This is a genomic window from Riemerella anatipestifer (genome assembly GCF_009670965.2).
GTDB classification, from domain to species: Bacteria; Bacteroidota; Bacteroidia; order Flavobacteriales; family Weeksellaceae; genus Riemerella; species Riemerella anatipestifer_B.
Map to the genome: position 1 here is coordinate 1,095,759 of NZ_CP073239.1, position 115,343 is coordinate 1,211,101.

The 115,343-nt window shown below is 34.1% G+C and carries 105 protein-coding genes, 8 tRNA genes and 1 pseudogene (2 of these 114 cut by a window edge); 70 read left to right on the forward strand and 44 right to left on the reverse strand.

The annotated features are described in order from the left end of the window. From D1J36_RS05040 to uvrB, 15 genes are all read right to left on the reverse strand, one after another. Window positions 1-207, reverse strand: the 5' portion of a protein-coding gene (locus tag D1J36_RS05040) for a S66 peptidase family protein (protein ID WP_154137467.1). 723 nt of this gene lie to the left of the window's left edge; the window shows 207 of its 930 coding nt (coding positions 1-207); its start codon is at window positions 205-207; its stop codon lies off the left edge, out of view. Window positions 208-213: 6 nt separating this feature from the next. After that, window positions 214-900, reverse strand: a complete 687-nt coding sequence (locus D1J36_RS05045) for a LysE family translocator (RefSeq protein WP_064971163.1) — start codon at window positions 898-900, stop codon at window positions 214-216. A gap of 46 nt (window positions 901-946) precedes the next feature. Continuing rightward, entirely contained in the window at window positions 947-1,915 is a 969-nt protein-coding gene (gene trpS / locus D1J36_RS05050; protein WP_014937644.1) for a tryptophan--tRNA ligase, read from the reverse strand. Between the two features lie 97 nt (window positions 1,916-2,012). Next, window positions 2,013-2,708: a YjjG family noncanonical pyrimidine nucleotidase gene (locus tag D1J36_RS05055; RefSeq protein ID WP_014937645.1), complete on the reverse strand. Its 696-nt coding sequence runs from the start codon at window positions 2,706-2,708 to the stop codon at window positions 2,013-2,015. Window positions 2,709-2,723: 15 nt separating this feature from the next. Next, window positions 2,724-2,858 (reverse strand): hypothetical protein, encoded by a 135-nt coding sequence (locus D1J36_RS09890; RefSeq protein WP_014937646.1) that lies wholly within the window; start codon window positions 2,856-2,858, stop codon window positions 2,724-2,726. A gap of 47 nt (window positions 2,859-2,905) precedes the next feature. Then, a complete protein-coding gene (locus tag D1J36_RS05060) occupies window positions 2,906-3,496 on the reverse strand; it encodes an RNA polymerase sigma factor (protein ID WP_154137468.1) in 591 nt (196 codons plus the stop codon). A gap of 217 nt (window positions 3,497-3,713) precedes the next feature. After that, the gene (locus D1J36_RS05065) at window positions 3,714-4,505 is read right to left on the reverse strand and encodes a GLPGLI family protein (RefSeq protein WP_109475384.1); all 792 of its coding nucleotides are present in this window, start codon (window positions 4,503-4,505) and stop codon (window positions 3,714-3,716) included. 14 nt (window positions 4,506-4,519) lie between these two features. Continuing rightward, window positions 4,520-6,052, reverse strand: coding sequence for a YifB family Mg chelatase-like AAA ATPase (locus D1J36_RS05070; RefSeq protein WP_154137469.1), 1,533 nt, complete (start codon window positions 6,050-6,052; stop codon window positions 4,520-4,522). Window positions 6,053-6,096: 44 nt separating this feature from the next. Continuing rightward, a complete protein-coding gene (locus tag D1J36_RS05075; protein ID WP_154137470.1) occupies window positions 6,097-7,185 on the reverse strand; it encodes a mannose-1-phosphate guanylyltransferase in 1,089 nt (362 codons plus the stop codon). Continuing rightward, window positions 7,182-7,775, reverse strand: coding sequence for a SprT-like domain-containing protein (locus tag D1J36_RS05080; protein WP_154137471.1), 594 nt, complete (start codon window positions 7,773-7,775; stop codon window positions 7,182-7,184). Before D1J36_RS05080 ends, D1J36_RS05075 begins: the two co-directional genes overlap by 4 nt. A gap of 80 nt (window positions 7,776-7,855) precedes the next feature. After that, window positions 7,856-8,464 carry a 50S ribosomal protein L25/general stress protein Ctc gene (locus D1J36_RS05085; RefSeq protein WP_014937650.1) on the reverse strand — a complete coding sequence of 203 codons (609 nt, stop codon included), beginning with the start codon at window positions 8,462-8,464 and terminating at the stop codon, window positions 7,856-7,858. 55 nt (window positions 8,465-8,519) lie between these two features. Beyond that, window positions 8,520-9,458, reverse strand: a complete 939-nt coding sequence (locus D1J36_RS05090; RefSeq protein WP_014937651.1) for a ribose-phosphate pyrophosphokinase — start codon at window positions 9,456-9,458, stop codon at window positions 8,520-8,522. Between the two features lie 94 nt (window positions 9,459-9,552). After that, window positions 9,553-11,067 carry a G-D-S-L family lipolytic protein gene (locus D1J36_RS05095; RefSeq protein ID WP_154137472.1) on the reverse strand — a complete coding sequence of 505 codons (1,515 nt, stop codon included), beginning with the start codon at window positions 11,065-11,067 and terminating at the stop codon, window positions 9,553-9,555. 12 nt (window positions 11,068-11,079) lie between these two features. Next, a complete protein-coding gene (locus tag D1J36_RS05100) occupies window positions 11,080-12,315 on the reverse strand; it encodes an OmpP1/FadL family transporter (RefSeq protein ID WP_154137473.1) in 1,236 nt (411 codons plus the stop codon). 517 nt (window positions 12,316-12,832) lie between these two features. Beyond that, window positions 12,833-14,833: an excinuclease ABC subunit UvrB gene (uvrB, locus tag D1J36_RS05105; RefSeq protein ID WP_154137474.1), complete on the reverse strand. Its 2,001-nt coding sequence runs from the start codon at window positions 14,831-14,833 to the stop codon at window positions 12,833-12,835. Window positions 14,834-14,990: 157 nt separating this feature from the next. Here uvrB and D1J36_RS05110 point away from each other — a divergent pair, with 157 nt between their 5' ends. Beyond that, window positions 14,991-16,037, forward strand: a complete 1,047-nt coding sequence (locus D1J36_RS05110) for a Cj0069 family protein (RefSeq protein WP_154137475.1) — start codon at window positions 14,991-14,993, stop codon at window positions 16,035-16,037. Window positions 16,038-16,098: 61 nt separating this feature from the next. On the opposite strand, the gene D1J36_RS05115 is transcribed toward D1J36_RS05110, so the two are convergent. Further along, complete coding sequence (locus D1J36_RS05115; protein WP_154137476.1) at window positions 16,099-16,860, reverse strand: amidohydrolase; 762 nt, start codon at window positions 16,858-16,860, stop codon at window positions 16,099-16,101. An 80-nt stretch (window positions 16,861-16,940) separates the two neighbouring features. Here D1J36_RS05115 and D1J36_RS05120 point away from each other — a divergent pair, with 80 nt between their 5' ends. The 10 genes from D1J36_RS05120 (at window position 16,941) to D1J36_RS05165 (ending at window position 29,350) form a co-directional block, all read left to right on the forward strand. Then, window positions 16,941-17,369 (forward strand): DUF6646 family protein, encoded by a 429-nt coding sequence (locus D1J36_RS05120; protein WP_154137477.1) that lies wholly within the window; start codon window positions 16,941-16,943, stop codon window positions 17,367-17,369. 108 nt (window positions 17,370-17,477) lie between these two features. After that, window positions 17,478-18,800 carry an RIP metalloprotease RseP gene (gene rseP, locus D1J36_RS05125; protein ID WP_154137478.1) on the forward strand — a complete coding sequence of 441 codons (1,323 nt, stop codon included), beginning with the start codon at window positions 17,478-17,480 and terminating at the stop codon, window positions 18,798-18,800. A gap of 70 nt (window positions 18,801-18,870) precedes the next feature. After that, window positions 18,871-18,944, forward strand: a tRNA-Asn gene (locus D1J36_RS05130). 188 nt (window positions 18,945-19,132) lie between these two features. Continuing rightward, the gene (locus tag D1J36_RS05135) at window positions 19,133-20,341 is read left to right on the forward strand and encodes a site-specific integrase (RefSeq protein WP_154137479.1); all 1,209 of its coding nucleotides are present in this window, start codon (window positions 19,133-19,135) and stop codon (window positions 20,339-20,341) included. A gap of 50 nt (window positions 20,342-20,391) precedes the next feature. Then, window positions 20,392-22,998, forward strand: a complete 2,607-nt coding sequence (locus tag D1J36_RS05140; RefSeq protein WP_252339336.1) for a DEAD/DEAH box helicase family protein — start codon at window positions 20,392-20,394, stop codon at window positions 22,996-22,998. 398 nt (window positions 22,999-23,396) lie between these two features. Then, the gene (locus D1J36_RS05145) at window positions 23,397-24,284 is read left to right on the forward strand and encodes an AAA family ATPase (protein ID WP_004916193.1); all 888 of its coding nucleotides are present in this window, start codon (window positions 23,397-23,399) and stop codon (window positions 24,282-24,284) included. Next, window positions 24,262-25,467: a DUF3871 family protein gene (locus D1J36_RS05150; RefSeq protein ID WP_154137480.1), complete on the forward strand. Its 1,206-nt coding sequence runs from the start codon at window positions 24,262-24,264 to the stop codon at window positions 25,465-25,467. Before D1J36_RS05145 ends, D1J36_RS05150 begins: the two co-directional genes overlap by 23 nt. A gap of 85 nt (window positions 25,468-25,552) precedes the next feature. Then, complete coding sequence (gene dndC, locus D1J36_RS05155; protein ID WP_154137481.1) at window positions 25,553-26,914, forward strand: DNA phosphorothioation system sulfurtransferase DndC; 1,362 nt, start codon at window positions 25,553-25,555, stop codon at window positions 26,912-26,914. Then, complete coding sequence (locus D1J36_RS05160; protein WP_154137482.1) at window positions 26,911-28,983, forward strand: AAA family ATPase; 2,073 nt, start codon at window positions 26,911-26,913, stop codon at window positions 28,981-28,983. Before dndC ends, D1J36_RS05160 begins: the two co-directional genes overlap by 4 nt. Continuing rightward, window positions 28,967-29,350, forward strand: a complete 384-nt coding sequence (locus D1J36_RS05165) for a DndE family protein (RefSeq protein WP_154137483.1) — start codon at window positions 28,967-28,969, stop codon at window positions 29,348-29,350. Before D1J36_RS05160 ends, D1J36_RS05165 begins: the two co-directional genes overlap by 17 nt. Window positions 29,351-30,684: 1,334 nt before the next feature. Here D1J36_RS05165 and D1J36_RS05170 read toward each other — a convergent pair. The 4 genes from D1J36_RS05170 to D1J36_RS05185 are packed head-to-tail and all read right to left on the reverse strand — an operon-like array spanning window position 30,685 to window position 35,770. After that, window positions 30,685-31,164 (reverse strand): hypothetical protein, encoded by a 480-nt coding sequence (locus D1J36_RS05170; protein WP_154137484.1) that lies wholly within the window; start codon window positions 31,162-31,164, stop codon window positions 30,685-30,687. Then, window positions 31,164-33,347, reverse strand: a complete 2,184-nt coding sequence (locus D1J36_RS05175; RefSeq protein ID WP_154137485.1) for an AAA family ATPase — start codon at window positions 33,345-33,347, stop codon at window positions 31,164-31,166. The genes D1J36_RS05170 and D1J36_RS05175 overlap by 1 nt, the downstream gene beginning before the upstream one ends. Window position 33,348: 1 nt before the next feature. After that, on the reverse strand, window positions 33,349-33,564 hold the full coding sequence (locus tag D1J36_RS05180) for a hypothetical protein (RefSeq protein ID WP_154137486.1): 216 nt from the start codon (window positions 33,562-33,564) through the stop codon (window positions 33,349-33,351). A 1-nt stretch (window position 33,565) separates the two neighbouring features. Then, entirely contained in the window at window positions 33,566-35,770 is a 2,205-nt protein-coding gene (locus tag D1J36_RS05185) for a DEAD/DEAH box helicase family protein (RefSeq protein WP_154137487.1), read from the reverse strand. Window positions 35,771-36,330: 560 nt separating this feature from the next. On the opposite strand from D1J36_RS05185, the gene D1J36_RS05190 reads away from it, so the two are divergent. Next, complete coding sequence (locus tag D1J36_RS05190) at window positions 36,331-36,717, forward strand: hypothetical protein (RefSeq protein ID WP_154137488.1); 387 nt, start codon at window positions 36,331-36,333, stop codon at window positions 36,715-36,717. A 261-nt stretch (window positions 36,718-36,978) separates the two neighbouring features. Here the strand turns inward: D1J36_RS05190 and D1J36_RS05195 are convergent, their stop codons facing one another. After that, complete coding sequence (locus D1J36_RS05195) at window positions 36,979-37,206, reverse strand: helix-turn-helix domain-containing protein (RefSeq protein WP_014938363.1); 228 nt, start codon at window positions 37,204-37,206, stop codon at window positions 36,979-36,981. A 133-nt stretch (window positions 37,207-37,339) separates the two neighbouring features. On the opposite strand from D1J36_RS05195, the gene D1J36_RS05200 reads away from it, so the two are divergent. From D1J36_RS05200 to D1J36_RS05245, 10 genes and pseudogenes are all read left to right on the forward strand, one after another. Then, the gene (locus tag D1J36_RS05200; RefSeq protein ID WP_154137489.1) at window positions 37,340-38,029 is read left to right on the forward strand and encodes a DUF805 domain-containing protein; all 690 of its coding nucleotides are present in this window, start codon (window positions 37,340-37,342) and stop codon (window positions 38,027-38,029) included. Between the two features lie 91 nt (window positions 38,030-38,120). Further along, the gene (locus D1J36_RS05205) at window positions 38,121-38,573 is read left to right on the forward strand and encodes a hypothetical protein (protein WP_154137490.1); all 453 of its coding nucleotides are present in this window, start codon (window positions 38,121-38,123) and stop codon (window positions 38,571-38,573) included. A 46-nt stretch (window positions 38,574-38,619) separates the two neighbouring features. Then, window positions 38,620-38,853: a hypothetical protein gene (locus D1J36_RS05210; RefSeq protein ID WP_154137491.1), complete on the forward strand. Its 234-nt coding sequence runs from the start codon at window positions 38,620-38,622 to the stop codon at window positions 38,851-38,853. Between the two features lie 96 nt (window positions 38,854-38,949). Then, the gene (locus D1J36_RS05215; RefSeq protein WP_154137492.1) at window positions 38,950-39,441 is read left to right on the forward strand and encodes a hypothetical protein; all 492 of its coding nucleotides are present in this window, start codon (window positions 38,950-38,952) and stop codon (window positions 39,439-39,441) included. A gap of 190 nt (window positions 39,442-39,631) precedes the next feature. Beyond that, window positions 39,632-40,528 carry a hypothetical protein gene (locus D1J36_RS05220; protein WP_154137493.1) on the forward strand — a complete coding sequence of 299 codons (897 nt, stop codon included), beginning with the start codon at window positions 39,632-39,634 and terminating at the stop codon, window positions 40,526-40,528. Between the two features lie 48 nt (window positions 40,529-40,576). Next, the gene (locus D1J36_RS05225; protein WP_154137494.1) at window positions 40,577-40,966 is read left to right on the forward strand and encodes a hypothetical protein; all 390 of its coding nucleotides are present in this window, start codon (window positions 40,577-40,579) and stop codon (window positions 40,964-40,966) included. Window positions 40,967-40,983: 17 nt separating this feature from the next. Beyond that, a complete protein-coding gene (locus D1J36_RS05230; RefSeq protein WP_252339337.1) occupies window positions 40,984-41,265 on the forward strand; it encodes a DUF6804 family protein in 282 nt (93 codons plus the stop codon). Window positions 41,266-41,334: 69 nt separating this feature from the next. Continuing rightward, window positions 41,335-41,766 (forward strand): hypothetical protein, encoded by a 432-nt coding sequence (locus tag D1J36_RS05235; protein WP_154137495.1) that lies wholly within the window; start codon window positions 41,335-41,337, stop codon window positions 41,764-41,766. Window positions 41,767-42,137: 371 nt separating this feature from the next. After that, window positions 42,138-42,281, forward strand: a pseudogene (locus tag D1J36_RS05240) (Arm DNA-binding domain-containing protein); the annotation flags it as partial. Window positions 42,282-42,383: 102 nt separating this feature from the next. Continuing rightward, a complete protein-coding gene (locus D1J36_RS05245) occupies window positions 42,384-42,716 on the forward strand; it encodes a phage integrase SAM-like domain-containing protein (RefSeq protein ID WP_252339339.1) in 333 nt (110 codons plus the stop codon). 54 nt (window positions 42,717-42,770) lie between these two features. Here the strand turns inward: D1J36_RS05245 and D1J36_RS05250 are convergent. From D1J36_RS05250 to D1J36_RS05260, 3 genes are all read right to left on the reverse strand, one after another. Beyond that, window positions 42,771-42,845: transfer RNA gene (locus tag D1J36_RS05250), tRNA-Val, on the reverse strand. Window positions 42,846-42,848: 3 nt separating this feature from the next. After that, a tRNA-Val gene (locus D1J36_RS05255) sits at window positions 42,849-42,926 on the reverse strand. A 34-nt stretch (window positions 42,927-42,960) separates the two neighbouring features. Next, entirely contained in the window at window positions 42,961-44,208 is a 1,248-nt protein-coding gene (locus tag D1J36_RS05260) for a bifunctional folylpolyglutamate synthase/dihydrofolate synthase (protein ID WP_154137496.1), read from the reverse strand. 61 nt (window positions 44,209-44,269) lie between these two features. On the opposite strand from D1J36_RS05260, the gene D1J36_RS05265 reads away from it, so the two are divergent. The 10 genes from D1J36_RS05265 to fabD all read left to right on the forward strand — a co-directional run bounded on the left by D1J36_RS05265 (window position 44,270) and on the right by fabD (window position 61,296). Next, window positions 44,270-45,418, forward strand: coding sequence for a DUF6630 family protein (locus D1J36_RS05265; protein ID WP_154137497.1), 1,149 nt, complete (start codon window positions 44,270-44,272; stop codon window positions 45,416-45,418). A gap of 219 nt (window positions 45,419-45,637) precedes the next feature. Then, on the forward strand, window positions 45,638-46,105 hold the full coding sequence (gene rimP, locus D1J36_RS05270; protein ID WP_154137498.1) for a ribosome assembly cofactor RimP: 468 nt from the start codon (window positions 45,638-45,640) through the stop codon (window positions 46,103-46,105). A gap of 44 nt (window positions 46,106-46,149) precedes the next feature. Further along, window positions 46,150-47,382, forward strand: coding sequence for a transcription termination factor NusA (gene nusA / locus D1J36_RS05275; protein WP_154137499.1), 1,233 nt, complete (start codon window positions 46,150-46,152; stop codon window positions 47,380-47,382). Window positions 47,383-47,503: 121 nt separating this feature from the next. Then, window positions 47,504-50,311 (forward strand): translation initiation factor IF-2, encoded by a 2,808-nt coding sequence (gene infB, locus D1J36_RS05280; protein WP_154137500.1) that lies wholly within the window; start codon window positions 47,504-47,506, stop codon window positions 50,309-50,311. A gap of 309 nt (window positions 50,312-50,620) precedes the next feature. Beyond that, window positions 50,621-53,476, forward strand: a complete 2,856-nt coding sequence (locus D1J36_RS05285; RefSeq protein WP_154137501.1) for a SusC/RagA family TonB-linked outer membrane protein — start codon at window positions 50,621-50,623, stop codon at window positions 53,474-53,476. Window positions 53,477-53,496: 20 nt separating this feature from the next. Beyond that, window positions 53,497-54,903: a RagB/SusD family nutrient uptake outer membrane protein gene (locus tag D1J36_RS05290; protein ID WP_154137502.1), complete on the forward strand. Its 1,407-nt coding sequence runs from the start codon at window positions 53,497-53,499 to the stop codon at window positions 54,901-54,903. Between the two features lie 50 nt (window positions 54,904-54,953). Then, a complete protein-coding gene (locus tag D1J36_RS05295) occupies window positions 54,954-56,855 on the forward strand; it encodes a putative porin (RefSeq protein ID WP_154137503.1) in 1,902 nt (633 codons plus the stop codon). 9 nt (window positions 56,856-56,864) lie between these two features. Further along, window positions 56,865-58,445: a bacillithiol biosynthesis cysteine-adding enzyme BshC gene (bshC, locus tag D1J36_RS05300; protein ID WP_154137504.1), complete on the forward strand. Its 1,581-nt coding sequence runs from the start codon at window positions 56,865-56,867 to the stop codon at window positions 58,443-58,445. Between the two features lie 37 nt (window positions 58,446-58,482). Continuing rightward, entirely contained in the window at window positions 58,483-60,378 is a 1,896-nt protein-coding gene (locus D1J36_RS05305; protein WP_154137505.1) for an amino acid ABC transporter substrate-binding protein, read from the forward strand. A gap of 42 nt (window positions 60,379-60,420) precedes the next feature. Next, the gene (fabD, locus tag D1J36_RS05310) at window positions 60,421-61,296 is read left to right on the forward strand and encodes an ACP S-malonyltransferase (protein ID WP_154137506.1); all 876 of its coding nucleotides are present in this window, start codon (window positions 60,421-60,423) and stop codon (window positions 61,294-61,296) included. 84 nt (window positions 61,297-61,380) lie between these two features. On the opposite strand, the gene D1J36_RS05315 is transcribed toward fabD, so the two are convergent. After that, the gene (locus D1J36_RS05315) at window positions 61,381-61,680 is read right to left on the reverse strand and encodes a thioredoxin family protein (protein ID WP_154137507.1); all 300 of its coding nucleotides are present in this window, start codon (window positions 61,678-61,680) and stop codon (window positions 61,381-61,383) included. Window positions 61,681-61,685: 5 nt separating this feature from the next. Next, window positions 61,686-61,997, reverse strand: coding sequence for a rhodanese-like domain-containing protein (locus D1J36_RS05320; protein WP_154137508.1), 312 nt, complete (start codon window positions 61,995-61,997; stop codon window positions 61,686-61,688). 550 nt (window positions 61,998-62,547) lie between these two features. On the opposite strand from D1J36_RS05320, the gene D1J36_RS05325 reads away from it, so the two are divergent. From D1J36_RS05325 to D1J36_RS05345, 5 genes are all read left to right on the forward strand, one after another. Beyond that, window positions 62,548-63,189, forward strand: a complete 642-nt coding sequence (locus tag D1J36_RS05325; protein WP_154137509.1) for a hypothetical protein — start codon at window positions 62,548-62,550, stop codon at window positions 63,187-63,189. A 16-nt stretch (window positions 63,190-63,205) separates the two neighbouring features. After that, the gene (locus D1J36_RS09895) at window positions 63,206-66,679 is read left to right on the forward strand and encodes a hypothetical protein (RefSeq protein WP_289202849.1); all 3,474 of its coding nucleotides are present in this window, start codon (window positions 63,206-63,208) and stop codon (window positions 66,677-66,679) included. 48 nt (window positions 66,680-66,727) lie between these two features. Beyond that, window positions 66,728-68,296, forward strand: a complete 1,569-nt coding sequence (locus D1J36_RS05335) for a hypothetical protein (RefSeq protein WP_154137511.1) — start codon at window positions 66,728-66,730, stop codon at window positions 68,294-68,296. Window positions 68,297-68,458: 162 nt separating this feature from the next. Continuing rightward, on the forward strand, window positions 68,459-69,958 hold the full coding sequence (locus tag D1J36_RS05340) for an FISUMP domain-containing protein (RefSeq protein ID WP_154137512.1): 1,500 nt from the start codon (window positions 68,459-68,461) through the stop codon (window positions 69,956-69,958). 111 nt (window positions 69,959-70,069) lie between these two features. Further along, complete coding sequence (locus D1J36_RS05345) at window positions 70,070-71,518, forward strand: FISUMP domain-containing protein (RefSeq protein WP_154137513.1); 1,449 nt, start codon at window positions 70,070-70,072, stop codon at window positions 71,516-71,518. 786 nt (window positions 71,519-72,304) lie between these two features. On the opposite strand, the gene D1J36_RS05350 is transcribed toward D1J36_RS05345, so the two are convergent. Then, window positions 72,305-72,697 (reverse strand): DUF4293 family protein, encoded by a 393-nt coding sequence (locus tag D1J36_RS05350; protein ID WP_154137514.1) that lies wholly within the window; start codon window positions 72,695-72,697, stop codon window positions 72,305-72,307. 182 nt (window positions 72,698-72,879) lie between these two features. Here D1J36_RS05350 and rho point away from each other — a divergent pair, with 182 nt between their 5' ends. The 3 genes from rho (at window position 72,880) to D1J36_RS05365 (ending at window position 76,753) form a co-directional block, all read left to right on the forward strand. Beyond that, window positions 72,880-74,577: a transcription termination factor Rho gene (rho, locus tag D1J36_RS05355; protein ID WP_154137515.1), complete on the forward strand. Its 1,698-nt coding sequence runs from the start codon at window positions 72,880-72,882 to the stop codon at window positions 74,575-74,577. Window positions 74,578-74,702: 125 nt separating this feature from the next. Beyond that, complete coding sequence (locus tag D1J36_RS05360; protein WP_252339340.1) at window positions 74,703-75,212, forward strand: hypothetical protein; 510 nt, start codon at window positions 74,703-74,705, stop codon at window positions 75,210-75,212. A gap of 32 nt (window positions 75,213-75,244) precedes the next feature. Next, the gene (locus D1J36_RS05365) at window positions 75,245-76,753 is read left to right on the forward strand and encodes a hypothetical protein (RefSeq protein WP_154137516.1); all 1,509 of its coding nucleotides are present in this window, start codon (window positions 75,245-75,247) and stop codon (window positions 76,751-76,753) included. A gap of 78 nt (window positions 76,754-76,831) precedes the next feature. On the opposite strand, the gene rpsB is transcribed toward D1J36_RS05365, so the two are convergent. The 6 genes from rpsB to D1J36_RS05395 all read right to left on the reverse strand — a co-directional run bounded on the left by rpsB (window position 76,832) and on the right by D1J36_RS05395 (window position 81,248). Beyond that, window positions 76,832-77,584 carry a 30S ribosomal protein S2 gene (gene rpsB / locus D1J36_RS05370; RefSeq protein WP_038694216.1) on the reverse strand — a complete coding sequence of 251 codons (753 nt, stop codon included), beginning with the start codon at window positions 77,582-77,584 and terminating at the stop codon, window positions 76,832-76,834. Between the two features lie 169 nt (window positions 77,585-77,753). Continuing rightward, window positions 77,754-78,140: a 30S ribosomal protein S9 gene (rpsI, locus tag D1J36_RS05375; RefSeq protein ID WP_154137517.1), complete on the reverse strand. Its 387-nt coding sequence runs from the start codon at window positions 78,138-78,140 to the stop codon at window positions 77,754-77,756. Between the two features lie 3 nt (window positions 78,141-78,143). After that, a complete protein-coding gene (gene rplM, locus D1J36_RS05380) occupies window positions 78,144-78,599 on the reverse strand; it encodes a 50S ribosomal protein L13 (RefSeq protein WP_004916694.1) in 456 nt (151 codons plus the stop codon). A 197-nt stretch (window positions 78,600-78,796) separates the two neighbouring features. Further along, entirely contained in the window at window positions 78,797-79,123 is a 327-nt protein-coding gene (locus D1J36_RS05385) for an SUF system Fe-S cluster assembly protein (protein WP_004916697.1), read from the reverse strand. A gap of 19 nt (window positions 79,124-79,142) precedes the next feature. Beyond that, window positions 79,143-79,841, reverse strand: a complete 699-nt coding sequence (locus tag D1J36_RS05390) for a 3'-5' exonuclease (RefSeq protein ID WP_154137518.1) — start codon at window positions 79,839-79,841, stop codon at window positions 79,143-79,145. A gap of 3 nt (window positions 79,842-79,844) precedes the next feature. Then, window positions 79,845-81,248, reverse strand: a complete 1,404-nt coding sequence (locus D1J36_RS05395; RefSeq protein ID WP_154137519.1) for a nucleoside recognition domain-containing protein — start codon at window positions 81,246-81,248, stop codon at window positions 79,845-79,847. Between the two features lie 201 nt (window positions 81,249-81,449). On the opposite strand from D1J36_RS05395, the gene D1J36_RS05400 reads away from it, so the two are divergent. Beyond that, the gene (locus tag D1J36_RS05400; protein ID WP_154137520.1) at window positions 81,450-82,760 is read left to right on the forward strand and encodes a UDP-glucose dehydrogenase family protein; all 1,311 of its coding nucleotides are present in this window, start codon (window positions 81,450-81,452) and stop codon (window positions 82,758-82,760) included. A gap of 12 nt (window positions 82,761-82,772) precedes the next feature. On the opposite strand, the gene D1J36_RS05405 is transcribed toward D1J36_RS05400, so the two are convergent. From D1J36_RS05405 to D1J36_RS05440, 8 genes are all read right to left on the reverse strand, one after another. Further along, a complete protein-coding gene (locus tag D1J36_RS05405; protein ID WP_154137521.1) occupies window positions 82,773-83,510 on the reverse strand; it encodes a sulfite exporter TauE/SafE family protein in 738 nt (245 codons plus the stop codon). Then, on the reverse strand, window positions 83,501-83,959 hold the full coding sequence (locus D1J36_RS05410; RefSeq protein WP_154137522.1) for a FixH family protein: 459 nt from the start codon (window positions 83,957-83,959) through the stop codon (window positions 83,501-83,503). The genes D1J36_RS05405 and D1J36_RS05410 overlap by 10 nt, the downstream gene beginning before the upstream one ends. After that, window positions 83,960-85,402 carry a cytochrome c oxidase accessory protein CcoG gene (gene ccoG, locus D1J36_RS05415; RefSeq protein WP_154137523.1) on the reverse strand — a complete coding sequence of 481 codons (1,443 nt, stop codon included), beginning with the start codon at window positions 85,400-85,402 and terminating at the stop codon, window positions 83,960-83,962. It abuts the gene before it with no gap. 26 nt (window positions 85,403-85,428) lie between these two features. Further along, complete coding sequence (locus tag D1J36_RS05420; protein ID WP_154137524.1) at window positions 85,429-86,307, reverse strand: c-type cytochrome; 879 nt, start codon at window positions 86,305-86,307, stop codon at window positions 85,429-85,431. 6 nt (window positions 86,308-86,313) lie between these two features. Further along, the gene (locus D1J36_RS05425; protein ID WP_154137525.1) at window positions 86,314-86,508 is read right to left on the reverse strand and encodes a cbb3-type cytochrome oxidase subunit 3; all 195 of its coding nucleotides are present in this window, start codon (window positions 86,506-86,508) and stop codon (window positions 86,314-86,316) included. A gap of 30 nt (window positions 86,509-86,538) precedes the next feature. Next, complete coding sequence (ccoN, locus tag D1J36_RS05430) at window positions 86,539-88,818, reverse strand: cytochrome-c oxidase, cbb3-type subunit I (protein WP_154137526.1); 2,280 nt, start codon at window positions 88,816-88,818, stop codon at window positions 86,539-86,541. A gap of 5 nt (window positions 88,819-88,823) precedes the next feature. Beyond that, entirely contained in the window at window positions 88,824-89,006 is a 183-nt protein-coding gene (gene ccoS / locus D1J36_RS05435) for a cbb3-type cytochrome oxidase assembly protein CcoS (protein ID WP_154137527.1), read from the reverse strand. A 115-nt stretch (window positions 89,007-89,121) separates the two neighbouring features. Further along, a complete protein-coding gene (locus D1J36_RS05440) occupies window positions 89,122-91,515 on the reverse strand; it encodes a heavy metal translocating P-type ATPase (RefSeq protein ID WP_154137528.1) in 2,394 nt (797 codons plus the stop codon). Between the two features lie 89 nt (window positions 91,516-91,604). Between D1J36_RS05440 and D1J36_RS05445 the strand changes: the two genes are divergently transcribed. From D1J36_RS05445 to D1J36_RS05460, 4 genes are read left to right on the forward strand one after another with little or no spacing between them, the layout of a single operon-like run. Next, complete coding sequence (locus tag D1J36_RS05445) at window positions 91,605-92,318, forward strand: Crp/Fnr family transcriptional regulator (RefSeq protein WP_064964799.1); 714 nt, start codon at window positions 91,605-91,607, stop codon at window positions 92,316-92,318. A 20-nt stretch (window positions 92,319-92,338) separates the two neighbouring features. Then, complete coding sequence (panB, locus tag D1J36_RS05450) at window positions 92,339-93,154, forward strand: 3-methyl-2-oxobutanoate hydroxymethyltransferase (RefSeq protein WP_154137529.1); 816 nt, start codon at window positions 92,339-92,341, stop codon at window positions 93,152-93,154. Between the two features lie 9 nt (window positions 93,155-93,163). Next, entirely contained in the window at window positions 93,164-93,475 is a 312-nt protein-coding gene (locus D1J36_RS05455; protein ID WP_154137530.1) for a hypothetical protein, read from the forward strand. 9 nt (window positions 93,476-93,484) lie between these two features. Next, a complete protein-coding gene (locus tag D1J36_RS05460; RefSeq protein ID WP_154137531.1) occupies window positions 93,485-94,177 on the forward strand; it encodes an RluA family pseudouridine synthase in 693 nt (230 codons plus the stop codon). Window position 94,178: 1 nt separating this feature from the next. Here D1J36_RS05460 and D1J36_RS05465 read toward each other — a convergent pair whose 3' ends face one another. Both D1J36_RS05465 and D1J36_RS05470 read right to left on the reverse strand, forming a co-directional pair. Next, complete coding sequence (locus D1J36_RS05465; RefSeq protein WP_154137532.1) at window positions 94,179-95,264, reverse strand: PorV/PorQ family protein; 1,086 nt, start codon at window positions 95,262-95,264, stop codon at window positions 94,179-94,181. 2 nt (window positions 95,265-95,266) lie between these two features. Next, window positions 95,267-96,112, reverse strand: a complete 846-nt coding sequence (locus D1J36_RS05470) for a DMT family transporter (RefSeq protein ID WP_154137670.1) — start codon at window positions 96,110-96,112, stop codon at window positions 95,267-95,269. Window positions 96,113-96,287: 175 nt separating this feature from the next. Here D1J36_RS05470 and rpsU point away from each other — a divergent pair, with 175 nt between their 5' ends. The 19 genes from rpsU to D1J36_RS05565 all read left to right on the forward strand — a co-directional run bounded on the left by rpsU (window position 96,288) and on the right by D1J36_RS05565 (window position 106,215). Further along, the gene (gene rpsU / locus D1J36_RS05475) at window positions 96,288-96,485 is read left to right on the forward strand and encodes a 30S ribosomal protein S21 (protein WP_154137533.1); all 198 of its coding nucleotides are present in this window, start codon (window positions 96,288-96,290) and stop codon (window positions 96,483-96,485) included. Window positions 96,486-96,577: 92 nt separating this feature from the next. After that, on the forward strand, window positions 96,578-97,453 hold the full coding sequence (locus tag D1J36_RS05480) for a tyrosine-type recombinase/integrase (RefSeq protein WP_154137534.1): 876 nt from the start codon (window positions 96,578-96,580) through the stop codon (window positions 97,451-97,453). A gap of 27 nt (window positions 97,454-97,480) precedes the next feature. Then, the gene (gene hpf / locus D1J36_RS05485; protein WP_004916755.1) at window positions 97,481-97,771 is read left to right on the forward strand and encodes a ribosome hibernation-promoting factor, HPF/YfiA family; all 291 of its coding nucleotides are present in this window, start codon (window positions 97,481-97,483) and stop codon (window positions 97,769-97,771) included. Between the two features lie 108 nt (window positions 97,772-97,879). After that, a tRNA-Thr gene (locus D1J36_RS05490) sits at window positions 97,880-97,953 on the forward strand. A gap of 14 nt (window positions 97,954-97,967) precedes the next feature. Beyond that, a tRNA-Tyr gene (locus tag D1J36_RS05495) sits at window positions 97,968-98,050 on the forward strand. Window positions 98,051-98,145: 95 nt separating this feature from the next. Further along, window positions 98,146-98,218 (forward strand) — tRNA-Gly (locus tag D1J36_RS05500). Between the two features lie 41 nt (window positions 98,219-98,259). Continuing rightward, window positions 98,260-98,331: transfer RNA gene (locus D1J36_RS05505), tRNA-Thr, on the forward strand. A 94-nt stretch (window positions 98,332-98,425) separates the two neighbouring features. Continuing rightward, on the forward strand, window positions 98,426-99,445 hold the full coding sequence (locus D1J36_RS05510) for a quinone-dependent dihydroorotate dehydrogenase (RefSeq protein ID WP_154137535.1): 1,020 nt from the start codon (window positions 98,426-98,428) through the stop codon (window positions 99,443-99,445). 172 nt (window positions 99,446-99,617) lie between these two features. Beyond that, on the forward strand, window positions 99,618-100,805 hold the full coding sequence (gene tuf, locus D1J36_RS05515; protein ID WP_004916760.1) for an elongation factor Tu: 1,188 nt from the start codon (window positions 99,618-99,620) through the stop codon (window positions 100,803-100,805). An 87-nt stretch (window positions 100,806-100,892) separates the two neighbouring features. Further along, window positions 100,893-100,963 (forward strand) — tRNA-Trp (locus D1J36_RS05520). A gap of 13 nt (window positions 100,964-100,976) precedes the next feature. Next, window positions 100,977-101,183: a preprotein translocase subunit SecE gene (gene secE / locus D1J36_RS05525; protein WP_079207557.1), complete on the forward strand. Its 207-nt coding sequence runs from the start codon at window positions 100,977-100,979 to the stop codon at window positions 101,181-101,183. 20 nt (window positions 101,184-101,203) lie between these two features. After that, window positions 101,204-101,746, forward strand: coding sequence for a transcription termination/antitermination protein NusG (gene nusG / locus D1J36_RS05530; RefSeq protein ID WP_014937424.1), 543 nt, complete (start codon window positions 101,204-101,206; stop codon window positions 101,744-101,746). Between the two features lie 228 nt (window positions 101,747-101,974). Further along, window positions 101,975-102,418 (forward strand): 50S ribosomal protein L11, encoded by a 444-nt coding sequence (gene rplK / locus D1J36_RS05535; RefSeq protein WP_004916770.1) that lies wholly within the window; start codon window positions 101,975-101,977, stop codon window positions 102,416-102,418. 11 nt (window positions 102,419-102,429) lie between these two features. Continuing rightward, the gene (rplA, locus tag D1J36_RS05540) at window positions 102,430-103,122 is read left to right on the forward strand and encodes a 50S ribosomal protein L1 (protein WP_004916771.1); all 693 of its coding nucleotides are present in this window, start codon (window positions 102,430-102,432) and stop codon (window positions 103,120-103,122) included. 13 nt (window positions 103,123-103,135) lie between these two features. Then, entirely contained in the window at window positions 103,136-103,639 is a 504-nt protein-coding gene (rplJ, locus tag D1J36_RS05545; RefSeq protein ID WP_004916775.1) for a 50S ribosomal protein L10, read from the forward strand. Window positions 103,640-103,711: 72 nt separating this feature from the next. Next, entirely contained in the window at window positions 103,712-104,080 is a 369-nt protein-coding gene (gene rplL / locus D1J36_RS05550; RefSeq protein WP_013447123.1) for a 50S ribosomal protein L7/L12, read from the forward strand. A gap of 144 nt (window positions 104,081-104,224) precedes the next feature. Next, a complete protein-coding gene (locus D1J36_RS05555) occupies window positions 104,225-104,809 on the forward strand; it encodes a hypothetical protein (protein ID WP_154137536.1) in 585 nt (194 codons plus the stop codon). Window positions 104,810-104,820: 11 nt separating this feature from the next. Then, window positions 104,821-105,627 (forward strand): hypothetical protein, encoded by an 807-nt coding sequence (locus D1J36_RS05560; RefSeq protein ID WP_154137537.1) that lies wholly within the window; start codon window positions 104,821-104,823, stop codon window positions 105,625-105,627. Between the two features lie 21 nt (window positions 105,628-105,648). Next, the gene (locus D1J36_RS05565) at window positions 105,649-106,215 is read left to right on the forward strand and encodes a hypothetical protein (RefSeq protein ID WP_154137538.1); all 567 of its coding nucleotides are present in this window, start codon (window positions 105,649-105,651) and stop codon (window positions 106,213-106,215) included. A 57-nt stretch (window positions 106,216-106,272) separates the two neighbouring features. Here the strand turns inward: D1J36_RS05565 and D1J36_RS05570 are convergent, their stop codons facing one another. After that, window positions 106,273-107,154: an alpha/beta hydrolase family esterase gene (locus D1J36_RS05570; protein WP_154137539.1), complete on the reverse strand. Its 882-nt coding sequence runs from the start codon at window positions 107,152-107,154 to the stop codon at window positions 106,273-106,275. 269 nt (window positions 107,155-107,423) lie between these two features. Between D1J36_RS05570 and clpB the strand changes: the two genes are divergently transcribed. The 6 genes from clpB to D1J36_RS05600 form a co-directional block, all read left to right on the forward strand. After that, on the forward strand, window positions 107,424-110,015 hold the full coding sequence (clpB, locus tag D1J36_RS05575; RefSeq protein ID WP_154137540.1) for an ATP-dependent chaperone ClpB: 2,592 nt from the start codon (window positions 107,424-107,426) through the stop codon (window positions 110,013-110,015). A gap of 191 nt (window positions 110,016-110,206) precedes the next feature. Beyond that, the gene (gene der, locus D1J36_RS05580; RefSeq protein WP_079207398.1) at window positions 110,207-111,514 is read left to right on the forward strand and encodes a ribosome biogenesis GTPase Der; all 1,308 of its coding nucleotides are present in this window, start codon (window positions 110,207-110,209) and stop codon (window positions 111,512-111,514) included. A 160-nt stretch (window positions 111,515-111,674) separates the two neighbouring features. Then, window positions 111,675-112,700, forward strand: coding sequence for a rod shape-determining protein (locus D1J36_RS05585; protein ID WP_154137541.1), 1,026 nt, complete (start codon window positions 111,675-111,677; stop codon window positions 112,698-112,700). Window positions 112,701-112,722: 22 nt separating this feature from the next. Further along, window positions 112,723-113,577: a rod shape-determining protein MreC gene (mreC, locus tag D1J36_RS05590; protein ID WP_004916357.1), complete on the forward strand. Its 855-nt coding sequence runs from the start codon at window positions 112,723-112,725 to the stop codon at window positions 113,575-113,577. Beyond that, entirely contained in the window at window positions 113,567-114,076 is a 510-nt protein-coding gene (locus D1J36_RS05595) for a rod shape-determining protein MreD (protein ID WP_154137542.1), read from the forward strand. The genes mreC and D1J36_RS05595 overlap by 11 nt, the downstream gene beginning before the upstream one ends. Then, window positions 114,073-115,343, forward strand: partial view of a peptidoglycan D,D-transpeptidase FtsI family protein gene (locus D1J36_RS05600; protein ID WP_154137543.1) — the 5' portion only. The gene runs 772 nt beyond the window's last position; 1,271 of the gene's 2,043 nt are visible here — the first part of the coding sequence; the start codon lies at window positions 114,073-114,075; its stop codon lies off the right edge, out of view. Before D1J36_RS05595 ends, D1J36_RS05600 begins: the two co-directional genes overlap by 4 nt.

Below are 115,343 nucleotides of genomic sequence, written 5' to 3' on the forward strand. Positions count from 1 at the left end.
GATGTCTGATAAACGTTCTTTTTCTGTTCCAGAATAATTGTATCCATTCTTAAAAATCCCCAAGCAATACGGACTTAAAATAGGCTCATATCCTTTGGACTGTATTCGTTCTATACCCGCTTCTATCTGTGAGGCTTCTACGGCTCCAGCAGGAGAAACAATGCCTATTTTAGCTCCTTTTTTTAGTTTTTTGGGAAATGTTATCATACACAATTATTTTCTGATTTTTAGAGAATCCCTCACATAACCGCTTCTTTCTAACTCTTGGTCCAGCTTATTAAATTTTTTGAAGCTCTGCATAAATATAAATACACTAATGATAACTAATATCACTCCAACAGCACTTCGTATTTTATTAGCAAGATTTTGAGTCAATTTATGATGGAACTGTTTTGCTAAAAGGATTTTAATTAAATCTATCCCAATGTAGGTGGCTATCATAATCCCAATGTATAAAATAAATTTATACGGATTAGGATATTGGTTTCGCACCGATATTACAGTAACCAACCAAAATAAAACTACACCTATATTAAGAATATTTAGTAAAAAGCCATTTAAAAAAGTTTTAAAATAGTTTTGACTGATGATTTTTTTTTCGCCTTCTATCCTCATTTTAGTTTTGGAGACTATCATAAAAATCCCATAAATAAAGATAATAAAAGCCGTTATTCTATAAAAACTAGGATATTCGTCTATAATCTCTACTAAATCATCACTCGCAAAGTAGGCCACCAAAATACAAACCAAATCTGCAGTTATAACTCCTATATCTAAGGTTAATGCATGCCTTGCTCCACGCGAAAAGCTAGTTTCTATAAGCAGGAAAAAAATAGGTCCTATAAAAACCAAGCTCAACATTAGCCCTAAGCCGATAGCAGAAAATATAAGTTCTAGCATTTAGTTTTTTTCAATATTACAAAATCTCTAGCAAATGACCTAACAACTACATTCCTAGGTTTTTTCTCACCCTAGCTAAAGTTTCTGCTGCTACTTTTCTAGTTTTTTCTGCTCCTTCTTTTAGTTTAGCTTCTAGCTCATCAAGGTGAGTCATATAGTAATTAAATAACTCTCTCTCCTTTGAGTAAGTTTCTAAAATTAAATTAAGAAGCTCTGTTTTAGCGTGCCCATAGCCAAAATTTCCTGCTAAATATTTCTGTCTTAACTGTTCTGTTTGTTCTGGTGTAGCTATTAGTTCGTATAAAGCGAATACTTTATCTGTTTCAGGGTCTTTAGGCTCTTCTAAAGTTTTAGAATCCGTTTCTATAGACATCACCTGTTTTTTAAGCTGTTTCTCTGGTAAAAATATATTGATGATGTTTCCTCTCGATTTAGACATTTTGTTACCATCAGTACCAGGCACATACTTGGTATTTTCTTGCAGTTCTTCTTGTGGTAATACAAAAGTTTCCCCCATTTGATTGTTAAACCTCGCTCCCATATCTCTTGCCATTTCTAAGTGCTGTAATTGGTCTTTTCCTACAGGAACTATCTCTGCATCGTACAGAAGTATATCCGCTGCCATAAGAACGGGATAAGTAAAAAGTCCAGCGTTTACATCTGCCAAACGGTCTGCTTTATCTTTAAACGAATGAGCTAAAGTAAGCCTTTGATAAGGGAAAAAGCAAGACAAATACCACGACAATTCACATACTTCGGGTATATCACTTTGTCTATAGAAATAAGTTTTTTCCGTGTCAAGACCGAAAGCCAACCACGCAGCCGCTATTTCGTAAGTATTTTGTTTTAGTACTTCTGCATCTTTTATTTGGGTTAAAGAATGCATATTGGCAATAAATAAAAACGATTCGTTTTCAGGATTTTTAGATAACTCTATTGCTGGGATTATCGCTCCTAACAAATTTCCTAAATGAGGCGTTCCCGTAGCTTGAATTCCCGTAAGTATTCTTGACATAGTATTTCTAATTTTTTAAATTAAATATCCCTTCCTTTATCAGGAAAGGATTTACAAAAGTAAGGATTTTTTACCACTCCTTATGGCTCTGCATTCTCTAAAGATAACGCTCTACCTCCGCTAAAGATTTAATATTGATAACGCCTTGCTCCTCAAAACCTTCGTTGAAGACATCAAAAAATAAAACTTTCAAACCAAAATCTCTAGCACCCAAAGCGTCTGCAATCCAATCATCTCCTATAAAATAAGACTCCTCCACCGTTGCTTTCGCTTTATCTAAAGCGAGTTGAAAAATCTCAGGATGAGGTTTTCTTAGTCCTATTTCGTCTGCGCTTGTTACCGTATCAAAGTAATGAGCAATGCCACTTCCATCTAACTTTCTATGAGTAACCTCTTGAAAACCATTAGACAAAATATGAAGAGTATAGCCTTTGTTTTTTAAATAATCTAAAATAAAAATGCTACCCTCTACCAGCTCGTTGTATTCTATAATCTCGTCTAGAAAAAGATTTTCAAAGGTTTGAGATAGTTCAAAATCATCTAATCCAAAATGAAGAAACACATCATAAAAACGATGTTTTCTTAAAGTTTCTTTATCTATAATTCCGTCTCTAATTTTAGCCCAAAGCTCTTCGTTAATGGTATGATACACCTCGTGAAAGGTTTCAAAATCTACTCCGATTTTATCCTCAATCAAATATTTATTAAAAAGTTTTTGGAGCGTGAGTCTCGCATTTTTACGATGATCCCAAAGTGTGTTGTCTAAATCAAAAAAAATGTGCCTTATCTTCATAAGGCACAAAATTAGTTAATTTTTTGGAAGTACATAAACTCTCTTCTTGGAAGAAAGCACCGATAAGGATTTAGAAAAATCTAATAAAAATTTTATCGTAGAAGATTTTGGTAATTTTACCTTTACTACACTAGGATAAACTTTTTTCATAGGCACATATATTTTACCATAGAACGAAAAGCTCAAACCTTTAGTATTTATCTTGTTAAAATTATTTGATTTTCTTCCATTATTTTTCTAAGGTTCATCACAGCGTACCTTACTCTGCCTAAAGTGGTATTGATGCTACAATCTGTATGTTCTGCAATTTCTTTAAAACTAAGTCCATCAAAAAAACGGAGCTTTACTACTTCCTTTTGGTTGTTTGGCAAGAGCTGTATCATTTTCCAAAGGTCATCATTTATTTGAAGGGAAATTAGATGATCTTCTATATTTTCCGAAGGCTCACTAATATGGTCAAAAATAGAAAATTCCTCATCTGAATATGAGGTTTCTGAAACTTTTTTGTGCTTAGATAACAATCGGTAATGGTCTATAATTAGATTGTGAGCAATACGCTTTGCCCAAAGTACAAATTTACCCTCATCTTTATACTCTCCTTTTTTCAACTTGATGATAATTTTCATAAAGGTATCTTGGAAAATATCATTTGCTAAACTTTCATCTAGCACCTTGTAAAAAATAAAGTTAAAAAGGTCAGATTGATTTCTTTCTATAAGCCTTTCTAGGGCTAGTTCATTGCCATTTTGATACTCTTGTATGAGCAGACTATCCGTAATTATTTCCATAACTTTACCTTTAATTTAAACCAAAGTAAAACCATTCCTTACTTGGAAGACCGTTGATTATTACTAATTGTTAAACGATTAAAAAATGTAAAGTTATCCCTATAAATGTCTATTTTGAGAGGACAAATGTATATAAAAAATATGATATTTAAGATTTTTTAACAAAGAAAGCGGAAATTATAATAAAATCCCACCGAAAATGATAGGATTTTACCCATCATCTTTCTATAAAATTATTATACTTTCTCACTCTAGCTTCATACCTTTCGTCTGCTTGTTTTTTACTTTTTTGGTCAAAACTATCATACAATTGAGGGTGAGCTCTATTATAAAACGACGCTCTTGTTAACTCTAAAAGTTTTTTATAATTTTTTATTTCACTAGTGTTTTCCTTCATTAAGTTTAAATCTTCTATACCTTTGTTAGATTTTTGAACAGCAACAAGTTCTATCTTAACATCTCCTGTACCGTCCTCTGCAAACAATACCAAACCAGGAAGTCCCATCAATTTAAAAGGTCCCGCAGAAATGGGAATTTCTTCTGTGTACCAAACAGCATAGGTTCTCCCTGAAAGTTCCGTAATAGCTTTATGACATATAAATGTTCCTATAGTTTTAGTTTCTTCTACTAACTTCCATCTAGGAACTGTTGTAGAATATTTAAACCAATCAGATGTTACCTTTAAATATTGGTCTATGTGTTGAGTCTCCAAATTAGCTACAATATACTCTCGTTGTTGTCCTCCCCTCTTCTTACTCCCCATTAACAGCGTGAGGTCTCCTAGACTTTCTACTTTCGTAATGTTATCTAAGGAGTCATTATAAACCTTCAATGGAGATATGTACACTGAGTGTTTAGCATTTTTTATATATAAACTCATATCGTAAGGCTTTGTATGTTCCATACTTATCGCAGAATCCACTCTATGCCATACTCTATAATCTACTCTATATTGTCCAAAACAAAGATTCCCCACAGAGCACAATATAATATATATCAGTATTCTCATAGTAAAGTTTTTAATTAAACCTTCCAAAAATCTCTATCTAAACTTCTATACTGTATAGCTTCCGCAATGTGGTGGCTTTGTATATTAGTTTCTCCTTCCAAATCTGCTATGGTTCTAGATACTTTCAAAATACGGTCATAAGCCCTTGCAGAAAGATTGAGCTTTTCCATAGCATTTTTTATTAGAAGTAGAGATACCTCATCTAATTCGCAAAAACGCTCTATTTCTTTAGGTCCCATCTGTGCATTGTAGCTAATAGGTAAATCTTGATAGCGTTCTTGCTGTATTTCTCTTGCTTTCAGTACTCTTTGCCTGATAATCTCGCTAGACTCTCCTTTTCTTTTGTCGGACAGTTGGCCAAATTCTACTTTTTGAACTTCTATATGAATGTCTATCCTATCCAAGAGAGGTCCTGAAAGTTTATTAAGATAGCGTTGCATCTCAAAAGAAGAAGAGGTATTATTGGGGTCATCAGGAAAAAATCCGCTAGGGCTAGGATTCATAGATGCTACAAGCATAAAACTAGCAGGATAGTTTACCGTAAATTTAGCTCTGGAAATAGTAACTTCTCTATCCTCCAAAGGTTGTCTCATAACTTCTAGAACGGTTCTTTTAAACTCTGGCATCTCATCTAGAAATAGTACCCCATTGTGAGCCAAAGAAATTTCCCCAGGCTGAGGATAACTACCACCACCTACTAACGCTACATCGGAAATGGTATGATGCGGCGACCTGAAGGGTCTGATGGTCATAAGGGAAGTTTCAGCTCCCATCTTTCCTGCTACAGAATGTATTTTGGTAGTTTCTAATGCTTCTTTTAGTGTTAAAGGAGGGAGAATACTTGGAATCCGTTTTGCTAACATTGTTTTACCACTTCCTGGGGGACCAATGAGAATAATATTATGTCCTCCTGCCGCCGCAACTTCCATGGCTCTTTTAGCGGTCTCTTGACCTTTAACTTCCGAAAAGTCAAATGGAAAAAGATTTACTCTTTTGTGAAATTCCTCTCGTGTATTGACTTTAGTTGGTTCTAAAGGGCAGTTTTCATTAAAAAAATCTATTACCTCTTTGATATTTTCTACACCATAAACTTCCAAATCGTTTACAATAGCTGCCTCTCTTGTGTTTTGTTTTGGTAAAATAATTCCTTTAAAACCTTCTTCTCTTGCTTTTATTGCAATGGGCAAAACACCTTTAATCGGTTGTAAACCTCCATCTAACGAGAGTTCTCCCATTATAAGATACCGTTCTATCTCTGGAGCTACAATCTGCTCTGATGCAGCTAAAATCCCCAACGCAATACTCAAATCGTAAGCTGAACCTTCTTTTCTGAGGTCGGCAGGAGCCATATTTATGGTAATTTTTTTCCCTGGCAATTTATAACCTACATTTTTAAGTGCAGCGGAAATTCTATGACTACTTTCCTTAATAGCATTGTCTGGCAACCCTACTAAATGGTAACCTACTCCTTGATCTACATTAACCTCTATTGTAATGGTTTGTGCGGAAACACCATGTATAGCACTACCGTAAACTTTTACCAACATCTGTTATAGATTTTGAGCTAAATTTAAGCGTTTTTATTTAAATACTACATAAAATCTTCTCCGTTTTTGATATTCTTTAAATCTAAAACAAAATCTTTTATTTTTTGATCATTTTCTCTAGGACAGATAAGTAGTGCCTTTTCTGTATCTACCACTATGTAATCTTGCAATCCATCTATAATTGCTAGTTTATTACTTTCTTTTAACCTTATTATATTTCCTTTAGAGTTATAGGTTAAAATATATTTAGAATTGGTGGAATTTTGCTCTTTGTTTTTTTCAGCATTGTCGTAAACAGAATTCCAAGTTCCTAAATCGCTCCAACCAAGGTCTGCAGGAATCACATAGACATTATCTGCCTTTTCCATAATCCCATTATCGATAGATATTTTTTCTGCTTTTGGATATATTTTTTCTATACAATTAGGTTCAGTCTCATTAGCGTCGTAGTCACATTCATCAAAAAGATGCTTCATCTCAGGTAGATGCTTGGAGAATGCTTTTATAATACTTTTAGCAGACCAAATAAATATCCCGGCATTCCAAAGAAAATCTCCTGCTTCTAAGAATGTTTTAGCAATCTCTAGGTTAGGTTTTTCGGTAAAGGTTTTTACTTTTAGTAGTGGTATACCTTTCCCTTCTACAAACTGAATATAGCCATATCCCGTATCTGGACGGGTAGGTGTAATCCCTAATGTGATGAGATAGTCGTTTTCTGCCGCAACATTTAACCCCAATAAAGCTTTGTCTAAAAACCTATCTTCTTTTAAAATAAGATGATCTGCAGGTGTAACTATTATTTGAGCATCTGGATTTTGCTCTGCAATAATATTAGCCATATAGATATTACAAGCAGCAGTGTTTTTCATCATAGGCTCTCCTATAATATTTTGCGGGGGTAGATTTGGTAACTGTTCCGATGTTAGGCTAACATATTCTTTATTAGTAATAACAAAAATATTTTCGGCAGAAATCAACTTAGATACTCGGTCATAAGTTTGTTGTATCATAGTTCTACCCACACCTAGTATATCTTGAAATTGCTTAGGATAGCTTTGGGTACTTAGAGGCCAAAAACGACTCCCAATACCTCCTGCCATAATAACACAATAGTGATTTTTGTTATGTTTCATACATCTAATTTATCGGTTAAAACTTCTGCGAAAGGACTGAACAAATACTGTTTCCCTGTATCCAGATGAGTACAAAGATAGCGTTTTTTCTTTTTTTCAATCATTCTAAATTTGGTGTTTCTGAAAATGAAAATCTGTCTTTCAGTCAAATCTTCCACAAGTGTAACTCCGTCTCCGTTTTCTTTTTTAAAATACATTTCTAAATCCCGACTCGCATTAAAACTTGCCTTAGGGGTTTTAGAGAATTTTAATAATATTTTTTGAAAATCAACATCATAAATTTCCAAGCTTTCTAATATTAGTTCCCTAAAAATTTGCTTCCATTCTTTGCCGTGAGGAACTATCTTTTTATATTTTTCAAATGCTACAAGATGTGCTATTTCGTGAGTTAATACAAAAAAGAACAAAGGTTTCTCAAGCCCTCCGTTAATTGTAATCTGATGACCTTTATTTTTTAATTTCTTATAATCCCCCAACTTAGACACTCTATCTTTAGTTATTTTAATAAATACAGAATAACCATTACACCATTTTTCTACATAACTAAAAGCTCCCAATGGAAGAAAATCTACCAGTCTCTCTTTTGACATTCTATAATCTTTCCTATATACAAAAATAAAAATCCCACCTGTTAAAAGTGGGATTTATGATTATAAATTCTTGTTAAATCTTATTCAGCTGCAGCTTCTTCCTCCTCTTCATCGTCATCATCAGCAATAGCTCCACCTTTCATTGCAGTTCTAGACATCTTAACTGCCACTACCACAGCATTGTCTGGGTGCATAAATGTGTAATCTGGAGATTTGATATCACCTACATAAGTTTTGTTACCAATTCTTAGTTTCGTTACATCTATAACGATTTCGTCTGGTAAATTAGCAGGAAGCGCTTTTACTTTAAGTTTTCTGAAAGATTGTCTAAGTACACCACCTGCAACAACCCCTCTAGATCTACCTGTAATTTTTACTGGTACCTCCATAACCACAGGTTTGTCATCGCTTAGCTGATAGAAATCTGCGTGAAGAATTCTGTCCGTAATAGGGTGAAACTGAATATCCTGCAATACTGCTGGAATAGTTTCTCCGTTTACTTCAATAGATACCGTGTGTGCCTCAGGAGTGTAAACCAAATTCTTAAACGATTTTTCTTCAGTAGAAAAATGTAAAGGTTCCTTACCTCCATAAACAACACAAGGAACTAATTCAGCATCGCGTAACGCTTTCGTAGATTTCTTGCCTACGCTTTCTCTTTTCTGTCCTTGAATTGTAATAGATTTCATTTATAAAAATTTAAATTTGTTTTATTTCTAATTGTTTTTATTTGCTTATTATCAATTAAATGATAAATTTATCACTAATAGATTTATGTTCGTGTACCATCTGCATCACTTCGGCAAATAACGGGGCGCAAGATAGCACTTTTATTTTAGATGACAAATTATTTTTGATAGGAATTGTATCAGTTACAATAACTTCGGTTATTTTAGAGTTCTCTATATTTTCGTAAGCCTTTCCAGAAAACACCGCATGAGTTGCCATCGCTCTTACGCTCTTTGCTCCTTTTTCTATGAGGATATCAGCGGCTTTACAAAGCGTTCCAGCTGTGTCTATCATATCATCTATCAAGATAACATTCTTATCTGTTACATCACCGATTAGGAACATTTCCTCCACCACATTGGCTTTTTTTCTTTCCTTATAGGCTATCACAACTTCAGCACCTAAATGCCCTGCATAGTTTTTAGCTCTTTTTGCTCCTCCCATATCTGGTGAAGCAATGGTTAAGTTATCTAAATTTAAAGATTTGATATAATCCACAAAAATAGTAGAAGCATAAAGGTGATCTACTGGAATTTCAAAGAACCCTTGTATTTGGTCTGCATGAAGATCCATCGTCATAATTCTTGTTGCTCCTGCAGCAGTCAACAGGTTTGCTACCAATTTTGCACCTATTGGAGCTCTTGGCTTATCCTTCCTATCTTGCCTTGCAAGACCATAGTAAGGTATAACCACAGTAATGCTCTTAGCTGATGCTCTTTTGGCCGCATCTATCATTAAAAGCATTTCTAAAAGATTGTCTGCTGGAGGAAAAGTAGAGCCTATCAAAAATACTCTTCCACCTCTTACAGATTGGTCTAAAACAGGTTCAAACTCGCCATCACTAAAGGATTGAAAGTTAATTTTCCCTAACTCTTGACCGTAATGTTTTGCGATTTTCTCTGCTAAGTCTTTACTGGTTCTTGTACTGAATAGATAACTTGCCTGATTTGCCATTTTTACTTTTTTATTGAGGTTGCAAATTTAAAAAAATAAAATAAAAGCAGTTTAAAAATTTTAAACTGCTTTTACTCTTTCAATTATTTAAATTTTATGGGAATTTAATTCCTGAATAACTATTTGGACTCACTTGTGGAAGTGTGGATTTATACTTAGCGTTAATTGCTTTTATAAACTCGTTAGCAATCACTGCGTAACCTCTTCCTGTAAGGTGTACTCCATCTAACGAAAATGCTCCACCTGTTACAAAAGATGCAGTATATTTAACTCCATCAAATTGAATTCCATAAGTGCTATTTAACTCCACCATTTTAGCATTAGCATCTACAAAGGCTAACCCATAAGTATCCGCCAAAGCTTTTATACTTGCATTATACTTAGCTGTAGCTGTTAAAACCGCCTGTTTTTCGCTTGGAATTAAGACATGTTGGTCTTCCAATGGAAAGGTAACTCCATATTTATCAAACGGAGCTACCGCGTATGGGTTACTAGGTTTAGTATTTATTACCTGTCTTGTACTCAAAGGAATTAAATCTTCTGCTGTTGTATGTCTCGCTTGTCCTAAAACTTTACCTATTACTGTTGCTTGTGCTACAGGTATCCCCGCCTTAGACAGAGCCGCTGTAATTTCAGCAGACATATCTTTAAGAGTCTCATCTTTGATTAGTAGCGGATTAGCTCCCTCTTTTAGAGTCACAAACCTTCCTCCTTGCTTATAAGCATCTAGAACTTGATTAACTCCTGCTAAACTTTGGTTAAGTTCACTAGCTTGAGCTGCAGTTAATGGAACAGGATTGTAAGGTATTGTTGTAAAGAAAGGTATAGAAGTTACATTTGGAATGTTTGCAATAACACCTTTAGTAGCACCTACAGCTTTCATTCCATCTAAAACAGCTTTGATAGAACCAGCTAATACATCAGGGTCTGTAATATCATTAGCTCCATAAGTTGAAGGATTAAGATTTCCTGTCTGATCTTTGCCAACCCCGCCAGAAGCAGCATAATAAAGAGCATCATTATTTCCTATCCATAAAGAGAAGAAAGTTGGTTTTTGAGCCATGGCATCTTTAAGCACACTAGTGCTAGCACTTGAAGCAAATCTAACAAAATACGGATTGGCTTTTCCTAAAGCTAAACCAGCTTGACTTCCATAACCATCTGCCACCAAGTGAAATGACTTTGCTCCAGGAACTCCCATATTGTTAAATGTTCCTGTGAGTTTATCCAAAGCTCCCCCTGCAGCTGAGTATGTAGGAGTTAATGAGCCATTTTCTAAACTTAATACCAATTTACCTGGAAAACCAGATAAATCACTAAAGCCTCCTATATCGTTGGGCATTAGCGGCTGAGTAAAATCTCCCCCACCTGCTTTTTGCATTTGAGAAGCAATTATAGATGGATAAGATTCTGATTGTCCACTAGAGTATAGTGCTCCGTCTCTGTAACCAGAAGTAAGTGAGTTTCCTAAAGCTACATATTTAGAGAAATCAGCTTCTCCATTGGTAATACTAATCTTAGAAACATCTCTATCATCAAAATCTGTTTCACAACTCATTACAGATAGCATAGATACTGCTGCTAATGAGGATATAATTATTTTTTTCATAAATCTGTTAAATTAAAATGGGTTGTAAGATAGACCTAAGCCAAAATAAACTGCTTTAGCTTTAGCTTGTCCATAAAAATTATAATATTCATTAGCTACTGTTCTTGCTTTTGGGAAAGCCATAGCGCCCGCTAAATCTACTCCAAATTTGTTCAGTTTAAACCCTAAACCTGCTGTAACAACACTAGAGTTAAACGATGGGGTTTCTGGGATAAAATCTTTGTCTGTATAGGGAGATTCATCATAGTAATAACCTAGTCTGGCTGCTATTTTATCCGTTACCATATATTGGGTTCCGAAACGCCAAGTTTGAGTGTTTTTGAAATTCTTAGGTGTAACAAGTAGGGTAGCATCATTAGGCTGGTTGCCAAGTTTAGCGTTTTCAAAATCTAACGCTAGGTGGCTGTACTCCGACCAGCCTGTATAGTTAAAATCAGCAGAGACTAACCATTTAGGTGTAATCTTGTAAGTTGCTCCTATTGTGTACTCATCTACTAGAGGCAATGTAGCTTTGAAGTTATCCTGCCCATTAGCATCAAGTCCTCTTAAAGGATATAAACTTTTCGGCATATTAAACGAAACTTTCCCACTATTAGCTTTCATATCCACTGGCGAACGGTAAGCTACACTAACGTCCCACTTTTCATCAGGTTTAAAGTAAAAACCAAACGAGAAACCTTGCCCTGACGCTTTTTCATCTTTAATGTTCATAGTTCCATTAACGCTAGTTACCGCTTTGTCCCAGTTTACGGAACCTTTAGCATAGATATAACTTGCCCCTAAAGATACCCAATTGGCTAACTTTACAGAAACCATTGGCTGAAAGAAAATACTTTTCAGTTGCATTTTTTGCACCATTTCCTTCCCTGCCCAATCTTCGCCCCACTGTACGGTGCTTCCAAAAGGTGTGGTAACGCTAAGCCCTAACGAAACATCATCTGTTACTTTATAAGCTACCGCTGCATAGAAAGGTGTTCCTAAAGGGTTATCGGTAGTGTAAGAGTTTAAAGTGTTTAAATTCTGATAAGTTACGCTAGATAATGCACCAAAGCCTCCTGCTACAACACTTAGTTTGGACGGAATGAAGGATATACCTGCGGGATTAAAGAAAGCCACACTCGCATCTTCTGCGTGAGCACTTGTATGCGCCATAGCCAACTGTTTTACCCCTTGCAAAGAAACTCTAAAGCCTCCTGCTTGGGCTAACACACCGCATAATACTGCCGATGTTAATATTATTTTTTTCATAAACTGTTATGTTAGTTAATTAAAGTTTTCAAATATAGAACTTTTTTTTAAACAATAGCGATAAAATAAGTACTGTTTAAAAATTAAAACTATTCTAAATAGCCAATTTTCAGGATTGATTATAAATCAATAGGAATAAAATATTTTTTTGTTTAATATTAAACGAACTCGTGATAATGATTACCTGAAAAGTGGTTATTAACCCGTTTTGTAGGGTGTAAGATACCGTTACTAAGGGCTCGCTAACTATTATTTGAGTGGTCATTAACCCGTTTTGTAGGGCATAAGATACCGTTGCTAAGGGGTCGATAACTATTATTTAAGTGGTCATTAACCCGTTTTGTAAGGGGTAAGATGCCGTTGCTAAGGGGTCGCTAACTATTACTTAAGTGGTCATTACCCCGTTTTGTAGGGCGTAAGATACCGTCGCTAAGGGCTCGCTAACTATTATTTAAGTGGTCATTAACCCGTTTTGTAGGGGGTAAGATGCCAAGTAAGGTAATCTAGGGCTTTGGTTTTACGGTGTTCCTTTTAGAGCCTTTATTTCATCTCTTAGTTTTGCGGCTAAGATAAAGTCTAATTGTTTTGCGGCAACCTCCATTTGTTTTTGTTTCTCTGCTATTATTTTCTCCAAATCCTCTGCATTACCATAGCTAACCTTTGTTTCAGCTACCTGCTTCACAATTTCTTTTTGGATATATTCTTGTTTCGGGAAATCAGGTGTATGCCCTACCAAAACATCGGATATTTTCTTATTTAAAGGCTGTGGTATAAGACCGTTAGCCGCGTTATAGCTCATCTGTTTTTCTCTACGATAATTAGTTTCATCAATAGTAGCCTGCATAGATTTAGTTATTTTATCCGCATACATAATGGCTTTACCATTGATGTTTCTAGCCGCTCGTCCTACCGTCTGTATCATCGAACGGCGAGAACGAAGCATACCCTCTTTATCCGCGTCTAAGATAGCTACCAAAGATACTTCTGGCAAATCTAAACCCTCTCTAAGTAGATTAACTCCCACAAGCACATCAAAAAGCCCTGTACGCAAATCTTGCATTATTTGTATACGCTCTAGTGTATCCACATCAGAATGAATATATCTAGTTCGTATGCCAAATTTGGTGAAATATTTGGTAAGCTCTTCCGCCATTTTTTTTGTGAGTGTGGTTACCAAGACTCTCTCGTCTTCCTCCGCTCTTTTTTGAATCTCCTCCATTAAATCATCTATCTGATTAAGCGTAGGTCTTACCTCTATAATCGGGTCTAGCAAACCTGTTGGGCGGATAATCTGCTCTACATATTCGCCTTGTGTTTTTTCCAATTCATAATCTGCTGGTGTAGCAGATACATAGATGACTTGATTTTGCATTTCTTCAAACTCCTCAAACTTTAAGGGTCTGTTGTCCATTGCAGCGGGCAATCTAAACCCATATTCTACCAAGCTCTCTTTTCTGCTACGGTCGCCTCCGTACATTGCATGCACTTGAGGTATAGTTACATGGCTTTCGTCTATTACCATTAGGTAATCTTTAGGAAAATAATCTAATAAACAAAACGGACGAGAACCAGGTTTTCTGCCGTCCATATACCTAGAATAATTCTCTATACCAGAACAATAACCTAGCTCTTTTATCATTTCCAAATCCAATTCCGTTCGCTCTTTCAAACGCTTGGCTTCTAGGTTTTTTCCTATTTCATTAAAAAAATCCACTTGCTTTACAAGGTCATCTTGGATTTCTCTAATAGCACTATTCATTGTCTCTTTTGAAGTAACGAATAGATTAGCAGGGTAAATATTAATCTTGTCAAAATCACCCATTATATTTCCTGAAACAGGGTCAAAGCTTTGGATTTTATCAATTTCATTACCAAAAAATCTTATTCTAATTGCATTATCGGCATAAGCAGGAAAAACATCTACCACATCTCCTTTAACCCTAAAACTCCCTCGTACAAATTCATTAACCGCCCTAGAGTAAAGTGCACTAACTAGCTTGTGGAGCAAATCTGTCCTAGAAATTTTGGATTGAAGTTCTAGCTCTATAAGAGATTTATTAAACTCTGTAGGGTTACCAATACCATAAATACACGACACCGAAGCCACTATAAGCACATCTCGCCTCCCTGAAAGAAGACTTGTCGTAGCAGAAAGCCTTAATTTCTCTACCTCCTCATTTATACTAAGGTCTTTTTCTATGTAAGTTCCCGTACTGGCAATGTATGCTTCGGGTTGGTAATAATCGTAATAGGATACAAAATATTCTACTGCATTTTCAGGAAAAAATTCCTTAAACTCCATAAATAGCTGGGCAGCTAATGTCTTATTATGAGCAAGAACAATAGTAGGTCGTTGGACAGTATTCACTACATTGGCAATGGTAAAGGTTTTACCGGAGCCTGTAACTCCTAGCAGAGTTTGGTAAGGCTGACCTTGTTCTATCCCAGAGACCAACTTATCAATCGCTTGTGGCTGGTCTCCAGTAGGTTTAAATTCGGAGTGGAGCTTAAATTTCATTTCACAAATATAACCAATAATTAAGAACTGGTATCACCATAAATTCATACCTAAAAACACGTGTTGAATATCATATTACAAAAATGTAAATATTGATAAACATCATAGTTTTCTTTGAACTTTATCTTTACCTTTGATAGGTTAATTTTATTCAATTATGAAACATAAGAAAATTGTAATTTTTGAATCTGTTGGAGGTAGTGACAAAGGTGCAGACGGATACAGAAAGGATACTCTACCTATCTTAAATTCCATTAAAGATTTAGGCTGGAATGCTGAAGTAGTAAAGTTTGAAAATGATAAGGCTGAAGAAATCTTTAATTATGTAAAAGACAACTTCGACGCTTATATTAGTAGAGTAAATCCAGGCTCGTTACCTGACAATGAAAAGATATATTTTTCTATTCTATCAAAACTTTCAGAGTACGGTCTTGTAGGAATGAGCGAGCCTAAATCTATGATAAAATTCGGGGCAAAAGATGCTCTTGTAAAATTAGCAAATACCAGTCTTGTGCCTACGGATACTTTCGCTTACTATACCATAGAAGAATTCAGAAAGCGTTTCCCAAGAAGTATCTCGCATGGTGAAAGAGTTCTAAAACAAAACCGAGGAAGTACTGGGGAAGGTATTTGGAGAGTACAAGTGGAAGGTAATTTTTCTTATCGAGCAGGAGATGAGCTACCTTTAGATACACCGCTAAAATTAACCGAAGCCGTAGACAATCACGTGGAGTACAAAACTCTAGAAGAGTTTATGGATTTTTGTGAGAGGTATATTACTGGGGAAAACGGTATGTTAGTAGATATGAGATTTATGCCTAGGATTAAAGAAGGCGAAATTAGAATTCTAATGGTAGGTGAGGAACCTGTCTTTGTAGTGCACAAAAAACCAGCCAATACAGAAGATGCCTTTTCTGCTACTTTATTCTCTGGAGCACAGTACCGCTATGATAGTCCAGAGGATTGGAAGCCGCTGATGGATATTTTCCTTTCTCAACTTCCAAAAGTAAAAGAAATATTGGAGGAGAAAAACACACCTCTCATTTGGACGGCAGATTTTATGCTAGACTATCACCCAGACGGCAGCGACAAGTATGTTTTAGGCGAAATTAATTGTTCGTGTGTAGGCTTTACAAGTCACCTAGATATGGGCATACAAGAGAAAGTTGCTAAAGAAGCAATACGACTAGCGGAAGGCAGATAATATCATTTTTTAACTTTTTAAATCTCTTAAACTATAAAACTAGTTTAAGGGATTTTTCCTTTTAGAGATTGACTTCAAAGTTATCAGCATCTCCTAAAAAAGGAAATTTCTTTCTAAAGTTCTTCAGACGTTCCATATCTAAAACAACTTCTATTAAATCTCCTTTTTTATAGGAAACTTCACTTCTGTCAGGGAAAAAGCAATGGGTGCTTTCAGGGTATTCTAAGCCATTACCATCTGTACCTATCCTATTAACACCAAATACATAAGCTTGGTTTTCAATTGCTCTAGCTTTTAACAAAGTGTTCCACGCATCTATTCTTTGGATAGGCCAATTAGCCACATATAAAGCCACATCATAATCTCTCTTATTTCTACTAAATACAGGAAATCGCAAATCATAGCAAATTTGCAGTAGAAATCTCACGCCTTCGTATTCCACAATCACTCTATCATTACCTTTAGAGTAAACCTTATCTTCCCCTGAGTATGAGAAAAGATGTCTTTTATCGTAAAAATGATAATCTCCACAAGGCTTCACAAAATAAAATCTATTATAGTAATTATCATCTTCTTTAACAGAAACACTGCCTCCAATAGCAGCATTTTTATTTTTAGCGAAAGTTCTCATCCACTGTAATGCTTTTCCTTCCTCATCTGCAATTTCTTCTGGTTTCATATAAAATCCTGTAGAAAACATTTCTGGAAGGAGAAACAAGCTAGCATTAACACCCTTAAGGCGATCTTCTATTTTGCTAAAATTATCTATTGGCGATTTCCACTGAATATCAAAGTTTAAAGCTGTAATTTTAAAATCATTCATAATTAAATTGAAAAAATGGCGTTACTGTAAAGAAATATATCTTTATTTTTGAGGCTAATTTAAACTAAAAATAGATTTCTATGAAAAAAACAATTTTAATTTTAATGACATTTGTGCTAGCTCAACTTTCGTTTGCTCAAGCTTGGAATGGGAAAGGAGACCAAAAACTTCAAATAGGACTTTCTGCTTGGGGTTATGGCTCAGGACTATCTGGTACTTATGATTACGGAATTACAAACGCCATCTCACTAGGAGGTGGAGCTCATTTTTATTTCAACAATAAAAAAGACAACGGTTTTTTCTTATTTGGTAGAGCAAATTACCATTTGCAAGACGCCCTTAATCTTCCAGACCAATTAGATATTTACCCTGGCTTAGATATAGGCGTATTAGGACATGGTTTTGGGCTAGGAGCACACATTGGTGCAAGATATTTCTTCAATAAAAATTTAGGAGTTTTTGCCGAAATTGGTAATAATGGAGGACTAGGAGTTTCTATCAACTTATAAGTAAGTCCATCAACATCATTAGAAAGAGATTACCTTTGGTAGTCTCTTTTTTATTCTAAATCATTTTAGTTTATTACCTTTGCACGAATTTAAAACAAAAAATACAGCATGGATTTGTTAACCCAAATATTTCAATTTGTTCTTAGTATTTCAATTTTAGTTACCTTGCATGAGTTAGGACATTTTATTCCAGCTAAATATTTTAAGACCAAAGTCGAGAAGTTTTATCTTTTCTTTGACCCTTGGTTTTCTGTTGTTAAAAAGAAAATTGGAGAAACAGAATATGGTATAGGTTGGCTTCCGTTCGGAGGTTATGTAAAAATAGCAGGTATGGTAGACGAAAGTATGGATACCGAACAACTTAAAAAACCAGCACAACCTTGGGAGTTTCGTTCTAAACCTGCTTGGCAAAGGCTTATCATTATGCTAGGTGGTGTTACTGTGAATTTCTTTTTAGCTTGGCTTATTTATTCTTGTCTTAGCTTTTTTAATGGAGAAACTTACCACGATAATAGCAAATTTGAGGACGGAATTGCCGTAAGTGAGGCTGCCCAAAAGATGGGATTGCAAAATGGAGACAAAATAGTTGCCATAGATGGAAAACCTGCCGAAAGAATGGAAAACTCTATGATAAATCTACTTTTGTCTGACAAAATTACCGTTCTTAGAGAAGGCAAAGGGGTTACTTTTCCTACTAATGAAGATGGTGTAGCAGAAGTTATGAAAGCTAATGAAGTTAGAGCAATCTACTCTGCTAGATTTCCTGTGGTTATAGATAGTATTTTACCCAATAGTCCTGCACAAAAGGCTCAACTTAAAAAAGGAGACAAAATAGTTGGTATAAACAATACTCCTATAAAGTATTTTGATAATCTTGCCTCTGTGCTTAAAAATCTTAAAAATCAAACGACAGAAATTGAAGTTCTGAGAAATGGGAGTTTATTGAAGCAAACTATTACGGTAAATAAGGATGGAAAACTTGGTTTTACTCCCGACGAAGAAGAAAGCCTAAAATCACTTAATAGTACATTAGTAAATAAGGAGTACAGTTTACTACAAGCTATACCTAGAGGGCTAGAAAGAACAATAGACGCTCTAGTAATGCAGGTAAAACAGTTCAAAATTATTTTCAACCAAAAGACACAAGGTTATAAAAAAGTTTCTGGACCAATAGGTATCGTTAAAATGATGCCTACCACCATCAACTGGGAAGCGTTTTGGGCATTTACGGCTATGTTTTCGGTGTGGCTGGCATTCCTTAATTTACTTCCTATACCTGGTTTAGATGGCGGGCATGTTATGTTTACTTTATGGGAGATGATTACAGGAAAACCTGCACCTCAAAAAGTAATGGAAATAGCCCAGACAATTGGCGTTATTTTTCTTATGGGATTGATGTTACTTATTATAGCTAGTGATTTTTTTAAATAATTTTTTAAAAAAATTTGGAGGATATTAGAAAAAGTTTCTATATTTGCACCACGAAAAAACAACAAACCATTCCTCCTTAGCTCAGTTGGTTAGAGCATCTGACTGTTAATCAGAGGGTCGCTGGTTCGAGCCCAGCAGGAGGAGCAAAAAGACTTACAGAAATGTAGGTCTTTTTTGTTTTGTAACTCTATATCTGTAAGTTATCTAATAACTTAATATTTTTCTCATAGTCTTTAAGTCATTATTTTATCCTAGTTTTTGGGATAAAAAGGCACAAAAAAAGGCATACCCTAATTTTCTAAAAGGCATACCCTCTAAAATCTTATAACAACATGAATAATAATAAATTGCACATACTATTTGTATTGGATAAAGTTAATACAAATTCAAAAGGCATAGCACCTTTAAGGTGCAGAGTAACATATCTACAAGAGAGAAAAGTGTTCTCTATAGGAATATTCATCAACCCTAATAATTGGGATAGTAAGAAACAACTTGCAAAACCACCCAATGAAGAAAATAACTTTATCAATACACAATTAAGCCTGATTAAGAACAATATTAATCAGGCTTTTTTATTCCTTCAAGTTAAGGAAGAAAAATTTGATGTAAATGACATCTATACACAATATAAAGGAGAAACTTTAGCTAGAGAATATGGTGTGTTAGAATATTATGAAATATATCTTGAGAAACTTAAAAAACTTATAGATGTAGAGATTAAAAAGCAGACTTGGGATAAATTCAGCTATATCAGAGATGATGTAAAAGAGTTCATAAAATTTCATTACAAAAAATCTGATATTAAACTAAAAGATTTAGATTTTAACTTTATTACAGAGTTTGAATATTACTCTAAGGCTGAATTAAAGCATCAGCAGGTTACTATTAACAAGTCTTTACAGAGATTTAAAAAAGTAGTTAAACAGGCTGTTATTCAGAAATATTTAGAATCTAACCCTTTTGAAGAACATAAACCTAAAAAAGTATATCCTAAGATTGTATTTCTTACTCAAGAAGAACTTTACAAGTTAGAACATCATATATTCCAATCCGAAATACTAAATCAAGTAAAGGATTGCTACCTATTTTGCTGTTATACAGGGCTAGCATACAAGGAGATGTTTGACCTCAAGAAAGAAGATTTAATCACTAAACCTGATGGAGTTACATGGATTTATAAGAAAAGAGATAAGACAGGGAGAAATTTCTCTGTTCCTTTGATACTTCCAAAAGCACTTAAAGTGATAGAAAAATATTCTTCTGAAAGTGAATACCTTTTACCTAGAGTGAGTAATCAGTATTTCAACAGGCTACTAAAGGAAATAGCTTTTGTATTAAAAATTCCTAAAAATCTTACTCATCATACAGGCAGGAAAACATTTGCTTCCACAGTATTATTGAACAATGATATTCCTATAGAAGTTATATCTAAACTTTTAGGTCATTCTAAAATAACTACTACACAAGAATATTATGCGGAGCTAATGCCCAATAAATTAAGTGAACAGCTAAATAAATTAAAAGATAAGCTGAAATAATTTCTATATTTAACTGTGCTGTATTAAATTTACAGCATAGTTATTTTTTTATGCAATTAGAAATTACCAACTCTGCTTTCCAAGATTACCCTATAGAATTTAAGGAAATCAATCCTGAAGATTTTCAATATATTTTCAACCCTGATGGAACTAGAGAAGAAAGAAATTGTTTTGAAATTGAAAATAATGGAGAGAAAATCATTGTTTCTCCTAATGAAGATGGTTATATCAATGAAGAATTACAAAGCCACATTGAACTAGAACATAAAAATACTGTGGTTATTAATGCAGCAGTAGGACAAGGCAAATCTTACTCAATTATACAAATCATAAAAAGGTATTATGATGCTATGCAAAATGGAGGGCAACAATACCTCATTTTTGTAGCTAGTCCATTTGTGAGTTTAGTAAAGCAATACTATGACGATATTGTAGAAGCAGGAATACCTGAAAGCCAAATTTACAATTATAACAATCTTGGGAGATATACTGAAACAAACTATCTTGACAGAGCTATACAAGTTATTACTGTAAATACCCTTTTAGGAAATCCTGGGGAAGATGGTTTTAAAAACTCTGACATCAAGAGAGAATATCTCAATCACCTAACTACATACTGCGAGGAAAACAATATTAAAGCAGTTTTTATTTATGATGAGTTGCATGATTCTTTTCAGAACTTCAAACAAAAATATATATTTAATCTATGGAAATGGAGGAATGTAATACACAAAAATTTTGTACTAAGTGCCACCTATAATGAGGCTTCTAAAGTAGTTATAGAATATCTAGCTGAACTCACAGATTTTAAAATTCAAATTATAGAATCTGAAAGAGTAAGATTTCCTCAAAAGCAAAGCTCTCTGTATTTACATTATTCTCCTGACAATAATTTTACTTCTAGCACATTAGAAATCAAAGAACTAATCACAAAACTAATCTCTAGAGGAAAGAAAATAGACATCTTATGTTATTCTAAAACTTTAGCAAAAAGCCTGCTTAATTCTAGAGATAAAATAGGAAAACTACTTGTAGAAACCTATGGAGAAATAAAAGATTGTACTTCTGAACTCATCACTAACCAAAGACCTGAAAATGAAGAGCCAAAAAACCAGTTTGATAATACAAAATGTAATGTTGGCACTAACTTTAAGACAGGAGTAAGTATTAGGAAAGAAAACCATGCATTTATCATTATTCTTCCACCTAGAAGTACAAGAATGTGGTTCAGAAATAAATATGGCATTTTTTCAGGAGGCATCAACTCTGTTATTCAAGCTTTAGCTAGACAAAGAAACAAGGGAGAAATACATATTATCTTATCAAGACCAGATAAATTTGACTTTTCTACCCTAAAGCATACAGAGATGAACCCTCTACAAAAAGAGGAGTTTGAGAATTATTACAACCTAATAACCTATCATAAAGACCCTAAAAAACTAGTAAAGTATATCAAACTAAACAGACAAAATTTTTTCCTAAGAGAATTTTATGAAAATAAATTAAGAGGAAATATTAAGAATGAAATTGAAGCTATTGAGAATAATTTATCTAGGTTCAATCTAGCTAAATTAAGCTACCCTACTTATGATGAGTTTAAACTTGAAAATGGAGAAGAGTTTTTAGCTAATGAATATCCTATATTTGGAGAAGATATAAGTGCATATCTAACTTTTGCGGCATTAACCAATCAATTCATTAATTGTAAGCTGGTGGGAATTAATTATAAGAGAACATTGTTTTTTAAAGAAGGAGAGCTACAAGAAAATTTAACTCAATACTTCAATATATATTTTGGAGAAGACTACTACAATAGCATAACCACTTATTCTAATTTCAATATGTTCTATACAGAAATTAGAAATAAACTCTTCAATAGTTTTACCTTTAAATTTAAAAAAGATGCTAATAGAAGATGGGAAATCATTTCTTCATATTCAAATAAATTATTTGAAAATCAACTTCTAAGATTTTGTGCCATACAATATTTTCAAAATAACTATTATTATCCTGATGAGATTAAAAATAAAAATCATGATATTGAATATACTCGGAGCAACTATTTTTTAGATTGTATTGCTGTAGCTAGAACTATTAATCTAGAGCAAATAGACTATTCTGATGAATACAAAAACAAAATAAAGGCATATCAGAATTTAGATTATTTTAGAACTAAAGTTATAAACTATATTGGCACCACTACAAGAGGAAGAAGATTTAATTATTTACCTATAAAACCACTATCAGGTTTTTTAAATACAGATGAAACTTCAAAGGCTTTAGAAACAATTGATTTATTGATAGAAAATGATGATTTTATAGGAAATAACATTTTCAATTTTAAAAGAAATTTTGAAGACAAAACAACGGAACAAAAGATAGAGTCATTTTACAGAATTTTATTAGAAGATTTTTTTATGTCTCTCGAAACATATAAAAAAGTAACCATTAATGGAGACAGACTACTTGTTAAACCTATTACTGCTTATATCCCACTTCCTAATCCTTCTAGGGTAATTAATCTAGTACAACCTGCTGATTATGAACCAAATTATTTAGAGCAATATTCTCGGTGCATTTCAGAACTTTATGGAAGTGAAGAAACATATCAGAACATCATCAATGAGGCTTTGAAAAATCTAAACCAAGAGAATTAAACTGTCCACTTTTTGTTCAAATAATATATCCCACTACAAAAAGTGGACAGTTTAGTATATCCAAAATTAGCTATTCATACACAATCTTTGATAGGCAATTTACTTTAGGCAGTTACAATGCACATAGGAAACCTAACTGAAATTCCGTAAGCTACTTTACAATTCATAGGGGTTCTTTAGAAATCTCCCCATCCTAAAAAATCTAAGATTTAACAACGCACGAATTCAGAGGAGGACAACTCTGTTGTAAGTTTTTGTTCCAAAATTTTGGTACACAAAGTTACAAAAAATAAATGACAATTTCCAGTGTTTTAGCCTTATTTATAGTACTTTAAGACTAATAGCTAAATTGTATTTAACCTCAAAAAATATTTTTTAACCCAATAAATTTCAAAATTATGCAACTAAGACCAAGTGAAAGAAAAAGAGCCAAGATAAAAATGGCTTTACAAGGAAGTGCAGGAAGTGGTAAAACTTACTCAAGTTTGCTACTAGCACAAGGACTAACCAATGGAGACTTTTCTAAAGTAGCCATTATTGACACAGAAAATGGAAGTGCTGACTTATATGCTCATTTAGGTAATTACAATGTACTTTCTATGCAGCCTCCATTTAGTCCTCAAAAGTATGTACAAGCTATTGAAGTTTGCGAGAAAGCAGGAATGGAGGTAATTATTTTAGATAGTATTTCTCATTGTTGGGATTATCTGTTAGATTATCACAGTTCCTTAGCTGGAAATAGCTTTACCAATTGGGCTAAAATTAAGCCTTTGGAGAAATTATTTATTGATAAAATACTTCAATCTAATGCTCATGTAATTGCTACTATGAGGACTAAACAGGACTATGTACTCAATCAAAAAGATGGGAAGTTTATCCCTGAAAAAGTAGGTTTAAAGGCTGTTCAAAGAGATGGGTTAGACTTTGAGTTTACTCTAGTTTTTGATGTGGATATTAAGCATTTTGCTGTAGCTAGTAAGGACAGAACTGAAATTTTTATGGATAAACCTGAGTTTATCATCACTTCTGAAACAGGTAAGAAAATTCTAGATTGGTGTAATTCTGGAAAGCTAGAAGTTCCATCTAGCTCTAAAGAATTATCTGAGCAAGAAGTGTATCAAGAAATTCAAATGTGTAACTCCTTATCAGAGTTATTGGCTCTGTATCAGAAGTACCCACACTATCAGAAGAATTTAAAACCTGATTTTGAAGCTAAGAAATCCCTTTTAATACAATTAACCAACCCTCAAAACTTTAGTCAAAATGGACACGCAAAACATCATTAAACCTGCTACTTTAGAAGAAGCCTTTGAAATTCCAAATTCTACTACCATAATAGGGAATGAAACAAGTACAATGGAATTAAGGAATGTAGCTAAGAAATCTATTAGAGATGTATTTCTAGATAACTCTAATAGTATAGAAGATGCAGAGGTCTATTACCCAAGTAAAATGAATGAAGAACCTAAGTCTGAACCTAAAAATCAAGTTCAGACTTTTTTAATGGCTAATTCTGTAGTTACTTCTGCTGTAGAGGAACCAAAAGATAATAAGCCTAGTCCTTTCATTGTAGCTAATACTACAGAAGTACCTCTACTTCATCTAAAACAAGATTGTATTGTGCCTGTATTTAGTAAAGACAATGAGAGAACTATTGCCCATCAAGAGTTTATAGAAGTAATACTCAATGCTACTCAAAAGGTATTCCCTCATCATAGCATGACTATTCCTGAAATTAGGGTATCTCATCAAATTAAAGGGAGAGTGCCTGAGGCTATTCATAAAAATGTGAAAGATTTATTAGACCATGAGAAAACCATTTATTATGAAAGAATGGCTTTTATAGTAAAAATCCCTAGCATTACAGAGGTTGTGAATGGAAATAAGCTATCTCTTTGTATAGGAGGAGTGAGGGCATATAATCAAGAGAACTTGTATAGTAAAAAAACACTTGAGAAGTTTAAGTTTTTCATTGGGTTTCAAAATCAAGTCTGTATGAATTTGTGTGTTTGGAGTGATGGTTTTGTGGAAGATATGAGAGTTTCTAATGCATTAGAACTACAATCTAAAGCCCTAGAAGTAATGCAAAATTATAATGCAGATTTACATCTTATGGAAATGAAAGAGCTTTCTCAAGATTTTCTTACAGAACATCAGTTTGCACAACTTATAGGTAAATCTAGGCTATACCAACATCTTCCTAAATTTGAGAAGTCTAAAATCCCTGTACTTAATTTTAATGACAGCCATATTAACACTCTAGCTAAAGATTATTATGAGGATAAGAACTTCTGTAGGAAAGAAGATGGCAGGATAAATCTATGGAGTGTTTATAATCTCTTTACTCAGGCTAATAAGTCTTCTTATATAGATACTTTCCTAGACAGGAATTTGAATGCTTTTGAGTTTTCTAAAGGCATTCAAAAAACTCTCAATGGTAATTCTAGTTATCATTGGTTTTTGAGTTAATTTTTGTTTTCCACTTCATAAATTTTATTGGAGTGGAAAATTTTTATTACAATATATCGTATTTTTACACAAAATTATCTTTTTAATGGAAATTAAAAGTAAAAAAATCAATAGAATTATAGATGAAATTATAGATGAGTATGCTTATTCTCAGAATAAAGAAAGACCATGGATAATTGGATTTAGTGGGGGAAAGGACTCTACCGTATTACTTACCTTGGTTTGGATTGCTCTAAAAAAAATTAGAGAAACTTTTGATACTCCTTACCAACTTAAAAGAAAAGTTTACGTAGTTTGTAATGACACAATGGTTGAAAATCCAATAATTTCAAATTATGTAGAGGACGTTTTAAGTAAAATTTCAGTTGAAGCACGAGAACAAGATTTACCGATTTTTGTAAAAAAAACCACTCCAAAATTAGAAGAATCCTTTTGGGTTAATGTGATTGGAAAAGGGTATCCAGTTCCAAACAATGCATTTAGATGGTGTACTGATAAACTAAAGATAAGACCTACATCAAGTTTTTTAATGGAGCAAATTGATGAAAAAGGTGAAGCAATTGTTCTTTTAGGTACCAGATATGATGAAAGTGCTACAAGAGAAAGATCAATAAAGAAACATGAAGTATCAGGAAGTAGGCTGTCTAGACATCAAAGCTCAGTGAATACTTATGTATACGCTCCAATAAAAGAATTAATGCTAGAAGAAGTTTGGTACATCATTAATACAATTCCTTCTCCTTGGAAATTTGACAATTCTATTCTATTCAAAATCTATTCTGATGCCAGTGCTGATGATTATGAGTGTCCTACTGTCGTCACAAATAAAAAACACACCTCTTGTGGACAGTCTAGATTTGGTTGTTGGACTTGTACGGTGGTAAAGAATGATAAGTCAATGAATTCATTGGTTAATAATGGGCAGGAATGGATGCAGCCACTACTAAATTTTAGAAATCAACTTTCTGAAGAGAGAAATCTATCTGAAAATAGGATGGATATTAGACGAAATGGGCAACCTGCTATTAGGGAGGATGGTTCATTTAATGGAACTTATACCCATATTTACAGATATAAAATTTTAAAAAACTTATTAACAATACAAAATAACATTCAAAAAGGAAGACCTCATATTAGCCTTATTTCTAACCAAGAGCTTATTGCTATTCAGGTAATTTGGAATAGAGATGGTTATTTTGATCATAGTGTTGGTGAACTTTATAAAAGCATTTACAATAAAAACATCAGTACTAGAAGTTTAAATAGTCTTAATAATACAGAGAAAAGATTATTAAATGAAGTCTGTGAAAATGATTCAAACTATTATAATCTTATAGAGAATTTAATTACCCTACAGGAATCTAAAACTTTGATGGTTTCTAAGTTTGGAATTGGTAATGACATTGAAATGAGAATTGAATCCTTTGTAAAAAGTATAGAAAGATGAAAATTGACAAAGTAATTTTAGAAAATTTCAGAGTGTACAGTGGATTAAATAAAATAAAATTTAATGATAATCCATCAAAAAACATAACCCTTATTTCTGGTAAAAACGGATATGGTAAAACTACATTTCTCACTTCTTTAATTTGGTGCTTTTATGGTAAAATGATGGTTGAGGTTGAGGAAAAATACAGAAATGATATAAAAAATCTAGGCGGTTATGAGAAATTTTTAGAAACGTTATATTCTAAAACATCTAATAACCTTATTAACCCAGTGCTTAGTGTAGAAATTGTTTTGAATGATGTTTTAATTCCTTCTATTCCATGCAAAACATTATCAATAAAAAGAACATTTGATATCATTAGTAAATTAGAAAATTTAGAAGTTTTAATCGATGGTTTTGAAAATGAACTCACTAAACAAGTTGGTTTTGATGTATTTATTAATGATTTTGTTTTACCTAGAGAAATAGCAAAATTTTTCTTCTTTGATGCAGAAAAGATTGTTTCTCTTGCAGAAGCTAAAACCAAGAATGAACTTAAATCACTTAGTAGAGCTTATTCTGAGGTTTTAGGTATAAAAAAATATGAAGATTTAAGAAAGAATTTACAAAGTATTATTAGCAGATTTAAGAGAAATGGAGCAAATGCTTTAGAAAGAACAAAACTTGATGATTTTATTAAAAAAGAACAAGAATACAGAGAGTTAATAGAAATTAATGAAAACAAGCAAAAACTGATTGATAATGAGATCAACTCTTTGAGGCAACAATCTGAACTTTTACAGGAGAAACTAATAAGAGAAGGCAATAAAATAACTCTTAATGAACTTATGGAAATTAAGGAGCAGAGAGACTTATTGAAAGAAGACTCCATAAGGATTAAGAATAAACTTAAGAATTTTTTAGAGGTAATTCCTTTTATTATAGCGGGAAAAAAGTTTGAAGATTTAAAAAATCAGATTGACTTAGAAAAAAACTCAAAATTGACCAATCAGAAAGTTTTAATCGAAGAGTTGAAAGATTTTGCTGACAAGATAAAACATAACATCAATACTCTTGTTAAAGATGAAAAATTAAGGTTTGATTTATTATCTTCTATTAACAATGAAGTCTTTAAAAGTAGAAATATTAAAAAAAAATCTCCATCAAACATTTTGTTAGACTTAGATGAAAGTTCAATAAATATATTTGATTCATTGTACTCTAGAATAAAGAACTCTTTTTCAGAACAATTTCAATCAATAGTTCAAGAGGAAAAGAATAACAGAGTATTACTAAATAAGACTTTATATAAAATTAAAGCAGCTGAATCAAAAACAGATAATCCTGTTACTTTACAAGTTCGTGAAGACAAACTAGTTATTGATAATAAAATTTTTAAATTAATTAGAGATAAAGAAATTCTTATTGAAGAATTAGGTGGTTTAAGAAGTAAATACACTTCTACTGAAAAAATCCTTTCTGAGCTCGAAAAACAATTTAAAGTTAGAGAAACTGATTTAAAAAAATTTGAAATAACCACAAATCTTCTTCAAAAAATCTCAACTCTAATTACTAAAATTAAGGATGAAAAAAAATATTCTTTACAAAAATCTATATTGCTAGAATTTAATAAAATTATGCACAAAGAAGATTTTATTAAGAATGTAAGGGTAAATGTTCATGACGAGTATATGGATATTGACTTACTTGATAAGGAAGGATTTGTTATTGATAAAAACTTGCTTTCTAAAGGAGAACAACAGCTTTATGCAACTGCACTTTTGAAAGCTTTGGTGGTGGAGTCAGGAATAAATTTCCCTGTTTTTATAGACAGTCCATTACAGAAATTTGATAAAAATCATTCTCTAAATATTATCAAAGAGTTTTATCCTACTATCTCAGATCAAGTAGTTTTATTTCCACTATTAGAAAAAGAACTAACTTTTAATGAATTTGAACTAATGAAAGATAATATTTCCAAAGTTTATTTGATTGAAAATTTTGATAAAAAATCAAAATTCAAAGAAGTAAAAAAAATAGATGATTTATTTAATTCTAAAAACTTAGAAAATGTTTACTCAAATTAAAACTTCTAAAAAGAATAAAGACGTCGTGGCAACATTAACTAGGAAGCTAAGTTTAGGTACAGAAAATAATATTGCAAGGATTGCAATGGTCTATTCTTTATCTAAAGATATCAAACTTGACATAAAGGATTTAGAAGATTATGGAGGCAAAGAATATTCTAGGTCTGTACTTTTTGGAGATTACTATGATTATTATATTGGTTTGGTTTGTGTACACTATAACCTATACAAATCAGATAAAGAAATTCCAAAATATGTTAAACTTCATATTGACCATGGTTTATCTCTTCTTAATGAAGAAATAAACCTAAGATCCAATATTGATGGTTTTGATTTTTTGACTGAAAAAATTGCTGCATCAAAATAGAGGGAGATTATATATCTCCCTATTTCTTTATTATTTTTTAATTATCTCATCAGAAGCTATTGCTATTCCATTATGTGAAATTTTCTACTTAATAATGAAGATAGCATTTGTTTCTCTATTATTATTAAAGCCTACATATTTTTTTCAAAAATTTCATCGGGTTTAGGCAGAAATTATAAGTCGTTGTAAAAAATCCTATAGCTAAAAGAACTGTTAATAATTTTTGCTTTAAGTTTTTTATCTAGAAGCACTTTTCTTAATTGTGATATTCTAATTATGGTTGATTGGTGAAGAATCTAAATTTAATTCTATACTTACTAAATCTTTTAAGCTAACTAATTTTATTTTAGCTATCTAATTAGAGGTAATATCATTCTCCCAAAAATCTTGTGATCTTTTGAATTCATAAATAGTTTCTATATTACTACTTCTTTCAAGAAAAGCGTAAAAATCCATTGATATATAGAAGTTTATATTTTGTTAACCATCTAAATTCATTTATGATTTTTTTTAACCTCTAGTGAGTATAATTTATATTTGAGCCAATGTTTTATTTAATCTAATTTATTTAGCTACTACCGTATCATTTGCAATAATACTTTGTACTATTCTATTGTTAATAAAATTAGTAGTAAGAAATAATCATGATATAATAATTTTCAAGATATTAAAATATTTGTTTTCCCATAAAATAATCATTTTATCTTGTATTAGCAGCTTTTTAAATGTATTCAGCCTAATAGTCAGTAGAAAAGATACCTTCCCATAGTTAATATTCTCAAATAAATTATAAAAAATAAACAACACCAATTTTAACATTATAAATGATGTAGATAGCAGATTGTAAATAGAACAAAACTATATATAGAAGATAGTTTAACCAAGCTGAGTAAATATTTAGGATGGGGCGTTTTCATAAAAAATATCTTTATCAGGAAATAAGCATCCCATGAGCAAACAGACTCCTTAATCAATAAACTAAAAAGTCCATAGCAAATTAGAATTTTTATTTACAAGAATTCTAAGACAATTTATTTTTCCATATTTTTTAATTTGAGTTTTTAAAAAGTTATTACAAACCATCTCTAAAGCTTACTAACTATAATTATTAAAAATAACTAATAGCTCAAATTTAATTAAATTTTTCTTAGAAACATCACTTTCAAATGCGCTATGCGGCTCTCATTATACTGTTTTATCGTATCTACTCCATATCATTTTTTTTAATACTTGAACTAATAATCAGCCAGTTACAATTCACATACATTCTAACTAACTGATTATTAAAGTTAAATTAAAATAGCATTCTTACACTTCTTTTAAATGTTTACACCTCATTCATTATACAAATCAATAAACATGTAATGAGAATTCTCCAGCTCTCCATTTTCGAGCATTTTGTGTAAGTACTCTAATCCTCCATTAGCATATTCCTCAATAAACTTAATTATCTTGTAAATAACTTCATTTAGTTCCGAGTCATCCATATCTTCTAATTCATTCCAATTAAAACCAATTTCATCATCTTTTGTGAAAATTATCATTAGTAAAAAGTCAACTAATGAGGAATCTCTTTTCCATTTTCCCAATTCAATAAAATCTGAAGTTAAATCTCTAGGAGGGAGAGGAAGCCTTAATCCTTTCTTTAAACCAAGCATAAAGGCATAAATATAAATTTCATACAAAGGTCCAAATTGACTATATTCAGATTTTCTACTTCCTTTATTAGCCAAAACTTCTAAAACAGGAATTCTACTATTAGCATATCTTGGTCTTTTTATTAGTAAATTACTTTTAAATTCTTGACTGGTCATTACTTTAATTTTATTTTAGTAGTGAATAGCTCAACCTGTTCAACATCTTTTGGAACTTGATTGACATAGAATGTTTTTACATTAGTGTCTCTTAAGAGTTTTTTTCCTAAATCATTGATTTTCATATCATCATTACTTTTATATAAATCTTTAACTAAAACTATACTTTGTGGAAAAACCTTACCAGTGGATTCAAAAAAGCCCTCAGTAAATCCCTCTCCAAATGCTGAAATTGGAGCATCAGCAAGTAATGGATAATTATACTTTGTTGTGTTTGCAGAAATCACTGCCATAACTACAGAAAACTTTTTCATTCTTTGGAAACCCTCAGAGCTACCATGAACTGTATTTCCTGCACTATCCAAATAGTTAAAATTAATTGAACCAGAAGGAGATTTTTCAAATTTCAAAATTCCTCCAGCAAGAGAGTTATACTTTATTAATTCTTGAAAGTGTTCATTAGCATACCTTTCTAATAGAGAAATCATATTTTCATAAACTCTTTCTTTAGCTTTTAAAGTAGCATCATATAAATCACTATTTATTTCATAATTCAAATTATATCCCTCAGGGATATCAGAGGGTCTTAAACTCTGAATCTCTTTTTCAGTGTTAATAATTTTAGTCCTAAGTTCAAAAATATTTGCTTTTATTCTATCAATCTGATTAGAAGAATTTTCTAATCTTCTAATTGCTCCCTTATATCTATTTATGATAGTTTTTGCATCCTCATCTTCAGTACCTGCAATTAAAATATCTTTTCTTTCGTCTGTTAATGCTTTAACTTCCTTTTTAAGTTTTGAAACTCTTTCACTTAAAGCAATTTCTTTTTTTCTTGTTTTTAGAATGCTCTCCCTAATACCACTTATTTTATTGTAAAATGGCTGTGCATTTACTTGAATTCCATCAAACAGAGCTACAAGGTTATTTTTTACAAATTCAACATCTTTTTTTTCATCAACAGCCCTATTTCTAAGTTTAATAAAATGATTATGCGGTTCTGTTCCTGCTTTAGCTGGTCTATCACACACAAAACAATGTTCCTTATCAATCATGTTTTTTAAAGAAACAGCATCTGGAGAATCTAAAGGTAAAAAATGGAAAAATTTATTAGGGTCATCAGTAATATTTTTTAGTGCCTTTTTTTCAAAATGTTTTTCTCTGTAAGCTTGAATTTTTTCTTGAAATTGACTCTCCACATTATCAAATCCCAATGAAATCCAAGAAAAGTTCCCATCAAAAAACCTATTATTAATACCATCTAGAAAAGCTTCATACTCATCAGCAACTTCTCTTAGTTTTTTGTTTTTTTCCTTTATTTCTAAGTCTAATTCATTTCTTTTTTCAGCATTTGAAAAATTCTGTTCTAACTCATTTTTTTCTCTTTCTGCTTCATCATACAAGCTAATGATTTCTTGAAGTTTGGTTTCTTCATTATTTAATGATTTATCTAAATCTTCTTTAAGTTTTAGTGCTTTATCTAATCTTTCATTATGCTCATTATTAGACTTCATAATTCTGTTCAAGTCTTTTTCTGCGCTTTCTTTTAAATATTTAGATAACGAAACTAATTTTTCGTAGTCACTGATATCTGTAAGAGTCCTTACAGCATCTTCAATACTAGATTTTTTTCCAAAATCAATAATACTATCTACTTCTTCACCTTGGAAAAATGAATACTGTCTTAAATTGGGAAGTATTAGTTTTTTAATTATTTTTTCCTTTTCTTCTTCATCATAGACAGGCTTATATTTGGGTAAAACCAATTCTGTTTGATCAACTTCAGTATCATTCATTATGACTTGCCAACTATCAGCAGATGTAATATCCTCTCTAATTTTTGTTGCTGTAAAAGATTTTTTAATTCTATATTTATGTCTACCTGTAGAATACTCTATCTGAATTCCAGTTTCAACACTAGCTCCTATTGAAGTTTCTAACTTTGCCTTGTCTGAAATAATTTTTACTGGAATATCTTTTATTCCTTTCTTTATTTTATCGTCAGAATCTAAAACTTGATCATAAAATAACCAAAGAAAAGCATTGAAAAACTTAGATTTTCCCGCTCCATTATCTGCAACTATGATATTGACACCCTCTTCAAAATCATATCTCGTATCATCATAATCACCATAATAATTAAAGAAATTTTTGAATGAAATACTGTTTATAATAGAAGCCATACTATCCTATATTATGAATGTTTTTAATTTTTCTATAAATCTGTAAATCATTTAGATTGTTATCTCTATCATTAATCATTACAGACAAAACCTCAATTAGTTTATTATTGTAGGGAGGATTTGTAGTCAAGTTTACTAAAATTGTTTTATCAATTTTATATTTTTTAAGCAACTCTTCATCTGAAAGAATTTCTTTAAGTATTTTATTTCTTTCCATATTATAATTCGTTTATTATTGTATCTAAATCCAAATTGTACTTTCTACAAACTTGTTCTAAATTATTTCTAGAATCATAAAAGTTCATTGAAAGACTTGCAAAATAACTAACTCTCCTTAACTCATTTTTAACAAGGTTTCTTTCCATATTAAAGAGTTCCTCATTATTATCATTAAGTTTTGGTACAACTACCATATCAAATATTGTAGCAAAGGGTTTATCATCATGTAATCTTAATAACCTTCCTCTTCTCTGAATAAACTGTCTTGGGTTTCCTGTACTACTTGCAAAGATTCCTATTTCTGCTCTAGGTATATCAACACCTTCATCTAACATTTTCATTGCAAAAAGTAAGTCAATCTTACCATCACCAAACCCCCTTAAGATTTCATCTAGATTCTGACCATCACCAATATAGGAGTTCATTCTCAAATTTGGTATAGCTTCATTTCCTGCTATTAGGAATTGATTTAAAATTCTTTCTGCATTTCTATCTTCATTATAAACATATCCTTCAGGAATATAGCAAAAAATATATTTTAGCTTATTCATTCTTTTTAATTCATTTAAGATTTCAACAAAACAAGAAATTTTGTTTCTAGCTTTATGTATTATGTTTTTTCTTAAAAGTAAAAGTTTTTCAACCACTGGATCGTTTTTAAATGAACCCTTTTCAAAATCAAAATATCTTAATAACTTTTTTGAAATATCTGTATATCTTTCAAGTTCTTCATCATTTAATTCTACTAAATATGGATAATACTTATATTGAGTTAAGTACCCTTCATCTAATGCCTGTTTCATGCTAAAGGAGTATGTATAAGGCTCTTTGTCTTTGAAAAATAAATCAATAAACTCTGAACCCTCCAAATCATAAATCCTCTTTGGTGTTGCAGACAAACCAATCCTTCTTTCAATAGTGCTGTCTTTTATAGCTTTTTTAATTGTTTTTGCCCCAAGGTTATGTGCTTCATCAGCTATTAAGGTAAAGCCTTTTTCAATTTTTTTGAAATATTTTTGAAACTTAGCAGTTGAAAAACTATTGTATGTTGAAATAATAATTAAGTCTTTTTTTATTCCTGCCAAATAGTTACTTGTGAAATTTGACAATTCTTTTTCCCAATTATTTCCACCACCAACTTTAATAATGTTTTGAAAATTAAATTCTAATACCTCTTCTTCCCATTGATTTAACAGAGCAATACTAGGAACTAAAATTATGGACAAATATGACTGAGTTTTGTTATACTCATTTAATATACAAATCAAAGATGTTTTAGTTTTTCCAGTTCCAGTAGCCATTCCAAATATACCTTTATAGTTGTTTTTAACCCAATTTTCATAAGCTGTAATTTGATATGGTCTTGGTAAACCATTTCTAGGGAACTTTGGTATAATTTGTATTTGTTCTATTATCTCTTCAAATCTTAATTTTCTTTTATTTCTTATACTAACAATCTTTTGGGAAATTTCATCTTTACCATTAAGATTGTAAGAATCATCTAATAGTTCATGTAATTCTTTAGGTTTACCTATAGTATCAATAACTTTAATTAATTCGTCATTTCCAATATGCCTATAATCTGGATGACTGTTATTAAATATATCATTGAATTTTTTTACATTTCCTGTTATTCTTCTTTTTGATAAATCCCCATTCCATGGAACTTCAACTTGAAAATGTTCTGCATTTTTTAATAATGCTGATAAAGTAAAATTAATACTTCCTGCGGTTGTAATGGTATCCCTGCCATCATTTAAAATCATAATTTTGGAATGTGACATAGAATTACCCCTAAATTTAACAGGTCTTATTTCTAATCTGCCTTGATTTTTTAGATACAATAAACAGTCAAAAAAGTGTTTACTTTCTGGACTAAGATTTTTTTGAAGTTTTGAAAGATCTGAGAATATATTAATTATTTCTTCACTAACTTCCTTCTCATTATTAATTATAAAATCATAATCATCTTTGCTAAAGAAGTGGTTAGTTATAAGTCTCATACTTCCACCATTATAAATAAACTCCGCTAGACTCATTGACAAAGCCTTAATAGCATTGGTGCTAAAATACCCTAACAATAAATCTATTTTTTTAGAAATAGGAAATGCCTCCTCATAAAACTCCAAAGGCATATGCTCACTATCAGAGCTGTATTCATAAGTTTTAGGAAAAATAATATGTTCTTTAAAAGTTTTACTCAAAATGGTTAATTAATTTTCATCAAAAATAATAAATAATTCATTACAAAAATAGTATTGTTATTTAACTAATTTTTTTCTATTTTTTTCTCCCTATCTCTAAATTCCACACTTGTAAATGTCCCTGCAAAACACCCCCTCCCTTATTTAAGAAATCTAAATACCCCACCCTTAAAGGGTTAATAGAACTTTTATTCTCAGGAGGATAAAATAATGGAACAAACTAGGTCTAATCATACATCAATGCTATATCTATATTAGCTATATAGAATGCATAGGGTATTATAAATGTTTAGCTACTTCTCTAAAAGATTAGTATCTAGCTTTAATTATTAGTTTACAAAACATCAAAACTAATATTCTATTTCTAGAATATCTACCTATCTAATATTTTTTATCTCTTACCTCCCCAAACCCCTCTCACTTATTCTTGCACATCACTCAATGTGTAGAGTAAGTTGTAGTAATGCTTTTTTGTATTTCTCTAGGTGATAGCAGTAGAAATAAATTATTCTTACTTACAACTTATAAAATCAAAAAGTTTAACTCAAAAATCAAAAACAATGGTAAGAATTATCAATTACAAACAAAGAGTGGCAGAAGATGGAAGAGAATTTTTTGCACTAGAAATTTCAGGTGGTATAGAAATGGTACAATCCCAAACTACAGGGCAGTATTATGCTACTGCAAAAAAAGCCTACATCACTTCAACCTTTGATGAAGAAACTTGTAAGGCTTTAATAGGGACTGAAATGGCAGGTTCTGTAGAAAGACAATCTTGTGAACCTTATGAGTATACTAATAGAGAAACAGGAGAGGTAACAATACTAGAGCATAGATATGTATATGTTCCAGAAAAGTCTCCTAATCCTGCTATAGAAAAGAACTTTGAAACAAATTCAAATTCTTTTTCTAGAAATGGTAAATATGAACTAGAACAAGCATTTTAGATTTTACAATAGTAATGAGTTTTAACTTTCCCTACTTCTAAGTAAGTACCTATAAGTTAGAACTCATTATTTTTTTTCTATTAAACCACCAATCTATTCCCTATTATGGTAGTAATTTTAGAGATTTTAGTAAAAAAATAAAATCTTAATGTGTGTGTATGTGTAGTATGTACTTAAAAAAAGGGGATTTTGAGCTAAAAATAATATTCCTAGATATAATATTATAGCCAAATTGTAGCAGTAACAGTAGTATATCAGATATTAGTTTTCTATATCTACCAAATCACTTATTTTAATTTCTAGGGCTTCTGCAATTCTATATAATGTGTAGATGGTTGGATTGGTTCTTCCTGATTCTATTCTAGAAATATTGGTAGGGTCTATTTCTCCTTGCATTTTACCTACTAGTTCCACTTGAGATAACCCTTTAGATTCTCTCATCTCCTTAACTTTTTTTCCTATTTTTTTAAGAATTTCAGTTTTTTCCAACTTGACTTATTTGACAAGTCAAAATTACTCCTTACATTTGCCTAACTAAATGCCATATATGACAATATTTAATTTCTACTCTACATGAAATGAGGGAAATTAGAACTAAATCAACTAATAAAATTTAATAACTATGTTTAAAAATCCTTTTTCTTTTAGTGGTAGAATTAGAAGAACTGAGTATGGAATTAGTTTTATAATCTACATCATATTGCTTTCAATTATTTCTTCCTATCAAGAATTTCTAATTCAAGATATAGCTGATAGTGAAGAAAATACTTATTTATTAACTCTTACCTTTCTATTATATATACCATTACTCTGGTTTATTATAGCACAAAATACCAAAAGATGTCATGACAGAGGGAATAGTGGTTTTTATCAATTTATTCCATTTTATACCCTATGGCTAATATTTGGTGAAGGGGAACCAAATGCTAATGAATATGGGGAGAATCCAAAAGATAAAATACAATTAACACCTAATAAACCTTTAAATGGAAAAAAAATGAATGGAAATTACTCAAAGTTTATTCAAAAGATAAAACAGATGAAATTTATCAATAAGATTAATTCTCTTAATTTATCATCAGATGAAATCATAGTACTTTCAGCAGTCACTGGAACATTTGTAGCAACACTATTGGGTTGTATTTTGGGAGAGACCATATATTATTATGGGGATGGTGATAGGGCATCTGCTGATAGTTATTCCTATAGTGAATTTCATTTTAACTATGTCTGTGCAATTGCTAGTTTCATTATTGTGGGAGGATTGGTATATCTCTACTTAAATAGAGAAAATAAAAAAAATAATAATTAAACAAGTTCTATCCCTTTTAGAATAGAGATTTTAAAAAGGTTATCCATTAAAATTCTTCTCAAACAAATAATACAGCTAAAAAGATAACATTATGGCAAAAAAAGTATATGTAAATTTTAATGACCCTAGGATGGGTGATCTAATGGAAGAGTATTTAATACGAAATCCTCATCTTCTTGATAAAAAAACTAAAAGAAATGCATATGAGGAATTACAGAAGAAGTCCAAAACACAGACTTTAACACAAGAAGAGCTACAGTTTATAAAAATTTTTGAAGAGGAAATTGAAGCTGATAGAATAGAAGCGGAAAATAAAAAAGCAGAAGCCCAGCATAAACAAAAAATTGAACTTCAAAATCCCAAAAATGAAGTACTACCAAAACCAAATGTGCAACAGAGCACAAGTGTTTTTTCTATGCAGAGCAAAAGTTATGAAAAAATTGGAGAAGCTGTGAAAAATAGTTTGATAATATCAACTATATTATTGCTACTATTTATGTTATGGAAATTATTAAAATATAAAAAGCAAAGTAAAAATAAGTAGTAACCCTGTTACTCTTATACTATAACCCCCATTTATTTAACCTACTATGGAGACTATTAAAGATACCCAAAAAAACAATAAATTAACTATACTACTTGGTATAATTATTCTGTTCCTTTCTATCTGCTTATTTCAAGTTAATAGAGAGAATAACAGATTAAAAAGACAAGTTTCAGCTTTAAATGGTGATGTTAAAAACCTTAACCAAGAGAATGATGAATTAGAAGAAAAGTATTATGAGTTGGAACAGGAAAGTGAAAATAGGTATTATGACTATTGAGATTTTTAGCAAAAAAATCTATAAAAATAGTTTGATAATATCAATTATATTATTGTTACTATTTATGTTATAGAAATTATTAAAATATAAAAAACTATGAGAAATAATATAATATTTAAATCTATTTTATTTTTAATCGTATTATTCAGTTTTTCTAGCTGTAAATATTTTAGCAATAAGAAAGATAAAAATAAAGAACTGGATAAAATTGTTGAACAAGTGATAAATGAATTAAAATTAGAACAGCTACAAGATTATAAGTTCTTATCCAGCTCTATTTATCATAAAACAAATATTCAACAAGACACCATAAATTTAGTGCTGAAAAACTATTTTGAGAGTTTTAGAGGTTATAAATTTAATGAAAAATCAAAAGAATTTACACACATTAAAAAGTTCAAGAAAAGTAAATCTTACTATACTTTTACAGAAGATTTAATAAGCAATTATAAACTAGAAGCTAAAAGCACTTATTTAATAGTAAATGAAATCTTATTTTTTGAAAATATTGAAAACAAAGATATTAAATCTATTAAATATGATATAGAAGATATTAAACAAGAACTAGAAGATTTATCAAAAGAGTAATGCAAGGAATAAATTCAGATATAGTAAAAATCATTCTATCCATATATAGGATTTACCTCAAAAGAATACAACATAATGAATGTATGGTTTAAATACTATTGAGTTTTGCAGTAAACTATTAGAAGAGTATTTGTAAAATTATGCACAACTATAAAAAGCTTAAAAAAACAGGTAACCCTATCCAAAAGTGATGACAAAAGAAAAAACAATTCTACTACAAATACAAAGAAGATATATAGTAAATGAAAAGGGAGCTTTACAACTTTCAGAATATGCAGAATATACCAAAGATAAAAAAGTAGTTTGCTATGTAAGTTATGATAGTGATAGTGAAAGCATTAGTGAAATAATGTTAGGGAATTATTTTAAAAAGAATGAAGATGTAATTCATTACAAAAGTGGAAATTATAATCATACTCATACATGCAGATATAATAATGATGGAAGTCTAAAAGAAGAAATATTTACTGATTATGATAAAGAAAGAACAGTTACTAAATATTATTACAACTCTAAAAATCAACTTATAAGAGTATATAAAGAAAATGCCAATAAAGAGTGTGTTTCAGATACAACATATAGGTATGATGAAAATGATAACTGTATTTTCCAAGAAATCACAGATATTTTAGGTAATAAGAAAATTTCAAGCTCCTATAATGATTCAAATCAAAAGATAAAAGAAATTGTCACTACAGATAATGGTGAAGATACAGAAGATAGGTTTTACACAACTGTAACAGAATTTTTCTATTCCAATGGAACTTTAGTAAAATCTATATTAAAATCTTCTCATTTCAATATTTATAAAGGTTACAATGAGAAAGGTCATGAAATTTATTATAACATATTCTATACTTACAAAACTTCAGATAATATCCTTCAAACTTGTGAATATATTTATGATGAGAGAGGCAACATTGTAGATGAAAAAATTTGGAAGAACAATATTTTAAATAGGAGGGTTACTCGAACTTTTAATACAAATAATGATATTGTTGAAATAGTTTTCCATGATGAAAAAGAAATAACTCACATTGAAAAATGGGAATATATTTATGAAGAGGAGGAAAAAATAAGTAAATAGAACTTGAATATATATGTAATAAGCGAGTATAATTTTAATAAATAAAAAATGAAAATACTTTTAATTTTATCTTTTATTCTATTCCAATTACCACTAGCATTCTATGGTGACACTATGAGGAGGCTAAACAGAATGAAATATTACAACGCATTGAAAGCAGATAATTATATTTTTGAGAATGGAGATATTAGTGAAAATAAATATATGAGTTTAAACCTCTTAAGCTCTTGGATATTATCCTTGTTCCCTTTAATTGGTGGATTGAACATACATTGGTTACTTGCTATTGTAATAGCTGTGATTTCCTCACAGCTTATAGTGCCATTCATTGCATTCTCTTTGTATCCATTTAATACTATTTATAGCATTAGAAAATTAAAACTTATAGCAACTATTTATCCTATTTTGGGGTTTATTCTCTACTTTATTGCTAAATAATTAGTTATCTTGCATTTATGATTAAATTTATCTTATCAATATTTTTAATGCTGTGTTTGTTTGATATGCCCTATGGGTATTATCAATTAGTAAGATTTATTGCTCTAATATGTTTTTCTATGTTAGCTTATCAATATAAAAACAACCATACCTTGCTTGTTATTTTTATTAGTTTGGCTTTATTATTTCAACCATTTATAAAAATTGCACTAGGAAGAACTCTATGGAATATTATAGATGTTGTGGTAGCTATTTTTTTATTGATACTCTTAAAAGTGGAGCATAAAGATGAAAAATAAATTCTACGAAGGCAATATAGAAAATAATATAACCACTCAAATTAGAGTGGTTTTTTTATATCAAAATCTATGGAAAATTTTAATTTACCTTTTGTATTAAGACAAGATTATGAAACTTGGGAATTTAAGCTAGAAGTTTTAGATATAGAAAGAATACCTAACTATGATAGCTATCTGTATATAGGAGAAGCAAAGGAGTTTCTCAATCAAAAGCCTAATAAAGCTGAATTAATATTCTACTGGGATAGACTAGAAGCTGTCATCTTGACTTTCTTTCATATTGGAATAGATGCTATTGAGGAGATTAAAAACACTCTAAAATGCAAGTATTCCCTTGCTACCTATGAGGTGCATCTCAATTATGATTTATATGAATATTATGCAGGAGAAATACAACTATTTCTATTTTTAAAGAAACCTAATAGCTTACTTGTAATCTATGGCAATTCATCTTCTTTAGAAGAAATAAAATCTAATGTTCTAGAAGAAATTTCAGACTAAAAGGCATACTTTTAGGCATACCCTAATTCAGAAAAAAATGAAAGACATTAAATATCAAAATGTAAAAATATAAAGTTCGAGCCCAGCAGGAGGAGCAAAAAGACTTACAGAAATGTAGGTCTTTTTTGTTTTATACTGATTTTAAAGTATTTGAGTACTATATTCTGCTATTCTATTTATTTACAACATTTGATTTTTCACAACTAAAAGCCTTATAAAAGGCTAACATTTGGGTTGCAACTTTTTTTACTTGGGTTGCAACATTTATAACATCTAAAATCACAGCAATGAATACAGATATTTTAAAAATATTATTTGTAATTTCAGCTTCAAGAATAAATAAGTAGGGATTAGCTCCATTAAATTGTAGAATTACCTACAATTTAGAAAGGAAACCTTTTGCAACAGGGTTATTCATAAATCCTGATAACTGGAATTCTAAAAAACAAAAAGCATTTCCCCCCAATGAAGAAAACAACTTTATCAATACACAATTAAGCCTGATTAAGAACAATATTAATCAGGCTTTTTTATTCCTTCAAGTTAAGGAAGAAAAATTTGATGTAAATGACATCTATACACAATATAAAGGAGAAACTTTAGCTAGAGAATATGGTGTGTTAGAATATTATGAAATATATCTTGAGAAACTGAAAAAACTTATAGATGTAGAGATTAAAAAGCAGACTTGGGATAAATTCAGCTATATCAGAGATGATGTAAAAGAGTTCATAAAATTTCATTACAAAAAATCTGATATTAAACTAAAAGATTTAGATTTTAACTTTATTACAGAGTTTGAATATTACTCTAAGACTGAATTAAAGCATCAGCAGGTTACTATTAACAAGTCTTTACAGAGATTTAAAAAAGTAGTTAAACAGGCTGTTATTCAGAAATATTTAGAATCTAATCCTTTTGAAGAACATAATCCAGTAAAGTATTATTGATAGAGGAGTGAATAAATAAAAATCTCATAGTAATGTGAGATTTTTATTTTAAAGTGGGTTCTGAGGGATTCGAACCCCCGACCCTCTGGGTGTAAACCAGATGCTCTGAACCAACTGAGCTAAGAACCCTTTTGGTGGGCGGTGAGGGATTCGAACCCCCGACCCTCTGGGTGTAAACCAGATGCTCTGAACCAACTGAGCTAACCGCCCCAAATTTCTCATTTGAGTGGTGCAAATATACGAGTTATTTATTAACTGGCAAATTTTTTTCTAAAAAATCTCCTACAACAAAGTTACTTCCACCAATAAAAATCATCTCATCTGCTTTACATAGGTGTTTTGCAGCATTGTAGCCTTCATTTACATCGTCAAAAATTTGATAGTTTAAACCCTTGTTTTGGATTAAATTCTCGTAGTTTTTGGGGTGAAGTCCTCTGTTTATTTGAGGTTTTACAAAGTAATAATAGTCTTTTGGTGAGGTTAAATCAAATACAGGCTCTATTTTTTTATCATTTACAAAGCCTATTACAATATGTTTTTTCTTTGGAATGGCATTCAGTTGTTTAAAAACTTCGGTTAAACCAGCGTGGTTGTGTCCTGTGTCGCAGATGACGAGTGGATTTTTAGAAATCTCAAACCACCGCCCCATAAATTTGGTGTTATTATGCACATTAAGTAGTCCATTCTCAATAGATTGGTCAGAAATTTGGAAGCCTAATTTTTTTAATTCTTGTATAATCCCTATCACAACACGAATGTTTTTCTTTTGGTAGTCTCCTTTTAAATCAGTTTTGTATGGTGTTGCTATGGAAGTGGTGTCTATGAAATTGGCCTCCTTGGATTGTGCATTTTCTTGTATTACTTTTTTTATTTCTGGTTGTTCTTCGCCGCAGATGATGGTGGTTTTTGGCTTAATGATTCCAGCTTTTTCTGTAGCGATTTCTTCCAATGTTTCTCCTAGAATATTTTGGTGGTCTAGTGCAATGTTGGTGATGGCGGACACTAAAGGAGATATAATGTTCGTAGCATCTAATCGTCCTCCGAGACCGACTTCTATAATGGCAAAATCTACCTTTTGTTCATAAAAATATTGAAATGCCATTATGGTGGTAAATTCAAAAAAGGAAGGTTTGATATCCTTATGTAGATTTTTCAGTTTATTGATGAAATTAAAAACGAAATCTTTGTTTGCGTTGGTACCGTTTACTTTTATTCTTTCTGTGAACTCTATAAGGTGCGGAGAGTTGTAAAGCCCCACTTTGTACCCCTGTTCTTGAAGTATGGAAGCTAACATATTGCTCGTAGAGCCTTTGCCATTAGTTCCACCTATGTGTATTGTTTTTAATTTGTTTTGAGGGTTTCCAAAAAAATCGCAAAGTTTTTTTATGTTATCTAGTCCTGGTTTGTAGGCTTTTTGTCCATCTATTTGGTAGTTGGGCATTTGTGTAAACAGCCACTCCAAAGCACTTTGATATTCTTCTGTATTGAACATGATTTATTTTTATCCAAAGATAAACATTTTATACTTTTGCGATTGACTTAAAAGTGAGAGTATGGTTTTAAAAAGTTTGAAAAATCTATTTAAAAAATCTAGGATTAACTCTGAAAGTGAAAATAATATAACTTTAGAAAGTTTTAAAGCTCTTCCTGATATTGTACGATTTATGGAGGAGTCTGACCGCCATTGGCAGCAAAGTGTAGAACCTGATTCATCTCAATTCAAATCGGATATATTGTTGGAACACCTCAATTATCCTTCGTCTTTTACAAGTGGTGATCCAGAATATGATAAAGCAAGTCTAAAAAAGATAAAAGCTAAAAATATATTTGAGCCATATGAGAAAACATTTTTAGAGCCTTTTGATATTGGCTGTTTGTCGGATGAGGATAAAAATAATAATGTTGAATATAGTTTGATTGTAATGCATTGTACTATTCCACCAGTTGGAAAGTTCAAAAAGCATTTTACAGCACAAAATCTGATGTTTTTTCTAATTCCATCGTATTATGAAGACGGAACGATGAAGGTAACTGTTTTTTACCATGTAGAGCAGTGTCTTTCTACACTTGAAACAATTACTCATGCTAAAGTTCTTGTTGAGGATACTCAAGATGAATATGAAAAACACTACATTAAATTTTTCACTGAGGCTATAGAAATTGTTTGTAATGAGTTTGAGATTGTTACAGAGAAAAACCAAGGGAAATTTGTAAAATCAGTAGAAGAAGCTCCAGAAAAACTGCTGGAAGAATTTATAGAAATTGTTGGTGTGAAGGGCTTTCGGAGTGAAGAGGAAATTCAGGTGTTTAAACAAAACTGGCATTTAATTCAAGAAAACCCAGAAGAATACAAAGAGATGCTTGTGGAGGAAGGTTATTTTGATGAGGATTCTGAGGTGGATATACCTTATTTTACTCAACATTTGTTATCTGAGTTATTATTGACTTTCGATTCCGATTGGAAAGTGGATTATGATGATTTAAGAGGGTTTATTTCCGAAAAAATACAGCAAGAGTTTGTTATTAAGGATAAAGAAATGTGGCAGATTGTAGAGGAAATGGAAAAAGAATCTGACTTCACAGCGTTAAATATTGATACACAGATGGATAGTTATTTGCTTTTTATTTGTAAGAAGTCAGAAAAAGAGAGAGTTTTGGAAATTGCAAGAAAGTTAGATTTTCCTATTGAATCTCACTTTTAGTAAAAGATAAATGAAATTTATAGAACGGATATAAAACTTGGTTAAATATGTTTTGAAATAAAGTATTTTAGCTTTTATTTCAATAAGTTGGGTGTATTATGTTTTGTGATGTGATAAAAAAACTGTACCTTTGCAGAGGATTTGCGGGAAATAATGGAAAGGCTTCGAAAGAAAGCCTTTTTTCGTAGTCCTACTATTCGAGGTTTAACAAACAAGAGTATGAGTATAAAAGCACAGGTGGAAACACTACTTAACGATTTCCTTTCAGAGAGAGAAGATTTATTTTTAATAGATCTTAAAGTGTCGGCGGGAGATGATGTGGTAGTTATTTTAGATGGAGATAATGGAGTTACCTTGCAAGATTGTCTAGATGCAAGTAGAGCTATAGAGTTTAATATGGATAGAGAAGAGCATGACTTTAGCCTTCAGGTGATGTCGGCAGGACTCAGCGAACCATTGACTCAAATAAGACAGTTTAGAAAAAACATAGGTAGAGATTTGGACATTCTGCTGAATGACTCTTCTAAAATAGAAGGAGAATTGACTAGAGTGGAAGAGGATAAAATAGTTTTAATCTTACGCTACCGTAAACCTAAGGAAATAGGTAGAGGTAAGATAGATGTAGAGGAGGAGAAAGAAATTTTACTTTCAGATATAAAAAAAGCTTTAGTAGCTATTAAGTTTTAGTGTGGTAAAATCAGTTTAATTGTAAATAATAAAGAAGTATATAGATGGATAATTTAGCTTTGATAGAAGCATTTGGGGATTTTAAAGAAGAGAAGAATATCAGTAAGATTGATTTGATGGCAATCATAGAAGATTCTCTTAAAACCCTTCTAAGGAAAAGATATGATTCTGATGATCATTTTGATGTGATTGTAAATCCAGATAAGGGAGATTTCCAGATTTTTCTTAATAAAACTATTGTAGAAGACCAAATGTCAGAAGATGATGATTTGGAAATAGAAATTTCGGAAGCTAGAAAAACAGATCCTACTTTTGAGGTGGGGGAAGAGTTTACTCAAGAAATTAAAGTATCTCAACTGGGGAGAAGAAATATCTTAACGCTTAAGCAAATTTTAGCAACTAAAATACAAGAGCATCACAATGCTTATCTATATGAGCAATTCAAGGATAGAATTGGAGAGATTATGGTGGGAGAAGTTCATCATATCCGTTTTAAGCATGTGATATTATTAGATGATGAGGGCAACGAATATATTTTGCCAAAAGATAAGCAGATACCTTCAGATTTCTTTAGAAAAGGAGATAATGTGAGAGCTGTGATAGAAAGTGTTGATTTTAAGGGAAGCAAGCCTCAAATTACAATTTCTAGAATATCACCTAAGTTCTTAGAAAGATTGTTAGAATTAGAAATTCCAGAAATTCAAGATGGAACTATTATTCTTAAAAAAGTGGTAAGAATACCTGGTGAAAAAGCTAAAATTGCCGTAGATGCATACGATGATAGAATAGATCCAGTAGGGGCGTGTGTAGGCGTTAAAGGTTCTAGAATACACGGTGTGGTAAGAGAGCTTAGAAATGAAAATATAGATGTTATCCAATGGTCTAAAAATCCAGAAATATTGGTTAAGAGAGCTTTGGGTAATGTTACGATAAACAAGATAGACATCAATGCAGAGGAGTCAAAAGCATTGGTATACACGCCCTCTGAAGAAATTGCTAAAATCATAGGTAAGCAAGGTCAGAATATTAAATTGGCATCGTGGCTTTCTGATTATGAAATAGATGTTTATAGAGAGGCTCACGAAGACGATGATGTAGAACTAGACGAATTTAGTGATGAAATTGAAGATTGGGTAATAGAGATATTCAAAAAAGTTGGTTTAGATACGGCTAAGAGTATTATAGATAAGGACACAGAGGCTTTAGTTCGTTTGACTGATTTAGAAGAAGAAACGATAGAGGAAGTTAAAAGAATTTTAGCAGAAGAGTTTGACTAATAGGAAAATACTTTGCAAAATTGAAAACTAGGATGAAGGTAAACTTCGTTAAACAATAAATAACTTATAAAATTAAAAAAGCGAAATAACGCTAGTGTTATTAGCAAATATTAAATACATTATGCCAAAAAATATTAGATTAAATAAAGCAATTAAGGAATTTAATATCTCGGTATCTAGAGCGGTAGAATTTCTAAAAGCCAAAGATATAGAGATAGATAGTAATCCCAATGCTCTATTGGCACCAGAGGCATATTCTGCATTGGAAGCAGAGTTCAAAAGAGATGGAGAGCAAAAAAAGGCTTCTAGTGAGGTGGTAATTTCTAAAGTTCCAGAAGAAAAAATAGAACTAAAAGAAGAAAAAGCCCCTGAGGTTATAAGAGCCAAATCTTCTGAAAAACTTGAACCTAAAGTTTTAGGCAAAATAGACTTGGGGCAAGATAAAGTAGAAGAAAAAAAGGCTGCTGAGGTTAAAGAAGAGCCTGTAGTTGAGGTAGAAAAGAATGAAGAGCTTATAAAATCTGAGACTGAAGTTCAGAAAACAGAGCTGAAAGTTTTGGACAAGATAGACTTGAGCCAGATAGAATCTTCTAGACCTAGACCTTCTAAAAAATCAGAAGGTAAGAAAGAAAAAGTGGTGGCTAAAAAAGAGGAAAAGCCTGTGGTTAATGAAGAGGAAGTATCTGTCGTTAAAAAGGAAGAAATAGTTCCACCTAAAAAAGAGGAAGAGCTTAAAAAAGAAGAAACTGCTACGGAAGAACCTCAAAAAATTGAAACTAATTATCAAAAATTAGAGGGGCCTAAAATTTTAAAACAAACCGTAGATTTATCTCAGTTTGATCGTCCTAAGAAAAAGAAGAGAAAAAGAATTACTAAGGCTACAGATGCTAAGCCCGCTCAAGGACAAAATAAAGAGCAGGATAATAAAACTAGAGGTAATAATACTGGTGGTGCTCGTCCTGATAATAAGGGAAGCCGTGGAGGAAAGAAGAAGAGAGGAGAGAAAACAATGCCAGTGGAGCTTACTGAAGAGCAAGTGAAAAATCAAATTAAGGAAACTTTAGAGAAACTAACCAATAAAGGTGGTAAATCTAAATCTGCTAAATATAGAAAGGAGAAGAGAACTCAACGTAGAGAGCAAGATGCAGAGCAGCAAGAGTTGGAAGCAAAAGACAGAACGCTTAAAGTAACCGAGTTTATTACGGTGAATGAGTTGGCTAGTCTTATGGATGTATCGCCAATGGAAGTAATATCAGCTTGTTTTGCTTTAGGAGTAATGGTAACAATGAACCAAAGATTAGAGGCAGATACACTAACATTAGTCGCGGAAGAGTTTGGTTTTGATATTGTTTTTGCCGATGCAGAACTTACAGATGATAATGCAGAAGAGGAAGAAGATACAGAAGAAGATTTAGTTCACAGAGCACCTATCGTAACGGTAATGGGGCACGTGGACCACGGTAAAACTTCGTTACTCGACTATATAAGAAAAACCAATGTTATTGCTGGGGAGTCTGGAGGTATCACGCAGCATATAGGAGCTTACAATGTTAAGTTAGAAAATGGAGAACGCATTACATTCTTAGATACGCCAGGACACGAAGCCTTTACAGCGATGAGAGCTAGGGGGGCTCAAGTTACTGATATTGCTATTATCGTAATTGCGGCGGACGACGATGTGATGCCACAAACAAAAGAGGCGATATCTCATGCACAGGCAGCAGGAGTACCTATGATTATTGCGATTAACAAAGTGGATAAACCAAATGCTAATCCAGATAAAATTAGAGAGCAGTTATCTCAATTAAATATATTGGTAGAAGAATGGGGTGGTAATGTACAATCTCAAGAAATATCTGCTAAGTTTGGTAATAATGTAGATTTGCTTTTAGAAAAAGTATTGATACAAGCAGAACTTCTAGAACTTAAAGCTAATCCTAATAGGCGTTCTAATGGGGTTGTTATAGAGGCGGCTTTGGACAAGGGTAGAGGGTATGTGGCTACAATGTTAGTTCAAGCAGGTACGCTTAAAGTGGGAGATTATGTCTTAGCTGGTAAAAACCACGGTAAGGTAAAGGCGATGTTAGACGAGAGAGGTAATAATATGGAAGAGGCTGGACCTTCTATCCCTGTAACTATTTTAGGTTTAGATGGAGCACCTACTGCAGGAGATAAGTTTAAAGTTTATGAAGATGAAAGAGAAGCTAAAAACTTGGCGAATAAGAGAGAACAGCTTCACAGAGAGCAGTCTATTAGAACTAAAAAGCATTTAACATTAGATGAGATAGGAAGACGTATCGCTTTAGGTGACTTTAAAGAGCTTAATATTATCCTTAAAGGTGATGTAGATGGTTCTGTGGAAGCACTATCTGATATGTTGCAAAAGCTATCTACAGAAGAAATTCAAATCAATATACTACACAAAGGAGTTGGTCAAATTACGGAGAGTGATATCTTATTGGCAACAGCTTCGGATGCTATAGTTATTGGCTTTAATGTAAGAGCGGGAGCAAATGCGAAAGATTTAGCTGATAAAGAAGAGATAGAAATAAGAACTTACTCTGTTATTTATGATGCAATAGACGATGTTAAGGAAGCTATGGAAGGAATGCTTTCTCCTGAAATTAAAGAACAAGTAGTGGGTAATGTTGAAATTAGAGAAGTGTTTAAGATTTCTAAAGTAGGCTCTATTGCAGGGTGTATGGTACTTACAGGTAAAGTTACTAGAAACTCTAAGATAAGACTTTTAAGAGATGGTATAGTTAAGTTTGATGGTGAGCTTGAAAGTTTAAAACGCTTTAAAGACGACGTGAAAGAGGTTTCTAAAGGCTACGAATGTGGACTTAATCTTAAAGGATATAATGATATAGAGGTTGGAGATGTTTTAGAAGTTTATGAACAAGTAAGCGTTAAGAAAAAACTGAAGTAATCATTGTAGTTTTATCTTATAATTTTATAAAAATAGACTCGATAAGTATTTATCGGGTTTATTTTTATTTAGAGTGGTTATAAATTAAAAATAACAGTCTATTGCGATAGTAGCTATATTTTGATTTTAAGTTATTGATTATCAGTGAATAATTAGGGTGATTTTATTATATGGCTTAAAAATACTCTCGTTTTTTGATGAAAATATATAGATGTTTTAGATGATAAATGCTGAAAAACACTTATTTACTTGCAAATATTAAGAATTATTAACATCTTTGCAGGGTATAATATTAAATTTTGTTAATATATGAATGTAAAATTAAGGGTGCTTACTGCTGGAGCTGTTTTCTTCATAGGAGCTCAAAGTGTAGTGGCACAAAAAGTAAAGAAGGACTCTGTCAAGGAAATAGAGGAGGTAGTAATGGTTGGTTTTGGTCAAAAGAAAGCGGTTAAAGAATTAACAGGGGCAGTAGGTAAAGTGGGTAAAGATATTGCTAACATGTCTTCTGGCTCTATTGATAAGGCGATGTCTGGTAGAGTAGCTGGTGTACAGATGGGTATGTCTACTGGGCAGCCAGGAGGAGCGGCCAATATAAGAATTAGGGGTATGGCTTCTGTGAATGGGAGAAATAACCCAATCATAATTATTGATGGAGTAAGGGTAGCACAGGGAGATTTAACTGTAAATACCACTACGGCAAATATACTTGCTAACTTGAATGAAGCTGATATAGAGAATGTAACTGTACTTAAAGATGCTGTTTCTACGGCAGTTTATGGAGCAGATGCAGGGGCAGGGGTTGTGATTATTACTACAAAGTCGGGAAGAAAAGGGCAGGCAAGGTTTAACTTTTCTTCAGAGACAGGTGTTTCATATAGAGCTGTAACGGGACATGAAGGTTTATCTACATCGGAGTGGAGAGGTCTATTGACACAGGGAATTGCGAACAGATACAATGTTTCGTTAGATGTAGCATCTAAAAATGCTATTGCGGGGGTATATGGTGCGACCTTGAAAAATATCTTTAATACTAATGTTAGCACTGACTGGAGAAAGGCTACAGAAAGAGTTGGAGGTGCGATGTTGCAAAGAACGAACCTTTCCGTATCAGGTGGTAATGATAGATTAACATATTATACATCGTTAGGCTATTTTGATCAAGATGGGGTGGCGAAAGCTTCTTCATTTAAGAGGATATCTAGTAGTTCTAGAGTTAACTATAAGGCGACAGATAGATTAACAATTTCATCTGATTTACAGGCTTCCTTAGGAAAGACATCAACATTAGCACAGGGGGGGGCTTTTGCTAACCCTATCTTAGGGCAATATTTTTTAAGACCTTCTGATGCACTTTTAAATAGTGATGGAGCTTATAATTTAGGTAGTTACGGACGATTGTCAAATGGTTTATTCAATGTTGCTGCTTTGCAGAATTTGAATTACATAAACGCTTCTACAGTTAGGATTTTCGCAAATTTGCAAACTGACTATAAACTGGCAAAGAATCTTACGTATAGATTTGTTTTTGCTCCAGAGTATATAAACATAGAAGAGGATGATTATAGGTCGCCACTTCATGGAGATGGATACAATTTAGGTGGATCTTTGCTAAGTAATGCAACTAGATATTTTAACTTTAATATACAGAACATATTGTCCTATGATTTTAAATTAAATAGGAATAGTTTTTCTGCTAGTTTAATACAGGAAGCTTATAGAGAGGATAGAAAACGCTTGGGAGCAACAGCCGATGTAGTAGGGACTTCTAATCTTCAGACTTTGGATAGTTTTATTATCCCTAGAAGTGCGAGGGGGTCAAAAAGAGTAAATTCTAGGGGAGGATATGCTGCTACATTGCATTATGATTATGATAAATTATTCTTATTGGATTTGTCTGGTAGACAGGATAAAGTTTCAAATTTTTGGTTGGAAAATAGAACTGGGTACTTTTGGTCAGCAGGTGTAGGTTTAGATTTGGCTAGGCTTGAAGCATTAAAGAAAGTAAGAGCTATTTCTCAACTTAAGTTTTCTGCATCTTATGGTTCGGTAGGTAACTTACCAGGTGTTGATGTATCTCCTTACTATACATATTATTATGGTTCAAATTATGGAGACAGAGCAGGTGCTTCTCCTAGAGGAGTAGACAATAAAGATTTGAGGTGGGAGACTTTAAATCCTATGAATGTTGGATTTGATATGAGTTTATTCAATAATAGAATAACATTTGGGGCAGCTTATTACAATAAGACAACGAGAGATATGATATTTGATTTACCACTTTCTATGACTCAAGCGGGTTACAATATTATAGATAATGTTGCCTATGCTAGAAAGTATGTGAATGTAGGTTCTATGAGAAACTCTGGTTTTGAATTTACTCTAGGAGCTCAAATTGTAAAAAATGAGAACTTTAGTTGGTCTTTAAATGCTAATTTCAGTACTTTAGATAATAAAGTTTTAAAGTTGGCAGAAGGGAAAGATATTGTTTCTGGAACAAGAATAATGAGAGAAGGGGAAGTTGCAAGAGCGTTTTACTTGAGGAAGTGGGCTGGGGTAGACCCTGCTAATGGTGCTCCTTTGTGGTACAAAAATGGAGTAGATGGAGCAACAACTTCTAACTATAATGAAGCAAAAGAGGCGGTGCAAGGTAGTCCTTATGCTAAGTTTTTTGGAGGGTTAGATACACAACTTACTTACAAAGGGTTTAGTCTAGATGCACAGTTCAGCTATGGGTTTGGAAATAAGGTTTTTGATTACTGGACAAAATATTTAATGAGTGATGGACAGTATACTTCAACTTATCCTGGATATAGAGCTCAACTTGACTATTGGACTGTTGATAATAGAAATGCAAAGAATCCTGCTCCTATTTATGGAAATGGAAACTCAAAAGCGAATGAAGCTTCTACGAGATTTTTGTACAAGGGGGATTATGTAAGATTGAGAACTATAAAGTTGTCATATACATTTGATAAAAATATCTTGGGTAGTTCCAATTTAGGAGTGTCGGATATCCAACTTTATGTTTTAGGTAATAATGTTTGGACGCATACTTTTGATAAGGATTTCAAATTTGATCCTGATTTACAAATCGGGGGAGATGCAAACCTTACATTGCCTCCTATGAAGTCGTATAGTTTGGGTGTTAGTTTTAATTTCTAAAATCATAAATAATATAAAAAATGAAAAAAATAATATATAATGTGTCGCTATTGTTAGCTACAGGAGGTTGCGTTCTAACGTCTTGTAGTAGGGATTTTACAGAAACCCAGTTTTTTGAAGTGGAGAAAGCAGCTCCAATATCTACTGTGGAGCAGATGCGCTCCTTTGTTAATGGTATGTATGTTAAGATGAGATCTGGTAGCTACTTAGGTAGGGTGTATAAAGTTGTTGGTCAGATACATACAGATGAAACATACTGTACTCAACTTTCAGGAAGGAATGTTCCATTTGCTACTTACAATATGACTTCACAGGATGCTGATGCACGAGATGTGTGGTACGCTATCTACCAAGTAATAGGTAATGCTAATATAGTAATAGGCGCTTCAGGTAATAATTTGACTCTAGGGGGAAGTACATTAACCAATTCGGGAGCTGCAGAGGTGAAATACCTTGTTGGTCAGGCTTATGCAGTAAGAGCTCTTGCTTTTTTTGATTTACTAAGATTATATGGTCAGGAGTATTCATCTGGAAATCTTGGGGTTGTATTGCCTAAAGAGTATGATCCGAATGCTAAACAAGCTAGAGCAAGTGTAGATGAAACAAGAGCACAAATAGAAAGTGATTTCCGAATGGCGTTAAGCTATATGGGAGATAGTGGGAATAAAGCTGATAGAACATATTTGAATGGGAATTCTGTTAAAGCTCTTATGTCTAGATATTTTCTCTATAAAGGGGATTATGCGAGCGCTGCAAAATACGCTGAAGAAGTTATCAGTTCAGGTGTTTATTCTGTGGCGAAAGCGGGAGATTTGCAATTGTCTTTTTCAAAGGAGAATGCAGATAATAGTGTTTTTGAGTTGGCAGCAGGACTTAATGGGGCTTTAGGATTTAATGCTTACGATTATCTTATGAATTCTGAAGGATATGCTAATATAGCAGTGCTTCCAGAGGCGTTTTCTTCTTATGATAAGGATGATGTGAGACGTAATCTGATTGTAGAGACTGAAGGTGTGTACTTCTTAGATGGCAAGTACTCCAACATGAAGGGATCTAGTAACGTGAAAGTTGTTAGATATGAAGAGGTACTTTTAAATGCAGCTGAAGCACAAATAATGTTAGGAAACTCTTCTAAGGCTTTACAGTATTATAATATGATTGTAAAGGAAAGAAATTTATCTCCTCTGTCTGCTATTACATTGGCCGATGTTAAAAAAGAGAGAACTAAAGAGTTATTAGGTGAAGGTTTGAGGTATTGGGATTTGTTGAGATGGGGTAGTGTTATTCCATATTATAGTAAGGCGGGGGGAAGAGAAACAAAAGGTGATAAATCAGTGGGAGATTATCAATTAGCGTTTCCTATTCCTAGAGCTGAAACTTTAGTTACAGGATCTTTGGTGAAAGCGAATCCTGGTTATGATAATTAATATTTGTAGAGGATTCTACTTATAAGTATCTTTGTACCTCATAAAACTTTATGAGGTACATTTTTTTTATAGTAGTGTTATTGGTTTCTACTTGGTTAAAAGCACAAGAGAAATCGGGAGATAAAATAAAGCAAGATTCATTAGTTATAGATAGAGGAGGAAAAGATTCTGCTAAAGTCTTTATTCCTACTATTCAAGATTATAGATATAAGACACAGTTTGGGCAGTATCAAGTGTTTGATACGGTTTTTAGTATAGATAAATACCATCAATTTACCCAGTATAACAATAGAGATATTTTTGGTAAAGTGCCATTTGCTAATATAGGAGCAGGTTTTCAAGATTTAGTGTATTCCGTTAATTCAGAGCAGAACTTAACTCTTTTGCCAACTAATAAATCATACTTCATACAAGGTATTCAAGATATACACTATTATGATGTTAAAACGCCTACTACGGCTTTTGTTTACCATAATGGTGTTGGAAATGGGGGAACTCTAAAATCTACCTATACCCAAAATATTGGGAAGAATTTCAATTTTGCGTTAGATTATACGGGACTGAGGTCTCAAGGGTTTTATAGAAGAAGTTTGACCTCTAGTAATAATTTTACAGTTTCGGCACAGTTTCAGTCTAGAAATCAAAAATATCAAGCTTATGCCCACTTTACACACCAGAATGTTAATGCAGAAGAGTATGGAGGTATTGTAAGCTTGGATAATTTCCTTAACGATACCCGATTTAAAAATAGAAATAATCTTGAAGTCAATCTCACGGGTTCTGATTCTAGATTTTCATATAGAAGGTATTATTACAGTCACGAATTTCGTCCGTTTTCTTCGGAGCGTTTTCCGTTTAAGTTAAGGCATAGCATTTTTCATCAAGGTAATAAATATTACTTTAAACAATCTAGTGTAGAAAGTTATTTTCAGCAAAGAGGTGGCGGTGTATTAATAGAGATGCCTTTGGTGAATAAAAAATATTCTGAGAACTTAAGTAATACAATAAGTTTACTTTGGGATAATGAAAAATTTAAACTAGATGCAGGTATTAGGCATCAAAGTATCAGTTTAGGTACAGGTAATGCTCAGTTTGATATTTATAAGGAAAATAGACTAGGAGCGATTGGGAATTTAGACATCAACCTTTGGGATAAACTGAAGTTGCAGTCTTTCTTAGAAGTCTCTAGAGGTGCTGTTTTTGGAAATTATTTAAAAACAACCAATCATTTAAAGTTAGAACCTATTGAGGGCTATTTTTTAGATGCTAAAGCTAACTTTCAGTCGGTAGCACCAAGTTTTAACTATTTGGTAAATGCTTCACTTTATCCTAATTTTAATTATCAGTGGCAAGATTTCAAAAATCAAAATATTCTAGAAATTGGTGGAATTTTAGGCTTGAAATGGTTTGATGCAAAAGTATCAGCCAGTTATTTTAGGATAGACCAAATGGCTTATTTTAATGAGTTGTATCAGCCTAAGCAAAGTTCGGCTTCGGTTAATATTTCTCAGATTGGTGGAGAAGCTCTGTTTAAGTATGGTAAATTTAACTTTAATCCAAATCTTTTATTTCAGGCGGTTCTCAATAATAAAGATTTGTTGCCTTTGCCACATTTTGTAGGAAGGCTCAACTTCTATTATCAAACACCAGCCTTTAAAAAAGCGGCAGAATTACAGACGGGAATTCAGGTGTATTATTTTTCAAAGTTCAACTCTAGAGAATATGCTCCTGTGCTTAACGAATTTGTGTTGCCGTCTGCTTCTGCTCATAGTATAGGAGGGCAACCTATTGCTTCGGCTTATTTTAATATGAAAGTGAAAAGAATGCTTATCTATGCAGAAGCACAGCATTTTAATACTACATTTATGAAAAATAGGTCATATACAGCACCATATTTTCCTATTTCTGATTTTAGGCTTAATTTAGGTATAGTTTGGTATCTTTTTTACTAAATTTGAAGTATGAAAACGCTTATTCCATTTCAGGAGATAGATACAATCCCTAAGCTAATTAGGGATTTTTTAGATGATAAAATAGAGGATTTTAAACCGTATTCATTTAATATTACCAACATAGTTGATAAGATAGAGGCTAAATCCCAAACATTTTCTAATGAAAAAAGAGAAGTTTTAGTTAAAGTCATTCAAGAGCAATATGAAGGTATTGAGCTTTCTTCATCACAAAAGGAGAATTTGGAGGCTTTGCTAAAAGAAAATGCATTTACTATCACTACGGGACATCAGCTTAACTTGTTTACAGGACCTGTGTTTTTTATTTATAAAATTTTACAGACGATTAAGACCAGCATTTATCTTAGAGAGCAGTTTTCTGAAAAACATTTTGTTCCTATTTTTTGGATGGCTACAGAAGACCACGATTTTGATGAAATCAATCACTTTAGGACAGATGAAAATTACTACGAGATAGAAGGCGTACAAGGTGGAGCGGTTGGTAGAATTAAGGTGGAATCTAACACATTTTTAGAGCAATTTAAAAAGGAAATGGAGAGTTTCCCTTTTGGAAAAGAACTTGTTAGTTGGCTAGAGGAAGCTTATGGTTTAGGGCAGAGTTTATCGCAATCTATAAGAATTTTAGCTCAAAAATTATTTTCAGATTATGGACTTTTACTCATAGATGGCGATAATAAGGCTTTGAAATTGCAAATGACTTCCATCTTTAGAGAAGAACTTTTTTCTCAAAAACTTTATAACGAAACTAAACAAAGGATAGCATATTTATCGCAATCATACTCTAAAGTGCAGGTAAATCCTAGAGAAATCAACTTGTTTTACCTTACAGACAAACGTCAAAGGATAGAGCGAGATGGAGATTTATTTAGAGTGATAGACACCAAAAAGGTATTTACAGAGCTAGAGATGTTGGAGGAATTACAAAATTTCCCTGAAAGATTCAGTCCTAATGCCTTGATGAGACCTGTTTACCAGGAGACGATATTGCCTAATATCGCTTATATAGGGGGAAATGCAGAAGTAATGTATTGGCTAGAGCTGGTAGATTATTTTAGAAGTATAGGGTTAGAGTTTCCAGTTTTAATACCACGCCATTCATTCACTTTTATTGATGAAAAAACTTTTGCTAAAATTGATAAGTTAGGGTTTAATGTTAAGGACTTTTTCAATGATTATCAACGAGTGTTTGGAGAAAAACTCTTGAAAAAATCTACTTTATTACCTATTATTGATGAGAAAGAAAAATTGCTAAAGCAAGGTTTTGATGAATTGAAAGAAGAAGCTCAACAGACAGAAGTTACTTTCTTTAACCTTGTGGAAGCAGAACAGAAGCGTCAGCTAAAATCGTATCAAAAAATGAGAGCCCGCCTGTTAAAAGCAGAAAAGAAAAAAAATCAGGATTTGTTAGAACGATTGAATTTGCTAGCAGACAGGATAAATCCTAATGCCAAATGGCAGGAAAGACAATATAATTTTAGTATATTTTACAGAGGTTTAGGTAGAAAATGGTTGGATATCTGTTTAGAAGAAATGCCTGTGGATAAGTCGGTAATGTTAGTGTTAGCTATTTAATTGGAAAAATGTATTTTTGCAATCTAGTTTATAAACAATGAAAAAAATATTAATTGCTCCCATATTTTTAATGAGTTTCTTTTTACAGGCACAAACGCACACGGTAGCCGAGAAAGAGACGCCGTACTCTATCTCCAGAAAGTACGGTTTATCTATAAAAGAACTTTACGAACTTAATCCTGAAATAAAGGATGGAGCTATTAAGATAGGGCAAACCCTTAATGTCGGTAAAAAATCAACTAGACCAAAACAGAAAGTCGTAGATTCTTCTAAGGAGGTTCAGTTGGGCAAAATTATACTGAAGCCAAAACAAACTTTATATAGTTTAACCCGCCAGTACCACGTTACAGAAGCAGAGGTAAGAAAGCTCAATCCAAATTTGGAAATGAAAATAGGAGAGGAAGTGGTATTGCCTTTGGATAAAATTACCAAATACGGAGCGGCTGAATTGGTAACCATTTCTACTACTAAAGAAACTACTACTCCAACCACTACACAGGAAAATTCGTCTGCAGAAAAAGCGACAAAGACATTAGCAGAAGGTGAGTATGAGGTGCAAGCGAAGGATAACTATTATCGCATTATGAGGCAGTTTGGAATTAGTAAGAAAGACCTTTTTGCACTTAATCCAGGCTTAGAAGAAAGTGGGCTGAAAGTAGGGGAAGTCATCAAAGTGAAACATCAGGCTATTGCAAGTTCTACAGAAAGTGCAAAACCAGATTTTTCGGAAACTAAAAAGGTAACTCTTTCTCAAGAAGATTATATTACCTATACCGTTCAGGAAGGTGATACCGTTTTTGGCATTCTCAATAAGTATGATTTAGATTTAGACCAACTCCTAGAACTTAATCCTCAAATTTCAGAGGGCTTAAAACAAGGGATGGTTCTTAAAATAAAGAAATTTAATAAAGCCTATGTTAAGAAAAACACAAATGCACTTAAGGTAGTACTGATGTTACCATTTGGCTTTGATACGGGAGATTCTAAATATAGAGGACTTGCGACGGATTTTCTTATGGGAGCGAAATTAGCAGTGGAGATGAATGCTAGAAAGGGGCAAGAGTTGGATTTTAATATCATAGATGCGGGTAACGAAAAAGCATTTAAGAAGAACTTAATCCAGATAGACCCATCTAATACAGACTTAATTATAGGACCATTATTCAAGTCTAATGTGTTAGAGGTTTTAGATTATGTTAAAGATACTCAAATTCCTGTAGTAGCTCCATTTGCTAATAGTGAGGATATGTATGATTTTGGTAATTTAATCATTGCTGAAACAGACAAAGTTATCTATGCTGATAGGATTGTAAAAGAGGTAAAAGAGGTTTTTTCTAACCAAAAGATTTATATTGTATCAGGGGCAGATACAACAAACGCTGATTATATAAAAACAAAGTTGGAGAAATCTTTAAAGAAAGCGGATATAGTTATAGTAGATAATGCATCTAAAATAGAATTGGAACAGAATATGATGACAGGGCAAAGCTCTCCAGTAATAGCTATTTTAGCAAGTGATGACGATGCTGTTGGTAATGCGTTTGCTTCTAGGCTGATTAATTTATCTAAAGAAACTAAAGGCATCAAAGCGTTTAGTATGTTCTACACGCCGGCTTTTGATAAAAAAGTAGATGAGTTAAGTCAAGCTAGTTTGGTGTATATTATGGATAGAAAAATAGATTCAGAAGGAGATTTTGAAAAAGAAGTTTTAGCCGCTTATAAATCCAAATATTGTAAAACACCTTCTAAATATGCTATAGTGGGGTTTGATATTGTTAATGATATGCTCTCAAGAGAAAATAAAAAAGGAGAAATCTTTAAACAAATGGGACAAACCCAGACTCAGCTAGCTACAAAATTTGAATTCCAAAGAATAAAACCTAACGGAGCTTATGTAAATGTAGGTTATCGTGTAGTAAGACTTTTACCATAAATTTAATAAAAAACTAAAGAGATAATCTTTGAAAAAATAAGTATGAAAGCATTAGTGTTCCCAGGACAGGGGTCTCAGTTTGTAGGAATGGGACAAGAACTGTACGACAGTAGAAAAGATATTAAAGACTTAATGGAGTTTTCTAACGAAATATTAGGTTTTAATATCCTAAAAATTATGTTCAATGGTTCGGAAGAAGATTTAAAACAAACCAGAGTAACGCAACCTGCGATATTTATACATTCAGTAGCAGCAGTTAAGGCTATAGATGCTACGGGGGTTCAGATGGTGGCGGGACATTCTTTAGGAGAATTTTCGGCATTGGTGGCGAGTGGTGTTTTATCCTTTGAAGACGGGTTAAAATTAGTAGCACAAAGAGCGGATGCAATGCAAAAAGCATGTGACGCTAATCCTTCTTCTATGGCGGCTATTTTAGGTTTAGAAGATGAAAGAGTGGAGGAGATTTGTAATCAAATAGATGGCGTGGTAGTACCTGCAAATTATAACTGTCCTGGGCAATTAGTAATCTCTGGAGAGACCAAAGCGGTGGAGGAAGCCTGTGCTAAACTCAAAGAAGCAGGAGCGAAGAGAGCATTGCTATTGCCTGTTAATGGGGCGTTTCACTCACCACTAATGAAGCCTGCACAAGACCAACTTGCAACAGCGATAGAAAATACAAAATTCAGAAAGGCAAGTTTTCCTATTTATCAGAATATTACGACTACAGCAGTGGCTAATGAGGAGGAAATCAAACAAAACCTCATCGCACAGCTTACGGGATCTGTAAAGTGGACACAGTCTATCCAAAATATGATTAAAGATGGTGCAACTTCTTTTGTAGAAGTAGGTCCAGGTAAAACATTACAAGGGTTAATCAAAAAAATAAATTCAGAAGTAGCGGTATCTTCTGCGATGTAAAAAGGATTAGTAAACGAATTTTCATTAAAAAACTTGCACTCTTTTATTTAAGGGTGTAAGTTTTTTTATGAGAACTAACATGATCTAAACGAACTCTTTAAGAAGTTGGGTTAGTGTGTTTACATCGTGTACGCCACTACCTTTCCATAGAAGTTCACTGTTTTTAAAAATCATAAGAGTGGGTACACTTCTTACGCTGTATTCGTTAGCGATAGACGGGTAATTATCAATATCTATTTTTACAATTCTAGCTGTATTTCCCACATTTTCTTTCACGGTGTTGAGTACCGAAGACTGTACCTTGCAAGGCTGGCACCAAGTGGCAAAAAAGTCTATAAGCACAGGTTTAGGAGATGCTATGAGTTCTTTAAATTTTTGAGACATAACTTTTATTTTAAGATTTTCTTTTGAAGTGAGTCCCAGCCTCCACCATTATAAGCAGTAAAGCCATTATTAGACAAGATGGATTTTGCCGAAGCACTACGCATACCACTGGCACAACAGGTAATTACAGGTCTGCTTTTATCTAAGCGGTTGAGATTTTGTTTTAGCTCTTGCAATGGGATATTGACGGAATTGAAAATATGCCCTGAATTATACTCGGCTTTAGTTCTCACATCTACTATTTGAGCTCCCTTTGCGGCTAAATCTTGAAAATCTGTGGTGTTTCCTCCAAAAAGTTTTTTTATAAAGTTTAACATAAACAATATCTATTAAGATTTAGTACAAAGCTAAAATATTATTTTCAGCTTTTAAAATAAAACTATGATTATTAGCAGTTTTTGTTGAAAAAACTTGTACACTTTGCTAAAAGGTTATAAGTTTGCACTAGTTTTTGTAGCGTAGCTGTAATACGGCTAATAATTATACATAAAACACGGATAGTTAAAATAATTGTGTAAACACACACACAAACACACACAAACCACAATTATTATGCTTTCTTATACGAATGTTTCGTTATGTGAGCCTTACCCTGTATTCTTTTCAAGAGTTTATGGGGTTTTTGTGCGTGCTTATATTTTATGTTTATTACACTTTAATTTTCATATTTCTATACTAGGAGCACCGTTATTTCATAAGCTTAATTTGTTGTTGTTTTTGTTTGGTGTTCCTAGTTTTTGGAATATTAGAAGAGAATTCTCGAAAATCTCAATGTTTCTTTCTATTCATTGTCTTAGAGAAAAATTTTCTAAGAAATTGTTTATATCGGTAAAAAATAAATATTAATTCAAACAAAAAATAAAGTTTATGAAAACAAGAACGACTAAATTAAGCATGTTAGCTTTTATTGGCTTAGGATTATCAGCTTATGGACAAGTGGGTATTAATAATCCAGATCCTAAAGCTACTCTACACATTGATGCTAAAACTACTACAGGAAGTACCAATGAGGGGATTCTTATCCCTAGGGTAACTACAGCAAAGGCACAAGCTATGACAGGAGCAGAAGAGGCTACTTTAGTGTATATTTCTGATGGAGTGGTTGGTACAGGAGTAGCATCGGAGGTAAGCGGTAAAGGATTTTATTTTTTTGATAAAAGTACACAGAAGTGGAATAAATTAGGTGTCTCCTCTAGTGCAACCTCTACCGTTGGGGCTACAATATATAAAACTAGGGAAGTTCAGGGAGGTGGAACTATAACATTGGCAGCAGATGATTATTTTCTGATAAAAAAAGATTCGGGAGAAGTTACTTGGACTTTTGATACTGCGGGTGTTGTTAATGGTAGAAAGATTTGTATATTTAATGATGCTCCAGGAACATCGGGCTCTACATTAAAAATATCTCCGCAACCTAGAGGATTGTACGGAGGAGCTATTTTTCAGAATAGTGGTTTGTGTTATATATATTATGGTGGTAAATGGTATGGTTCAGAGGGAGGTAATTAATAAAAAAAATTCTATTATGAAAAAACATATATTATTAGCTGCGGTTGCTCTTGGAAGTATTGCATTTGGTCAAGTTAGAACTAATTCTATTGTTAATCAAGAAGTATTGTCTAATAGTACTGCATTTATGGATGCTTCGTCCTCTCCAGATTGGAACAGTTCAATCAATCTCGGTAAGGGATTAATATTCCCTAGAGTAGATTTAGTTCAGCTTACAGCTTTATCTAGTGTAGGCTCTGGTGGACCTGCTAACTATCCTACTCGTATGGATGGTATGTTAGTTTATAATGTAGGAACTGGTAAGTCTGGTTTGGGAGGGGTAGACGTAGTTCCAGGCTTTTATTATTATGAAAATAAAAGTACTACGCTAAATGGTGGTACTTGGAAGCCACTAGGTGGTGCCACCACTCTAGCAGGAGCAGATGGTAAAAGTGTGCTTAATGGTACTGCAGAGCCATTATCTACTGTGGGTACTGTAGGAGATTTTTATATCAATACGGCTACCAATCAAATCTATGGTCCTAAAACCGCTAATGGTTGGGGTGCAGGGACATCTCTTGTAGGACCGACTGGACCTAAAGGGGACCGCGGTTTAACGGGGCCCGCTGGACCACAAGGACTGCAAGGGTTGGCAGGACCAATTGGACCTTCAGGTGCGAAAGGTGATAAAGGAGATACAGGAGCAGTAGGACCGCAGGGACCACAAGGTATTGCAGGGGCTAAAGGGGATAAGGGAGACGTAGGACCACAAGGACCTAAAGGTGATAAAGGAGATACAGGAGCAGCAGGCCCGCAGGGACCACAAGGTCCTAAAGGAGACAAAGGAGATACAGGAGCAGTAGGAGCCACTGGCCCTAGAGGTTTAACAGGTCCAGCGGGAGCTACTGGAGCACAAGGTTTTTCTATGTTATCTGGAACAGGTGCACCAGCTTCAAATTTAGGAGTTAATGGAGATAGTTATATAGATGCTACCACAGGAACTGTTTATAAAAAGAGCTCTGGTAGTTGGACGAGTACAGGACAAACGTTGAAAGGCCCACAGGGTGTTTCAGGACCTAGAGGAGCAGTAGGCCCACAGGGACCACAAGGTATTGCAGGAGCTAAAGGGGATAAGGGAGATGTAGGGCCACAAGGTCCTAAAGGAGACAAAGGAGATACAGGAGCAGTAGGAGCCACTGGCCCTAGAGGTTTAACAGGTCCAGCGGGAGCTACTGGAGTACAAGGCTTTTCTATGTTATCTGGAACAGGCGCACCAGCTTCAAATTTAGGAGTTAATGGAGATAGTTATATAGATGCTACCACAGGAACTGTTTATAAAAAGAGTTCTGGTAGTTGGACGAGTACAGGACAAACATTGAAAGGACCACAGGGTGTTGCAGGACCTAGAGGAGCAGCAGGCCCGCAGGGACCACAAGGTCCTAAAGGAGACAAAGGAGATACAGGAGCAGTAGGAGCCACTGGCCCTAGAGGTTTAACAGGTCCAGCGGGAGCTACTGGAGCACAAGGTTTTTCTATGTTATCTGGAACAGGCGCACCAGCTTCAAATTTAGGAGTTAATGGAGATAGTTATATAGATGCTACCACAGGAACTGTTTATAAAAAGAGCTCTGGTAGTTGGACGAGTACAGGTCAAACCTTAAAAGGAGCGACCGGAGCTCAAGGGATTCAAGGACCTGCAGGACCACAAGGTCTTAAAGGAGACAAAGGAGATACTGGTGCAGTAGGAGCAACAGGACCAAGAGGTTTGACAGGTCCTCAGGGAGTAGCAGGACCAGTAGGCCCACAAGGACCTAAGGGAGACAAAGGAGATACAGGAGCTGTAGGGGCAACGGGCCCAAGAGGTTTGACAGGTCCTCAGGGACCAGCAGGAGTTATCACTGCTACCAATGGACTTATCTATACTGCCAATACACAAACGATGTCATTACCGACAGCAACTACGGGGCAAGTATTAAAATGGAATGGTTCTGCATGGGCACCTGCAGCAGATAATAATACAAATACAACATACACAGGTTCTACCTCTATTACTTTAAGTGGGACATCGTTCCAAAGAGCAGCTTTAACAGGAGACGTTACGGCAGCAGTTAACAGCAATGCTACTACGATAGCCAACAACGCGGTGACTTCTGCAAAGATTGCCGATGGTACAATTGTAGCGGCAGATATTGCCAATGCTACGATTACCGCCGATAAACTGAACCAAATGAATGCAGCGAACGGTCAGGTATTGAAATGGAACGGAACGGCATGGGCCCCAGCGGCGGATAATAATACAAATACGACGTATTCTGCAGGAACGGGTTTAACGCTTAGTGGAACCACATTTAGTCATTCGGCGCATACGGGAGACGTAACGGGTGCAACGGTATTGACGATAGCCAATAATGCGGTTACGAATGCTAAAATTGCAGACAATGCAGTTAATTCGGCCAAGATTGCCGATGGTACAATTGTAGCGGCGGATATTGCCAATGCTACAATTACAGCCGATAAGCTGAACCAAATGAATGCAGCGAATGGTCAGGTATTAAAATGGAACGGAACGGCATGGGCACCAGCGGCAGATAATAATACGAATACGACTTACTCAGGCTCTACTTCTATCACTTTAAGCGGGACTTCGTTCCAAAGGGCGGCATTAACGGGAGATGTTACGGCAGCGGCGAATAATAATGCCACTACTGTAGCCCGTATCCAAGGACGTAATGTAGCTAACACAGCACCGGCTAATGGTCAGGTATTAAAATGGAATGGAACGGCATGGGCACCAGCGGCAGATAATAATACAAATACCACCTACTCGGGCTCTACCTCTATTACATTAAGTGGAACCTCATTCCAAAGAGCGGCTTTAACGGGAGATGTTACAGCAGCGGCGAATAATAACGTGACTACGGTCGCTCGTATCCAAGGTCGTAATGTAGCTAATACAGCACCAGCTAACGGTCAGGTATTAAAATGGAATGGAACGGCATGGGCACCAGCGGCAGATAATAATACAAATACCACCTACTCGGGCTCTACCTCTATTACATTAAGTGGAACCTCATTCCAAAGAGCGGCTTTAACGGGAGATGTTACAGCAGCGGCGAATAATAACGTGACTACGGTCGCTCGTATCCAAGGTCGTAATGTAGCTAACACAGCACCAGCTAATGGTCAGACTTTAACATGGAATGGAACGGCTTGGACACCTTCTGGAGGTTTACGTACAGTTACTACCAGTGTAACACTTGCGACAACGGATAATGGCGGTTATGTTTATGTTAATAGTGCTTCTGCAGTTACGGTAACTGTACCGAGTACTTTGCCTGCAGGATTTAGTTGTGTTATTGTGCAGAAAGGTGCCGGTCAGGTGATGGTAGCAGGTTCTGGAGTTACTTTAGAAACGGCTAGAGGAACCAAAACCAGAGCTAGATTCTCCTCAATAGGTGTAATTAAAGATACTGCTAATACAGCGACGATTACGGGAGATGCGGTTAACTAAGTGAGAATGATAAAAGGGCTTTAAAGCCCTTTTTTAAAAAATATCTTTATGAAAAACAAAATCATTTATTTAGTAATACTTGCTATTACTTTGCAATTTTTTAAAGCCCAAGTGGTGTTGCAAGCGTTGGATGCACCTAGTAGTATGCAGTTACCTGATGGATGGACTTTAGAAGTACAACCGATTAGATATTTAGCATCGGTGTATGATAATAATTATTATCCTATGAATGTATTGGATTTAAGTTCGCAGCCTCCTACTGCTCAGCTTGGTAGTCAAAATGCAAATGCAACTACGGATCCATTGCTAAACTATCAAGGGCGAATAGGAGCATATAATGTATCTGGAGGGAGTTTTAGTTTGAAGATTCAAGAGGCTTTTGATAGAAGAATATACCATGTGCCAATAACGTTTATAAATGAACTACAGAATGATTATTCTTTCATGACTTTTGATTATGGAAATAATAAAATTATATCAGAAGCCATAATTCCAGCGATGTATATCAAGAATGCAAACACTGATAAAAAAGTTTATTTACAATTATATTGGGGAGATGAATTAAGGTTGTTAACTACAGATAACAAACGTATAGAGGTAAATGCATTTATTTGTGCAGAAGAACCTATAGAATTGGTTCAATTGGACATGAACCGAGGGATAGGTCAAGACGGTAAAGGTATTTTATTGACTACTTTTAATATTAGCTTTACTACCTCTAAAGGGGTAATGTCTAAACCTCTTGAACTTCGTCTTTTACCTGCAATACCGGATCGTTATGCAGATCAGAAGACGAGTTCTTATGCAGGGACATGGGCAGCGGATGAATATGAGCATGATATGTTTTACATGCCTATTACGGGACCTGATGGGAAAACATGGTTGAGTAATGATTTAGGAGCTGGATACTCTCAGCTAATGTCGTATTATTTTAACCCTTTGTATCGAAGTGGATCAACACATTACAGTACAGGTCTTCCCATATCAGACCCAACAATTTATGAGATTAAAAGGGACTTTAGAGGGCGTGGTTCCCTTTTTCAATGGCAACGTATTGCTGATGGACATGAATTGAAGTTTCACACATCGCAGCATGATACTAAAAGTAAGTATACTACCATTTCTACAATCGCTTCAAACTCCTGGGTTGATGCTGGCACAAATAAAGTTATTGAATCAGAATATAAAAGATGGTGGATTTCACCTGAAACATTACATGTTGGACCACATGATCTATGGAAGTCGGGTGGTTCTAATAACCCTTGTCCATTAGGTTATCATGTGCCTACGGGGAACGAACTAAATGATTTGACTGCTATTATAGTGGGTAATGATCCCCAAATCGCTCTAAGCTTTATAACTAATTCAAAAATTTGGGATGATAAGGAGTTTAGGTTCAGTACATTGTATGATGTGTGTGTGAATGTTGATGGAGCTTGTGAAGAGGATGCCAAAGGGAGCAGAGGATCTATTTATGCTACCAGTTCGTTTGGACCTTGGAGGGATAATGTTTATGGATTAATATTTACACCTCGAGTGTATTTACCACCGAAATTCTTAGTAACTGATAGAAGCCCAGTTCTTGACAAATCATATATCCGCTGTCGTAAGGATTAACTGTGTGTTCTCTGTGGTTTGTTACCGATCAGTCTTATAGGTTTCAGTAATGCCATGGGACATGGGACTTCCTAAAAAGAGTCATCAAAAAATTCCTAAATGTTATTGGTAAAGGGTAGTCCTGTTGAAAAGGTTTTATTTAGATGAAAAGATTAATAAATTATGAAAAACAAAATCATTTACTTGCTAATACTTGCTGTTACTTTACAGTGGAGCAAAGCCCAAGTGGTATTGCAAGCGTTGGAAGGACCAGACTGGGAGATGGAAGTCCAAAGTGTTAGATATTTGGCGTCGGTTTATGATAATAATTACTATCCAATGAATAGTTTAGATCTAGCATCACAACCGGTTACGGCTCAATTGGGGAGTCAAAATGCTAGATTTAGTTTATCTAGAGATCCTCTGCTGAATTATCAGGGACAAATAGGAGCCTATAATGTACCTAGTGGGAGTTCTTTTTTAGGCATTCAAGAAGCATTTGAAAGGAAAATGTATCATGTACCAATAAAGTTTATAAATAAATTAGGAGATGGCTCCTATATGGTTATTGATTACAGTAAAAATAAAATTATAGCGGAAGCTACAATTCCAGCGCGGTACATAAAGAATTCGGCTACCGATAAAAAAGTTTATTTACAATTATATTGGGGAGAGCAATCAGGGAGAGCGTTTAGGAGTGAATCGAATATAGAGGTTGATGCATTTATATGTGCTGAAACCCCTATAGAGTTGGTTCAATTGGATATGAATAGAGGGATGGGTCAAGATGGAAAAGGTATTTTATTAACCACATTTAATATCACATTTAATACTTCTATGGGGGTAATGAGGAAACCTCTTGAACTCCGTCTTTTACCTGCAATCCCTGATCGTTATGCAAATCAAAAAACGAATTCTTATGCGGGAGCGTGGGCAGCAGACAAATATGAGCATGATATGTTTTATATGCCTGTTATAGGATCTGACGGGAAGGTTTGGTTGGGTAATAATTTAGGGGCAGGATATTCTCAATTGATTTCGTATTATTTTAATCCGTTACACCAAGCGGGAGCAACAGATAGTGTAACTGGTCAGCTTTTAACTGAGCCTACCACTGACCAAATTAAGCGAGATTGGCGAGCTTACGGTTCTCTTTATCAATGGCAAAGGAAATCGGATGGTCATGAGCTTATAAATTGGATGTCCTCAACGGTAGGAGCACCAGCATATCCAGGTATAGGTTCTGTCTCTAATTCTTGGACGGATGCAGGAACAAATAAGTTTATTATCGCTGAATTTCATGAATCATGGGCTTCTTTACCAGCAGATCAACCAGCAGAACTTCATAATTTATGGCAATCAGGTGGTAGTAATAATCCTTGTCCTGTAGGATACCATGTACCAAATATGTCTGAATTATCAACTATGGTAAATTCTATTGCTGGAGGACAGCGAACTACCGTTTGGGCTGATCGTAAGCTACGTCTACCTGCAAATGGGAGTCGCAATTTGCGCGATGGTGGAATATATTTAACTCAAGCAAACGGGGCGACCTATTGGAGTTCATACGCAGATCATGAATGGTATGCTGGGTATCTAGACTCGTGGATGGATTATCCAGCGGAGGCTAGCCAATATATGCAGGTTACATATGGTTTTGGTGTACGTTGTATAAAGGATTAACTGGATAAGTTTGTCCCCTTCCCCTTTTACCAATGTCTTTTGGGAAAGACTTGGCGAGGGGGTACTCCCTTTGAAAAAGCTCTATTTGGATGTATAAAAGATTAATAAATTATGAAGAATAAAATCACATTTTTACTCATACTGGCTGTTACTTTGCAATGTTTTAAAGCCCAAGTGGTATTGCAAGCGTTGGATGCGTATTTCAGTGTAACGTTGGAAAGTGGGAAGAAACGCATTGCTTCGATTTACGATGCCGATTATTTTCCTTATAACATTAACCCCCGTTCGGCTGCCCTTTGGCAAAGGGATATTGCAGCGGATGGAATTCCGGAAGCCTTGGTGATAGACCATCAGGGAAAAATCACCACTACGGGCTTACGGGTAGGTATTCCCGTAATGGTACAAGGCAACGGGATTCTTCCCGCTTATAGTACGGATATTACTATACCGGTTACCTATACGGAGGACGGGAACAGCCGTGTCCTTCGCTTTTCGTGGGAAGCCCAATCTGTAACCTCTGCAACCACTTACATTGTAGCCACTATTCGCTCGTTGGGAGGCGATTTGCTGATTAAGAAATTGGATATGAATATGGGCTTTGGTACCGATGTAGAAGGCTTGCTAATGGGCGCTTTCAGCTATCCCTACCGTTATGCGGGTGTTTTTTCCGCTACTAATGTCCAATACAAACTTTATGCGGTAACGGGGATTCCCGACCGCTGCCTTGGAAAGACCACTTCCGCCTGTGTGGGGTATGGGGTTAATGAAAGAGAACACGATTTTGTCTATACACCTCTTGTAGGTCCGGACGGCAAAGTATGGCTGGGGAATAACCTTGGGGCAGAATATGCCAAGTACGGTTCAACTTGGTTTGATCCTGCCGCTCAAGCGGGAACCTTGGACGCTAATACAGGCCAGCCGTTAGACTCCCCCAATGCAGACCAAATAAAAAAAGACTGGCGAGCGTATGGTTCGCTCTTCCAATGGCAAAGAAAGCCGGATGGTCATGAGTTGATTAATTGGGCTCCATCTGTACCTTTAACGCCTAAGTACAATTCTACATATAACTTGGCTAATTCGTGGACTTTCCCGAACACCAATTTGTTCATATCAAACGGTAATGCAGATTTTTCGTGGGTAAACAATGCAATCAACGGGAAAACCAATAACCTTACCTTATGGCAAGGAAATGGCGAGAACAATCCATGTCCTGTGGGTTATCATGTGCCCACTCATTCAGAATTACACACGGTGATTTACAAAATGCTCGGGTATGACGAGAATAATACTCCATCATTGATTGATGTCGCGAGGTGGGCTAATGAACGGGTAATGAAGCTGCCCGCGCCAGGATTAAGGAACTTCGACGGAATGCTGCAAGACGGTGATATCGTACATATGTACTGGACCTCGACGGAAGGCAGGGTGATCTGGAATGCATTTGGGACAAAACGTATCGGCCGATCAAGAGCTTTATCATATACGGGTGTGATATTAAGAGTTGACGAAATTGGATGGGATCGGGCAACCGGCATGAGTGTGAGATGCCTGCAAGATTAGCCCTCAAGTTCATTTTGGTTATGCCTCCGGTCCACCGCAAGTTTTAAAAGCCTAATGAGGTGGGTATTGGTCATGGTCCTATAGTTTGCCCAAAGAGGGGTATTAAAAAACAAAAAGATTAAACCCCTTGCCAAGTAGTCTTTTCCCAAAGGCGTTGGTAAGGGGTTAAAACTGCAAAAAAGACAAAGTTGTTTCCCGAAATGCAAGAAAACATACCCCATAATGACCAAAAAACACCGCAAATCTGCTCCCTATCTGCTCTTGCAAGTGCAACCCTAAAAAGATAGAACTTACGATAAAATATTTGTAAAAGTCTAAGTAGAGGTATATGGTATTGTTCATTAATGTCTAATATCTGTAAAATAGAGAACATCTAAAAAAAGTTATAAGGGAGGCTATTCCCTTTATAAGGGGAAGGTGCTTCACTGCCTAAGGCGAAGCCTCCTCCCTCGGTAAGGGGAAGACGCTTCACTCGTACGAGTGAACTATCTTCAGTTTGGTATAAGATAATCCCCTATCAAATAAAATGAAAAATAAACGTTTCCACAAATAAGGTCAGTGGGGTGCTATTATCACCCACGCTCTGCCTTACCGAGCAGAGAGTTCCTGCCTTATCTAGCAGAGGTGTTCTGCTCGTACGAGCAGAACACCTCTGACAATATAGATATTGGGTATACCATAATTATAGATGACCTTTTGGGGCTTTATTACGATTGTTTATCCTCCATAAAAAAAGCTCCCAATTAATTGGGAGCTTTTTCACTCAAAATAAAATCGTTGTGAAGTTTATCGAAGTCTGTCTACAGATTTTACAAGCCTTTCGTCTTTCGCTATATACACATTTGCGATTAGCAAACATACAATAGAGATAAACGCAAACAGCGGCTCAATACCTTTCTCAGGAAAATCTATTCCTCCAGGTAAGTTTAGTAACCAGTAAATCAATACACCTATCAACAAAGCGTTTATAAAAATGCTGATGCGGTTCAGCATGATTTGTCTTTTTCTATTTTTAAAACTGAAAATACTAAGAGATAGAAGTATCACCAACAACCCGCAACCTAATAGAATAGGCAGATTTCCCATAGTCATAACTTCTACATCTTGAGATGATACAAAAAGAAATACAGCTCCCACAGTAGCCAAAAACATCCAAATAGTTTGTATTCTTTGAAGCATCGGTTTAGTTGTATAGTTTTAAATTGTAGTGCAAAAATAGGAATAATTTTTTGTATTTGTCAAAAATAATGTAGATTTGCAGTACAGATTCAGTATAAACTCATACTCAACTCTTGGGTAGAGTTACACTTTTTAGATTAAATAATCCACATTTTTAAATATTACAGAAATATAATTCAATTATGTTTGATATAGAAACCCTTGAGGCTAAATCTTCGGCTGACCTTACGAAGATTGCTAAAGATTTAGGTATTAAAACAGGAAGAGGGGCTACAATGAAAGATAAAGTTTATGCTATTTTAGATTTTCAAGCCTCTAATCCACAACAAACTAAAGACTATTATAACTCTACAGAGATAGTTAGTGAAAAGAAAGAGAATCATCAAACTCAAGAAGATTCTCAAGCGGTAGAGAAAACAGCAAATAGGAGAGGGAAAAGGACTCCAAAAGCAGATAATACAGTTAAGGAGGTAGAAACGAAAGACACTGAAACTTCACAAGTTGAAGAAGTTTCTGCAGAGCATACTAAAGGGGAGCAACAAGAAGCCAATTCTCAGAGAAAGACTCAAAGAAAGCGAGTGAAGAAAAAAACGGAGCAAACATCAATACCTGAGAATGCTAAGGAGACTGATACTCCAGTGGAGGTAGAGGCTAAAGAAGATAAACCTCACTCACAACAACAATCTAAGAAACACAAAAATCAATCACAGCCTAACGCCAATCACAAAGAAAAGAACGAGCAGGAAACAGATAAGTCCTTTAATTTTGATAATTTAATCACTATAGAAGGAGTGCTTGAAATTCTGCCTGATAACTATGGTTTCTTGCGTTCTGCCGATTTTAATTATATTTCTTCCCCAGACGATGTTTATGTTTCTACTAATCAGATTAGAAATTATGGACTAAAAACGGGAGATACTGTAAAAGGCACAGTAAGACTTCCTAAAGAAGGCGAAAAATATTTCTCTTTACAAAAACCGTTAGAGGTCAATGGTAGAGACCTTAGTTTTATTAAAGACCGTGTGGCTTTTGAACATTTAACACCGTTATTTCCTCAAGAGAAATTTAATTTAACAGGGGCTAATACTACTACATCTACTAGAGTGGTAGATTTGTTCGCACCGATAGGCAAAGGGCAAAGAGCTATGATTGTTGCTCAGCCTAAAACTGGTAAAACAATGCTTCTTAAGGATATAGCTAATTCTATATCGGCTAATCACCCAGAGGCTTATATGATGATTTTGCTGATAGACGAACGCCCTGAAGAGGTTACTGATATGCAAAGAAGTGTAAATGCGGAGGTGATAGCTTCTACTTTTGATGAGTCTGCAGAAAAACATGTGAAGGTAGCTAATCTAGTGCTTTCTAAAGCTCAAAGAATGGTAGAATGTGGGCACGATGTGGTGATTTTGTTAGACTCTATCACGCGTTTAGCAAGGGCTTATAATACGGTAACACCTGCTTCTGGTAAGATACTTTCTGGTGGGGTAGATGCCAACGCTTTGCATAGACCTAAAAGATTTTTTGGGGCGGCAAGAAAGATAGAGGGCGGAGGCTCACTTACCATTATTGCGACGGCTCTTATAGATACGGGTTCTAAAATGGATGAGGTGATTTTTGAAGAGTTTAAAGGGACAGGTAATATGGAGCTGGTTCTAGATAGAAAAATAGCAAATAAGAGAATTTTCCCAGCGGTAGATATTACGGCGTCTAGTACTAGAAGAGATGACCTTCTTCACGATGAAATTACCCAACAGCGCATGTGGATTTTGAGAAAATATCTTTCTGATATGAATCCTGTAGAAGCAATGGAGTTTGTTCAGAAACAAATGAAGGGTACTCAAAGTAATGAGGAATTCTTGATGTCTATGAATAAGTAAATTAATTTTAAATAATATATTCAAAACCATCTTAGAGAAATATCTAAGGTGGTTTTTTATTTTGATTGATGGAATCTTTATAGCAAATTAAATTTCTGTATTTTTGTATCTAATAATACTTTGAAGTGAAAAATATATTTATAAATAAAACTAAAACTATTTTGTTAGTTTTAGTATCAGTCTTGTTTGGACTGTTCTATACTAAAGCTCAAAATAAAATAGCAACACACCCAATGTTATTTGTAGGGTATAATTATCAAAATGCTAGTTTTGGAGAGGTAGGAGGAAGACTTTTATTTCTAAAGAAAGATAATGTTATGTACCGATTGGGAGCTTCTGCTATGTTGGGTAGTCCTAACGGAAAATTTGCGGTAATTCCTAAATTACAGGGAGATATTTTATTTAACTTTCAGGAAGATAAAACGCTTAATCATTCTTATTACGGTCTAATAGGCATAGAAACCACCACCAAATATTTTGCTCCAAAGGTAGGGCTTAGCTTCTTTGGAATACTAGATTTTACCGCAGGATACGCTTTCCAAATTCCTAATCAGACAGTTAATAATAAAGATTTAAAAGGGTTTAATGTGGGGATAGGTTTAAATATTCCGTTGCATTTAAAACTAAAACTTTAATTACTACCTATTCAAAATAAATGACTCTAAATATGAAACAAAGCCATTCATTTTTCAGCTCTTACTTTTTTCTCTTGTTTATAACATTATTGATAAAAATACCTTTTTTATTTACACACCATATTCAAGAAGATGCGTTTATCACTTGGAATGTAGCACAAAACCTTATAAATTATGGTGTGATAGGTTTTAATGGAGAGGAGCCTATATCTGCATCTACCACGCATTTGTATGTGTTTTTGTCTGCTTTTTTTCAGCTTATTTCGGGGGAATATTTTGTTTATGTTATCCTTCTAGTAAATTCGTTTTTGTTTGGACTAGGTAGTATTTTTTTAGGTAAAGTTTTCTTTTCCGAAAGAAAACAGCTGTTTTGGTTTGTAATTTTACTCAACCTATTACCACCTTCTATTACTGCTTCTGTACTAGGTATGGAGTATGGCTTGCTATTTTTTCTTTATACCATTTTTATATACTACGCTGTTGTTAAGAATAAAAATATAGTATATTTCATTTTGCCTATTTTGCTAATATGGACGCGACTAGACACGGTAATATTTTTAGGGATTTTAGGATTACTTCTTTTAATATTTACTCGTAAAATAAATCCTTATTTCTTTTTTGGAGGTCTTTTAGGATTGGGAAGTGTGTTGATATTTAACTATTTGTATTTTGGAGATATTGTTAATCACACTATTGTAGCTAAGAAAATAGCTTACCCTGCACCTGTTGAATTTAGTATAAAAGCCTTTTTCCATCAATTAGCTTATTATGGAGGATATCTTAAAATATCAGGGACTCTAATGATGGCTGTATTTTATCTTTATTTTGTGTCTGTTGTAGGGCTTTTAATATATGTTGTACAAAGAGAATTTGATACTAATAAAAGAAGAGTATTACTCATGATATTTACATTTGCGGTTACAAAAATTACCATATTTGTATTTCTGAGAGCTCATTTTGATTGGTATTACTGGTTGCCTAGAGTATTTATGGCAGCCGTTGTAGTGTATTTTATAGTAAGGTATTTGCTGAGTTACAAAATCAGCCGATTGTTATTGCCTATATTATTTTTAGGATTTGGAGCATTTCAGTATTTGCAATCACTGAGTATTGGTTATATGGAATATACTCAAAGAATACAAATGGTGAAAGATTTAGAAAAAATGGGTGCAAATAAAAATGAAAGTATCGTTTTAGAACCTGCAGGCAAAATACCGTTCTATACAAGGCTTAAAACTTGGGACGAGGTAGGATTAGTAGATAAAAAAATGACTAACGAAATGATAGCTAATTTTGATTATGCGTGGATAAATCTAATTAATAAATATCACCCTACTTATATATTAACCATAGGAGTAAAGGCTGGAGAAAATGGACTTTATAGAATGTCTGCTACACAAAAAGAAAAGTTTGATAAAGAATATACTTTACTTAAAGAATATCCTATTAAAGAGGTTCATCAATCTGCACCTTTTCCTATTAGCACAGTTTATAATATTCGTCCTATAGGACAAGATTACTTTCTGTATAAGAAGAAATAATAAATATGTCAATAAAAAATAGAGTGGTTTCAACATTTGAGACCACTCTATTTTATTTTATAAAGTTAAAACTTTTAATTAAGCATCAAAGTCTGCATCTTTATCAGCAGAAACCTTTTCTTCTTTAGACTTTTCTTTTTCAGCTTTTCTCTGAGTTAATCCTTCTTTGATAGCTGCAGAAACTTGTCCTAAAATCATATCGATAGATTTAGAAGCATCATCGTTTCCTGGGATTACATAATCTACTTTTCTAGGGTCAGAGTTTGTATCTACGATAGCAAATACAGGAATACCTAGTTTTTTAGCTTCTGTAACCGCAATGTGCTCTCTCATAATATCTACTACGAAGATAGCAGAAGGAAGACGCACCATATCAGCGATAGAACCTAAGTTCTTCTCTAGGTTAGCTCTTTGTCTATCAACTTGTAATCTTTCTTTTTTAGATAAAGTTTCGAAAGTACCATCTTTCTTCATTTTATCAATAGCGTTCATTTTTTTAACCGCTTTTCTGATAGTAACGAAGTTAGTTAGCATACCTCCAGGCCATCTTTCAGTGATGTAAGGCATATTAAGCTCAGAAGCGTGCTTAGCTACAACTTCTTTAGCTTGTTTTTTAGTTGCCACGAAAAGAACTTTTCTACCTGCAGAAGTTATTTTTTCTAAAGCAGAGCAAGCCTCTTCTAATTTTACAGCTGTTTTATGTAAATCAATAATGTGAATACCATTTTTCTCCATAAAGATGTATGGAGCCATGTTAGGATTCCACTTTCTAGTCATATGTCCGAAGTGTACTCCTGCCTCTAAGAGGTCTTTTACATTTACTTTTGCCATTGTTTTAATGTTTGTTAGTTTACTTTCCGCTTTTTTGAGCAATCAACTATTTCTTAAGATGGGAGAAATGTTTGGATGCTAAACATAACGGGCAATTTTAATTTGTTGTGTAGTAGACTGTGTTTTTGTAATAAAATTGATTACAAAACTGAGCCATACCACAAAAATATTAACGCTTAGAGAATTGGAATTTCTTTCTAGCTTTCTTCTGTCCTGGTTTCTTTCTTTCCACCATTCTAGCGTCTCTAGTAAGAAGACCGTGTGGCTTAAGAACAGCTCTAAACTCTTCGTTAATCTCGCATAAAGCACGAGAAACCCCAAGTCTAATAGCTTCTGCTTGACCAGTAATACCTCCACCGAAAACATTTACACTAACATCATACTGCTCTGCAGTTTCCGTAAGTAAGAAAGGTTGGTTTACTTTATATACAAGAACTTCTGTGTTGAAGTAGTCTTTTACATCTCTACCGTTTACTGTAACCTTACCTGCTCCAGATTTTACATAAACTCTAGCTACAGAAGTTTTTCTTCTTCCTATTTTGTGTACTGTAGACATATCTTATTTTAATTCGTTAATGTTAATTACTTTCGGCTGTTGAGCTTCGTGCTTGTGCTCAGTACCCTCATATAGATAAAGGTTTTTAAGAATAGCAGCACCAAGTCTGTTTTTAGGAAGCATTCCTTTTACAGATTTTTCTAAAATTCTTAGGCTGTTTCTTTTTCTAAGCTCCTCTGCAGTCATAGACTTTTGTCCACCAGGGTATCCTGTGTGCCAAATATAAGTCTTATCTGCCCACTTGTTTCCAGAAAGTTCTACTTTCCCAGCATTCAAAACAATTACATTATCTCCGCAATCTACATGTGGAGTAAAGTTTGTTTTGTGCTTACCTCTCAAAATCTTCGCAACTTTAGACGCTAGACGTCCTAATGGTTGCCCGGCAGCATCTACCACAACCCATTCTTTATTAGCGGTAGCCTTGTTTGCCGATACTGTCTTGTAACTTAATGTATTCACAATTTATCGTTTATGATTAGACATAATTTTCCCTCTAAGGGTCTGCAAAGGTAAGAATATTTTTTTAATTGAAAAAATACAACTGTAAAATTTTGAGTACTATAGCTTTTGATAGATGTTTGTGCTGATAAATTTTGTTCTATTAAATAGATAAAGCCCTTTCAACGAAAAGGCTTTATAATTACAAATTTAGTTTTTTATAGCATGCCTAGCTCAAATCGAGCTTCCTCGCTCATCATATCTTTTGTCCACGAAGGTTCAAAGGTAAGTTCTAAATCTACCTCGTTTACGCCTTCTACTTCGCTCACCTTTTCTTTCACTTCTTGAGGGAGAGATTCTGCCACGGGGCAGTTAGGTGTAGTGAGTGTCATAACTACTTTTACTTTGCCTTCATCTGAAATTTGAACATCGTATACTAGCCCTAATTCATAGATGTCTACAGGTATTTCTGGGTCATAGACTGTTTTGAGGGTCTTTATGATTTCCTCTCCTATCTCTGCGATTTGTTCGTCTGTATATTTCATCATTTCTCTAAATAATCCGTTAGTCTTCTGACAAACTCAATAAATCTTCTTGTCTTAATTTTCTAAAAATATTCGCCAAAGTTAAAACATCTTTTTCACAATATTTAATAATTCTAGGTAAATCTTTTTCTTTGTAATAAATTTCGGAAACCATAGAACCATCTATATCGTCTTTGGGAGTAGGAACGCCAAAAATATGAGCCATTAGTTCTAATGATATAAAACTTTTATAATCTCCGAATTTCCATAGCTCCAAAGTATCTAAATGCGGAACTTCCCAAGGTTTCTTTCCGAATAATTGAAATGGGGAAGGCGGCATCATGCCATTAACTAAAAATCTTCTTGCAATCCAAGGGAAGTCAAATTCTTTTCCGTTATGTGCACACAGAATAACATTAGTAAGGCGAGTGCTATTGAATATAGCTCCGAATTCTTCTAATAATTTTTTTTCGTTATCCCCAGCAAAACTTCTTATTTTAAGCGTTTCGTTTCGGTCTATCATTCCTACGGAAATACAGATTATTTTTCCAAATTCTGCCATTACACCTGCCCTTTGATGATAGAAATCCTCTGCGGTTATCTCTTCCTTGCGTTGATGTAAGGTTTTTTTATCCCAAAGATTTTGCTCTTCCGTTGGGAGGTTTTGCCAACTTTCTTCTTGAGGCACAGTCTCTATATCTAGAAATAAGATTCGTTCTATGGGGATTTGTTTAATCATATTCTAACCAAAAAATAAATAAGCCAATGTAATAGATGTAATAATCCCTACCAAGTCTGCTAGAAGCATAGTACCAACTGTATAGCGAGTATTTCTGATACCTACGGCTCCAAAATAAACAGCAATAACATAGAAGGTAGTATCAGAGCTTCCTTGTAGGATTCCAGCTAATCTAGAAGGGAATGAGTCAGCTCCGAAGGTAGCCATTGTATCCACCATCATTCCTCTTGCTCCAGAACCCGAAAGTGGCTTTATGAGTGCAGTAGGAAGTCCATCAACAAATCTAGTGTCTAGACTTACCATATCAGCAATCCATTTCATTCCATCTATAATAATGTGGAATACTCCCGAAGTTCTCAAAAGAGAAATAGCAATGAGCATTCCTACTAAATAAGGTATAATTTTAACACACACCGAAAATCCTTCTTTAGCTCCCTCTACAAAAGCATCAAAAATGTTGATTTTTTTATAGATACCTCCAAGAACAATAGCAAAGAATATTAAAAGGATAATACCATTACTTAAAACTTTACTGAAGTTATCTAGCTCCTCTTTATTTAATTGAACAAGAAATAAGACCAATCCAGCTATAATAGCAGAAATACCTCCTAAATACATCAACACTACAGGTTGAAGTAAATTGATTTTCTGTCTTATAGAAACCAATATCATTGATGCCATAGTGGCTGCAAAGGTGGCTATCATACAAGGTAAGAATATATCCGTAGGTGTGGCAGAGCCCATAGATGCCCTTATAGCAATAATGGATACGGGAATAAGGGTGAGCCCACTAGCGTGCAGACAGAGAAACATAATCTGGGCATTACTGGCTTTATCTTTTTCTGGATTTAGAGATTGTAGACTATCCATCGCCTTAAGACCAAAAGGGGTGGCGGCATTGTCTAGCCCTAAAAGATTGGCGGAAAAATTAAGCATCATATGTCCAAATGCAGGGTGGTTTTTAGGAACTTCTGGGAAGAGTTTAGAGAAAAAAGGCTGTATCATTCTACTTAATAAGTTGATGCCCCCAGCTTTCTCGGCTACACTCATAAAACCCATAAAAAGGGTCATAATACCTATAAGACCTATACATATATCTACGGCGGTTTTGCTCGTGCCTATTACACCATCGGTCTCTTGTATTCTGTAAACTTTAACATTATTGCTGTTAGGTTGATATTCGTAATGAATCCCTTTATTTATAAAAACAGGTGTAGTTTGAAAACTTTCTATAGCATTGGGGTGAAACTCGTTAATTGGTTTAGTAGTGATATTTACGGTGTCGCCACCTTTGCCTACTACCATATCATTATAAATAGCTTTATAATTATCGGAGAATAAATACTTAGCACCAGCTACCATGATAGCAACTAAAATAAAAGCACTCCAAATTCTGCTTAAAATCATAGTTTGAAAAAATTTGGATAAAAGTAAGTGTTTTTAGCTAAATGAGAAAAAAGAAATTTTAATGTTCTTGAAAAATTCTTAGGGATTAGCCTGTTTTCGGAGATAAAGATTATGACATGTGTGACAAAACAATGTTAGCAGAAAACGATGTGTTGATATTTTGGCTATCTTTGCGAAAGAATTTTTACACAAATAAATATTATGAATATTACTATAGTAGGTACTGGTTATGTAGGACTAGTTACAGGGACAACATTGGCAGAACTAGGAAATACAGTTTACTGTGTTGATATAGATGAGAAAAAAGTTGAGGGAATGAAAAAAGGCATCGTTCCTATTTATGAGCCTAATTTAGAGGAAATGTTTTTGAGAAACATTCAAGCACAGAGATTATTTTTTACTACCAATTTAAAAGAAGCTGTTGACCAAAGTGAAGTGATTTATTTAGCTTTACCTACTCCTCCAGGGGAAGACGGTTCAGCGGATTTATCCTATGTCCTTAAAGTAGCCAACGATATAGGCGATATTATTACAGAATATAAAGTTATTGTTAATAAATCTACAGTACCTGTAGGAACGGCAGATAAAGTTAGAAATGCTATTGCTACTAAAACACAAATACCGTTTGATGTGGTATCTAATCCAGAGTTTCTTAGGGAAGGTTTTGCGGTAGAAGACTCTATGAATCCTGCTAGAGTAGTGGTGGGGAGTTCTTCCGAAAAGGCAAGAGAGATTATGGCAAAAATATATCAGCCATTTACCAATACGGGGGTTCCGATTATTTTTATGGATGAAAAATCTTCGGAACTTACCAAGTATGCTGCTAATTCTTTCTTAGCAGTTAAAATTACTTTTATGAACGAAATCGCAAACTTCTGCGAAAGAGTAGGAGCTGATGTAGATAAGGTAAGGTTAGGAATGGGTAGTGATGATAGGATAGGACACCGTTTCTTATTCCCTGGTATTGGGTATGGTGGTAGCTGCTTTCCTAAAGATGTAAAGGCATTGATAAAATCTGGTAAAGAAGCTGATTTTAATTTCCAAATATTAGAAGCGACTGAAAATGTAAACCAAAATCAAAAAGTTATTTTGGTGTCAGAAATAGAAAAGTATTTTGAAGGAAATTTAAAAGGTAAAAAGATAGCACTTTGGGGCTTGGCTTTTAAAGCGAATACAGATGATATTAGAGAAGCCTCTTCTTTAGATAATATTAAAATTTTATTAGAAAAAGGAGCTATAATTACAGCTTATGATGCGATAGCAGAGTCTAATGTGAAAAAAGTGTTAGGAGATAAGATTGCTTATGCGAGCGATATGTATTCTGCATTAGAAGGAGCTGATGCTTTACTAATAGCTACGGAATGGTCAGAATTTAAAAATCCTAACTTTGATTTAATGTCAGAGAAAATGAACGGTAAAGCTATTTTTGATGGTAGAAATATGTTTGCCTTAGAACAAGTAGAAGGAACAGGGTTTTACTACAAAAGTATAGGTAGAAAAACTTTAGGATAAAACCTAATGCTTTTAATGACAACTATGATGTCCCTTGTCTTCAGGGGACATTTTGTTTTCTATGCTAAGAGCTTCTTTCTTTGGTGACAAATAAGGGATTCCTAACTCTAAACCTCTTAGTATAAATAGCCCACCTAAGATAAGCATTACTACAGGCATTATTTTTAGGATTTTATTTCTAGTAGCTATATTAAGCATATTACCTAGTAAAACAGTAACAAACATAAAAGGGAAAGTACCCAGTCCAAATAGCATCATAAATAGTCCTCCTTGTATAGCTCCACCAGCCGCTAGAGATGCTGCCAAGGCTACATAAACCATTCCACATGGTAAAAAACCATTAAGTACACCTGTTAAAAATCTTGAAGAATAATCGGTTTTGGATAATAATTTTCCTAGGTTGAGTTTTATTTTTAATAGAAATTTCGAGAGAAAAGGTATTTTAGAAGCAAAATCTCCATTTCCGAAAGAAAAAAGAGCCATTATGATTAAAATAATTCCTGCAAAAATGGTAAGCCAACCTTGAACTCCAGCTAACTGAAAGCCTTCTCCAATTAATCCTAGTAAAATTCCTAATATAGAATAAGTGAAAATTCTTCCTAATTGATAGGTTATATTTTGAAGATGAAAATTAACCTGTTGTTTTCTTGAAAGTCCTAAAGAAAGGGCTATAGGTCCACACATACCAATACAATGGAATCCTGTTGTGAAACCCAAAGTAAGTGCTGCTATGATGAGGGTTATTTCCATACTAAGTCGTAGTCTATTTGATAATCTTTGTTATCTTTTGTCCACATTAGTTTTAGAATATAGCCTCCTGGAACTAAAACTTTTTTAGGAATGAGAAAAGAGTTATTAGCATCTAAAGTCATGTCCTTTTTTACATCTAACTTTTGGTCATCTATCCTATAGAGAACAAACTTTATTTTAGTATTTTGATTATTATTTTCAGAAGGAAATACGATACTTATTCCATAAGGTGTTTGCTGATATTCGGGAGCATTCTCAATCGTTGATGCGTTTTTCTTAGCATCTATTACACTTTGATAAGCTAGCTCATCTTCATAATAATTATCTGAAACCAATTCAGAGTTCTGCTGCCCATGAGAGAATACAAATATGAGATAAAGAATAAATAGTATAAACGAACCTAATGCAGCTACAACTCCATGTGCCCAAGTGAACTTAAAATTTTTCATTTAAAATTGCAAATTAAATTCTCCTTCAAAATAAGTTTCAAAAGTAGTGAGTAACTTACCGTCTTTATCATAGACACCAATTACTAAATTCTGTTTAGAAAGTTTTATTTCTTTTTTAGGGAAGCTAATATTTACTGTTCCCTTTTCCATTTTATCTCTCTTTAATATTATTTTGCTAGAACCACCATATTTTATAACTCCATTAGCAGGCTCTAAAACCTTGAAAGTTACTACATAGTCCTTGCTAGATTTATTAAGTAAGGTGTAATTGTAAGTGTTGGTAATTTCGTTACCAGATATAAAGAATGTACTTCCAGCAGGTTTGATAAATTTAGCCTCCATACTTCCTCTATTATACAAAAGGAACGATACAAAAGTCATCAATGCTATTAAAACCGTAGTATAAGCTTTCATTCTAGAGGTAAATTTAAACTTTCTACCTTGTTCTATTTCATCTTCGGTAGCGTATCTTATCAATCCTTTAGGTAAGCCTACTTTTTCCATAACTTCATTACAGGCATCTATACATGCAGTACAGTTAACACACTCTAGTTGTTGACCATTTCTGATGTCTATTCCTGTTGGACATACCACTACACATTGGTTACAATCGATACAGTCTCCTTTACCTTCGGCAGCTCTGTCCTCATTCTTACGCCATTTAGACCGATTTTCACCTCTCTTAAAATCGTAGTAGACATTGATGGTTTGCTTATCTATAAGAACGCCTTGTAGTCTTCCGTATGGACAAACAAGCGTACATACCTGCTCTCTAAACCATGCAAATACGAAATAGAATGCTGCAGTGAAAAGCAACATTACCAGAAAGTTGGTAGGGTACTCTATAGGACCTTCTTTCATTATTCTAAATACCTCTTCGTAACCAACAATGTACATGAACATAAAATGAGTTACAACTAAAGAGATAATGATATAGATTGTCCATTTAAGTCCTCTTTTTCTTATCTTTTCAGAATTCCAAGGCTGTTGGTCTAGTTTTATTTGCTTGTTTCTGTCACCCTCAATCCAATATTCTATCTTACGGAAAACATTTTCCATAAAAATAGTTTGTGGGCAAATCCAGCCGCAGAATATTCTTCCGAAAACAACGGTAAATAGAATGATAAATACTATCGAAGTAACTGCTCCTAGAGCGAGAATGAAAAAATCCTGAGGATAAAAAGGCTGTCCTACAATAAAGAACTCCCTATCAAGGATATTTATTAGAAGAAATGGATTTCCGTTTATTTTAATAAACGGAAGAATAAAAAATATGGCTAATAAAAAAATACTAACATAGTTCCTATAATCAGTAAACTTACCTTTGGGCTTCTTGGGATATACCCATTTTCTTTTCCCTGTGTTATCCATGGTTCCTACAGAATCACGGAAGGTGGTAGCTTCTATTACGGCTCCAGTGCCTTGTACTTCTTTATCAGCCATATTGATGTGAAATTTATTTTATGGTACTAGTTCTCCCACTTCACTTCTTCACCTTGAGGTGCAGCACCTCCTTCAGATTGAGTGATAGGAGCTTTTTCTTGATTGATATGGTAAACATACGCTGCTACCTTTTCAATATCAAATCCAGTAAGAACTCCATTTTTACCCCAAGCTTGCATCGCAGGGTTGTTTGGAGAACCGTTCTCTACCATGTGGAATACTTCTCTAAATAGAGTAGGTTCTGTATGGTTAATCCAATATTTATCAGTAAGGTTTGGACCAATACCACCTCTACCACCTTCACCGTGGCAAGATACGCAGTTAGTTTTGAAGATTTCTTCCCCTTCTGCAATATTGTCTGCAGAATATACTGCGTTATCAATTGTAGGAGGAGGAGTGTCTTTCATCCACTGCTCTATACTTGCAAGTTGCTCTTTATGCTCAACCTCATACTCTTTGTCTGGGTGTGCGAAATCTGTAAAAGAGAAAGCAAGAATATAAACAACTAAGTATGTAAATCCTAGCCAAAAAAGACCTAACCACCATTTTGGTAATTGGTTGTCTAACTCCATAATACCATCAAAACCGTGGTCTATAATGATATCTTTTTCTTCAGAAGCAGATTGCTTTTTGAATGCACTATCCCAAAGTCTTTTCCAGTAAGGTATTTTCTTCTCTTCTAAGTAAGCTTTCTTAGCCTCATCAGAAAGTTTAGCGAAGTTTTGATTTTCAATTAAATCTCCAATAGCACCATGTATCATTGCTAAAATGACACTAATAACTACCGTTCCCCAAAAGTAAGGTGAAGTAATAAAAGATGCATTTTGAACGAACATATAATACACAATAAATAATATTGTAAGTATTACTAAAATGTTCACATAAACGGGCGTTCTTTGTTTCATAATTTCTTAATTTTTAGAACTGTTTTGTATTTCATCATCTAAAGGAGCATTAGCTTCGTCTTGATAAAACTTTTTAGGCCTGCTCATAACATAGTACACCACCCCAATAAAAAATATGATAAATAATATGAGTGCTAAACTTTGGTAAAATCCAGTACCTTCGGTATTAGATAATATATCTTTAAAGTTTTGTGGTATCATTACTATATGCTCCTTTAGTGATAATATAATTTATTTTACACTTGCTGTTTTAACTTCAGTAGTCTTAATATCAGTACCTAATCTTTGTAGGTAAGCAATAAGTGCTACAATCTCTCTCTTTTCAAGAGGAACAAACTCAGCTCCTTCTTCTTGCTGTTTTTTAGCAAATGCTCTCTTAACGTCATCAGCTTCAGCATAAATTCTACTTACAATTCCTTTAGCTTGATTGTCCATCCATGCATCTACAGTATCTATTTCAGCTTTAGTGTAAGGCACGCTAAATACATTCTTCATAAGTTCTAACTTATCTTTAGTCTGAGAACGATCTAATGTATTAGCAATTAACCAAGGGTAACGAGGCATTATAGAACCTGCTGATGTAGCTCTTGGGTTTAGCATGTGCTTAAAGTGCCAAGAATCAGGGTTTCTCCCACCTTCTCTATGTAAGTCTGGACCAGTTCTCTTAGATCCCCAAAGGAAAGGTCTGTCATATACGAATTCTCCAGCTTTTGAATACTGTCCGTTTTTACCGTTAAATCTAACTACCTCGTCACGGAATGGTCTAATCATTTGAGAGTGACAAGCGTTACAACCTTCACGGATGTATAAATCTCTACCTTCTAATTCTAGAGGAGTGTAAGGTTTAACAGAAGAAATAGTAGGTACATTATCCTTAACAGTAAGTGTAGGGATAATTTCAACGATACCACCAACTGCTAGTGCAAAAAATGCTAATACAGTTAAATAAAGTGGCATTCTTTCAATCCAAAGGTGAACAGTTTCACCTTCTTTTCTTGCATCACTAATTCTAGCAAGTGCAGGTGCTTCTGCAGGTACTTCTTTTTGGAAAGAACCTTTTCTCACAGTAGCTACAACATTCACTGCCATAAGAATAGCTCCTAATAGGTAAAGGATACCTCCAAAGAATCTCATCCAATAGTAAGGGATAATTGCAGTTACAGTATCTAACCAGTTTTTGTAAAGTAGAGTTCCGTCTGGGTTAAATTGTTTCCACATTAAACCTTGAGTAAATCCAGAGATATACATAGGTACAGCATATAGAATAATACCTAAAGTACCTAACCAGAAATGCCAGTTAGCTAATTTTACAGACCATAGTTTAGTTCTCCACATAATAGGAACTAGGTAGTAAATCATACCAAACGCCATGAATCCGTTCCACCCTAAAGCACCAATGTGAACGTGACCAATTACCCAGTCAGTAAAGTGTCCAATTTTATTTAATGTTTTAGTTGCCAATAGTGGTCCTTCAAATGTAGCCATACCGTAGCAAGTAACTGCTACCACGAAGAATTTAAGTATAGGATTTTCTCTTACTTTATCCCAAGCACCTCTTAATGTTAATAAACCATTAAGCATACCTCCCCAAGATGGTGCGATAAGGGCAACAGAGAACCCTGTTCCTAACGCTTGAGCCCAAGCTGGTAGAGAAGTGTATTGTAAGTGGTGAGGTCCAGCCCAAATATAAACGAAAATTAAAGACCAGAAGTGGATAATAGAAAGTTTATAAGAGAATACTGGTCTCTCTGCCGCTTTTGGTAAGAAGTAATACATTAGACCAAGTACAGGTGTTGTAAGGAAGAATGCCACAGCGTTGTGTCCGTACCACCATTGTACTAGAGCGTCTTTTACTCCTGAATATGCAGAATAAGACTTCCAACCAGTGAAAGAAAGAGGTACCTCTAAGTTATTAAATACATGTAGCATTGTAATACCTACCCAAGTACCAATGTAGAACCAAATAGCTACATAAAGGTGTCTTACTCTTCTCTTAGCTATTGTACCAAACATGTTAATACCAAAAATAATCCATACCACTGCGATAAGGATATCAATTGGCCATTCGTGTTCAGCGTACTCTTTAGATGTGTTGATACCCATGAAGAAAGTAATCACCACCGCTACGATAGTAATTTGCCATCCCCAAAAGTTAATCCAAGAAAGTGTATCACTGTACATTCTTGCTTTCAACAACCTCTGTAATGAGTAATAAACCCCCGCGAAAATAGCGTTTCCAACAAAGGCAAAAATTACTGCACTAGTGTGCAACATTCTGATTCTCCCAAAACCAAAAGCTCCTTGGGTGTTGATGAGACCTTGTAAATCACCGCTTCTTAAGCTGGCAATTGTAGTGTCATCAGTACCAAATAAAAACTCTGGTAGTTCTGGATAGAAAAGCATCGCAGCCGCCGTAAGTCCAAGAATGAAACCAACTATCCCGAAGACAATGGTTGCATAAAGGAACGCACGCACAATGCTGTTGTCATAACTAAACTTTTGTGTTTCCATATTAACTAATCACTTTTATTGTTTTTCTCTTTATTTTCTTTGTTTTTAGTTTCGTCATCAAGGAGAATCCTTACTGCAGGAGATTCATCATCTTCAAATTGCCCTTTCTTTGCTCCGATAATGAATATTATCAAGAAAATGACAGCTAAAGATACACTGCATATGACCATTAAATATAATATCTCCATACAGTTCGCAAATATAAAATTAAATTGCCCCCAAAATTAAGGAAAATATAATGACTTAAATCAGGAACTGTTAAAAAAAGTTAATTTATAACACTTCTAAATAAGATAAAAATGTCTAATTTGATTTTTTCTTAAAATATCTAGTTGCTGTTAGCCATGTGGTAGCAGAGGTAAATGATACCACACTTATAGAACTTAAAGGCATTAGTATAGCCGCAACTAGAGGAGATAAGTGTCCTGTAACGGCAAAGCCTAGACCTACCACATTGTATAATATACTTATAACAAAAGTAGCTGATACTATTTTAATAGCATCTTTGCTTAGAGCTAAATAGTCTGGTAAAAAGTTAATGAATTTCCCATCCATAATAACATCAGAAGATGGAGTAAAGGAGTTGGTATCATCAGATACAGCTATCCCTATATTACTTTGTTTTAATGCACCAGCATCGTTAAGACCATCACCTAACATAGCTACTTTTTGTCCTGAATTTTGTAGGTTTTGTATGTAGTCCAACTTATCCTCTGGAGTTTGGTTGAAACTCATGTTAGCTACATTTGGAATTATTTTTTTGAGCTGATTGGTTTCGGAAGCATTATCTCCACTAAGGATGTGGATAGGATAAGAGTGGAGCTTTTGATACATTTCAGAAAGTCCCTCTCTATACTCATTTCTAAATATGAACTTCCCTATAAACTCATCATTTTTACTGATGAAAACAGCAGTTTCTAAGTTTTTGCTTTCTTGTCCTGTAAACGAAGCTGAACCAATTTTATAAACTTGGCTTCTGACCTGAGCGGAGTATCCTTTACCTGCTATTTCTTGGAAGTTTTCTATTGGGAAATATTCGTCAGTTGTTTCTATATGTTCGTATAAATTTTTGGATAGAGGGTGGTTGGAATTTTTGAGTAAAGTTTTAATATTTTTCAAATCAAATTCACTAATAGTATTACCTTCATATTTGATGTTGGATTTGGTGTTGTAGGTAATAGTGCCTGTTTTGTCAAATACGAGTGTGTTGATTTTAGCAAGTTTTTCTATGGTAAGAGTATCCTTAACGTAGAATTTTTTTCTGCCTAATATTCTCATAATGTGTCCGAATGTAAACGGAGCTGATAGAGCTAACGCACAAGGGCAGGCTACTATAAGTATTGCAGATATTACTTGGAACATTTTTTCTAAATCAATTCTATACCAATAGATTCCTGCGATTAGCGTGATGCCTAATATAATGAATGTGAAATATTTACTTATCTTATTAGTAAGGTTATCTAGACCTGTTTCTTTCTGTTTAAAAGCCTCTTTGTTCCATAGTTGGGTAAGGTAGCTTTGGTCTACGGTTTTAATAACTTCTAGTTCCAAAATAGCACCTTGCTGTTTAGCCCCTGCGAAAATTTTATCACCTGGTTGTTTAGGTATTGTAGCTGATTCCCCAGTAATAAAACTGTTGTCAATATTGCCTTCACCACTAATAAGAATTGCGTCTACGGGAATAATTTCTTGATTTCGCACTAAAATTCTATCACCAACTTTAATTTCGGATAGGAGAATATTTTTTTGTTTGCCTTCAAAATCTACTTTAGTTACGGCGATAGGGTAGAAAGATTTGTAATCTCTATCGTAGGACAGTGCAGTGTAGGTTCGCTTTTGGAAAAATTTTCCCATTAGCATAAAAAATAACAATCCACACAGAGTATCAAAATAACCAGGTCCATAATCTGTAGCTATTTCGTAGACGCTTCTTCCGAAAAGAACGAGTATCCCTAAAACAATAGGCACATCTATATTCACAATATTGTTCTTAAGTCCGTACCATGCAGATTTGTAGTAATCCGAAGCAGAATAAGCAACTACAGGAATGGAGAGTAACAAAGTTAAAAACCTAAAGAAAGGAGCAAATTGGTTAATCCAGAAATCGTTTTCTTTTGTAATCCAAGAAAGGTATTCAGGAAGGGCGAACATCATCGCATTTCCGAATGCAAAACCTGCAATAGCAAGTTTGATGATTAAATCTCGGTCTATTTTTTCTACCTTTTTCTCACTTATTTCTAGGTTAATAACGGGTTTGTAACCAAGATTGGTTAAAAATTTTGCAAGTTCACTTAGTTTTAGCTCATTATGATTAAACGAAATTTGTAATGTTTTCTTCGTAAAATTAGCTTGGGAATAGCGTATTTGTGGATTGATGTCCTTGAGGCTTTCGAGTAACCATATACAAGAGGAGCAGTGTATTACAGGTATTTTAAAAGTTACTAAGGTAGAATTGCCTTCTGAAAAGTCCACAATTTTGTCAAATACCTCAGGGGTGTCTAAGTAGTCAAACTGTGAAGAGCCGTCTGTGTTTGGTCGGATTCCAGCATTTTTATTTAGTTCGTAAAAATCACTTAATTGATTGAGATTTAGTATTTCGTAAACTGATTTGCAACCGTTGCAGCAGAACGTTTTTTCGTCAAAAGAAATTCTTTCTTTATCTATCTCTAGTCCGCAGTGAAAACATTTTTCTGACATTACCTCAAAAGTTTAACACGCAAAAATATAATAAAAAACTTGGTTACACATATTAAAAAATAGTATTTTTGCTGATAAATATCAGTTAAATGTCGTTTGAAAAACAGTTAGAAATTGAAAAAAAGTTTCAAGAAGTCTTTAGTGAAGCGTTCTTTCAGAAAAACCTTAAACCTGAAGATTTTGAGAAATATACATCAAGTAAGGAGGTTTTAAAGTATGATAAGGGAGATGTACTTTTTGATGATGGAGAGCTACCCAAAGGAGTTTATTTTATAGAGAAAGGTACAGCTAAGCTTTCGAAATCTGGAGTTTATGGTAAAGATCATATTCTAAGAATAGTAAAGGAGGGGGATATATTAGGCTATCGTTCATTACTCTGCGATGAAAACTTTCAAGCTAGAGCAGAAGCAATGACGGAAATCGAGGCTACTTTTGTGCCGTCTGATATTTTTATGCAACTATTAGAGGCAGACTCTAGATTGTCTTTTGCGATGATGCAAAAAATTGCTTTTGAATTAGGAGAATCATCTAATACTATTACTTTTTTAGCACAAAAAACGGTTAGAGAAAGACTAGCCGAAATCTTACTTTTATTAGAACTTAAGTTAGGAACAGACCCTGAAGGCTTCATTAAAATATGCCTTACTAGAGAAGAGGTTGCTAATCTTATAGGTACAGCAACAGAGAGTGCCATTAGGCTTATTTCTGAGTTTAAAAATGATGGTCTTATCGAAGTGGAAGGTAGAAATATCAAGATAAAAGACCACGATAAATTGAAGAAAGTAGGACATGTGGTTCTCTAAATTTTTAATGAGGTAGAAATATGTCTGTACATTCAGAAATAAAAAAGGTAACCACTGAAACCTTGCGAAAAATGAAGTTTAGCAAGGAGAAAATCACGATGCTTACGGCATATGATTTTACTACTGCAAAAATGGTAGATGCAGGAGGGGTAGATGCTATTCTAGTTGGAGACTCAGCAGCTAATGTAATGGCAGGTTATGAAACTACATTGCCAATTACCCTAGATCATATGATATATCATGCACAATCTGTGGTTCGTGGGGTGGAGAGAGCTTTGGTGGTAGTGGATTTGCCATTCGGGACTTATCAAAGTCATCCTCAAAAAGCTTTAGAGTCAGCAGTGAGAATCATGAAAGAGTCAGAGGCTCACGCTGTAAAATTAGAAGGAGGAGAAGAAGTTTCAGAAGCGATAAAAAATATCATCAATGCGGGTATTCCTGTAATGGGACATTTGGGGCTTACGCCACAATCAATCAATCAATTTGGAACTTACAAGGTAAGAGCAAAAGAAGAAGCCGAAGCTGAAAAACTAATTAAAGACGCTCAGTTGTTAGAAGAATTAGGGTGTTTTGCTGTTGTTTTAGAAAAAATACCGTCCGAGTTAGCTAAAAAAGTAACCGAAAGCATTTCTATTCCTACCATTGGGATTGGTGCAGGTGTTAATTGTGATGGGCAGGTTTTGGTTTATCAGGATATGGTGGGTATGAATCAAGGCTTTTCTCCTAAGTTTCTAAGACGCTATTTGGACCTTTATTCAGAAATTACAGGAGCAGTATCTCAATATGTTAAAGATGTAAAAACATTAGACTTTCCTAATGAGTCGGAGAGTTATTAAAATTTAATTATGGATAAAAGAACTTTACAGAGCATTGTTTCTGTTGCAGCGATATTGTGTATTGTAGTGGGTTGGGTTAATCCATTTTCTCCAGAGATTAACTATATTATTTCTAGACAAATATTTTATATCCTTGTCGGAGGAAGTTTTATTCTTATGGGAGGAATATTACCTAATAAAAAATACTCCTATTTAATGTATCTAGCAGCAGGGCTTTGTATTGTGGGAGCTTTTTTACCCATGGGCTCTTCTTTTGAGATTATTAAGACTGTGGGGTTACTTCTTGGGGTGGTTATTTCTTTTGTTGGTCGTAGAGGTTAATAATTATTTATGATTCAAGAACAGATTCTTTATGAGGATAATCATCTGCTAGTTATCAATAAGAAGGCGGGACAATTAGTTCAAGGGGACAAAACAGGTGATGCCTCACTACTAGAACTGATAAAAGATTTTATAAAATCACGAGATAATAAGCCAGGTAATGTTTTTTTAGGGTTGGTGCATAGGATAGACCGTCCAACATCTGGGTTGGTAATTTATGCTAAAACATCTAAAGCTCTTACGAGGTTAACCCAAATGATTAAAAATAGAGAAATTAAAAAAACTTATTGGGCGATAGTTCCTAAAGAAATGATTTCTCCTTCTCAAAAATTGGTTCATTATCTCAAAAAGAATGAAAAAAATAATAAAGCGATAATCTTTACTAAACCTACGGAAGGTGCTAAACAAGCTATTTTATCCTATAATTTAATATTGAGTTTAGATAATTATTTGCTTTTAGAGATAGATTTAGAAACTGGTCGTCATCACCAAATTAGGGCTCAGTTGTCTAAGATAGGAGTTCCTATAAAAGGAGATTTAAAATATGGTGCTTCTCGTTCTAATTCAGATGGAGGAATTTCTCTTCACGCTAGAAAATTAGATTTTATTCACCCTGTATCCAAAGAGAAAATAACCATTGTAGCTCCTGTGCCATATCAAGACTCTGTTTGGCGAGCGTGTGAGGACGGAGTTGTACAGTAATTTATCTTCTGAAATTTGCTATATCTAGCTTTAGCGAGAAAAAGTTAGAGTAAAAATTACTTCCTCCAATGCCAGAATTGGTAATGGCGTAGTCTAATGTTAATCCTCTATAGCGAATACCTACGCCTGCACTTGGTTGAAATGATAATTGTCTTTTTTGACTTTCAAGGTCTGTGATATTTTGAAATCGGTTAACGCCTAATCTTACAAAAATCATTTTTTGAAAAGAAAGTTCACCTCCTAGATAAGGAGTAATACTAGCAAAGTCAGTAGAAATAAGTGCTGCAGTTCTTGTAAAATCAATATTAAGACCTGCCTCTGGGAGAAAGTCAAAATCACGATTGAGTTCAAAATTTTTGCTAACTCCTAAGTTTAATTTTGGCATAGATAACTCCATTTTATTTTTAGGAGCGGGGTTGAATTCTTCTCCGTTAACCACGGTAGAAAGTTCTTTTTCATTTATAGACCAAAAATTAACCGTAGTAGTAGCATCTCTAAGCATCGCACCGTAATTCCACCCTTTATCCGAATGATAGATAGCTCCTATGTCAAACCCAAACCCAAATCCGTTAGCAAATTTCCCCACATTTCTATAAACCAGTTTAGCATTAACTCCAACATCTAATTTATGGGTTGGACGAAAAGCATAGGAGAGTAGAGCGGCGTAGTCGGCTTGAGAGAATTTTGTAATTCTATCATAATCTATATTACCTTCGCCGTCTATCATTTGAGTAGTGTTGAGGATATTGTCCACACCTAACCTTACTAAAGAGAATGCAAAAACACCTTTGTTGTAATCCAAAGGCTTTGCGAAAGCCATATAATCATACTTGGCAATGCTTTCAAAATATTCGGCGTGCATAGCAGAGGCTTGCCAATCGTTTTCAATTTTTGCTAGCCCAGCAGGATTCCACATTGGAGAATAAACATCATCTTGGTTCGAAATAACGGCACCTCCCATAGCAAGTCCTCTAGCACCAGCACCAATGTTTAGAAACTCATTAGAATATTTTCTAACGATTTGGGCAATATTTAGATTGAAAACTAATAGTAATATGAGGGTAATAATTTTAAATAAAGTCTTCATGTTTAATGACTTGTTTTTAATGCTTTTTTTCGTTTTGCTTTTATGATACCATTGGCGACTATAGAAAAAATCATAATTCCAGCTCCTAGGTAGAACATAGGGCTCATGTGTTCTGACTCACCAAATATGAGGTAAGCTAATATAATTCCATACACAGGTTCTAGATTTACGGTTAGTATAAGAGTGAACGGCGAAATCACTTTCATTAAGCTGGTGGATTCTATCATAGGGTATGCAGTAAAGCCAATGGCAAGAATTAGAACTAGTAGGGTGTCTTTAATTCCTATTTCGTGTATATTGTCAAGAGTTCCATTAATACCAAGTATAGTGCTCACGAGGAGCCACCCACCTATCATTTCATAAAAAATAATATGGCTAGCTGGTGTGGTTTGTGATAATTTCCCATTAAGAATAGAAAAAATAGTTCCTAGTAAGGCACAGGTAGCTCCGTAGATAATCCCCTCTACATATCTAAATTCTGTTTTAAAGATAAGTCCCATTCCTCCCAATATTACAATGCCTATAGCAACTTCTGTCCAGTCTAGTCTTCTTTTATAGATAATGGGTTCTATTATAGAAGCAAAAATAGTAGATAGAGCTACACAGCTAAGAGCGATAGATACATTGGAAACTTTGATAGATTGAAAGAAAAACAACCAATGAAGCCCCATGATAACTCCAATGCCAAGTAGTTGTAATAGCCGTTTAGAAGAAAGTTTGATGCTTTTTCGTTTTATAAATCGTAGAAAAATAAAAAGAACTAAAGCGGTGAGCCCCATTCTGTAAAAAACCAAAGTGTAGGTGTCTAAGCTAATCATTTTGCCAAGAATAGCTGTAAATCCCCACATGAATACAATTAGGTGTAATCTAAATGTTGTGTTATTCCACATTTTTAATCTTAAATTAAACTGCAAAGAACGAAAATAAATGCTAAAACATCAATTTTTTAGGTAAAAAAATAGGTTAAATTTGGAATATAAAAATTAAAGCCTTACTTTTGCACCCGAAAATGAGATGTAAACTATGCTAATAATTCCAGTAAAAGATGGAGAGTCCATCGACAGAGCGCTGAAAAAATACAAAAGGAAATTTGACAAAACTGGTGTTGTACGTTCTTTAAGAGCAAGACAGCAGTATGTTAAGCCTTCTGTACTTAGAAGACAGCAGATTTTAAGAGCGGCTCACAAGCAAAGAGCTTTAAGCAAAGAAGAACAAGCATAAAAATTTCTTCTTAGGTTTAAGACTAAAAATCACTTCTTAATTTAGAATTAGGAAGTGATTTTTTATTTATATTTGATAGATATTTTTCCTGTATGATTGAGAAATTTTTAGATTATATTACAATTGAGAAAAGGTATTCCTTAAATACGCTTGCTAGTTATAGTAGAGATTTACAAGATTTCTCTGATTTTGTTAAAGAAACTGAAGGGGTAGATACCTTGATAAGTGTTGATAAAAAAGTAATAAGAAATTTTGTGGTCTATCTTAGTGAAAATAATCTGAGCAAGAGAACCATCAATAGAAAATTATCTGCGTTAAGGAGTTTTTATATTTATCTTGTCAAATTGGGGATTATTTCTGCGTCTCCTATGGAAACGGTGTCTTCTTTGAAATTTTATGGAGAAAAACAAATTCCTTTTTCTCAAAAGGAAATGGAAAATTTGCGAAGTGTTTTAAACGAAGAAAAGTTATTGCTAAATAAACTTATTATAGAATTGCTTTACCAAACAGGAATGCGTAAGTCGGAGCTGTGTGGGCTTGCATTAAAAGATGTGGATTTTGTTCAGAATATGATAAGGGTTGTAGGTAAGGGTAATAAGATGAGAGAGATACCTATTTCAGAAAATATAAAAAGAGAATTAAAACTGTATCTTGAAAAAGAAAGGATCCCTATTAAAGAGAATTCGGATTGTTTTTTTGTTCGAGAAAGTGGTCAAAAACTAACGGGGAAATTTGTATATTCTGTAGTAAATAACTATCTTAGTGCTGTAACTTCCAAAAAAAAGAAAAGTCCTCATATGCTAAGGCATAGTTTTGCGACGCATGTTTTGGAAAATGGTGCGGAAATTGCTCAGGTAAAAGAGATTTTAGGCCATGCGAGTTTAGCATCTACTCAGGTGTATACATCAGCAGATGTTAATAAGTTGAAAAAAGTGCTTAACTCGTTTCATCCTAGAGGAAAGAAATAAGAAAATAACTTTATAAAAAATAATTTTATGAAAATTACAGTTCAAGCAATGGGGCTTACGCCTCATCAACCATTAGAGGAGTATTTAGATAAAAAATTAAATAAATTAGATACTTTTTATGATAAAATTTTAGAGTGTCAGGTTTTTTTGAAAGTAGAAAATACATCAGAAAAAGAAAATAAAACGGCGGAGGTTATTTTGGCTGTGCCAGGAGATGATATTGTGGTAAAGAAGACTTGTGCTACATTTGAAGAAGCAATAGATAAATGTCATGATATTGCTAAAAAATTGTTAATCAAGAAGAAAGAGAAAAATTAAAATATTTTTTCATTTTTTTTGATAAAATATTTGTTTATTTCGAAAAAAGTGTTGTATATTTGCAACCGCAAAAGAGAACAGTTGTTTATTTGAAATATACAAATATTTGCCTCCATAGCTCAGTTGGCCAGAGCACGTGATTTGTAATCTCGGGGTCGTGGGTTCGAATCCCTCTGGAGGCTCATAAAAGATTGCTGGGGAGATACCAGAGTGGCCAAATGGGACGGACTGTAACTCCGTTGTCGTGAGACTTCGCAGGTTCGAATCCTGCTCTCCCCACATTTTTTTTAAAAAAAAATATTTGAAATATTTGTGAGTTTAAATAAAAGTTTTTAAATTTGCACACCGTTACCAACAAAGTAATAAAATTAAACGCGGAAGTAGCTCAGTTGGTAGAGCGTCAGCCTTCCAAGCTGAATGTCGCGGGTTCGACCCCCGTCTTCCGCTCTAAGAAATCACAACCATTGCGGCTTGTGATTTTTTTATAAGCCGATATAGCTCAGCGGTAGAGCGCTTCCTTGGTAAGGAAGAGGTCTCGGGTTCAAGTCCCGATATTGGCTCTGGATCTCTCAGTAATGAGAGATTTTTTTTGTTTTTATTAGTTTCTCATTGTAGGGTTTATTATTTTTGTAAATCTAATAAATCCTAATAAAAATGTATAAAACAGTCATTCGTCCGTTATTATTTCGTTTTGACCCAGAAAAGGTTCATCATTTTACCTTTAAGTTTATAAAAACTCTTTTTAAGATACCGTTTATTTCTTCTTTAGTGAGTTCTCGCTATGTGATAGAGAATCCCAAATTAGAAAGGGAGGTTTTTGGATTAAAGTTTAAAAATCCTGTAGGGTTAGCGGCTGGATTTGATAAGGATGCTAAGTTGTACAAAGAGCTTTCGTCTTTTGGATTTGGTTTTATAGAAATAGGAACCATTACACCTAAGCCTCAACCCGGGAATGATAAACAAAGATTATTTAGATTGAAGGAAGATGAAGCGGTTATAAATAGAATGGGATTCAATAATGGAGGAGTAGATGAGGTGGTAAAAAGATTGAAAAAAAATAAGGGAGTGCTTATAGGAGGAAATATAGGGAAGAATAAAGTTACCAATAATGATAATGCAGAGGAAGATTATATTATATGCTTCAATGCACTCTATGATTATGTAGATTATTTTGTGGTGAATGTTAGCTCTCCTAATACACCTAATTTAAGAGATTTACAGGAGAAAGAACCACTTACAAAATTATTGAAACTACTTCAACTAGAAAATCAAAAGAAAATAAAACAGAAACCTATTTTGTTAAAAATTGCTCCTGACCTTACAGATTCTCAACTTTTGGATGTAATTGATATTGTAAAGACAACAAATACAGCGGGGGTTATAGCTACTAATACAACTGTAAGTAGGGAAAACCTGAAGTCAAATTTAAAATCTGAAGTTGGGGGATTGTCTGGTAAACCTCTTCGAGAAAGAGCAACGGAGGTAATTAAATTTCTGTCAGAAAAAAGCGGAGGTGTTTTTCCTATTATTGGAGTTGGGGGAATCCATTCTGAAGAAGATGCTTTAGAAAAAATAAAAGCTGGAGCTACCTTGGTACAGCTTTATACAGGTTTTATATATGAGGGGCCAACTTTAGTAAAAAGGATAAATAAGAAGATTTTATCAGAGCTATAAAAGTTATGTATTTATATGTTTTTTGAAACTTAATTATATAGTGGGAAAGTATAGATTAGTACTTAGGGTGATAAAATTTTAATGAAAATATTTTTATTTTCAAAAAAAATACTATATTTGCAGACCGAAAAGGGGGTAAAATTAAAAATTAGTAAAATTAAATATTAAAATCATGGCAAAGGAAACGTTTAATCGTAACAAACCGCACTTAAACATTGGTACTATTGGTCACGTAGACCACGGTAAAACTACCTTGACTGCGGCTATTTCTAAAGTATTAGCAGATAAAGGTCTTGCTGAAGTAAAAGATTTCTCTTCTATTGACTCTGCTCCAGAGGAAAAAGAAAGAGGTATTACAATCAATACAGCTCACATTGAGTATGAAACTGAAAACAGACACTACGCTCACGTAGACTGTCCTGGTCACGCCGACTATGTTAAGAACATGGTAACTGGTGCTGCACAGATGGACGGTGCTATCTTAGTAGTAGCTGCTACTGATGGTCCTATGCCACAGACAAGAGAGCATATCTTGTTATGTCGTCAGGTAAATGTACCTAGAATTGTAGTGTTTATGAACAAAGTAGATATGGTTGATGATCCAGAGCTTCTTGAGCTTGTTGAGCTTGAAGTGAGAGATTTACTTTCTACTTACGAATATGATGGAGATAACTCTCCTGTAATCCAAGGTTCTGCTTTAGGTGCTCTTAACGGAGAGGCTAAGTGGGTAGCTACTGTAGATGCTTTAATGGAAGCAGTAGATACTTGGATTGAGCAGCCAGTTAGAGATCAAGATAAACCATTCTTGATGCCAATCGAAGATGTATTCTCTATTACAGGTAGAGGTACAGTAGCAACTGGTAGAATTGAGTCTGGTGTTATCAATACTGGTGACCCTGTAGATATCGTAGGTATGGGAGATGAGAAATTAACATCTACTGTAACTGGGGTTGAGATGTTTAGAAAAATCTTAGACAGAGGTGAGGCTGGTGATAACGTAGGATTACTTTTAAGAGGTATCGAAAAAACAGATATCAAGAGAGGTATGGTTATCGCTAAACAAGGTTCTGTAACTCCGCACAAAAAATTCAAAGCAGAGGTTTATATCCTTTCTAAAGAAGAAGGTGGTCGTCACACTCCTTTCCATAACAAATATCGTCCTCAGTTCTATGTAAGAACTACAGACGTTACGGGTGAGATTTTCTTACCAGAAGGAGTAGAGATGGTAATGCCTGGTGATAACTTAACTATTACTGTAGAATTATTACAACCAATCGCTCTTAACGTAGGTCTTAGATTTGCAATTAGAGAAGGTGGTAGAACTGTAGGTGCTGGTCAGGTAACTGAAATCTTAGACTAATCCTAGTTCTAAAACAATAAATAAAAGAGCTTTCAGATGAATGAAAGTGTTTTCTGGAAGCTCTTATTTTTTTATTAAAATTAACTTACGGGCATCGTCCAATGGTAGGATACCGGTCTCCAAAACCGTTGATCTGGGTTCGAATCCTAGTGCCCGTGCAAATTGTTTAAAATGAGTTCGTTAGTAAGCTTTTTAAAAGATTCGTATATAGAGTTTAAGGATAAGGTGGAATGGCCTAAGTGGATGGATTTACAGTCTTCCACTACGGTTGTAGCTGTATCTACCTTAATATTGGCTTTATTTACTTTTGGAGTTGATACTCTTTTTAGTAGGTCAATCAATAATCTTTTTAGTTTACTTATTAACTTATTTAATTAATTTATAATTGTTTTTATCCGATGAGTGAGCTTAAATGGTATGTGCTGAAAGCAGTAAGCGGACAGGAAAATAAAGTGAAAAGCTATATAGAAAATGAAATCCAAAGATTTAAGTTAGAGGATTTTGTTTCTCAGATAGTTATTCCTATGGAGAAAACAATTCAAATGAGAAATGGAAAGAAGGTGCAGAAAGAGAAACCTTACTATCCAGGTTATTTAATGGTGGAAGCTAATCTTACGGGAGAAGTGCCTCATATTATAAAGAATATACCAGGTGTTATCTCTTTTTTGAGTCTTACTAAAGGAGGAGATCCTGTTCCTATGAGAAAGTCTGAGGTAAATAGAATGTTAGGTAGGATGGATGAATTGTCACAGTTTGCTACAGATGTTGATATTCCTTATGTGGTGGGCGAGAGTGTTAAGGTGATTGATGGACCATTTAATGGATTCAATGGAACGATAGAGAAAATTCACGAGGATAAAAAGAAATTAGAAGTTATGGTTCTTATTTTCGGTAGAAAAACGCCTCTTGAACTTAACTATATGCAAGTAGAGAAGATATAGATTTATATATTTTTAGGTTAACAATAAACCACTTCGTTGTTGCGAGGTGGTTTTAGTTCTAATAAAATGTAAATTTATTTGCGTGCTAAAAAAAATATATATAATTTTGCACCTCGTAATCTGAGGAGAAGTGTATTCAGGTGAGAGAATTACAGTTCTAATTAACTTAGGTTATTAACAAAGAATGCTTCCACATTTTTTATATTTTTAATTTTTTAAAAAACAAACATGGCAAAGAAAGTCTTTAAAATGGTTAAGCTCCAGGTGAAAGGTGGTGCTGCTAATCCTTCGCCTCCAGTAGGACCTGCTTTAGGTTCTGCAGGGGTAAATATCATGGAGTTTTGTAAGCAATTCAACGGAAGAACTCAGGATAAACCAGGACAGGTATTACCTGTAGTGATTACAGTGTATGAAGATAAATCATTTGATTTCGTAATTAAAACTCCTCCTGCAGCTGTGCAGCTTTTGGAAGCTTCTAAAGTGAAAAAAGGTTCAGGACAGCCTAACAGAGAGAAAGTAGGTAGCGTATCTTGGGAGCAAGTACAGAAGATAGCAGAAGATAAGATGTCGGATTTAAACTGCTTCACTCTTGATTCTGCAATGAGTATGGTTGCTGGTACAGCTAGATCTATGGGATTAAAGGTAACAGGAACTAAACCTACTAACGCTTAAAATTAAATCAAATGGCAAGATTAACTAAAAAGCAAAAAGAAGTTTCTACTAAGATAGAAAAAAATAAGTTTTACACTCTTGAAGAAGCTTCGGCTTTGGTAAAAGAGGTAAGTACTGCAAAGTTTGATGCTTCTGTAGATATCGCTGTGAGATTGGGTGTAGACCCGAGAAAAGCGAATCAGATGGTAAGAGGGGTTGTTTCTCTTCCTCACGGGACTGGTAAAGATGTTAAAGTTTTAGCTTTAGTAACTCCAGATAAGGAAGCTGAAGCTAAAGAGGCTGGTGCAGACTTTGTAGGTCTTGATGAGTATCTAGAGAAAATCAAAGGTGGTTGGACAGATGTAGATGTTATCGTTACTATGCCTGCTGTAATGGGGAAATTAGGTCCTCTAGGTAGAGTGTTAGGTCCGAGAGGTCTTATGCCAAACCCTAAATCAGGAACTGTAACTATGGAAGTAGGAAAGGCGGTTTCTGAAGTTAAGGCAGGTAAAATAGACTTTAAAGTGGATAAGTATGGTATCGTACATGCTGCTATAGGTAAAGTATCTTTTGATGCTGAAAAAATTAAAGAAAATGCACAAGAATTGGTGCAAACTTTAATAAAACTTAAGCCTACAGCTGCTAAAGGAACTTATATGAAGAGTATTTATATCTCTCCTACAATGGGGCCTGGTATAGCAATCGATACTAAATCTGTAAACTAAAATCTGTAAGACAATGACTAAAGAAGAAAAAGTATTAGTAATACAAGAGATAAAAGAATTGCTACAAGATGCTAAGAATGTATATGTAGCAAGCCTTGAAGGAATGAATGCTTCTGCGACTTCAGATTTTAGAAGAAGAGCCTTCAAGAATAACATTAAGTTAAAAGTAGTAAAAAATACTTTACTTAGAAAAGCAATGGAGCAAATGGAAGGAGTAGATTACTCTGAAATGTTTGCAACATTTAAAGGTAATTCTGCTTTAATGATTTCAGAGACGGCTAATGCTCCTGCTAAGCTGATTAAAGATTTTAGAAAAAATGCAGAGTTTCCTGCACTAAAAGCAGCTTACCTAGATGAAACCTTCTATATTGGAGATGACAAACTAGGTGCTCTTGCAAGTCTTAAGTCTAAGGAAGAGATGCTTGGAGAAATCATTGGATTACTTCAGTCTCCTATCAGAAATATTCTTTCTGCTCTTCAAAACCAAGACAAAATGAAGGAAGAAGGTGCTGAGTAAGCCTTTTTACCAATTAACAAAGAAACACTCAAAAAATAATATAAATCGTTTAACAACAAAAACATTAAGAAAATGTCAGATTTAAAAAATTTAGCGGAAACGCTTGTGAACCTTACAGTAAAAGATGTAAATGAATTAGCTCAAATTCTTAAAGATGAGTACGGTATCGAGCCTGCTGCTGCTACAGTAGTTGCTGCTGCTGGTGGTGCTGGGGAAGCTGCTGAAGAAAAAACTGAGTTTGATGTAATATTAAAATCAGCTGGAGCTTCTAAATTAGCTATCGTTAAGTTAGTGAAAGACTTAACAGGTGCAGGTCTTAAAGAAGCTAAAGATATCGTAGATGGTGCTCCTGCTCCAATTAAAGAAGGAGTTTCTAAAGATGAAGCTGAGGCTCTTAAGAAGCAACTAGAAGAAGCTGGTGCAGAGGTAGAGTTAAAGTAATATTATCTAATAATTAGATAAAAGCTACAGTAGATTTAATATGCTGTAGCTTTTTTTTTTGATTATTTTTTAAATTATTAATTTTTAGGGCATGCTATTTGGTAGAATTTAAATAATTTTAAAATATATTAATTTAATAATAATATGAAGCAAATTTACTTTATAAGATTTCTATTTTTATTTATAGTAGCTATTTCACCAGCTCAATATTCTTCACCTGATTCGGATGGAGATGGAATAGTTGATTTTGAAGATTTAGATGATGATAACGATGGAATTTTGGATATAATAGAATATCCCAAAAACTTCTTAGCTAATAATACATCTACTACATGGAAGGGGTTAACCTCCACAACAGTATCTTATACGGGGTTTCCTGCTGCTCAAGCTGTAGTATCAAGTGTAAGTGATAAGCAGGTAACTTATAATATTGGTCAATCTGGAGCGGATAATAGAGTGACGTCTTCGTCTAATGTAAATATGACGATAACATTTGCATCTCCTGTGCCTGCTAGTGAGATTGTAATTATGATAAACGATGTTAATGCAAATAATGCTTCTCCTAATGCTACATACACTATTAAGGTAAATGGGACAACACCCAACTCGGCTTTTGGTAGAGTGTTGCTAGGGAGAAATCAAGGATTAGTATCCTATAATACGGCTACAGGTGAGGTGGTGTTTTCAACAGGGGGACTACTGCGTCTGATTTATATATCAGAGGTCTAACTAAAGATCTTATGGTGAGTAATATCAATATTACTAGTAAAGGTATTTCGGCTGTTACAACAGGAGATGTGGTGGCGTATTCTATTTTTGCTTTAGCTACTGCTTGTGATACAGATGGAGATGGTGTGCCAAATGACTTAGATACAGACTCAGATGGAGATGGGTGTCCAGATGCTGTAGAAGGAACGGATAATGTGAATATGACTTATTTGGCTGCAGCAGATATGACAACGCCTTTTGTCGCTAAGAAATGGTCTATTATAGCTAAAGCAGATGGTACAATATCAACTTCTGGAGCAGACATTATTTCTAAAATAACAGGTGCTAATGGTGTCCCTGAAATTGTAAACACGGCAGCGAATAATACTTCTGGTATTCAAGGGGTAGCACAAGTAGATGCTAATTCGGTTGGACAAGGAGTTAGTAATAGTAATTCTCCATACAATGCTTCTGTTAATGAAAGATGCTTTTGTACATTAGCCAATAGTTCTTCAGCTACGGAGTTAGATACTAAGGTGGGTATTAGTGCTTTGAGTAGACTTACTTCAGAATCTAGTGAAAATTGGCCAATGTCTCGTAAAGGTGGACATATAGCTTTGGAGTCTGAGTCTAAGGGGTTCACGATTACAAGAATGACGACAAGTGAAATGTTAGCTATAAAAAATCCTGTGGTAGGTATGTTAGTTTATGATACTGTGGAAAATTGTTTGAAAGCCTATGTGGAAACAAGTACATCTCCAACGGTAGTAAGAGAGTGGAAGTGTATGAATAAGACGGGGTGTCCTAGTGGAACCTCCTATAATAAGAATAATTTGTAGAGATAATAAAAAATAGAAATAATGAAATACATATATTCAACTATATTAGTAATATTAGGTGCGGGGACTTTTCTTAAGGCTCAGGTTAATATAGGTACAGGCTCTCTCAATACTAATTCTAATGGAGATTCAGTGCTTCTAGAGTTTAATAATGCAGAGAAAAAAGGGATTATACTGCCTTGGGTTGTTGGGGTTTCTCATGCCAATTTAGTAGACAATACAGCTACTCCTAATGGTACATTTGTCTTAGATAGAAGTGATAAAAAGGTAAAAGTTAAAATAAACGGATTGTGGCAAGATTTAAACTATTTGGCTAGTACCACTAATGCTATCCCAGTAAATACCTCTTTGTCATCTAATGTGGAAAAAAGTACTGCTCAAGTAGTTATGGGGGCTTCTAGTAGTACAGCTAATAGTATTTTGGTTTTAGAGAGTACCTCTAAGGCATTAGTATTACCAAAATTTAAAGATGTTCAAAAAAGTATTGCTAATCCAGCACCTGGGATGATGGCTTTTGATGATACGCCGGGTAAAGAACAGCTTTGTGTTTACAATGGTACAGAATGGAGTTTTTGGACTTGGAAATAAATAAGGAAATATTAATTGAAATAAAAAGAGCTACTAAAAAAGTAGCTCTTTTTTTAGTTATTGTGCACAAGCAAGTCTATAAATACCGTAACATTTAGGATTTTGTGTTAGTTTAATCATGGCTCTCTTAATGTTACTATTAGAGAACTGCTGGTCTGTAGCGTGTACACCACCATCTATTACAAAGAAGTAGATGGGGTTTGTAGCGTTGGAATATTCTCTAAAATAGAAATCTTTATCTGATGCAGTGGAGCTTCCTTTTAGATATTTTATTTCTACAGGTTGGGTGAGTCCTAGATGAGAAGCCCACTTATCAACGGTAGTTTTAATAGATTCAAAATTAGGAGAGATAATACCATACTTCCCGCTTCCACCTTGATAAGGTACAGTTTCATCTGCCGTACCGTGAATAAATATCATAGGGACTTTAGAAGCTGTAGATGGAATGTTATGTCCGCTTTCAAAACTCATAGAACGGATAACAGCAGCTTTAAATAAAGAAGTCTCCTCTATCATTTTCATTGCCATAGCACCTCCGTTGCTGAAGCCATATACATAGACTTTATCAGCATTAAACTTACTGCCTAATTTAGTTTTAATATCGTTGTAAACAGCAGTAATGTAGTTTACGTCATCGCCAAAAAAACTTTTGGTGGCACTCCAAGAATTCCAAGCTCGTACCCCAAATACGCTAGTTCCCTCAGGACGAACGGAAATGTATTGTTGTTCATTGATTACATTTGGGTCATTCATTTGGGTTCTATCCTTATCAAAAGAGTGTAACTCAAATACGATAGGATATTCTTTAGCGGGGTTATAGTCAGACGGTGTTGTAACGTCATAGCTTCGTCCCGAAACACTATAAGTCTGAACTCCTGCTGTTAGTTGTGCTAAAGCTAGCGCAGGCATTCCTAAAAAAAATAAAAGTTGCTTTTTCATAAGCTAGTTAATTTGTTACACAAATATACTAAAAATCTTCCGCCTAAGTAGAGGGTTCTTTTTTTTGTAAGAGTATCTTTGGTTTTTCTTCTTTTTTAGCTAATAATATTTTAAATAAAACAAAATGAGAAAATATGTCTTGTTTTATCGGTTTTGCAAATGTAAAACAGGAAATTTTGTCTTATTTTTAGGTGATTTTTATGATAGAACGCTTTTTGTTAATCTCAGAATGTAAAAATAAAGTTTAAACAAAAATCACATATATCATTATGAATTTAAATCAGTTTACAGTAAAATCACAAGAGGTGATTCAGAAAGCGCAGCAGTTAGCTATGGCGTTCGGACACCAAAGTATAGAACCTCAGCATATTTTGGAGGGTATTTTTGAAAGCGATGATACCATTTCTAGCTTTCTACTAAAAAAATCAGAAGCAGATGCTACTCTCATTAGAGAGCGTAATAGGCAAAATTTAGAAACTCTTCCTAAGGTAGAAGGTGGTAGTTTGTATCTTTCTCAATCAGGTAATAGAGTACTTTTGGAAGCTCCTAATTTGGCTAAAAAAATGGGAGACGAATATGTTACCATAGAACACCTTTGGTTGGCTTTAATAGAGGTTTCGTCACCAGTATCTTCTTTACTTAAAGATATGGGAGTTACTAGAGCTTTGCTAGAAGCAGGAATAAAGGAGCTTAGGAAAGGGAGTAAGGCTACTTCAGCGAGTTCGGAGGAAACCTACCAAAGTTTGAGCAAGTACGCTAAGAACTTTAATGAACTCGCTGCGGAGGGCAAGCTAGACCCTGTGATTGGTAGAGATGAGGAAATCCGCCGTGTATTGCAAATTCTTTCTAGGAGAACCAAAAACAATCCTATCCTTATAGGAGAGCCTGGGGTTGGTAAAACCGCTATAGCTGAAGGCATTGCTCATAGGATTATTTCTGGAGATGTGCCAGAAAACCTAATGGATAAAACGCTTTATTCCTTAGATATGGGGGCGTTGGTTGCGGGGGCTAAGTACAAAGGAGAGTTTGAAGAGCGTCTGAAATCTGTGGTTAATGAAGTAACGAAATCAGATGGGCAAATCATTCTTTTTATAGATGAAATACATACTTTAGTAGGTGCTGGAGGTGGAGAAGGGGCAATGGATGCAGCTAACATCCTAAAACCAGCTTTGGCTAGAGGAGAGCTTAGAGCTATAGGAGCAACGACGCTTAACGAGTATCAAAAATATTTTGAAAAAGATAAAGCATTGGAACGTCGTTTCCAAAAAGTGATGGTGGAAGAACCAGATACGGAGTCGGCAATTTCTATTTTGAGGGGGATTAAGGATAAGTACGAGTTTCATCATAAAATCAGAATTAAAGATGAAGCTATTATCGCTGCGGTGGAAATGTCTCAGCGTTATATATCAGACCGTTTTCTTCCAGATAAAGCTATTGATTTGATAGACGAGGCTTCTTCTAAACTAAGGATGGAAATCAATTCTAAGCCTGAAGAGTTGGATATTCTAGATAGAAAATTGATGCAGCTAGAGATAGAACTCGCTGCAATTTCTAGAGAAGGTAATCAAACTAAAATAGACCACCTTAAAGAGGATATAGCTAAGGTAACCGAGGAAAGAAACGAAATCAATGCAAAGTGGTTACAAGAAAAGCAAAAGTCTGAAGATTTAACTCAGATTAAAAAAGACATTGAGGCGTTGAAACTAGAAGCAGAAAGAGCTCAAAGATTAGGCGACTATGCCAAGGTTTCGGAAATTCAGTATGGTAAATTAAGGGAAAAAGAGGAGGAACTTCGTAAGATAGAACTTCTTATGCAGAATAACCAAAATGAACTCATTAAAGAAGAGGTAACGGCAGAGCATATCTCCGAAGTTATTTCTAAATGGACGGGGATTCCTGTAACAAAGCTACTCCAAAGCGAGAGAGAAAAATTACTTCACCTAGAAGACGAACTCCACAAAAGAGTAGTGGGGCAAGAGGAAGCTATAGAAGCGGTAGCTAATGCTATCAGAAGAAACCGTGCAGGGCTTAATGATGAGAAAAAACCAATTGGCTCATTCCTGTTTTTAGGAACTACGGGAGTAGGTAAAACCGAATTGGCAAAAGCATTAGCAGAGTTCCTATTTGATGATGAAAATAATATGACTCGTATTGATATGAGTGAATATCAAGAGCGTCATTCGGTGTCTAGATTGGTGGGTGCTCCTCCAGGGTATGTAGGCTACGATGAGGGCGGACAACTTACGGAAGCAGTAAGAAGAAGACCTTATTCGGTAGTGCTTTTAGACGAGATAGAAAAGGCTCACCCAGATGTATTCAATACCTTATTGCAGGTGTTAGACGACGGAAGGCTTACGGATAATAAAGGTCGTGTTGTTAATTTCAAAAACACCATCGTGATTATGACTTCTAACCTAGGTTCTCATATTATTCAAGAAAATTTTGAAGGGCTTACAGAAGAAAATCAGGAGGAAATAGTTTCTAAAACTAAAGAGGAAGTTTTTGGAGTGCTTAAACAGTCGTTGCGTCCAGAGTTTATTAATAGGATAGACGAGGTGGTGCTCTTCCAACCACTTAATAAGAAAGAGATAGGTAAAATTATACAGTACTTGTTGAGAGGCTTTAATAAGATGTTGGAAAAGAAAAATATCATTTTAACATCTACCGAAGATGCATTAAACTACATCAGAGAGAAAGGTTATGACCCTTCGTTTGGGGCAAGGCCGCTCAAGAGGTTATTGCAACAGGAAGTGCTTAACCAGCTTTCTAAAGAAATCCTCGCAGGTAATGTGAACGATGGCGACCGCATTATTTTGGATTATTTCAAAGAGAGTGGATTGGTATTTAGACAAGCGGAGTAGATAATTAAAAGTATAAATTATAACGAAGACAAAGCTTAGGCAAGTGTAAGCCTAGGCTTTGTTTATGATGGGATTAGAGGTAAAATAGCTAAAACTTATTATTATTTATAATTAAACTATCTTTGCAAAAAAAATTGGGCTTCAAAAGTTGGAGTAACCCATTAATAATTTTTTATTAAACATTTTTTGATATGTCGAATATTGTAGCCATAGTGGGGCGTCCTAATGTAGGGAAATCCACTTTATTCAACAGGCTTCTAGAAAGAAGAGAAGCTATAGTAGATTCTGTAGCGGGAGTTACAAGAGACCGCCATTACGGTAAATCTGAATGGAATGGAGTAGAGTTTACTGTAATAGATACAGGAGGATATGATGTAGGTACTGATGATATTTTTGAGGAAGAAATTCGTCATCAAGTGCAATTAGCGGTAGATGAAGCAACTTCTATTATATTTATGCTCAATGTGGAAGAAGGTTTAACGGATACCGACCAAGAAATTCATGAGCTGTTAAGAAGGTCTAATAAGCCTATTTATATTGTAGTAAACAAGGTGGATTCGGCTAAGGAAGAATTACCAGCAACGGAATTTTATCAATTAGGAATAGAGAAATATTACACACTTTCTTCTGCTACAGGTTCTGGTACAGGAGATTTGTTAGATGCGGTGGTAGCGGACTTCCCAACCACCGAGTATAAAGACCCTTTTGATGGGTTGCCTAGAATTACCATTGCAGGGCGTCCTAATGTAGGGAAATCTACGCTTACCAACGCTTTATTAGACAATAAAAGAAATATTGTAACAGATATTGCGGGGACAACAAGGGATAGTATAGAAACCATCTACAATAAATTCGGACACGAATTTGTGTTGGTAGATACGGCGGGTATGCGTAAAAAGTCCAAAGTGAGCGAAAACTTGGAGTTCTATTCTGTAATGCGTTCTGTTAGGGCGATTGAGCATTCCGATGTGGTAGTCATTATGGTAGATGCAACACAAGGTTGGGAGTCTCAGGATATGAATATTTTTGGTATTGCACAGAAAAATAGAAAAGGCATTGTGATTTTGGTTAATAAATGGGATTTGGTGGAGAAAGAAACCAACACAATGAGAGATTTTGAGAATAATATCAAAAAGAGAATCGGGCAGTTTAGTGATGTGCCTATTTTGTTTATTTCTGCTCTCACCAAGCAAAGGATTTTGAAAGCGGTAGAAGTGGCTATGGAAGTCTATGAAAATCGTAAAAAGAAAATCAAAACTTCTAAACTAAATGAGGTAATGCTACCAGTATTTGAACATACGCCGCCTCCAGCTATTAAAGGTAAATACATTAAAATTAAATATTGTGTGCAACTTCCTACACCATCACCACAATTTGTATTTTTCTGTAATTTACCACAGTATGTTAAGGAGCCATACAAACGCTTTACAGAAAATCAGTTGCGTAAGGAGTTTGGTTTCACAGGGGTACCTATAGAAGTTTATTTCCGACAAAAATAAAATCATAAAAATAATAAAAAGAGTAGCGGTTATTAAATTGGCTACTCTTTTTGTGTGGAGTTAAATTTTAACATTTTTTTTAATATCAGATGATTTAAAGTGAGTCTAAATTTATATCTTTGTAAACTTAAATAATTTTATCACAAACACTACTAATAAAATGGGGTTATTTGATTTATTTACGCAGGAAATTGCGATAGATTTGGGTACAGCTAACACACTAATTATACATAATAACAAAATTGTTATAGACCAGCCTTCTATTGTAGCTATAGATCGACAGTCAGGGAAACCTATCGCTGTGGGAGAACAGGCTAAACACATGCAAGGTAAAACGCACGAAGATATTAGAACTGTGCGTCCGCTTAAAGATGGGGTAATTGCGGACTTTCACGCTTCTGAGCATATGATAAAGGAATTTATTAAGCAAATTCCAGGGATTAAAGGTAAACTGTTTCAGCCTGCGTTGAAGATTGTAATTTGTATTCCTTCAGGAATTACTGAGGTAGAGAAGAGAGCGGTAAGAGATTCTGCTCAAAAGGTTAATGCTAAAGAAGTAAGGCTGATTTACGAGCCAATGGCGGCTGCAATAGGTGTGGGTATAGATGTACAAAAGCCTGAAGGTAATATGATTATCGATATAGGTGGTGGTACTACCGAGATTGCAGTAGTGGCATTAGGAGGTATCGTTTGTGATAAATCTGTTAAGATTGCAGGAGATGTATTTACTAATGATATTGCTTACTATCTTAGAACACACCATAATTTATTCATAGGGGAAAGAACTGCAGAAAGAATTAAAATAGAAGTTGGTTCTGCTGTTGAAGAGCTTGATATAGACATAGAAGATATTCCAGTACAAGGTAGAGATTTAATTACTGGTAAACCTAAAGAAATTATGATAGGTTACAAGGAGATAGCTCGTGCCTTAGACAAATCTATCATTAGAATAGAAGATGCGGTAATGGAAACTCTTTCTATGACCCCACCAGAACTAGCAGCTGATATTTATAAAACAGGTATCTATTTAGCGGGAGGTGGAGCATTGTTGAGAGGTTTAGCAGATAGACTTCATAAGAAAACAGGACTTCCTGTATTTGTAGCTGAAGACCCTCTAAGAGCAGTTGTAAGAGGTACAGGGATTGCTCTTAAAAATATGGATAAGTTTAATTTTCTTATTAAATAATTAAAATTTAGAGTACTCCTCTATGGGATATCTGCTGAGGTTTTTTTCTAAAAATGCTTTATTTGTATTTTTTGTTTTTTTACAAATAGTAGCCTTATTTCTTATTTTCACTCGGAATTCTATGCAACAATCCTTTTTAGCAGGACAAGTGGCATCGTTTAATTCTTGGGTTTCTGGGTATATAGATGAAGGAGCCAACTATTTAAAACTTAAACAAATAAATGATGAATTAGTAGAGCAGAATAAAGCTTTAATGGAGCAGGTATATGGTAAAAACTACAAGAGTGTTCCTAGAAATATCAGAGTGAAAGATGTGGATAAAAATTCACAAATTTATCATATTATTGATGCTGATGTGATGAGCAATACCATCATTAGGAGAGATAATTATTTTACTATCAATAGAGGAAAAAATCAAGGAGTGCAGTCTAAAATGGGCGTCATCGCCTCAAATGGAGTAGCAGGTATTGTCATCAACAGTATGAATAATTATTCCATTGTGCAGTCTGTACTTAGTGTGAATAAAATGAGGGTGAATGCAGCTCTTAAAAATACAGGTTATTTCGGAACTCTTACTTGGAGAGGAGATGATTCTAGAGTGATGCATTTATCAGATATTCCGAAGTATGTACCTATAAAAGTGGGAGATACAGTAGTAACTGATGGGAAGTCTGATGTTTTCCCAGCAGGTGTGTCTATAGGAACCATAGCTGGTTTTCAGGTGGATACTAAGACTGGATTTTGGGATATAAGCGTGGAGCTTGGTCAGGATATGGGGAATGTTAAAAAAGTATTTGTTGTAAAAAATCTACAGAAAGTAGAATTACAACAAGTGCAGGATAGTTTAAACGCTGTGATAAAGAAAGATGATAAGTAGAAATATTTTTACAGATATACTGTTTTCGGTTATTCTAGTAACAGCTCAGATATTTTTGTTTAATAAAATCTCTATAGCGGGGGCTTATACTCCTGTGGTTTATCCTGTACTTATTATGTTTTATCCATTCTATAGAAACCTTTATGTATTTCTAGTGGTGGGTTTTCTTTTAGGTTTAGGGATAGATGCTTTTTTAGGAACATGGGGTATCAATGCTTTAGCGATGACTATTATCGCTTACTTTAGAACGCTTATTTTCAAAACTTCGATAGATAACGAGGCTACAGATAGTTTTTCATTTCAAAATATACAATGGACACAATTTTTAATGTATATTTTCTTTAGTATATTGATACATCAGCTACTGGTACAGTTTATAGAATTTTTTAAACTAAATAGAATTTTAGAAATATCCCTTAATGTTTTAATAACTTCGGTTATTTCATTTGTGTTTATTTTGCTGTATGTTTTAATATTTAAAATCAAGCAAAAAGTTTGAAACCTTTTTACAAAATTAGTATCGTTTTATCACTTATCGCTGTCATTTTTATAGCGAGGTTGGCTTATTTTCAATTATTTACAGATAGATACGCATTAAACGCTGCAAACACCTCCATAAAAACAGAATATATTATCCCACAAAGAGGTATTATATTCGATAGGAATGGTAAAATTTTGGTTGGGAATAAACAATCTTATGAGATTTCGTTTACCCAAGCACTTATGAGACCAGATTTTGATACTATTGGTTTTTGTAATTTGGTTAGAATTAGTAAGCAAGATTTTATAAAAAAAATCAAAGAGATAAAAAAAGAAAAATATTACTCCAAAGTACAGCCAATGACTTTTATGAAAAATCTTTCTAGAGAAGAAATGGCTAGAATTCAGGAGCTTATTTTTAAATATCCGGCATTTAATATTGTTACTCGTCCACAAAGAAAGTATGAGGTAGGTACTTCGGGTAATCTACTTGGTTTTACGAATGAAGTTAATCAGGCTGATATTAAGAAGGATTCTTTGTACTATCTCCCTGGAGATATCATAGGAAAATCAGGTGTAGAGAAATCTTATGAAAAGGAGCTTAGAGGAGAAAAAGGAGTACAATACATACAAAAGGATATTAAACTAAGAAGTATTGGACCTTACAAAGATGGAGAATTAGATAAAGAGGTAGTTACAGGGAAAGATTTAACTCTCACCATAGATTATGATTTGCAAAGAATTGCAGAGGAAATGTTGGTAAACAAGCGTGGAGCAATAGTTGCTTTAGACCCTAAAACAGGAGAGATATTAGCTTTAGCTACAGGTCCAGATGTAGATCCTTCGACTTTTACAGGTCCAGATAAAAATAAAAATATTTACAGGCTTCAGACCGATAAGTTTGATATGCCGATGTTTGACAGGTCTATCCAAGCGGCTTATCCACCAGGTTCTACCTTTAAATTAGTAACTGCTCTAGCAGCGATGCAAATGGGTGTGATGACTCCAAACACCGTATTCCCTTGTGGAGGAGGGTTTAATTATAGGGGATTAAGGATTAAAGGTCATGGTGGGGCAGACCCTCTGATTCCGTCAATACAAGTATCTAGCAACTGTTATTTTTCTTATGCTTACTTAGCAATTATTAACAAGTACCCAGGTAATCCGTCTAAAGGAATTGATGAATGGAAGGAAATTATGAATAGCTTTGGGCTGGGTGTGTATTTGAATAATGATTTGGCGGTGGGAGCAAAAGGGCAAATTCCTAGTGGGGAGTTCTACGAAAA

Bases quoted from the DNA above. Each gene is read 5' to 3' on its own strand.
- D1J36_RS05190 (WP_154137488.1), top strand. From the start codon at position 36,331: ATGGTAAGAATTATCAATTACAAACAAAGAGTGGCAGAAGATGGAAGA.
- D1J36_RS05115 (WP_154137476.1), bottom strand. From the start codon at position 16,860: ATGAATGATTTTAAAATTACAGCTTTAAACTTTGATATTCAGTGGAAA.
- clpB (WP_154137540.1), top strand. From the start codon at position 107,424: ATGAATTTAAATCAGTTTACAGTAAAATCACAAGAGGTGATTCAGAAA.
- D1J36_RS05510 (WP_154137535.1), top strand. From the start codon at position 98,426: ATGTATAAAACAGTCATTCGTCCGTTATTATTTCGTTTTGACCCAGAA.
- rpsI (WP_154137517.1), bottom strand. From the start codon at position 78,140: ATGTCTACAGTACACAAAATAGGAAGAAGAAAAACTTCTGTAGCTAGA.
- D1J36_RS05340 (WP_154137512.1), top strand. From the start codon at position 68,459: ATGAAAAACAAAATCATTTACTTGCTAATACTTGCTGTTACTTTACAG.
- nusG (WP_014937424.1), top strand. From the start codon at position 101,204: ATGAGTGAGCTTAAATGGTATGTGCTGAAAGCAGTAAGCGGACAGGAA.
- D1J36_RS05480 (WP_154137534.1), top strand. From the start codon at position 96,578: ATGATTGAGAAATTTTTAGATTATATTACAATTGAGAAAAGGTATTCC.
- dndC (WP_154137481.1), top strand. From the start codon at position 25,553: ATGGAAATTAAAAGTAAAAAAATCAATAGAATTATAGATGAAATTATA.
- D1J36_RS05150 (WP_154137480.1), top strand. From the start codon at position 24,262: ATGGACACGCAAAACATCATTAAACCTGCTACTTTAGAAGAAGCCTTT.
- rpsB (WP_038694216.1), bottom strand. From the start codon at position 77,584: ATGGCAAAAGTAAATGTAAAAGACCTCTTAGAGGCAGGAGTACACTTC.
- D1J36_RS05140 (WP_252339336.1), top strand. From the start codon at position 20,392: ATGCAATTAGAAATTACCAACTCTGCTTTCCAAGATTACCCTATAGAA.
- D1J36_RS05235 (WP_154137495.1), top strand. From the start codon at position 41,335: ATGGAAAATTTTAATTTACCTTTTGTATTAAGACAAGATTATGAAACT.
- D1J36_RS05460 (WP_154137531.1), top strand. From the start codon at position 93,485: ATGATTCAAGAACAGATTCTTTATGAGGATAATCATCTGCTAGTTATC.
- D1J36_RS05090 (WP_014937651.1), bottom strand. From the start codon at position 9,458: ATGGCAAATCAGGCAAGTTATCTATTCAGTACAAGAACCAGTAAAGAC.
- D1J36_RS05325 (WP_154137509.1), top strand. From the start codon at position 62,548: ATGAAAACAAGAACGACTAAATTAAGCATGTTAGCTTTTATTGGCTTA.
- D1J36_RS05445 (WP_064964799.1), top strand. From the start codon at position 91,605: ATGTCGTTTGAAAAACAGTTAGAAATTGAAAAAAAGTTTCAAGAAGTC.
- ccoG (WP_154137523.1), bottom strand. From the start codon at position 85,402: ATGGCTGATAAAGAAGTACAAGGCACTGGAGCCGTAATAGAAGCTACC.
- nusA (WP_154137499.1), top strand. From the start codon at position 46,150: ATGGATAATTTAGCTTTGATAGAAGCATTTGGGGATTTTAAAGAAGAG.
- D1J36_RS05135 (WP_154137479.1), top strand. From the start codon at position 19,133: ATGAATAATAATAAATTGCACATACTATTTGTATTGGATAAAGTTAAT.
- D1J36_RS05180 (WP_154137486.1), bottom strand. From the start codon at position 33,564: ATGGAAAGAAATAAAATACTTAAAGAAATTCTTTCAGATGAAGAGTTG.
- D1J36_RS05595 (WP_154137542.1), top strand. From the start codon at position 113,567: ATGATAAGTAGAAATATTTTTACAGATATACTGTTTTCGGTTATTCTA.
- D1J36_RS05560 (WP_154137537.1), top strand. From the start codon at position 104,821: ATGGTGAGTAATATCAATATTACTAGTAAAGGTATTTCGGCTGTTACA.
- D1J36_RS05390 (WP_154137518.1), bottom strand. From the start codon at position 79,841: ATGATTAAACAAATCCCCATAGAACGAATCTTATTTCTAGATATAGAG.
- secE (WP_079207557.1), top strand. From the start codon at position 100,977: ATGAGTTCGTTAGTAAGCTTTTTAAAAGATTCGTATATAGAGTTTAAG.
- D1J36_RS05305 (WP_154137505.1), top strand. From the start codon at position 58,483: ATGAAAAAAATATTAATTGCTCCCATATTTTTAATGAGTTTCTTTTTA.
- rimP (WP_154137498.1), top strand. From the start codon at position 45,638: ATGAGTATAAAAGCACAGGTGGAAACACTACTTAACGATTTCCTTTCA.
- D1J36_RS05230 (WP_252339337.1), top strand. From the start codon at position 40,984: ATGATTAAATTTATCTTATCAATATTTTTAATGCTGTGTTTGTTTGAT.
- D1J36_RS05555 (WP_154137536.1), top strand. From the start codon at position 104,225: ATGAAGCAAATTTACTTTATAAGATTTCTATTTTTATTTATAGTAGCT.
- D1J36_RS05345 (WP_154137513.1), top strand. From the start codon at position 70,070: ATGAAGAATAAAATCACATTTTTACTCATACTGGCTGTTACTTTGCAA.
- D1J36_RS05095 (WP_154137472.1), bottom strand. From the start codon at position 11,067: ATGAAAAAAATAATTATATCCTCATTAGCAGCAGTATCTATGCTATCT.
- infB (WP_154137500.1), top strand. From the start codon at position 47,504: ATGCCAAAAAATATTAGATTAAATAAAGCAATTAAGGAATTTAATATC.
- D1J36_RS09895 (WP_289202849.1), top strand. From the start codon at position 63,206: ATGAAAAAACATATATTATTAGCTGCGGTTGCTCTTGGAAGTATTGCA.
- D1J36_RS05455 (WP_154137530.1), top strand. From the start codon at position 93,164: ATGGATAAAAGAACTTTACAGAGCATTGTTTCTGTTGCAGCGATATTG.
- hpf (WP_004916755.1), top strand. From the start codon at position 97,481: ATGAAAATTACAGTTCAAGCAATGGGGCTTACGCCTCATCAACCATTA.
- D1J36_RS05045 (WP_064971163.1), bottom strand. From the start codon at position 900: ATGCTAGAACTTATATTTTCTGCTATCGGCTTAGGGCTAATGTTGAGC.
- D1J36_RS05110 (WP_154137475.1), top strand. From the start codon at position 14,991: ATGAAACATAAGAAAATTGTAATTTTTGAATCTGTTGGAGGTAGTGAC.
- D1J36_RS05075 (WP_154137470.1), bottom strand. From the start codon at position 7,185: ATGAAACATAACAAAAATCACTATTGTGTTATTATGGCAGGAGGTATT.
- D1J36_RS05120 (WP_154137477.1), top strand. From the start codon at position 16,941: ATGAAAAAAACAATTTTAATTTTAATGACATTTGTGCTAGCTCAACTT.
- D1J36_RS05080 (WP_154137471.1), bottom strand. From the start codon at position 7,775: ATGTCAAAAGAGAGACTGGTAGATTTTCTTCCATTGGGAGCTTTTAGT.
- D1J36_RS05065 (WP_109475384.1), bottom strand. From the start codon at position 4,505: ATGAGAATACTGATATATATTATATTGTGCTCTGTGGGGAATCTTTGT.
- D1J36_RS05085 (WP_014937650.1), bottom strand. From the start codon at position 8,464: ATGAAATCTATTACAATTCAAGGACAGAAAAGAGAAAGCGTAGGCAAG.
- D1J36_RS05405 (WP_154137521.1), bottom strand. From the start codon at position 83,510: ATGGAAATAACCCTCATCATAGCAGCACTTACTTTGGGTTTCACAACA.
- panB (WP_154137529.1), top strand. From the start codon at position 92,339: ATGTCTGTACATTCAGAAATAAAAAAGGTAACCACTGAAACCTTGCGA.
- D1J36_RS05060 (WP_154137468.1), bottom strand. From the start codon at position 3,496: ATGGAAATAATTACGGATAGTCTGCTCATACAAGAGTATCAAAATGGC.
- D1J36_RS05425 (WP_154137525.1), bottom strand. From the start codon at position 86,508: ATGATACCACAAAACTTTAAAGATATATTATCTAATACCGAAGGTACT.
- D1J36_RS05585 (WP_154137541.1), top strand. From the start codon at position 111,675: ATGGGGTTATTTGATTTATTTACGCAGGAAATTGCGATAGATTTGGGT.
- D1J36_RS05055 (WP_014937645.1), bottom strand. From the start codon at position 2,708: ATGAAGATAAGGCACATTTTTTTTGATTTAGACAACACACTTTGGGAT.
- D1J36_RS09890 (WP_014937646.1), bottom strand. From the start codon at position 2,858: ATGAAAAAAGTTTATCCTAGTGTAGTAAAGGTAAAATTACCAAAATCT.
- D1J36_RS05285 (WP_154137501.1), top strand. From the start codon at position 50,621: ATGAATGTAAAATTAAGGGTGCTTACTGCTGGAGCTGTTTTCTTCATA.
- tuf (WP_004916760.1), top strand. From the start codon at position 99,618: ATGGCAAAGGAAACGTTTAATCGTAACAAACCGCACTTAAACATTGGT.
- rplL (WP_013447123.1), top strand. From the start codon at position 103,712: ATGTCAGATTTAAAAAATTTAGCGGAAACGCTTGTGAACCTTACAGTA.
- D1J36_RS05290 (WP_154137502.1), top strand. From the start codon at position 53,497: ATGAAAAAAATAATATATAATGTGTCGCTATTGTTAGCTACAGGAGGT.
- D1J36_RS05210 (WP_154137491.1), top strand. From the start codon at position 38,620: ATGGAGACTATTAAAGATACCCAAAAAAACAATAAATTAACTATACTA.
- D1J36_RS05160 (WP_154137482.1), top strand. From the start codon at position 26,911: ATGAAAATTGACAAAGTAATTTTAGAAAATTTCAGAGTGTACAGTGGA.
- D1J36_RS05335 (WP_154137511.1), top strand. From the start codon at position 66,728: ATGAAAAACAAAATCATTTATTTAGTAATACTTGCTATTACTTTGCAA.
- D1J36_RS05070 (WP_154137469.1), bottom strand. From the start codon at position 6,052: ATGTTGGTAAAAGTTTACGGTAGTGCTATACATGGTGTTTCCGCACAA.
- D1J36_RS05465 (WP_154137532.1), bottom strand. From the start codon at position 95,264: ATGAAGACTTTATTTAAAATTATTACCCTCATATTACTATTAGTTTTC.
- D1J36_RS05350 (WP_154137514.1), bottom strand. From the start codon at position 72,697: ATGCTTCAAAGAATACAAACTATTTGGATGTTTTTGGCTACTGTGGGA.
- D1J36_RS05100 (WP_154137473.1), bottom strand. From the start codon at position 12,315: ATGAAAAAAATAATATTAACATCGGCAGTATTATGCGGTGTGTTAGCC.
- D1J36_RS05175 (WP_154137485.1), bottom strand. From the start codon at position 33,347: ATGGCTTCTATTATAAACAGTATTTCATTCAAAAATTTCTTTAATTAT.
- D1J36_RS05320 (WP_154137508.1), bottom strand. From the start codon at position 61,997: ATGTTAAACTTTATAAAAAAACTTTTTGGAGGAAACACCACAGATTTT.
- D1J36_RS05565 (WP_154137538.1), top strand. From the start codon at position 105,649: ATGAAATACATATATTCAACTATATTAGTAATATTAGGTGCGGGGACT.
- uvrB (WP_154137474.1), bottom strand. From the start codon at position 14,833: ATGAAATTTAAGCTCCACTCCGAATTTAAACCTACTGGAGACCAGCCA.
- D1J36_RS05265 (WP_154137497.1), top strand. From the start codon at position 44,270: ATGGTTTTAAAAAGTTTGAAAAATCTATTTAAAAAATCTAGGATTAAC.
- D1J36_RS05205 (WP_154137490.1), top strand. From the start codon at position 38,121: ATGGCAAAAAAAGTATATGTAAATTTTAATGACCCTAGGATGGGTGAT.
- D1J36_RS05295 (WP_154137503.1), top strand. From the start codon at position 54,954: ATGAGGTACATTTTTTTTATAGTAGTGTTATTGGTTTCTACTTGGTTA.
- rplA (WP_004916771.1), top strand. From the start codon at position 102,430: ATGGCAAGATTAACTAAAAAGCAAAAAGAAGTTTCTACTAAGATAGAA.
- D1J36_RS05315 (WP_154137507.1), bottom strand. From the start codon at position 61,680: ATGTCTCAAAAATTTAAAGAACTCATAGCATCTCCTAAACCTGTGCTT.
- D1J36_RS05225 (WP_154137494.1), top strand. From the start codon at position 40,577: ATGAAAATACTTTTAATTTTATCTTTTATTCTATTCCAATTACCACTA.
- D1J36_RS05420 (WP_154137524.1), bottom strand. From the start codon at position 86,307: ATGAAACAAAGAACGCCCGTTTATGTGAACATTTTAGTAATACTTACA.
- D1J36_RS05470 (WP_154137670.1), bottom strand. From the start codon at position 96,112: ATGTGGGGATTTACAGCTATTCTTGGCAAAATGATTAGCTTAGACACC.
- D1J36_RS05220 (WP_154137493.1), top strand. From the start codon at position 39,632: ATGACAAAAGAAAAAACAATTCTACTACAAATACAAAGAAGATATATA.
- rpsU (WP_154137533.1), top strand. From the start codon at position 96,288: ATGCTAATAATTCCAGTAAAAGATGGAGAGTCCATCGACAGAGCGCTG.
- D1J36_RS05365 (WP_154137516.1), top strand. From the start codon at position 75,245: ATGAAACAAAGCCATTCATTTTTCAGCTCTTACTTTTTTCTCTTGTTT.
- D1J36_RS05145 (WP_004916193.1), top strand. From the start codon at position 23,397: ATGCAACTAAGACCAAGTGAAAGAAAAAGAGCCAAGATAAAAATGGCT.
- rplK (WP_004916770.1), top strand. From the start codon at position 101,975: ATGGCAAAGAAAGTCTTTAAAATGGTTAAGCTCCAGGTGAAAGGTGGT.
- ccoS (WP_154137527.1), bottom strand. From the start codon at position 89,006: ATGGAGATATTATATTTAATGGTCATATGCAGTGTATCTTTAGCTGTC.
- D1J36_RS05260 (WP_154137496.1), bottom strand. From the start codon at position 44,208: ATGTTCAATACAGAAGAATATCAAAGTGCTTTGGAGTGGCTGTTTACA.
- D1J36_RS05200 (WP_154137489.1), top strand. From the start codon at position 37,340: ATGTTTAAAAATCCTTTTTCTTTTAGTGGTAGAATTAGAAGAACTGAG.
- mreC (WP_004916357.1), top strand. From the start codon at position 112,723: ATGGGATATCTGCTGAGGTTTTTTTCTAAAAATGCTTTATTTGTATTT.
- D1J36_RS05395 (WP_154137519.1), bottom strand. From the start codon at position 81,248: ATGATTTTAAGCAGAATTTGGAGTGCTTTTATTTTAGTTGCTATCATG.
- D1J36_RS05440 (WP_154137528.1), bottom strand. From the start codon at position 91,515: ATGTCAGAAAAATGTTTTCACTGCGGACTAGAGATAGATAAAGAAAGA.
- D1J36_RS05570 (WP_154137539.1), bottom strand. From the start codon at position 107,154: ATGAAAAAGCAACTTTTATTTTTTTTAGGAATGCCTGCGCTAGCTTTA.
- D1J36_RS05215 (WP_154137492.1), top strand. From the start codon at position 38,950: ATGAGAAATAATATAATATTTAAATCTATTTTATTTTTAATCGTATTA.
- D1J36_RS05385 (WP_004916697.1), bottom strand. From the start codon at position 79,123: ATGAAATATACAGACGAACAAATCGCAGAGATAGGAGAGGAAATCATA.
- D1J36_RS05170 (WP_154137484.1), bottom strand. From the start codon at position 31,164: ATGACCAGTCAAGAATTTAAAAGTAATTTACTAATAAAAAGACCAAGA.
- D1J36_RS05410 (WP_154137522.1), bottom strand. From the start codon at position 83,959: ATGAAAAATTTTAAGTTCACTTGGGCACATGGAGTTGTAGCTGCATTA.
- fabD (WP_154137506.1), top strand. From the start codon at position 60,421: ATGAAAGCATTAGTGTTCCCAGGACAGGGGTCTCAGTTTGTAGGAATG.
- D1J36_RS05400 (WP_154137520.1), top strand. From the start codon at position 81,450: ATGAATATTACTATAGTAGGTACTGGTTATGTAGGACTAGTTACAGGG.
- der (WP_079207398.1), top strand. From the start codon at position 110,207: ATGTCGAATATTGTAGCCATAGTGGGGCGTCCTAATGTAGGGAAATCC.
- rho (WP_154137515.1), top strand. From the start codon at position 72,880: ATGTTTGATATAGAAACCCTTGAGGCTAAATCTTCGGCTGACCTTACG.
- bshC (WP_154137504.1), top strand. From the start codon at position 56,865: ATGAAAACGCTTATTCCATTTCAGGAGATAGATACAATCCCTAAGCTA.
- D1J36_RS05165 (WP_154137483.1), top strand. From the start codon at position 28,967: ATGTTTACTCAAATTAAAACTTCTAAAAAGAATAAAGACGTCGTGGCA.
- ccoN (WP_154137526.1), bottom strand. From the start codon at position 88,818: ATGGAAACACAAAAGTTTAGTTATGACAACAGCATTGTGCGTGCGTTC.
- trpS (WP_014937644.1), bottom strand. From the start codon at position 1,915: ATGTCAAGAATACTTACGGGAATTCAAGCTACGGGAACGCCTCATTTA.
- rseP (WP_154137478.1), top strand. From the start codon at position 17,478: ATGGATTTGTTAACCCAAATATTTCAATTTGTTCTTAGTATTTCAATT.
- rplJ (WP_004916775.1), top strand. From the start codon at position 103,136: ATGACTAAAGAAGAAAAAGTATTAGTAATACAAGAGATAAAAGAATTG.